The organism is Roseovarius sp. MMSF_3350, assembly GCF_030733425.1.
GTDB lineage: Bacteria > Pseudomonadota > Alphaproteobacteria > Rhodobacterales > Rhodobacteraceae > Roseovarius.
In genome coordinates, this window is sequence record NZ_JASHIZ010000006.1 from 1 (window position 1) to 113831 (window position 113831).

At 64.3% G+C, this 113831-nt stretch carries 110 protein-coding genes, 1 tRNA gene and 1 pseudogene (1 of these 112 running past the window's edge); 53 read left to right on the forward strand and 59 right to left on the reverse strand.

The window, feature by feature from the left end:
* The first annotated feature begins 63 nt into the window (after positions 1 to 63).
* The 3 genes from RBB31_RS07340 to RBB31_RS07350 all read left to right on the forward strand — a co-directional run bounded on the left by RBB31_RS07340 (position 64) and on the right by RBB31_RS07350 (position 2030).
* A complete protein-coding gene (locus RBB31_RS07340; protein WP_057792999.1) occupies positions 64 to 408 on the forward strand; it encodes a YbaB/EbfC family nucleoid-associated protein in 345 nt (114 codons plus the stop codon).
* A 16-nt stretch (positions 409 to 424) separates the two neighbouring features.
* On the forward strand, positions 425 to 1018 hold the full coding sequence (gene recR / locus RBB31_RS07345) for a recombination mediator RecR (protein WP_306128631.1): 594 nt from the start codon (positions 425 to 427) through the stop codon (positions 1016 to 1018).
* A 112-nt stretch (positions 1019 to 1130) separates the two neighbouring features.
* A complete protein-coding gene (locus RBB31_RS07350; protein WP_306128632.1) occupies positions 1131 to 2030 on the forward strand; it encodes a DMT family transporter in 900 nt (299 codons plus the stop codon).
* Positions 2031 to 2105: 75 nt separating this feature from the next.
* On the opposite strand, the gene RBB31_RS07355 is transcribed toward RBB31_RS07350, so the two are convergent.
* Entirely contained in the window at positions 2106 to 2864 is a 759-nt protein-coding gene (locus RBB31_RS07355; RefSeq protein ID WP_306128633.1) for a DUF1013 domain-containing protein, read from the reverse strand.
* Positions 2865 to 2995: 131 nt separating this feature from the next.
* Between RBB31_RS07355 and RBB31_RS07360 the strand changes: the two genes are divergently transcribed.
* On the forward strand, positions 2996 to 3625 hold the full coding sequence (locus RBB31_RS07360) for a ribonuclease T2 (protein ID WP_306128634.1): 630 nt from the start codon (positions 2996 to 2998) through the stop codon (positions 3623 to 3625).
* A 564-nt stretch (positions 3626 to 4189) separates the two neighbouring features.
* Here the strand turns inward: RBB31_RS07360 and RBB31_RS07365 are convergent.
* From RBB31_RS07365 to RBB31_RS07380, 4 genes are all read right to left on the reverse strand, one after another.
* Entirely contained in the window at positions 4190 to 4741 is a 552-nt protein-coding gene (locus tag RBB31_RS07365; RefSeq protein WP_306128635.1) for a hypothetical protein, read from the reverse strand.
* Complete coding sequence (locus RBB31_RS07370) at positions 4738 to 5856, reverse strand: exo-alpha-sialidase (protein ID WP_306128636.1); 1119 nt, start codon at positions 5854 to 5856, stop codon at positions 4738 to 4740. Before RBB31_RS07370 ends, RBB31_RS07365 begins: the two co-directional genes overlap by 4 nt.
* Before the next feature lie 4 nt (positions 5857 to 5860).
* A complete protein-coding gene (locus RBB31_RS07375) occupies positions 5861 to 6844 on the reverse strand; it encodes an NAD(P)H-quinone oxidoreductase (RefSeq protein ID WP_306128637.1) in 984 nt (327 codons plus the stop codon).
* A 236-nt stretch (positions 6845 to 7080) separates the two neighbouring features.
* Entirely contained in the window at positions 7081 to 7770 is a 690-nt protein-coding gene (locus tag RBB31_RS07380) for a COQ9 family protein (RefSeq protein ID WP_306128638.1), read from the reverse strand.
* Positions 7771 to 8061: 291 nt separating this feature from the next.
* Here RBB31_RS07380 and RBB31_RS07385 point away from each other — a divergent pair, with 291 nt between their 5' ends.
* The 10 genes from RBB31_RS07385 to RBB31_RS07430 all read left to right on the forward strand — a co-directional run bounded on the left by RBB31_RS07385 (position 8062) and on the right by RBB31_RS07430 (position 17592).
* Positions 8062 to 9291 carry a CAP domain-containing protein gene (locus RBB31_RS07385; protein WP_306128639.1) on the forward strand — a complete coding sequence of 410 codons (1230 nt, stop codon included), beginning with the start codon at positions 8062 to 8064 and terminating at the stop codon, positions 9289 to 9291.
* Positions 9292 to 9411: 120 nt separating this feature from the next.
* On the forward strand, positions 9412 to 9618 hold the full coding sequence (rpsU, locus tag RBB31_RS07390; RefSeq protein ID WP_007818122.1) for a 30S ribosomal protein S21: 207 nt from the start codon (positions 9412 to 9414) through the stop codon (positions 9616 to 9618).
* 151 nt (positions 9619 to 9769) lie between these two features.
* Positions 9770 to 10951, forward strand: a complete 1182-nt coding sequence (gene rlmN, locus RBB31_RS07395) for a 23S rRNA (adenine(2503)-C(2))-methyltransferase RlmN (RefSeq protein WP_306128640.1) — start codon at positions 9770 to 9772, stop codon at positions 10949 to 10951.
* A gap of 64 nt (positions 10952 to 11015) precedes the next feature.
* The gene (locus RBB31_RS07400) at positions 11016 to 11429 is read left to right on the forward strand and encodes a universal stress protein (protein ID WP_306128641.1); all 414 of its coding nucleotides are present in this window, start codon (positions 11016 to 11018) and stop codon (positions 11427 to 11429) included.
* Between the two features lie 97 nt (positions 11430 to 11526).
* A complete protein-coding gene (locus tag RBB31_RS07405; protein ID WP_306128642.1) occupies positions 11527 to 13767 on the forward strand; it encodes a mechanosensitive ion channel domain-containing protein in 2241 nt (746 codons plus the stop codon).
* A 301-nt stretch (positions 13768 to 14068) separates the two neighbouring features.
* Positions 14069 to 14257 (forward strand): hypothetical protein, encoded by a 189-nt coding sequence (locus tag RBB31_RS07410; protein ID WP_306128643.1) that lies wholly within the window; start codon positions 14069 to 14071, stop codon positions 14255 to 14257.
* A gap of 68 nt (positions 14258 to 14325) precedes the next feature.
* Positions 14326 to 15198 carry an S-methyl-5'-thioadenosine phosphorylase gene (locus tag RBB31_RS07415; RefSeq protein WP_306128644.1) on the forward strand — a complete coding sequence of 291 codons (873 nt, stop codon included), beginning with the start codon at positions 14326 to 14328 and terminating at the stop codon, positions 15196 to 15198.
* Between the two features lie 14 nt (positions 15199 to 15212).
* On the forward strand, positions 15213 to 15839 hold the full coding sequence (locus RBB31_RS07420; RefSeq protein WP_306128645.1) for a LysE family translocator: 627 nt from the start codon (positions 15213 to 15215) through the stop codon (positions 15837 to 15839).
* Positions 15836 to 17116, forward strand: a complete 1281-nt coding sequence (locus RBB31_RS07425) for a DoxX-like family protein (protein ID WP_306128646.1) — start codon at positions 15836 to 15838, stop codon at positions 17114 to 17116. Before RBB31_RS07420 ends, RBB31_RS07425 begins: the two co-directional genes overlap by 4 nt.
* A gap of 2 nt (positions 17117 to 17118) precedes the next feature.
* Positions 17119 to 17592: a DUF2269 domain-containing protein gene (locus RBB31_RS07430; RefSeq protein ID WP_306128647.1), complete on the forward strand. Its 474-nt coding sequence runs from the start codon at positions 17119 to 17121 to the stop codon at positions 17590 to 17592.
* A gap of 5 nt (positions 17593 to 17597) precedes the next feature.
* Here RBB31_RS07430 and RBB31_RS07435 read toward each other — a convergent pair whose 3' ends face one another.
* On the reverse strand, positions 17598 to 17765 hold the full coding sequence (locus RBB31_RS07435; RefSeq protein ID WP_306128648.1) for a hypothetical protein: 168 nt from the start codon (positions 17763 to 17765) through the stop codon (positions 17598 to 17600).
* A 189-nt stretch (positions 17766 to 17954) separates the two neighbouring features.
* Here RBB31_RS07435 and RBB31_RS07440 point away from each other — a divergent pair, with 189 nt between their 5' ends.
* Entirely contained in the window at positions 17955 to 18494 is a 540-nt protein-coding gene (locus RBB31_RS07440) for an adenine phosphoribosyltransferase (protein ID WP_306128649.1), read from the forward strand.
* A gap of 86 nt (positions 18495 to 18580) precedes the next feature.
* On the opposite strand, the gene RBB31_RS07445 is transcribed toward RBB31_RS07440, so the two are convergent.
* Positions 18581 to 19399: an LOG family protein gene (locus RBB31_RS07445; protein ID WP_306128650.1), complete on the reverse strand. Its 819-nt coding sequence runs from the start codon at positions 19397 to 19399 to the stop codon at positions 18581 to 18583.
* 88 nt (positions 19400 to 19487) lie between these two features.
* Between RBB31_RS07445 and RBB31_RS07450 the strand changes: the two genes are divergently transcribed.
* The 4 genes from RBB31_RS07450 (at position 19488) to RBB31_RS07465 (ending at position 22509) form a co-directional block, all read left to right on the forward strand.
* Positions 19488 to 20414: a threonine/serine dehydratase gene (locus RBB31_RS07450; RefSeq protein WP_306128651.1), complete on the forward strand. Its 927-nt coding sequence runs from the start codon at positions 19488 to 19490 to the stop codon at positions 20412 to 20414.
* 122 nt (positions 20415 to 20536) lie between these two features.
* On the forward strand, positions 20537 to 21139 hold the full coding sequence (locus RBB31_RS07455; RefSeq protein ID WP_306128652.1) for a DUF1236 domain-containing protein: 603 nt from the start codon (positions 20537 to 20539) through the stop codon (positions 21137 to 21139).
* Positions 21140 to 21312: 173 nt separating this feature from the next.
* Complete coding sequence (gene dapD / locus RBB31_RS07460; RefSeq protein WP_306128653.1) at positions 21313 to 22140, forward strand: 2,3,4,5-tetrahydropyridine-2,6-dicarboxylate N-succinyltransferase; 828 nt, start codon at positions 21313 to 21315, stop codon at positions 22138 to 22140.
* Between the two features lie 36 nt (positions 22141 to 22176).
* On the forward strand, positions 22177 to 22509 hold the full coding sequence (locus tag RBB31_RS07465; protein ID WP_306128654.1) for a hypothetical protein: 333 nt from the start codon (positions 22177 to 22179) through the stop codon (positions 22507 to 22509).
* A 13-nt stretch (positions 22510 to 22522) separates the two neighbouring features.
* Here the strand turns inward: RBB31_RS07465 and RBB31_RS07470 are convergent, their stop codons facing one another.
* Both RBB31_RS07470 and RBB31_RS07475 read right to left on the reverse strand, forming a co-directional pair.
* Complete coding sequence (locus RBB31_RS07470; RefSeq protein WP_306128655.1) at positions 22523 to 23599, reverse strand: Hint domain-containing protein; 1077 nt, start codon at positions 23597 to 23599, stop codon at positions 22523 to 22525.
* On the reverse strand, positions 23596 to 25182 hold the full coding sequence (locus RBB31_RS07475; protein ID WP_306128656.1) for a Hint domain-containing protein: 1587 nt from the start codon (positions 25180 to 25182) through the stop codon (positions 23596 to 23598). The genes RBB31_RS07470 and RBB31_RS07475 overlap by 4 nt, the downstream gene beginning before the upstream one ends.
* A 299-nt stretch (positions 25183 to 25481) precedes the next feature.
* On the opposite strand from RBB31_RS07475, the gene dapE reads away from it, so the two are divergent.
* The 3 genes from dapE to rnr all read left to right on the forward strand — a co-directional run bounded on the left by dapE (position 25482) and on the right by rnr (position 29598).
* A complete protein-coding gene (gene dapE, locus RBB31_RS07480; RefSeq protein ID WP_306128657.1) occupies positions 25482 to 26639 on the forward strand; it encodes a succinyl-diaminopimelate desuccinylase in 1158 nt (385 codons plus the stop codon).
* Positions 26639 to 27217 carry a TIGR04282 family arsenosugar biosynthesis glycosyltransferase gene (locus RBB31_RS07485; RefSeq protein WP_306128794.1) on the forward strand — a complete coding sequence of 193 codons (579 nt, stop codon included), beginning with the start codon at positions 26639 to 26641 and terminating at the stop codon, positions 27215 to 27217. The genes dapE and RBB31_RS07485 overlap by 1 nt, the downstream gene beginning before the upstream one ends.
* Before the next feature lie 89 nt (positions 27218 to 27306).
* Positions 27307 to 29598, forward strand: coding sequence for a ribonuclease R (gene rnr, locus RBB31_RS07490; protein ID WP_306128658.1), 2292 nt, complete (start codon positions 27307 to 27309; stop codon positions 29596 to 29598).
* On the opposite strand, the gene RBB31_RS07495 is transcribed toward rnr, so the two are convergent.
* Positions 29595 to 30548 carry a calcium/sodium antiporter gene (locus RBB31_RS07495; RefSeq protein WP_306128659.1) on the reverse strand — a complete coding sequence of 318 codons (954 nt, stop codon included), beginning with the start codon at positions 30546 to 30548 and terminating at the stop codon, positions 29595 to 29597. The genes rnr and RBB31_RS07495 overlap by 4 nt on opposite strands.
* A gap of 172 nt (positions 30549 to 30720) precedes the next feature.
* Between RBB31_RS07495 and RBB31_RS07500 the strand changes: the two genes are divergently transcribed.
* Complete coding sequence (locus tag RBB31_RS07500) at positions 30721 to 31410, forward strand: YafY family protein (RefSeq protein WP_306128660.1); 690 nt, start codon at positions 30721 to 30723, stop codon at positions 31408 to 31410.
* 97 nt (positions 31411 to 31507) lie between these two features.
* The gene (locus RBB31_RS07505) at positions 31508 to 32854 is read left to right on the forward strand and encodes a lytic murein transglycosylase (protein ID WP_306128661.1); all 1347 of its coding nucleotides are present in this window, start codon (positions 31508 to 31510) and stop codon (positions 32852 to 32854) included.
* On the opposite strand, the gene RBB31_RS07510 is transcribed toward RBB31_RS07505, so the two are convergent.
* The 5 genes from RBB31_RS07510 to RBB31_RS07530 form a co-directional block, all read right to left on the reverse strand.
* Positions 32832 to 33692: a class I SAM-dependent methyltransferase gene (locus RBB31_RS07510; protein ID WP_306128662.1), complete on the reverse strand. Its 861-nt coding sequence runs from the start codon at positions 33690 to 33692 to the stop codon at positions 32832 to 32834. The two genes, RBB31_RS07505 and RBB31_RS07510, sit on opposite strands and share 23 nt — an antisense overlap.
* The gene (gene speB, locus RBB31_RS07515; RefSeq protein ID WP_306128663.1) at positions 33689 to 34651 is read right to left on the reverse strand and encodes an agmatinase; all 963 of its coding nucleotides are present in this window, start codon (positions 34649 to 34651) and stop codon (positions 33689 to 33691) included. The genes RBB31_RS07510 and speB overlap by 4 nt, the downstream gene beginning before the upstream one ends.
* Positions 34648 to 35502: an NlpC/P60 family protein gene (locus tag RBB31_RS07520; protein ID WP_306128664.1), complete on the reverse strand. Its 855-nt coding sequence runs from the start codon at positions 35500 to 35502 to the stop codon at positions 34648 to 34650. The genes speB and RBB31_RS07520 overlap by 4 nt, the downstream gene beginning before the upstream one ends.
* Positions 35499 to 36878, reverse strand: a complete 1380-nt coding sequence (locus RBB31_RS07525) for a M17 family metallopeptidase (RefSeq protein WP_306128665.1) — start codon at positions 36876 to 36878, stop codon at positions 35499 to 35501. Before RBB31_RS07525 ends, RBB31_RS07520 begins: the two co-directional genes overlap by 4 nt.
* A 65-nt stretch (positions 36879 to 36943) precedes the next feature.
* Entirely contained in the window at positions 36944 to 37324 is a 381-nt protein-coding gene (locus RBB31_RS07530; protein ID WP_306128666.1) for a hypothetical protein, read from the reverse strand.
* A 152-nt stretch (positions 37325 to 37476) separates the two neighbouring features.
* Here RBB31_RS07530 and RBB31_RS07535 point away from each other — a divergent pair, with 152 nt between their 5' ends.
* From RBB31_RS07535 to RBB31_RS07545, 3 genes are all read left to right on the forward strand, one after another.
* Entirely contained in the window at positions 37477 to 38127 is a 651-nt protein-coding gene (locus tag RBB31_RS07535; protein ID WP_306128667.1) for a carbonic anhydrase, read from the forward strand.
* Between the two features lie 93 nt (positions 38128 to 38220).
* Positions 38221 to 39198, forward strand: a complete 978-nt coding sequence (locus RBB31_RS07540; RefSeq protein WP_306128668.1) for a sodium-dependent bicarbonate transport family permease — start codon at positions 38221 to 38223, stop codon at positions 39196 to 39198.
* A gap of 1 nt (position 39199) precedes the next feature.
* Positions 39200 to 39511: a P-II family nitrogen regulator gene (locus RBB31_RS07545; RefSeq protein ID WP_306128669.1), complete on the forward strand. Its 312-nt coding sequence runs from the start codon at positions 39200 to 39202 to the stop codon at positions 39509 to 39511.
* A 298-nt stretch (positions 39512 to 39809) separates the two neighbouring features.
* On the opposite strand, the gene RBB31_RS07550 is transcribed toward RBB31_RS07545, so the two are convergent.
* Together RBB31_RS07550 and RBB31_RS07555 are read right to left on the reverse strand one after the other, a co-directional pair.
* Positions 39810 to 41450: a DUF4139 domain-containing protein gene (locus RBB31_RS07550; RefSeq protein WP_306128670.1), complete on the reverse strand. Its 1641-nt coding sequence runs from the start codon at positions 41448 to 41450 to the stop codon at positions 39810 to 39812.
* A 160-nt stretch (positions 41451 to 41610) separates the two neighbouring features.
* Positions 41611 to 42633, reverse strand: a complete 1023-nt coding sequence (locus RBB31_RS07555) for an aspartate-semialdehyde dehydrogenase (RefSeq protein WP_306128671.1) — start codon at positions 42631 to 42633, stop codon at positions 41611 to 41613.
* 157 nt (positions 42634 to 42790) lie between these two features.
* Between RBB31_RS07555 and RBB31_RS07560 the strand changes: the two genes are divergently transcribed.
* The 6 genes from RBB31_RS07560 to RBB31_RS07585 all read left to right on the forward strand — a co-directional run bounded on the left by RBB31_RS07560 (position 42791) and on the right by RBB31_RS07585 (position 49010).
* The gene (locus RBB31_RS07560; protein ID WP_306128672.1) at positions 42791 to 43147 is read left to right on the forward strand and encodes a helix-turn-helix transcriptional regulator; all 357 of its coding nucleotides are present in this window, start codon (positions 42791 to 42793) and stop codon (positions 43145 to 43147) included.
* Positions 43140 to 44168 (forward strand): permease, encoded by a 1029-nt coding sequence (locus RBB31_RS07565; RefSeq protein WP_306128673.1) that lies wholly within the window; start codon positions 43140 to 43142, stop codon positions 44166 to 44168. Before RBB31_RS07560 ends, RBB31_RS07565 begins: the two co-directional genes overlap by 8 nt.
* Before the next feature lie 208 nt (positions 44169 to 44376).
* Complete coding sequence (locus tag RBB31_RS07570) at positions 44377 to 45036, forward strand: ABC transporter ATP-binding protein (RefSeq protein ID WP_306128674.1); 660 nt, start codon at positions 44377 to 44379, stop codon at positions 45034 to 45036.
* Positions 45014 to 46657, forward strand: a complete 1644-nt coding sequence (locus RBB31_RS07575; RefSeq protein ID WP_306128675.1) for a capsule biosynthesis protein — start codon at positions 45014 to 45016, stop codon at positions 46655 to 46657. The genes RBB31_RS07570 and RBB31_RS07575 overlap by 23 nt, the downstream gene beginning before the upstream one ends.
* 3 nt (positions 46658 to 46660) lie before the next feature.
* Positions 46661 to 47503 (forward strand): 3-deoxy-8-phosphooctulonate synthase, encoded by an 843-nt coding sequence (gene kdsA / locus RBB31_RS07580; protein ID WP_306128676.1) that lies wholly within the window; start codon positions 46661 to 46663, stop codon positions 47501 to 47503.
* Between the two features lie 10 nt (positions 47504 to 47513).
* Complete coding sequence (locus tag RBB31_RS07585; RefSeq protein WP_306128677.1) at positions 47514 to 49010, forward strand: phosphomannomutase/phosphoglucomutase; 1497 nt, start codon at positions 47514 to 47516, stop codon at positions 49008 to 49010.
* 138 nt (positions 49011 to 49148) lie between these two features.
* Here RBB31_RS07585 and RBB31_RS07590 read toward each other — a convergent pair whose 3' ends face one another.
* The 17 genes from RBB31_RS07590 to RBB31_RS07670 all read right to left on the reverse strand — a co-directional run bounded on the left by RBB31_RS07590 (position 49149) and on the right by RBB31_RS07670 (position 67688).
* A complete protein-coding gene (locus RBB31_RS07590; protein WP_306128678.1) occupies positions 49149 to 50933 on the reverse strand; it encodes an ABC transporter ATP-binding protein in 1785 nt (594 codons plus the stop codon).
* A 153-nt stretch (positions 50934 to 51086) separates the two neighbouring features.
* Positions 51087 to 51668 (reverse strand): amino acid synthesis family protein, encoded by a 582-nt coding sequence (locus RBB31_RS07595; RefSeq protein WP_306128679.1) that lies wholly within the window; start codon positions 51666 to 51668, stop codon positions 51087 to 51089.
* Complete coding sequence (locus RBB31_RS07600) at positions 51661 to 52503, reverse strand: UPF0280 family protein (RefSeq protein WP_306128680.1); 843 nt, start codon at positions 52501 to 52503, stop codon at positions 51661 to 51663. The genes RBB31_RS07595 and RBB31_RS07600 overlap by 8 nt, the downstream gene beginning before the upstream one ends.
* Positions 52503 to 53942: a 6-hydroxynicotinate reductase gene (locus RBB31_RS07605; protein ID WP_306128681.1), complete on the reverse strand. Its 1440-nt coding sequence runs from the start codon at positions 53940 to 53942 to the stop codon at positions 52503 to 52505. Before RBB31_RS07605 ends, RBB31_RS07600 begins: the two co-directional genes overlap by 1 nt.
* The gene (locus RBB31_RS07610) at positions 53935 to 56613 is read right to left on the reverse strand and encodes a molybdopterin-dependent oxidoreductase (protein WP_306128682.1); all 2679 of its coding nucleotides are present in this window, start codon (positions 56611 to 56613) and stop codon (positions 53935 to 53937) included. Before RBB31_RS07610 ends, RBB31_RS07605 begins: the two co-directional genes overlap by 8 nt.
* A gap of 8 nt (positions 56614 to 56621) precedes the next feature.
* Complete coding sequence (locus RBB31_RS07615) at positions 56622 to 57473, reverse strand: xanthine dehydrogenase family protein subunit M (RefSeq protein ID WP_306128683.1); 852 nt, start codon at positions 57471 to 57473, stop codon at positions 56622 to 56624.
* Between the two features lie 133 nt (positions 57474 to 57606).
* Positions 57607 to 58302 (reverse strand): ABC transporter ATP-binding protein, encoded by a 696-nt coding sequence (locus RBB31_RS07620; RefSeq protein WP_306128684.1) that lies wholly within the window; start codon positions 58300 to 58302, stop codon positions 57607 to 57609.
* On the reverse strand, positions 58302 to 59009 hold the full coding sequence (locus tag RBB31_RS07625; protein WP_306128795.1) for an ABC transporter ATP-binding protein: 708 nt from the start codon (positions 59007 to 59009) through the stop codon (positions 58302 to 58304). Before RBB31_RS07625 ends, RBB31_RS07620 begins: the two co-directional genes overlap by 1 nt.
* Positions 59006 to 59950: a branched-chain amino acid ABC transporter permease gene (locus RBB31_RS07630; protein WP_306128685.1), complete on the reverse strand. Its 945-nt coding sequence runs from the start codon at positions 59948 to 59950 to the stop codon at positions 59006 to 59008. Before RBB31_RS07630 ends, RBB31_RS07625 begins: the two co-directional genes overlap by 4 nt.
* A complete protein-coding gene (locus tag RBB31_RS07635) occupies positions 59947 to 60873 on the reverse strand; it encodes a branched-chain amino acid ABC transporter permease (RefSeq protein ID WP_306128686.1) in 927 nt (308 codons plus the stop codon). Before RBB31_RS07635 ends, RBB31_RS07630 begins: the two co-directional genes overlap by 4 nt.
* Before the next feature lie 38 nt (positions 60874 to 60911).
* Positions 60912 to 62198, reverse strand: a complete 1287-nt coding sequence (locus tag RBB31_RS07640) for an ABC transporter substrate-binding protein (protein ID WP_306128687.1) — start codon at positions 62196 to 62198, stop codon at positions 60912 to 60914.
* 87 nt (positions 62199 to 62285) lie between these two features.
* Positions 62286 to 63665 (reverse strand): hypothetical protein, encoded by a 1380-nt coding sequence (locus RBB31_RS07645; RefSeq protein WP_306128688.1) that lies wholly within the window; start codon positions 63663 to 63665, stop codon positions 62286 to 62288.
* A gap of 112 nt (positions 63666 to 63777) precedes the next feature.
* A complete protein-coding gene (locus tag RBB31_RS07650) occupies positions 63778 to 64710 on the reverse strand; it encodes a dimethylarginine dimethylaminohydrolase family protein (RefSeq protein WP_306128689.1) in 933 nt (310 codons plus the stop codon).
* Positions 64711 to 64828: 118 nt separating this feature from the next.
* A complete protein-coding gene (locus tag RBB31_RS07655) occupies positions 64829 to 65107 on the reverse strand; it encodes a YrhK family protein (protein ID WP_306128690.1) in 279 nt (92 codons plus the stop codon).
* Positions 65108 to 65179: 72 nt separating this feature from the next.
* The gene (locus tag RBB31_RS07660) at positions 65180 to 65596 is read right to left on the reverse strand and encodes a BLUF domain-containing protein (RefSeq protein ID WP_306128691.1); all 417 of its coding nucleotides are present in this window, start codon (positions 65594 to 65596) and stop codon (positions 65180 to 65182) included.
* Positions 65597 to 65677: 81 nt separating this feature from the next.
* Positions 65678 to 66751, reverse strand: coding sequence for a phenylalanine--tRNA ligase subunit alpha (gene pheS, locus RBB31_RS07665; RefSeq protein ID WP_306128692.1), 1074 nt, complete (start codon positions 66749 to 66751; stop codon positions 65678 to 65680).
* Positions 66752 to 66800: 49 nt separating this feature from the next.
* On the reverse strand, positions 66801 to 67688 hold the full coding sequence (locus RBB31_RS07670; protein ID WP_306128693.1) for a fatty acid desaturase: 888 nt from the start codon (positions 67686 to 67688) through the stop codon (positions 66801 to 66803).
* 139 nt (positions 67689 to 67827) lie between these two features.
* On the opposite strand from RBB31_RS07670, the gene RBB31_RS07675 reads away from it, so the two are divergent.
* Positions 67828 to 68508, forward strand: coding sequence for a hypothetical protein (locus RBB31_RS07675; RefSeq protein WP_306128694.1), 681 nt, complete (start codon positions 67828 to 67830; stop codon positions 68506 to 68508).
* A gap of 333 nt (positions 68509 to 68841) precedes the next feature.
* Here RBB31_RS07675 and rplT read toward each other — a convergent pair whose 3' ends face one another.
* From rplT to pyk, 4 genes are all read right to left on the reverse strand, one after another.
* Positions 68842 to 69207, reverse strand: a complete 366-nt coding sequence (gene rplT, locus RBB31_RS07680; RefSeq protein ID WP_306128695.1) for a 50S ribosomal protein L20 — start codon at positions 69205 to 69207, stop codon at positions 68842 to 68844.
* A gap of 13 nt (positions 69208 to 69220) precedes the next feature.
* Positions 69221 to 69421, reverse strand: a complete 201-nt coding sequence (gene rpmI / locus RBB31_RS07685; protein WP_103763596.1) for a 50S ribosomal protein L35 — start codon at positions 69419 to 69421, stop codon at positions 69221 to 69223.
* A gap of 259 nt (positions 69422 to 69680) precedes the next feature.
* The gene (locus RBB31_RS07690) at positions 69681 to 69905 is read right to left on the reverse strand and encodes a hypothetical protein (RefSeq protein ID WP_306128696.1); all 225 of its coding nucleotides are present in this window, start codon (positions 69903 to 69905) and stop codon (positions 69681 to 69683) included.
* Between the two features lie 46 nt (positions 69906 to 69951).
* Positions 69952 to 71397, reverse strand: coding sequence for a pyruvate kinase (pyk, locus tag RBB31_RS07695; RefSeq protein ID WP_306128697.1), 1446 nt, complete (start codon positions 71395 to 71397; stop codon positions 69952 to 69954).
* Positions 71398 to 71514: 117 nt separating this feature from the next.
* On the opposite strand from pyk, the gene RBB31_RS07700 reads away from it, so the two are divergent.
* Genes RBB31_RS07700 through RBB31_RS07710 form a run of 3 tightly spaced genes read left to right on the forward strand, consistent with a single transcriptional unit; the run spans position 71515 to position 73012 of the window.
* Positions 71515 to 72285 (forward strand): N-formylglutamate amidohydrolase, encoded by a 771-nt coding sequence (locus RBB31_RS07700; protein WP_306128698.1) that lies wholly within the window; start codon positions 71515 to 71517, stop codon positions 72283 to 72285.
* A 49-nt stretch (positions 72286 to 72334) separates the two neighbouring features.
* Entirely contained in the window at positions 72335 to 72676 is a 342-nt protein-coding gene (locus tag RBB31_RS07705) for a 5-carboxymethyl-2-hydroxymuconate Delta-isomerase (RefSeq protein ID WP_306128699.1), read from the forward strand.
* Between the two features lie 21 nt (positions 72677 to 72697).
* Positions 72698 to 73012: a DUF1244 domain-containing protein gene (locus RBB31_RS07710; RefSeq protein ID WP_306128700.1), complete on the forward strand. Its 315-nt coding sequence runs from the start codon at positions 72698 to 72700 to the stop codon at positions 73010 to 73012.
* A 173-nt stretch (positions 73013 to 73185) separates the two neighbouring features.
* Here the strand turns inward: RBB31_RS07710 and RBB31_RS07715 are convergent, their stop codons facing one another.
* From RBB31_RS07715 to RBB31_RS07730, 4 genes are all read right to left on the reverse strand, one after another.
* A complete protein-coding gene (locus tag RBB31_RS07715; protein ID WP_371931309.1) occupies positions 73186 to 74043 on the reverse strand; it encodes a D-amino-acid transaminase in 858 nt (285 codons plus the stop codon).
* A 2-nt stretch (positions 74044 to 74045) separates the two neighbouring features.
* Positions 74046 to 75011, reverse strand: a complete 966-nt coding sequence (gene dgcA / locus RBB31_RS07720; RefSeq protein ID WP_306128702.1) for an N-acetyl-D-Glu racemase DgcA — start codon at positions 75009 to 75011, stop codon at positions 74046 to 74048.
* Between the two features lie 77 nt (positions 75012 to 75088).
* Positions 75089 to 76090: an N-acetyltransferase DgcN gene (gene dgcN / locus RBB31_RS07725; protein ID WP_306128703.1), complete on the reverse strand. Its 1002-nt coding sequence runs from the start codon at positions 76088 to 76090 to the stop codon at positions 75089 to 75091.
* A gap of 104 nt (positions 76091 to 76194) precedes the next feature.
* Positions 76195 to 77481, reverse strand: coding sequence for an MFS transporter (locus RBB31_RS07730; RefSeq protein WP_306128704.1), 1287 nt, complete (start codon positions 77479 to 77481; stop codon positions 76195 to 76197).
* A 144-nt stretch (positions 77482 to 77625) separates the two neighbouring features.
* Between RBB31_RS07730 and RBB31_RS07735 the strand changes: the two genes are divergently transcribed.
* The 6 genes from RBB31_RS07735 to mdoH all read left to right on the forward strand — a co-directional run bounded on the left by RBB31_RS07735 (position 77626) and on the right by mdoH (position 86729).
* Entirely contained in the window at positions 77626 to 78582 is a 957-nt protein-coding gene (locus RBB31_RS07735; protein WP_306128705.1) for a CoA ester lyase, read from the forward strand.
* Between the two features lie 168 nt (positions 78583 to 78750).
* Positions 78751 to 80373 (forward strand): thiamine pyrophosphate-binding protein, encoded by a 1623-nt coding sequence (locus tag RBB31_RS07740; protein WP_306128706.1) that lies wholly within the window; start codon positions 78751 to 78753, stop codon positions 80371 to 80373.
* Between the two features lie 235 nt (positions 80374 to 80608).
* Complete coding sequence (locus tag RBB31_RS07745; RefSeq protein ID WP_306128707.1) at positions 80609 to 81976, forward strand: tetratricopeptide repeat protein; 1368 nt, start codon at positions 80609 to 80611, stop codon at positions 81974 to 81976.
* Positions 81977 to 82018: 42 nt separating this feature from the next.
* Complete coding sequence (locus tag RBB31_RS07750) at positions 82019 to 83329, forward strand: OpgC family protein (protein WP_306128708.1); 1311 nt, start codon at positions 82019 to 82021, stop codon at positions 83327 to 83329.
* The gene (locus tag RBB31_RS07755; RefSeq protein WP_306128709.1) at positions 83326 to 84858 is read left to right on the forward strand and encodes a glucan biosynthesis protein; all 1533 of its coding nucleotides are present in this window, start codon (positions 83326 to 83328) and stop codon (positions 84856 to 84858) included. The genes RBB31_RS07750 and RBB31_RS07755 overlap by 4 nt, the downstream gene beginning before the upstream one ends.
* A 2-nt stretch (positions 84859 to 84860) precedes the next feature.
* Positions 84861 to 86729, forward strand: a complete 1869-nt coding sequence (gene mdoH, locus RBB31_RS07760) for a glucans biosynthesis glucosyltransferase MdoH (protein WP_306128796.1) — start codon at positions 84861 to 84863, stop codon at positions 86727 to 86729.
* Between the two features lie 7 nt (positions 86730 to 86736).
* Here mdoH and RBB31_RS07765 read toward each other — a convergent pair whose 3' ends face one another.
* On the reverse strand, positions 86737 to 87105 hold the full coding sequence (locus tag RBB31_RS07765) for a rhodanese-like domain-containing protein (RefSeq protein ID WP_371931307.1): 369 nt from the start codon (positions 87103 to 87105) through the stop codon (positions 86737 to 86739).
* A gap of 164 nt (positions 87106 to 87269) precedes the next feature.
* Positions 87270 to 88049, reverse strand: coding sequence for a hydroxypyruvate isomerase family protein (locus RBB31_RS07770; RefSeq protein WP_306128711.1), 780 nt, complete (start codon positions 88047 to 88049; stop codon positions 87270 to 87272).
* 86 nt (positions 88050 to 88135) lie between these two features.
* Between RBB31_RS07770 and RBB31_RS07775 the strand changes: the two genes are divergently transcribed.
* On the forward strand, positions 88136 to 89176 hold the full coding sequence (locus RBB31_RS07775; protein WP_371931310.1) for a zinc-dependent alcohol dehydrogenase family protein: 1041 nt from the start codon (positions 88136 to 88138) through the stop codon (positions 89174 to 89176).
* 156 nt (positions 89177 to 89332) lie between these two features.
* Here the strand turns inward: RBB31_RS07775 and RBB31_RS07780 are convergent.
* Positions 89333 to 89409: transfer RNA gene (locus RBB31_RS07780), tRNA-Pro, on the reverse strand.
* 92 nt (positions 89410 to 89501) lie between these two features.
* On the opposite strand from RBB31_RS07780, the gene RBB31_RS07785 reads away from it, so the two are divergent.
* A complete protein-coding gene (locus RBB31_RS07785) occupies positions 89502 to 90389 on the forward strand; it encodes a CHAD domain-containing protein (protein ID WP_306128713.1) in 888 nt (295 codons plus the stop codon).
* On the opposite strand, the gene leuB is transcribed toward RBB31_RS07785, so the two are convergent.
* Entirely contained in the window at positions 90386 to 91492 is a 1107-nt protein-coding gene (gene leuB, locus RBB31_RS07790) for a 3-isopropylmalate dehydrogenase (RefSeq protein ID WP_306128714.1), read from the reverse strand. The genes RBB31_RS07785 and leuB overlap by 4 nt on opposite strands.
* Before the next feature lie 57 nt (positions 91493 to 91549).
* On the reverse strand, positions 91550 to 92434 hold the full coding sequence (locus RBB31_RS07795) for a LysR family transcriptional regulator (protein WP_306128715.1): 885 nt from the start codon (positions 92432 to 92434) through the stop codon (positions 91550 to 91552).
* On the opposite strand from RBB31_RS07795, the gene RBB31_RS07800 reads away from it, so the two are divergent.
* Positions 92433 to 93476: an epimerase gene (locus tag RBB31_RS07800; protein WP_306128716.1), complete on the forward strand. Its 1044-nt coding sequence runs from the start codon at positions 92433 to 92435 to the stop codon at positions 93474 to 93476. The genes RBB31_RS07795 and RBB31_RS07800 overlap by 2 nt on opposite strands.
* Here RBB31_RS07800 and RBB31_RS07805 read toward each other — a convergent pair.
* From RBB31_RS07805 to RBB31_RS07830, 6 genes are all read right to left on the reverse strand, one after another.
* Positions 93440 to 94363 carry an endonuclease/exonuclease/phosphatase family protein gene (locus RBB31_RS07805; RefSeq protein ID WP_306128717.1) on the reverse strand — a complete coding sequence of 308 codons (924 nt, stop codon included), beginning with the start codon at positions 94361 to 94363 and terminating at the stop codon, positions 93440 to 93442. The two genes, RBB31_RS07800 and RBB31_RS07805, sit on opposite strands and share 37 nt — an antisense overlap.
* 122 nt (positions 94364 to 94485) lie before the next feature.
* Positions 94486 to 95325, reverse strand: a complete 840-nt coding sequence (locus RBB31_RS07810; protein ID WP_306128718.1) for a hypothetical protein — start codon at positions 95323 to 95325, stop codon at positions 94486 to 94488.
* A 363-nt stretch (positions 95326 to 95688) separates the two neighbouring features.
* Positions 95689 to 96294: a 3-isopropylmalate dehydratase small subunit gene (gene leuD, locus RBB31_RS07815; protein ID WP_306128719.1), complete on the reverse strand. Its 606-nt coding sequence runs from the start codon at positions 96292 to 96294 to the stop codon at positions 95689 to 95691.
* Entirely contained in the window at positions 96294 to 97697 is a 1404-nt protein-coding gene (gene leuC / locus RBB31_RS07820; protein ID WP_306128720.1) for a 3-isopropylmalate dehydratase large subunit, read from the reverse strand. Before leuC ends, leuD begins: the two co-directional genes overlap by 1 nt.
* 321 nt (positions 97698 to 98018) lie before the next feature.
* The gene (locus RBB31_RS07825; protein ID WP_306128721.1) at positions 98019 to 98720 is read right to left on the reverse strand and encodes a response regulator; all 702 of its coding nucleotides are present in this window, start codon (positions 98718 to 98720) and stop codon (positions 98019 to 98021) included.
* On the reverse strand, positions 98717 to 99214 hold the full coding sequence (locus RBB31_RS07830; protein ID WP_306128797.1) for a MarR family winged helix-turn-helix transcriptional regulator: 498 nt from the start codon (positions 99212 to 99214) through the stop codon (positions 98717 to 98719). The genes RBB31_RS07825 and RBB31_RS07830 overlap by 4 nt, the downstream gene beginning before the upstream one ends.
* A 155-nt stretch (positions 99215 to 99369) precedes the next feature.
* Here RBB31_RS07830 and RBB31_RS07835 point away from each other — a divergent pair, with 155 nt between their 5' ends.
* Positions 99370 to 100236, forward strand: a complete 867-nt coding sequence (locus RBB31_RS07835) for a branched-chain amino acid aminotransferase (protein ID WP_306128722.1) — start codon at positions 99370 to 99372, stop codon at positions 100234 to 100236.
* 30 nt (positions 100237 to 100266) lie between these two features.
* Complete coding sequence (locus RBB31_RS07840; RefSeq protein WP_306128723.1) at positions 100267 to 101655, forward strand: citrate lyase subunit alpha; 1389 nt, start codon at positions 100267 to 100269, stop codon at positions 101653 to 101655.
* A 55-nt stretch (positions 101656 to 101710) separates the two neighbouring features.
* Here RBB31_RS07840 and RBB31_RS07845 read toward each other — a convergent pair whose 3' ends face one another.
* The 4 genes from RBB31_RS07845 to RBB31_RS07860 all read right to left on the reverse strand — a co-directional run bounded on the left by RBB31_RS07845 (position 101711) and on the right by RBB31_RS07860 (position 107101).
* A complete protein-coding gene (locus tag RBB31_RS07845; RefSeq protein WP_306128724.1) occupies positions 101711 to 102940 on the reverse strand; it encodes an ABC transporter permease in 1230 nt (409 codons plus the stop codon).
* Positions 102941 to 102943: 3 nt separating this feature from the next.
* Entirely contained in the window at positions 102944 to 104683 is a 1740-nt protein-coding gene (locus tag RBB31_RS07850) for an ABC transporter permease (protein ID WP_306128725.1), read from the reverse strand.
* Between the two features lie 88 nt (positions 104684 to 104771).
* Positions 104772 to 105884 carry an extracellular solute-binding protein gene (locus RBB31_RS07855; RefSeq protein ID WP_306128726.1) on the reverse strand — a complete coding sequence of 371 codons (1113 nt, stop codon included), beginning with the start codon at positions 105882 to 105884 and terminating at the stop codon, positions 104772 to 104774.
* Positions 105885 to 105997: 113 nt separating this feature from the next.
* Positions 105998 to 107101, reverse strand: a complete 1104-nt coding sequence (locus RBB31_RS07860; protein ID WP_306128727.1) for an ABC transporter ATP-binding protein — start codon at positions 107099 to 107101, stop codon at positions 105998 to 106000.
* Positions 107102 to 107432: 331 nt separating this feature from the next.
* On the opposite strand from RBB31_RS07860, the gene RBB31_RS07865 reads away from it, so the two are divergent.
* Positions 107433 to 108614, forward strand: a complete 1182-nt coding sequence (locus RBB31_RS07865) for a M24 family metallopeptidase (protein ID WP_306128728.1) — start codon at positions 107433 to 107435, stop codon at positions 108612 to 108614.
* A 152-nt stretch (positions 108615 to 108766) separates the two neighbouring features.
* On the opposite strand, the gene RBB31_RS07870 is transcribed toward RBB31_RS07865, so the two are convergent.
* Together RBB31_RS07870 and RBB31_RS07875 are read right to left on the reverse strand one after the other, a co-directional pair.
* Complete coding sequence (locus RBB31_RS07870) at positions 108767 to 110164, reverse strand: aspartate aminotransferase family protein (protein WP_306128729.1); 1398 nt, start codon at positions 110162 to 110164, stop codon at positions 108767 to 108769.
* 88 nt (positions 110165 to 110252) lie between these two features.
* Entirely contained in the window at positions 110253 to 110948 is a 696-nt protein-coding gene (locus RBB31_RS07875; protein WP_306128730.1) for a GntR family transcriptional regulator, read from the reverse strand.
* Positions 110949 to 111096: 148 nt separating this feature from the next.
* Between RBB31_RS07875 and RBB31_RS07880 the strand changes: the two genes are divergently transcribed.
* The 4 genes and pseudogenes from RBB31_RS07880 to RBB31_RS07890 all read left to right on the forward strand — a co-directional run.
* Positions 111097 to 112182 (forward strand): polyamine ABC transporter substrate-binding protein, encoded by a 1086-nt coding sequence (locus RBB31_RS07880; RefSeq protein ID WP_306128731.1) that lies wholly within the window; start codon positions 111097 to 111099, stop codon positions 112180 to 112182.
* A gap of 64 nt (positions 112183 to 112246) precedes the next feature.
* Positions 112247 to 113020: pseudogene (locus tag RBB31_RS20570) on the forward strand (ABC transporter ATP-binding protein); the annotation flags it as partial.
* 249 nt (positions 113021 to 113269) lie between these two features.
* Positions 113270 to 113758 (forward strand): TOBE domain-containing protein, encoded by a 489-nt coding sequence (locus RBB31_RS20575; protein WP_371931311.1) that lies wholly within the window; start codon positions 113270 to 113272, stop codon positions 113756 to 113758.
* On the forward strand, positions 113758 to 113831 hold the 5' end (the start) of the coding sequence (locus RBB31_RS07890) for an ABC transporter permease subunit (protein WP_306128733.1). Its footprint extends 817 nt past the window's final position; 74 of the gene's 891 nt are visible here — the first part of the coding sequence; its start codon is at positions 113758 to 113760; its stop codon lies off the right edge, out of view. The genes RBB31_RS20575 and RBB31_RS07890 overlap by 1 nt, the downstream gene beginning before the upstream one ends.

The window sequence follows — 113831 nt, forward strand, 5'->3', positions numbered from 1 at the left end:
TTGCCGACCACCCCCACGGCCCGTATCTATGTCCCAACACCCTTCAAACCCCGGGAGAGAACGATGTTCAAAGGATTAGGCCAGCTTGGCGACATGAGCAAAATGATGAAGGCCGCGCAGGAAATGCAGACCAAGATGGCCGAGCTTCAGGAAGAGATGCACAACATCACCGTCACCGGCGAATCCGGCGCGGGCCTGGTCAAGGCCGTCTGCTCCGCCAAGGGCGAGCTGAAAAGCCTCGACATCGACCCCTCGATCTTCAACTCCGACGACAAGGAAGTGGTCGAGGACCTGATCCTCGCCGCCATCAAGGACGCCCAGGCCAAGGCCTCGGAAAAGGCGCAGGAGGAGATGGGCAAGCTGACCGAGGGCATGGGCCTGCCCGAAGGCATGAAGCTGCCGTTCTGAGGCGCCCCCCGCGCTCATGAACTCCACCCGCGACATCGACGCCCTGATCGAGATGATGGCCAAGCTGCCGGGCCTGGGCCCGCGCTCGGCCCGCCGCGCGGTGCTGCACATGATCCGCAAGCGCGAGCTTCTGCTGTCGCCGCTTGCGGACCTCATGGGCCAGGTCGCCCTCACGGCCCGCGAATGCATCGTCTGCGGCAATGTCGGCACCACCGAGACCTGCGATATCTGCCTGTCGGCGAAACGCGCCAACGGCATGATCTGCGTGGTCGAGGACGTGGCCGACCTCTGGGCGATGGAACGCGCGGGCGTCTTCAAGGGCCGCTACCACGTGCTCGGCGGCACGCTTTCTGCGCTCGACCAGGTCGGCCCGGAACAGCTCCGCATCCCCCAACTCGTGGACCGCATCGAGAGGGAAAACGTCAGCGAGGTCATCCTGGCGCTGGCCGCCACCGTCGACGGCCAGACCACGGCCCATTACATCGCCGACCAGCTCGAGGACCGCGTCACCCTCACCTCGCTGGCGCAAGGCGTCCCCATCGGCGGCGAGCTCGATTATCTCGACGACGGCACCATCACCGCCGCCCTCAACGCCCGCAAGGCACTCTGATCCGCTGCTGACTCGACCTGTCCGCAACACCCCGTAGGGTGGGTGAGAACCCACCACTTTGGTGGGTGACAATCCACCACTCCGATGGGCGTGAAAGCCCACGCCCCCCAACATGACATCCCCGAACAACACCGCCCGCGCCATCCTCATCATCACCTTCGCGGTGGCGGCCCTGGCGCTCGGCGACGCGCTCATCAAGCTCTCGTCTGGCGCGATCTCGCTCTGGCAGATGTTCATCCTGCGCTCGGCCCTCGTGCTGCCCGTACTGCTGGCCTTCATGGCGCTCTTCGCGCGTCCCGCCTTCGCCCTGCGCCACCCCGGCTGGACCGGCCTGCGCAGCCTGGTCCTCGTCGCGATGTGGGTCACCTACTATGCCGCCCTGCCGCATGTGCCGCTGTCGGTCGCGGCGGCGGGCTATTACACCTCGCCGCTCTTCATCACGCTTTTCGGCGCGCTGGCCACCCGCAGCGCCATCGCCCCGCGCCATTGGCTCGCCGTGGCGATCGGCTTTGCCGGCGTGCTCCTGATCATCAAGCCTACACCCTCGGGCCTTTCGGCCTACGCGCTCCTGCCTCTGCTCGCGGCCATACTCTATGCCGTCGCCATGCTGATGACCGGAACGCGCTGCCGAGGCGAGCACCCGCTGATGCTTTCGGCGGTATTGAACGTCGCCTTCATCCTGGCGGGCGGCTTCGCCTTCGCCCTCCTGCCGGCCCCGACGGGCACGCCCGCGCCCTTCACGGCAGCATGGACAACGCTCGACGCCGCCGACTGGCGCACCATCGCGGTGCTCGCCACCGCCATCCTGATCGGCAGCATCGGCGCCGCCTATGCCTACCAGAACGGACCGCCTGCCGTGATCGGCACGTTCGACTTCACCTATGTCGGGTTCTCGGCGCTCTGGGGCTGGCTCATCTTCACCGAACGCCCCGACGCGCTCTCGTCGCTCGGCATTGCGTGCATCGTCGGCGCGGGCCTGTTGGCCATCTCGCGCCCCGCACCCGTCCCCTGATCACGCGCGCCGCCCAAGAAAAAACCGCGCCCGATCCGGGGCGCGGTTCCAATCTGTCGCGAGGTCCGACAGGCCTTACGCCTTGTCGTCGTCCTCGTCATCCTCACCGTCATCGTCCGGCAGGTTGAAGAAGCTCTCGGCGTCGTATTCCTTCTCCGGTTCCGCCTTCTCCGTGTCGTCCCCGCCCAGGCTGAACGTCTCCAGCCCCTCGATGGCCGTCGGCATCCGCGGCTCGACATCCGATTCCAGGCTCTGCTCGGTCGACAGCAGCTTGCGGCGCTCGTCATCGTCCATCGCCTGGCCTTCCTTGGCCTTCTTCGCGGCAGCCTTCTGCACGGCGGCATCCAGCTCTGTCTGCTTGCACAGGCCCAGCGCCACCGGGTCGATCGGCTGCATGTTCGAGATGTTCCAGTGGGTGCGCTCGCGAATCGTCTGAATCGTCGGCTTGGTGGTGCCCACCAGCCTGGCGATCTGCGCATCGGCCAGCTCGGGATGGAATTTCACCAGCCACAGGATCGCGTTCGGCCGGTCCTGCCGCTTCGACAGCGGGGTATAACGCGGCCCGCGGCGTTTCTCCTCGCCCACGGCGGCGGCGTTGAACTTCAGCTTCAGCCTGTGCAGCGGGTCCTTTTCCGCCTTGTCGATATCGTCCTGCGTCAGCTGGTTGTTGGCGACGGGGTCGAACCCCTTCACCCCGGCGGCCACGTCGCCATCGGCGATCCCCTGGATCTCCAGCTCGTGCATCCCGACGAAATCGGCAATCTGCTTGAAGCTGATCGTGGTGTTGTCCACCAGCCAGACGGCGGTGGCCTTGGCCATCAACGGTTTCGACATTTCTCAAAGGCTCCTTCACGCATATCTTTCCCCTCGCCTGAAACGGCGGTCCCGGGGGCCGGGACGGGTTCTCGTTGTCGGGGAACTTGGCGGGTATATAGTAGCCCCGAACACAAAAAGAAAGAGCGAACATGCGCGCGCTTTTCGCCCTGCTTTTCCTTGCCACCTTGGCCCGCGCCGACACCGACCGCCCGGACGACTTCGACTATTACGTCCTGTCGCTCAGCTGGTCGCCCACCTGGTGCGCGCTCGAGGGCGACGACCGCGCCTCGCCCCAATGCGACGCGGCGCGTGACCATGGCTGGATCCTGCACGGCCTCTGGCCGCAATACCACCGGGGCTGGCCCGAACATTGCCAGTCGCCCGAACGCCCGCCGTCCCGCGCCATGACGAACGCCATGGCCGACATCATGGGCACCTCCGGCCTCGCATGGTACCAGTGGAAGAAACACGGCACCTGCTCGGGCCTCTCCGCCCCCGCCTATTACGCCCTGTCACGAGAGGCCTACGACCGCATCACGAGGCCGGAGGTCTTTCGCAAACTGAAAAACCCGGTCAAGCTCCCTGCCTCCGTGGTCGAAGAAGCGTTCCTCAAGGCCAACCCCACGCTCGAGCCCGACGGCATCACCATTACCTGCCGCGCGGGCCGCATCCAGGAGGCCCGCATCTGCCTTTCCCGCGACCTCTCCCCGGTCCCCTGCGGCCGCGACGTGATCCGCGACTGCACGCTGGACGACGCGCTGTTCGATCCGATTCGCTAGGCGCCTGCCACGCGCCTCTGCGCCTGCGACCTTTGACACCGCGTAAAAGACCGAATTGCGGACGTAGCGGACGTCATTTTCTGACGGTGAGGAGACGCGCATCAACGGGCCGTGGTGCGGCGAACCGACGATGGTGATGGGCAATTTATGCCTGCCAGGCACATCCAACCCGAGAGCGTGGCACGTCACCAGCCAATCGCCGTGCCGGGGGACGGCCCGGCGATGCGCGGCGGTGCAGCAAGCTGCACCTGGATTCCGCGCGGGGTGCTTCGCCTCGGACGTTCGTTTTGCGGACCTTGCTGCCGTTCATGACGGAGGCGAGCGTCAGCCCCTTGGGTGGCGATCCGACGGCAACTAAGAAGCACTTTATGCCTGCCAAAGACATCCTCGGAACGATCGTTGCGCCCAGCCCCCGCCATATCGCCAGCCCGTGGGAGGGCTGACGATGGCCGGGCGCTTCGCAGCTGTTAACCGGCTCGATGTTCAAACCCAATGTCGGGCTCGAAACCACCTTTGTCTTTAGCGTCCAAAGCTCACCTGCGAAACGACCCCGCGACCACCCACTCAAAACACCCGCAGCACCAGCACCACCGCCGCCACCGGCGCCAGCAGCACATGCAGCACCATGTCGAACCAGTTGCTGCTGCCCCAGCCCATGACCCACGCCAACTGGCCCAGAACGGCCACCCCCGCCAGAAACCAGTTCCCCGTCACCAGCGCAAAAAGGCACACCGCCAGCACCATCCCCGCCACCGGCACCGGCGCATAGCCGACCCGGTACACATCCACCGGGATCACCCCGAACGCACAAGCCAGGAACGCCACGTAGGCACACAGGAACACCGCGATCTCCACGCCCGAAAACCCCGGCACGTCCCAACCAACCGACACCGCCACATGCCGCAGCGCCAGCGCCGGCAGCATCACCCCGAACGGCGCCAGCACCGCCACCGCGCCATTCACCGCCACGGTATCGCGCCACAAGACGCCAACCAGAACCGCGGCCACCAGCGCCAGCCCGGCGGCCAGCGAGGACGACAGCACCAGCCCGCTCAGCGCGAACACCACCCAGCCCAGCACCACCGCCACGCCCAAAGTCGCCCCGACGCCGCTCATTGCGCCGCCACCCAGGCACCGTTCAGCACATGCGCCCGCACCCCCGTCTTGTTCCCGACCGAATAGGCCAGCGCGATCTCGCCGCCCTCCAGCCGCCGCAACATCGGATACCGCGCCCCCGCCCCGTTCGGCGCCAGCTCCCGCAGAACCCGCCAGTTGTCCCCTTCATCCTCGGACAAGAGCAACCGCAGCCGGTCGCCACCATCCGGATCGTCATTGGCCGCCATAAGGATCCGTCCACCGCCCAACGCCAGCGCCGCCACCGGCGCGCTCGGGTTCGGCATGTCCGAGGGCACCACCTCAGACCACGTCCTGCCGCCATTTTCCGTATGGCTCACCAACAGCTTCCCCGAGGGCGCGAAATCCCGCAGCCACGCCACCGCCCGGTCCTCGCCCAAGGGCACGATCATCGGCTGAATCGGCTGACCCTCGCCCGCCATCCGCGCCGTATCCCGCACCCGGCCACCCGGTCCGAACCGCACCAGCACCCCATGCGCCGCTCCCATCTCGAAATAAGCCGGCAGCCCCACGCTCCCGTCGGCAAACGCCACCATCGGCGCCTTCACCAGGTGCGACCGGTTCAGAAACGGCGACAGGTTCAGCTTCCGCGCGGCCACAGGCCCGCCCGCCCCCATCTCCACATCCGCGACCGAGGCCATGGCCCAGCCTCCGACCGACACCACCGTGGCGAACACACGGCCCGGGACGCGCTCGTTCTCAACCGTGTTGCCCAGCGTCACCACCAGCTGAGCCGGCTCCATCGCCTCGCCCAGCGCCCCCCGCGTGATCCGCACATCCCGCCCGGCCACCTGCCAGCCCTCCGGCCCGCGCCGGACCGCGGCGCCATGTATATCCACATCCGCCTGCGCCTCCTGCGAGCCCTCGAACCACAACACGTCGAACCCGTCCCCGGTCACAACCACCGACGCCGAATGCGCCTGGCCTGCCGCGACATCGTACGCGAACACCGTCTCGAACCGCGGCACACCCGTCTCCGGCACCCTCTCCGGCACGGCAAAGCGCCAGACCGGCGGCACGTCGCGCGCCACCGCCCAGGCGCTCAGGCCGATGCTCAGCGCCATCAGGCAAAGGATGACCACCTGCGCCGCACCCATCGCCTCAGCCCACCTTCAAAACGATCTTGCCGATATGCGCGCTCGTCTCCATCCGCGCATGCGCCTTCGCGGCCTCCTCCAGCGGAAACTCCGAATCCATCACCGGCCCCACGCGCCCGGCGTCCAGCAAGGGCCAGACCTCCCGCCGCAAATCCTCCGCGATCCGCGCCTTTGCCAGCCCGCTCTGCGGCCGCAGCGTCGAGCCGGTAATGGTCAGCCGCCGCGTCATGACCTGGGTAAAGTCCATATCCACCTCCGGCCCCTGCAGAAACGCGATCTGCACCAACCGTCCCTCGTCCGCCAGCGCCGCGATGTTGCGGGGCAGGTAATTTCCACCCACCATGTCCAGGATCAGATCGGCGCCCCCGCGCACCCGCATCTCCTCCACGAAATCCACCTCGCGATAGTTGAACGCCCGCTCCGCGCCCAATTCCTCGCACACTTGGCATTTCTCGTCCGACCCCGCCGTCGCGAACACCCGCGCGCCCCGCGCCGCCGCAAGCTGAATCGCCACGGTCCCGATCCCGCTCGACCCGCCCTGCACAAGAAAGCGCTCGCCGGCCTGCAACCGCCCCCGGCCAAACACATTGGTCCACACGGTAAAGAACGTCTCCGGCAGACAGGCCGCCCGGTCCATCCCCATGCTCCCGGGCACCGGCAGGCAATGCGCGGCGTCCGTCACCACGGCTTCGGCATACCCGCCGCCCGGCACCAGCGCACAGACCCGGTCCCCCACCCGCCAGCCGGTCACGCCCGGCCCGAGCGCCGCGATCTCGCCCGACACTTCCAGCCCCGGCAACTCGCTCGCCCCCGGCGGCGGATCGTACATCCCCGCCCGCTGCAACGCATCGGGCCGGTTCACCCCGGCATAGGCCACCCGGATCACCACCTCGCCATGCCCGGGCTCCGGCCACTCCCGCTCGGCCAGCGCCAGCACCTCCGGCCCGCCCGGCGCGGTGATCTCGATAACCTTCATCCTGTCCGGCATCACCTTTCCCCCCGTCGCCCCGTCGTACCAGCCCCCCCGGAAAAAGCAACAAACGGCGCCCGCAAGCACCGCTCCGAAGACCCCAAGGCCCCACCTTTTCCTCTGGCCAAAAATATCCCTGCCGGAGGCTCCCGCGGGTGCCACCGGGCGCGCCGCCCGCCCGCACCGGGTAGGGTGGGTGACAACCCACAGCCCCGGTGGGCGACAACCCACCACTCCCACAAACGAAAAACCCGCTACCGCGTCCAGCGCCCCGGCAACCCGCCGGTCCGTCCCGGCGCCGGCTTGCGGATCTTCGAGAACACCGACAGCGGCCCGGCCATCAACCCGCTCACCAGGCGGTTCTCGCGCGCCTTTGCCTTGACGTTCTCGATCCGCATCACGTCCTCGATCCGCCGGTCCAGAAACGCCCAGGTTCGCGCGTGTCCTTCACTTTCATCCCCCAGCCAATAAAGCACCGTGGACGAATAGACCCCCGACAGGGTCGCCCGCTTCGTGTACCAGTTGACGTCATCCGAGGTATCGCCCAGCGCATCCCAGATCTTGTCGCAAGTGCCCCAGATCGCCCCGGCCCCGTCCATCGCGTGATGCGGCAGCGCAAACAGCGTCACGCCCCGGCGCACCAGTTCCTTGTCCTCCACGACCTCCAGCCGAAACCGCACCGCCGCGGCCACCTTGTCGCGAAACCGCATCTGGTCCAGCTCCGCAGCCTCCAGCCGCGCCAGCATCGCGGAGTCGCCTTCCTCGTGATAAGCCAGCGCGAGGTCGACGGCACCGCGCGGACAGGCCGCTTTCACCAGGCTGCGCGAAATGCCGGCATCCTCGGCGGCGGCACGCAGGCTCGCCTCGCTCCATCCGTCGAAGGGAACATGCGGCTTGATGCTCTCCAGAAGCCGCGCCTTGGTATCTGATGAACGCTCGGTCATGCGCTGAATGTAGGGCGGCGATCGCTCCTCGGCAACAACGCGCAATCGCCCTGGCGGACACGGTCGCGACCAGGGAACATTTGCCCGGGTGGCCCCCGGTTGCGAAACGCGAATCTGTCACGACGTCGCGTCGTTCCACCCGCGGCGGGCGCCCGCGCGCAAATTATCGCCAGCTTGACGCCCAATTTCTGCACTTTTTTGCCGGAAATATCGCCGCGCCCGCATTTGCTTGCGCTGTTTGCTGCGTCGGTCGACATACGGCGCGCCGATCACAACTACAGGGTTACAACGATGTCCGTCGCCGACAGTTACGAACGCCAGATGCTCGACCTCATCAATGCCGAGCGCACGTCGCGCGGCCTCGCGCCCCTCACGCTTGAACTGCGCCTGAACGAGGCCAGCGAGGATCACAGCGCCTGGATGGACGACACCCTGATCTTCAGCCACACCGGGGTCGACAACTCCAATCCCGGCGACCGGATGCGCGACGCGGGTTTCGTCTTTTCCGGCAACTGGACCTGGGGCGAGAACATTGCCTGGCAATCCGAGCGCGGCGCACCGGGCCTCTCGGACGACGTGGTGGACCTGCACAACGGCCTGATGAACAGCCCGGGCCACCGCGCCAACATTCTCAATCCCGACTTCGAGGTGATCGGCCTCGGCATCGAGACCGGCTTCAACCGCGGCTACGAGGCCGTCTATGTCACCCAGGTCTTCGCCCGCACCAGCGCGCCGCTGCAGCTCGACGTGGTCGCTAACGACCCGCCGCCGCCGGATGAAAACGGTCCGGACGCCGAACTGATCGGAACCGGCTCCGACAACCGCCTCGAAGGCGGCGTCGGGAACGACACGCTCATCGGCCTGGGCGGCGACGACACCCTGCGCGGCGAAGGCGGCGCAGACGAAATCGACGCGGGCGACGGCGCCGACACGGTCTATGCGCATGACGGTGATGACGAGGTGAATGGCGGGATGGGCAACGACATGCTCGACGCGGGCAAGGACGCCGACATGGTGAAGGGGGGCGTTGGTAATGACACGCTGATCGGGGCATCCGGCAACGACACGCTCTCGGGCGGGTCGGGCGACGACTCGCTCGACGGCGGCTCCGGCAAGGACCGCCTGCGCGGCGGGGCGGGCGACGACATGATCTACGGCGGCAGGGGGTCGGCCAAGGACACGCTGCTCGGCGGGGCCGGGAACGACCTGCTCGACGGTGGCAACGGCAAGGACAAGCTCATCGGCGAGGCCGGCAACGATGTTCTGCTCGGTGGCGGCGGCGAGGACGTCTTCGTGTTCACGTCCGGCGATGACGACGTACTCGATTTCGATCCGTCGCTGGCCAGGGAACGGATCGACCTTAGCGAGACCGCCGCGATCACCAGCTACTGGGACCTCATGAACGGCGGCCATATCTACCAGTCCGGCAGCGCGACCGTCATTGACGACCTCGACGGCAACACGATGACGCTCCACGATGTCTCGCTCGACGACCTGCAATCGGGCGACTTCATCTTCTGAGCCTTGCGCAGGATCCGGGCCCGCCCCCCCGCCTGAAGGCTGGACAAGCGCGCCGCGGTTTGCTAGACGGCCACTTCCTGCACTTATGCAACTTCAACCTAGAAAGGTGGTGACAACCACATGCAGGTCAGTGTTCGCGACAACAATGTCGATCAGGCGCTTCGTGCCCTGAAAAAGAAACTGCAGCGTGAGGGCGTTTTTCGCGAGATGAAGCTTCGGCAACATTTCGAGAAGCCGTCCGAGAAAAAAGCGCGCGAAAAGGCCGAGGCTATCCGCCGCGCCCGCAAACTCGCACGCAAGAAGGCCCAGCGCGAAGGTCTCCTCTGAGACTCGCCGCCAAGGCCACACGCATTGTCATGACGACCCCCGGGCACCCGCTTCGGGGGTTTGTCTTTATTTCAGGGGGCACTCCCCCGTTTTGGAATCAGCCGCCCGCGCCTATATGATGGCGCAACCCGAACCCGTTGAGATCTAGCCGATGACCGATTCTGCGCCCATCACCCAGGATGTCCTGACCATCCCCCGCAAGCTGCCCGAGGGACCGATCAACCTTGTCGGCCTCACCCGCGAAGCCCTGCGCGACACGCTCGTCGCCCACGGCACCCCGGAAAAGCAGGCCAAGATGCGCGTGAACCAGATCTGGCAGTGGATCTACCAGTGGGGCGTGCGCGACTTCGCCGCCATGACCAACCTCTCCAAGGCCTACCGCGCCGAGCTGGCCGAGAAATTCGTCATCGAGATCCCCGAGATCGTCGACCGCCAGGTCAGCGCCGACGGCACCCGCAAGTACCTGGTGCGAATCGCCGGCGGCCACGAGGTCGAAACCGTCTATATCCCCGAGGAAGACCGCGGCACGCTCTGCATCTCCTCCCAGGTCGGCTGCACCCTCACCTGCTCCTTCTGCCATACCGGTACGCAGAAACTGGTGCGCAACCTCACGGCCGGCGAGATCATCGGCCAGGTCATGCTGGCGCGCGACGATCTGGACGAATGGCCCAAGCCCGGCGTCGGCATGGGCACGGACGGCCCGCGCCTTTTGTCGAATATCGTGCTGATGGGTATGGGCGAGCCGCTCTACAATTTCGACAATGTCCGCGACGCCATGAAAATCGCGATGGACGGCGAAGGCATCGCGCTTTCCCGCCGCCGCATCACGCTGTCCACCTCCGGCATCGTGCCCGAAATTCACAAGACCGCGCAGGAAATCGGCTGCATGTTGGCCGTCAGCTTCCACGCCACCACCGACGAAGTGCGCGACAGGCTGGTGCCGATCAACCGCAAATGGAACATCGCCGCCCTTCTGGACGCTCTGCGCGCCTATCCCAAGGCCAGCAATTCCGAGCGGATAACGTTTGAGTACGTCATGCTCAAGGACGTCAACGACAGTGACGCGGACGCCCGCCGCCTCGTGAACCTGATCAAGGGCATCCCGGCCAAGATCAACCTGATCCCGTTCAACGAATGGCCCGGCGCCCCGCACCAGCGCTCCGACTGGGACCGGATCGAGAAATTCGCCGACATCATCTACAAGGCCGGCTACGCCTCGCCCATCCGCACGCCAAGGGGCGAGGACATCATGGCCGCCTGCGGCCAGCTCAAATCCGCCACCGAACGCCAGCGCAAGCCCCGCCGCGAGATCGAGGCCGAGGCCGGCCTGTAGGGCGGGGTTCCACCCCGCCTGCCCGCCGACCGCTCGCACACCCCCAAAAGACTGGAATACCAATATGGCCCGCGATGTCGAACTGCTTCTCTGCCCCGTCAACCTGCGCCATGTCGAAACCAACACCAACGCCTATGACGAGGCCGTCGCGATGGCCCGGCGCCGCAATGCCAGGCTCATCGTGGCCACCGTCGCCCCCGAAATGGAGCGGAATCTCAACATCCGCGACTCCGAGGCCTACTGGTCCCAGCAACTGGCGAAGTTCGTCAAAGACAACCCCGCCGAGGGCGTGGAGGTCGAGACCATCGTGCGCAAGGGCGCGGTGCACCGCCAGATCGTCAGGCTGGCCTGCGAGCGCAAGGTCGACGTCATCGTCATGAACTCGGCCAACCCCAAGGTGCAGGATTACCTGCTGGGCACCACCGCCAGCCACGTCGTCACCCACGCCGAATGCTCGGTGTTTGTCGTGCGCGCCTGATCTCGCGCGCGCGCAAACGCCCCGGCAAGCTCAAGGTTGCGGTCAGGGATGACAGTGCTAAGTGTCTGACAAACCAAAGACCAGCACTGGACGATCGATGTTTCTTCTGACCCGTATCCTGTTCGTGGCCGCGCTCGGCCTGGTTTTCCTGGCGCCGGCCAGCGCACAGGAGGCCGACGTGCCCTCCGCCGAGGCGCAGCAACTTATCGATCTTCTCGAAAATCCCGAGGCCCGCGAGGCGCTGATCCAGTCGCTGCGCGGCGCCGCGGAGACCACCACGAACGAGGTCGTCGACCCGGAGGAAGACACCTCCGTCGGGCGCCAGCTGGCCGACTTCACCAAGTCCTTCTTCGAGACCGCTGCCAATTCCATCGGTGCCGCCTTCGGCGCGGTCATCGCCCTGCCCAACACGCTCATGGCGCTGGATGGCGGCAATCTCGACGTGCTGTGGGAGGCGCTTCAGGCGCTGGCCCTCGTCATAGCGGTCACCGTCGCCGCCTACCTTCTGCTGCGCGCCGGGGCGCGGCTGATCTATCGGCGCATGGGCGACAAAGCCCATGACTGGGGCTTCGTGCGAACGCTTGCCGTGGTCATCGCCACCACCCTCATCGACGTGCTGGTGGTCCTCGCCGCCTGGGGGCTGGGCTATCTCGCCGCGCTCTACTTCTACGGCGAAACGGGCGTCATAGGCCTGCGTCAGACGCTTTATCTCAACGCATTTCTCATCGTCGGACTGGCCAAGGTGGCCATCCGTGCCGTCCTGTCGCCCACCACGCACGAGTTGCGCTTCATCGCGATCTCCGACAAGGCCGCCCGGCGCATGTCGGCATGGTTCAGCAACATCGCCTCGGTCATCGGCTACGGCCAGCTACTGATCGTGCCCATCGTCAACCGGCAGGCCTCCTACGCCGCCGGGCGGGGCATCTCGACCCTTCTTGCCTTCGTCGCCATCGCCATGGCCGCCATCCTGGTGGTCCGCTCACGCAAGGAGGTCACCGGCTGGATCCTCGGCCCCACCCCCGAAGAGCGGCCCAGCGCCCTGCGCTTCATCGCGCGCAACTGGTACATTCCCGTGCTGCTCTACCTCGCCGGCCTCGCAGTGATCGTGGCCGCCCGGCCCGATGGGCTGATCCTGCCGCTGCTGCTGAACTCGGCACAGGTGGTCGGCATCATCGTGCTGGGCATCCTGCTCTCCGGCGGGCTCTCGCGCTTCGCGTCGCGCGGAATGCACATGCCGCTGAACGTCAGCAGCCGCATGCCGACGCTCGAGCCGCGCATAAACTCGCTTCTGGGTCGCGTGATCCAGGTCGTGCGCATCTTCATCGTGATCGGCGTGCTGGCCTTCGCGCTCGATGCCATCGGCCTCTGGGACATCTCCGGCTTCATGCGCAGCGAGTTCGGGGTCCGGGCCGCCGGCGCCATCGTCAGCATCGCGTTCATCCTGCTGACCGGCGCGATCCTGTGGCTGGCGCTGGTGTCCTGGGTCGACTATCGCCTCAACCCCGAGTTCGGCACCGCCCCCACCTCGCGCGAGATCACGCTACTGACGCTTCTGCGCAATGCGGCGACCATCGCGCTCATGGTCATCATCCTGATGTTCGTTTTGGCCGAGCTTGGCGTCGATATCGCGCCGCTCATCGCGTCGGCCGGTGTGCTGGGCCTCGCCATCGGTTTCGGTGCGCAAAAGATGGTGCAGGACATCATCACCGGCATCTTCATCCAGTTCGAGAACGCCATCAACGTGGGCGACGTCGTCACGCTGGGCGGCACCACCGGCACGGTCGAGAAACTGACCATCCGCTCTGTCACCCTTCGCGACCTGCACGCCGTGGTCCACGTGATCCCGTTCTCCTCCGTGGACATGGTTTCGAACTACGTGCGCGACTATTCCTACTTCGTCGCGGATGTGGGCATCGCCTACCGCGAGAACGTCAACGAGGGCAAAGAGGCCATGGTCGACGCCTTCGAGGAACTGTGCACGACCGAGGCCGGCGAAAACATCACCGGCGAGTTCGAATGGTTCGGGGTGCAGTCGCTGGGCGACAGCGCCGTGGTGCTGCGTGCCCGGATCAAGACCGTGCCGGGCACGCAATGGGGCATCGGCCGTGCCTATAACGAGATCTGCAAGCGGATCATGGACGAACGCGGGATCGAGATCCCCTTCCCGCACCAGACCGTCTATTTCGGCGAGGACAAGGTCGGAGCCGCCACCCACCTGCGGCTGGAACATCAGACGGTCGACACCAAACCCGCCGAAACGTCCGACCAGCCGCCGGCGAAGGACACCAAGAAGACCCCCGATCCCCATCTCGACATGAAAGACGACCCCGACACCTGACGGGGTCGGCGCACCCGCCATGCCCGGCGTTATTTAAGCAGAAAATGTTCCGGAAACTTGCGCATTCTCCGGGCGGCACCGTGCGGTCCGTTAACCCGGCAAACCTGCGAAAACGGCACCGTCGCGATACCACCTAAATACCGACGCGATACCGACGCGCGATTTCGGTGATCGGGGCGGCGGTTAACCAATCTGTCGGCAATTTGCAGAAATCTTTTCCGCGCCACATTTCGGGACGATTGTCGCCACTTCGCAGAATTATCCCCGTTTCATCAACCTATTTGTGGAAGGGTAGGAAACGATGGGACTTGAAACCAAGAACGACATCCGCGATTTCGTCATGCGCGAACGCCTCCGCTGCGTCTCGGACCGGGAATGGAAATTCCGGCTGCGCGGCTACGGCTTTGCCATCCGCGACACCGAGCAGGGCCCGATGGTCACCTCGCTAACCGGCCGTGGCGATCTCTGCACGCTGGGCGCCGCCGCCTGATACCGCCGTTACAGGGTTGAATTTCCGCGCCGCACGGTATTCGCTGTGGCAAAGCGGAAAGGACATCCATGACATCCTATCTCGGCGTGATCGGTGGCTCCGGCCTCTATCAGATCGACGGCCTGCAATACCCTGAATGGGTCACGGTGGACACGCCATGGGGCGCGCCCTCCGACCAGATCCTGACGGGGATGCTGGGCGACACATACATGGCCTTTCTGCCCCGTCACGGGCGCGGCCATGTGCACAGCCCCTCGACGGTGCCTTACCGCGCCAATATCGACGCGCTCAAGCGTCTGGGCGCGACCGACATCATTAGCGTCTCCGCCTGCGGCTCCTTCCGCGAAGAGATGGCACCGGGCGATTTTGTCATTGTGGATCAATTCATTGACCGCACCGTCGCCCGCGAGAACTCCTTTTTCGGTCATGGCTGCGTCGCCCATGTCAGCGTGGCCCATCCAACCTGTCTCCGCCTTGGCGCGGCTTGCGCCGAAGCCGCCCGCGCGGCCGGCGTGACAGTGCATGACAGCGGCACCTACCTCGCCATGGAAGGCCCCCAATTCAGCACGCTGGCGGAATCGAAAATGTACCGCGAAAGCTGGGGCGCCGACGTCATCGGCATGACCAACATGCCCGAGGCCAAGCTCGCCCGCGAGGCCGAGCTTTGCTACGCCTCGGTGGCCATGATCACCGATTACGACAGCTGGCATCCCGACCACGGAGAGGTCGACGTCACGCAGATCATCGCCACGCTTCTGGGCAACGCCGACAAGGCCCGCGACATGGTCGCCCGTCTGCCCGATCTGCTGGGCTCCGAGGACCGCGGCGCCTGCGCCCATGGCTGCGACCGCGCCCTCGAACACGCCATCCTCACCGCACCCGATGCCCGCGATCCCGCCCTCGTGTCCCGCCTCGACGCGGTCGCGGGCCGCGTTCTTTAGAAAGGCTTAACTTCATGCCTCTAGACCTGTGGCTGACCTTCGTCGCGGCGACAATCGCGCTCCTGCTGATCCCCGGACCGACCGTCTTGCTGGTCCTGTCCTACGCCCTCAGTCAGGGCAAGCGAATCGCCGTCGCCTCGGCCACCGGCGTCGCCCTGGGCGATCTCGTGGCGATGACCGCGTCTCTTCTGGGGCTCGGCGCATTGGTGCTGGCCTCGGCCACGCTCTTTACCGTGCTGAAATGGATCGGCGCGGCGTATCTGGTCTATCTCGGCATCAAGCTCCTGCGCAGCGCCTCCAGCGCCGGGCTGGGCCAGGTCGCAACCGGCGCCAAACCCACCAGCGGCGTCTTCTGGCACGCCGCCGCCGTCACCGCGCTGAACCCCAAGTCCATCGCCTTCTTCATCGCCTTCGTCCCGCAATTTGTAAGCGTCGACAAGGCCTTGGCGCCACAATTCGCCATCCTCATCGCCACCTTCGTCGGTCTCGCCTGGCTCAACGCGCTGGCCTATGCGCTTCTGGCCGACCGCCTGCGCCAGACCATCGGGCGCCCCTCGGTCATCACCTGGCTCACCCGCGGCGGCGGCGCAGCGCTCGTGGGCATGGGCGTCATGACAGCCGCCCTGCGCCGCACCGCGTGAGCGCCGCGCCCGGCACCGTCCTTGTCCTCGGGGCCGATGGCTTCATCGGCCGCCATCTCGCCTTCGGCCTGCGCGACGCGGGCTGGCACGTGCTCGCCTGCGCCCGCCGCACCGCGCGCCTGAAACACATGGGTTTCAGCACGTTGCAGGTCGATCTCACCGACCCCCGGGCCCACGACCCCGCCTTCTGGCGCAACCACCTCACCAGCGTCACCCACATCGTCAACAGCGCCGGCGTCCTCGACGCGCCCCAAGCTATCTATACAGCCGTGCAGGTCACCGCCCCCGAGGCCCTCTATTCCGCGTGTCCCGACGCACAGGCCCTGCTGATCTCCGCCGTGGGCATCGACGGATCGGACACCGACTTCGCCCGCTTTCGCCACGCGGGCGAGAAAATCGCCTTGGATCATAACGTTACCATCCTCCGCGTCGGGCTTGTTCTGGGCGAGACCTCTTATGGCGGCTCCTCTCTCGCCCGCGCTCTGGCGGCCCTGCCGCTTGTCACCCCGGTCGTCGGCGACGGCCAGCAGGTCTTCAACCCGATCCACGCCGCCGACCTTGCCCGCGCCGTCGATCACCTTCTGCACCATCCCCCCGGCCCCGGCCCGCACGACATCGGCGGACCCGAGACGGTGACCCAGGCCGGGATGCTGCAATTCTTGCGCGCCTGGTTCGGCCTGCCCCCTGCACGCCTGCTACGCCTGCCTGTCAAGCTGGCTGGCTGGATGGGGCGCGTCGGGGATCTCATGCGCCTCGGCCCCATCTCCGCCACCTCCGTCGCACAACTCCAGAACGGCATCCTGGCCGACCATGCCAAGCTGACCGAGACCCTGCCGGAGAAACCGCGCGGCTTTTCCACCTTTCTCGCCGCGCGTCCCGCCGGCACACAAGATCTCTGGCACGCCCGGCTCTACCTCGCCCGCCCGTTCCTGCGCATCGTTCTGGGCCTTCTGTGGCTGGCCTCCGGCCTATTGGGCCTCTTCCTGCCACGGGCCGACTTTCTGCCCCTGATCCCGGACACGGCCCTGCCCGATACGGCGCTTGTCGCAATGGCCCGCCTGGGCGGCCTGCTCGACCTCGCCCTTGCCGCCGCGCTCTTTCGCGGCTGGCGCCCCCGCCTTGTCGCCGCGCTTCAAGCCGGGCTGGTGGGGGCCTACACCCTTGCCTTCACGATCCTTGCCCCCGGCCTCTGGCTTCTACCCTTGGGCGGTCTGCTCAAGAACCTGCCCATCCTCGCGCTCATCGCGATCCACTTCATCCTCGAAGACGAGCGGTAGACATGGATCCGTACCTGATCACCAAATGGCTCCATATCCTCAGTTCCACCGTCCTCTTCGGCACCGGCATCGGCACCGCGTTCCAGATGGTCTGGGCGATGCGCACCGGGAGCGTGCAGACCATCCACTCCGTCGCCTCTGGCGTTGTGGTGGCCGACTGGCTTTTCACCACCCCCGCCGGAATCGTTCAACCGCTCACCGGCCTTGCCCTCACCCTCATGGCAGGATTCGACCCGTTCGCGCCGTGGCTGCTGGCAACCTATGCGCTCTACCTTCTGGCTTTCCTCTGCTGGGCGCCCGTGGTGCGTCTGCAAATCCGCATCCGCGACCTCGCCGCCGACGCGCTGCGCACCGACGCGCCCCTGCCATCGGCCGCGCACCGCGCCTACCGCATCTGGTTCGCCCTCGGCTGGCCCGCCTTCGCGGCGCTGACATGCGTCTTCTGGCTGATGGTCACGAAACCCGCGCTCTGGTAGACGTATCAGCCGTTCTTCTTGATGAATTTCCGGATGAACCCGCGAATTTCCCGTGCGGCGCTGGTGTCCATCTCCTTGCAAAGCTCGATGAACGTGTCGCGGTCGTTCTTGTTCAGCCGCAGGATCAGCTGGCTGTCTTTCTTCCCGGCTTTCTTGTCGTCACTCTTGGCCACGCGAGCTCCTGATTTGCGTTTTCCGTCACCGGCTTACCAAGGTATATACAAAGCATATGCAGCCTTGGCAAACCCTCTTGCATTTCAACTCCTTGCACGCCGAAACCCCGCCTATCTCAGCCAAACCTTGCGATTTTGCGCCAGTTGCGCCAAACGACAAGGCGGACAGGCCCAACCGGAGACCCCGCCATGCCCAACGCGAAAACGGTCAAGGATTACATCCGCACCATCGTCGACTTCCCGCATGAAGGCATCATGTTCCGCGATGTCACCACGCTATTCGCCGACCCGCGCGGGCTGCGGCTGGCGGTGGACCAGCTCCTGCACCCCTATGCGGGCATGGAGATCGACAAGGTCGCGGGGCTCGAGGCGCGCGGCTTCATCCTTGGCGGCGCGGTGGCGCACCAGCTGGCCAAGGGGTTCGTGCCCATCCGCAAGAAGGGCAAGCTGCCCGGCAAGGTGATTTCCGAGGAATACCTGCTGGAATATGGCGAAGCGATCGTCGAGATCCACGACGACGCCATCACCCCCGGCGAGAAGGTCTTGCTGGTCGATGACCTTCTGGCCACCGGCGGCACCGCCGAGGCCGGCATCCGGCTGATCGAGCGGCTGGGCGGAGAGATCGTCGGCTGCGCCTTCGTCATCGACCTGCCGGATATCGGCGGCCGCGCCCGGCTCGAAGCGCTCGGCATGGATGTCCACGCCCTCTGCGCCTTTGAAGGCGACTAGAGCGTTTCCGGGTCAGTCTGAATCATGCATCGCTTTTTGCGTTTGAAAAGGCAGCGAAAAGCGATTCAATGTTTCCCGGAAACGCTTTAAAGCTCCGCGTACCAATCGTCGATGATCTTCACCGCCTCCTCGGCGCTCTCGACGAACTGAAAGAGGTCAAGGTCTTCGGCGCTGATCGTGCCTGCATCCGCCAGGGCCTCCCAGTTGATGATGCGGCGCCAGAACTCCTCGCCGAACAGCAGGAAGGGCACCCGCTTCATCCGGTCCGTCTGGATCAGGGTCAGCGCCTCGAACATCTCGTCCAGCGTGCCGAACCCGCCGGGGAAGCAACAGATCGCCTTGGCCCGCATCAGGAAATGCATCTTGCGGATGGCGAAGTAATGGAAGTTGAAGCACAGTCCGGGCGTCACGTACTCGTTCGGCGCCTGCTCGTGCGGCAGCACGATATTCAGCCCAATCGACGTGCCGCCCGCATCCGCCGCCCCGCGGTTGCCCGCCTCCATCACGCCCGGCCCGCCACCCGTGGCCACGACAAACTCGCGGCCATAGCTCTGCATGGACTTCTCGGTCAGCATCTTGGCAAACGTTCGCGCCTCATCATAGAACCGCGACAGGCCCGCCAGCGTCTCGGTCCGGGCGGTGTCCTTCAACGCAGGTGGCGGAATGCGCGCCCCGCCGAACAACACCACCGTGCTTTCGATCCCGCGCTCGTTCAGGATCATCTCGGGCTTCAGCAATTCCAGTTGCAACCGCACGGGGCGCAACTCGTCGCGGCACAGGAAATCGTCATCGGCAAAGGCCAGACGATACGCCGGCGCACGGGTCTGCGGCGTGTCGGGCACCTGCGCGGCGGTGCTGCGGTCGGCCTCGGCGTCCCGGAACTGGCTATTGCGGTCGTCTTTCATCCTGCACTTCCCTGTTGGGTTCGTTTCCTCAGGCGTATAGGGTTCCGCACGATTTGCCTAGCCACGGGCGCGTGCGAAAGGGGTTGAAATGGACTGGAAAACCGAGATCGCAGCCGCGAAATTCCGCATTGCGCCGCACCTGCGCCGCACCCCGGTTGCCAATGTGTCGGGCTTCGATCTCGACCGCCCCATCGAGGTCAAGCTGGAGCACACCCAGCACACCGGCAGCTTCAAACCTCGCGGCGCGTTCAACACCCTCCTGACGCAGGACGTCCCCAAGGCAGGGATCGTCGCGGCCTCGGGCGGCAACCATGGCGCGGCGGTCGCCTTTGCCGCCGCAAAACTGGGCCACCGCGCCCGCATCTATGTGCCCGAAATGGCCGGCCCCGCCAAGATCGCCCTGATCCGCGACCAGGGCGCGGACCTGCACGTGGTCGAGGGCGCCTATTCCAACGCGCTGGACGCCGCCCGCGAATACGAGGCCGAAACCGGCGCGATGCAGATCCACGCCTATGACGTCCCCGGCACCGTGGTGGGCCAGGGCACCTGCATCGCCGAGTGGGAGGACCAAGGGCTGGAGGCCGACACGGTGCTGATCGCCGTGGGTGGCGGCGGGTTGATTGCGGGTACGCTCGCGTGGCTCGACGGGCGGCGCAAGGTCGTGGCGGTCGAGCCGAAAACCTGCGCCGCACTGAACGCGGGGCTCGAGGCGGGCAGGGGTGTCGATGTCGAAGTGTCGGGCGTGGCCGCCAACGCGCTTGGCGCCCGGCGCATCGGGTCGATCTGCCTCGAGCTTGCGCAGGCCCAGGACGTGACCGCCGTAACCGTCACGGACGACGCCATCACCGCCGCCCAGCACGCGCTCTGGAAAGATGCCCGCCAGCTTGTCGAACCCGCCGGGGCCACGGCGCTCGCGGCGCTGACCAGCGGCGCCTACCGTCCCGAAAAAGGCGAGCGCATCGCGGTCCTCATCTGCGGCGGAAACCTCGCGCCGGACCCCCTATCGGCGGATTGACGCCGCATTTCCCGGACCCGCCGCAGCGGCGGGAACACTCTTCGACACGGCGCGTTGCAGCATCAGAATGCCAGCGGGCGCCCCGTCCGCATGGCGGGTACACGTGAGTAGGAGAAACACCCATGAAGACCCAACTTCTGAGCCTGACCCTAGCAGGAACCCTCGGCGCAGGCGCTGCACTGGCCGATGTCGATGCAACCGCCGTCACCGACCTGAACCTGCGCGCCGGCCCCAGCCCGGCACAACCCGTCATCGCCGTCATCCCCAATGCGGGGGCCGTCAGCATCCAAGGCTGCATCGAAGCAAGCTCGTGGTGCGAGGTCAACTATAACGGCACCCAGGGCTGGGCGTACGGCGACTATCTTGCCGCATCCACCGATGGCGGTTCGGTCCGCGTGATCGAAAACCGCAGCATGATCGAGGTGCCCACCGTCACCTACGAATACAGCGCAGCCGACACCGTTCAGGCGGGTGGCGCTATCAGCCCCTATGTCGGCGATACCTACGTCGCTCCGTCTGTCCCCGCGGACAACGCCCTGGTCTACGTGCGCAACAACCCGGTCGACCCGATCTATCTTGACGGCGAGATCGTGACCGGCGCGACCCTCCCCGAAGTCGTGTCCCTGCAACCTGTCCCCGAAACCGAGTACCGTTATGCCTATGTGAATGGCGTACCGGTTCTGGTGGAGCCGGCGGAGCGCCGCGTGGTCTACGTGGTGCGGTAACGCCTCTTTCAAAGCAGTGCACTCAGGCGGGCGTTCCCTGGACGCCCGCCTTTTCGTGCCTACGCAACCGGACCTGCCGCGAAAGCATGGGGCAGCGTCGCATTGCGATCTTCCCCGTCCGCCCGTATAGGGCATTCCAGCACAACACGACCTGCACCGGGAGCACGCAACAGATGTCCAACGCACAGCTTGAAACCGCCATCGAATCCGCCTGGGAGACCCGCGACCAGATCACGCCCAGCACCGGCGGCGAAACCCGCGAGGCGATCGAGGCGACCCTGAACGCGCTCGACAGTGGCGAACTGCGCGTGGCCGAGCGTCGCGACAACGGCGACTGGCACGTCAACCAGTGGGCCAAGAAGGCCGTGCTTCTGGGCTTTCGCCTGAAAGACATGGAGCCGCAGGCCGGCGGCCCGCAGGGCAGCACCTGGTGGGACAAGGTCGACAGCAAGTTCAAGGGCTGGGGCGATGCCGAATGGAAAGCCGGCGGCTTCCGCGCCGTGCCGAACTGCATCGTGCGCAAATCGGCCTATATCGCGCCCGGCGTGGTGCTGATGCCGTCTTTCGTGAACCTCGGCGCCTATGTGGACGAGGGCACGATGGTCGACACCTGGGCCACCGTCGGCTCGTGCGCGCAGATCGGCAAGGGCGTGCACCTGTCGGGCGGCGTCGGCATCGGCGGCGTGCTGGAACCGATGCAGGCCGGCCCCACGATCATCGAGGACAACTGCTTTATCGGTGCCCGCTCCGAGGTCGTCGAGGGCTGCATCGTGCGCGAAGGCTCGGTTCTGGGCATGGGCGTCTATATCGGCAAGTCCACCAAGATCGTTGACCGCGAAACCGGCGAGGTCTTCATGGGTGAGGTACCGCCCTACTCGGTCGTCGTGTCGGGCTCGATGCCGACCAAGAACAACCTCAATCTCTACTGCGCCGTGATCGTCAAGCGGGTGGACGAACAGACCCGCTCCAAGACCGCCATCAACGAGCTTTTGCGCGACTGATCCCTGCGCTGCGGCTGCCCGGCAAAGAGGTCTCACATGGCCAAGGACCCTGACAAGAAGAAACCCCAGCAGGTCTTTACCCTGCTGGTCGAGATCGGCCGCAAACAGGGCGACGGCCTGCCCGACACCGCCACCGGTGCGGCCCTCGTGATCTATGCCTCGGGCGTGGACGAGGCGGAAGCGGTGCGCGAAACCGTGGCGATCCTGAAACAGGCCGACACCGCGCCGCTGGATGTCTCGGGTTACGGCACGCTTGACGAGCGTTTGGCCGAGGGCCATGAAATCAGCGACGACGAAAAAGAGCTCATGCAACGCGCGCTGGACGAAAACGCCGTAATCGTCGCCCAGATGACGCCCTTCTACGACTGACCCCGCGCGAACCTCAGGCCGCGCGGCTGGTCGCCAGCGTCACCGCCTCGAACGGTTTCAGTACAGGCCAGACCGGCTTGGCGTGTTCCGGCAGGCGGTTGCGATCGAACGCGGCCAGGACACTGGACGCAATCGCTTCGGAATTGCGCCGCATCCGGCCGATATAAAGACTCTCCAGCGCGCATCCCGCCGCCAGCACGGCCTCGTGCCCCGGCAACAGAAGATGATGATAGGTCACAAGGTCGGGCCCCTTTGCGTGAAAGGCCGAGCGGTCGTTCACAAGATGCCGCGCCGGCACCAGCACCGCCTCGCGGCCGAACATATATTCCACTTCGCTGCCATGCATCACCAGCCGCTGCTGCGGCGACACGACGATGTCCTGCGTCAGCTTGAAGAACGGCGCCCGCAGGCGGATTGGCCGGAAACTGCCACGCGCGGGCACGGTGCGTTTGACCACCTGCAACACCGGCACGCGCTGGCCGTCATCCGTCACCACGATATCGCCGCGCCTGATCTCGCTCGCCGGGCGCTCGCCGCGGTCGGTCAAGATCGGCACCTGCGCGGTCAGCGCGGGCAACGGCCCGACCGGCTCGACCTTGTCCGAAAGGGCCAGAAACACCACTTCTTCGTCGACCTCGAAATTGCAGCCATGCGCGAAGATGGCGTTAAGGTCGTCGACCGGCAGCGGCAAGGTGGCATTCAGCGCGACACTCTCCACCTGGTCGGTCTCGGGCCGTTCCAGCGTCAGCCGCGCCCAGCCTTGCGCGCTGTCCCACGAATAGGTCAGCCGCAGGATATCCAGCCGCCCGTCGCCTTTCAATGGCAGGGTTGCATGGCAGATATCGTCGCCCTGCGCGTCCACCAGCACGATCCCGCCCTGCGGCACCGCCTGGATCGAGAACACTCCCGGCATCGGCCATGTCCGCCGGAACGCCAAGAGGGTCTGCGGCCGCGCCTCGGCCGAGATGCGCGTCTCGATCACAAGGCTGCCCCGGTGCACCACCCTGTCCGCGCCCGTCTCGGTCAGCCGCGGGTCCAGCTTGAACCAGCCGTCATTTCTGTCTCGAAGTCCGATCCAACCCATCGTCATGCCGCCCATTTTCTGGAAAGGATCTGCGCCTCATAGCCGCGCAGCATCCGTCGTGCCGCGGGGCTGTACCCTTCGGCGGTTTCAATATTTAACTCGGGGAACAGCTTGCAGATCTCGTGCACGATCTCGGCCTCGAAACTGTTCTTGATCTGCGGTCCGGGCAGGAAGCTCTCGGTCGGCAGACCTTCGGACATGATCACCTGGTGTCGGTCGAACAGCAGGTGAAAATAATCGACGCGCTCGACCTCGACACGCCGCACGCTGCCGTCGTTCACGAGGTCCTTGGCCGCCACCAGCACCTCGCGCTCGCCGAACAGCAGCTCGGCCAGGCTGTCCCGGATCAGCACGCGGTGCAATGGCGACAGCCACAGCTCATTATGCTCGCCGAACGTACCCGCCGCGATGCGGATCGGCGCATAGGCCGCCGCTCCCGCAACCTCCCGGTGCCCGACCCAGCGCAGAGGTTGCAGGCCGTCGTCCCGGGTCACCACCAGGTCTCCCACCCGCAACTCCTCGACCGGCACCTCGCCCTGCTCGCACAAAATACGCGACCCGCGCACAAGACAGGGGATCGAATTCAGCGTGACGAAGCCGGTATCGGTCTGCCCGGTTGCACTCTGGACCGTGTAGGTAAAGTTGACTTCCTCTACATCCCCGTCACCCACGACCGTAATGGTGCCGTCCGCGTTCAGCTGAACCGTCTGGCCCGTGGCCAGGGTGACGGTGCTGCCCGCCACGACGTTCTGCCCGTTGATCTGGGTGATCTTCAGCGCGCCGCTGGTGTTGTTCACATCGTTGTCCAGCACGTCCAGCGTCTTGGATCCGGTCGGAAACAGGTTCGATACATCGTCCTGCGCCACCAGTGTCGTCTGCACGCTGTTGCCCGCGATGATCAGGGTCGAATCGTAGTTGGCATCCGTCACGTCCGCGATGCCGATGCGTATCGAGTTCACGTCGCCGGAATTGACCGGAATGGTCAGCGTCATCGTGACGGTGAATCCATCCATCTCGGTGTTGTACTGGTCCGAGGTATTGTCGACGTACAGGTTCGCGTTCGACCCGGCATTGAGGTTGTTGGGGTCGATATCCCCGTCCCCTACGCTCAGCGGAACTTGCGTGCCGTTGATCCAGACTCCTACGAAGTCCTGAAAGGATCCCACCGCGTATTCGGGGAACTCTTCCGAGGCGAAGACGAATTGCATCGTCATCACATCTCCGGTCGGGATGAAATCGACGTCGAGGTAAGAGGCATCGTAGGTATTTGTCCCAGCAGCCGCGTTGAACATCGGGTCGTTGTTGGGACCGCTGGAACTCGTCGTCGTGTTGGTGGACTGGTTGGAATCGTTCGACCACCACCAGGTCGAGTTGGTAAACCCGCTCAGGTCACCCGTCGAGAACATCACCCCGGTGTCCGACGGCATCACCCCTGGCGAGACGGAATTGCCCTGCGTGTAGATCCCCGATGAATCGTTATCGCCGGTGTAGGAGGCGCCGAGCACCTGAACGCCGTCGCCAAAGATCGTCTCGGCCATTTCTCTCGCCGACGCACGATCGTCTATAGGGATTTCAACGCCCCTGACCATACTGCCCACCTCATCATTTTCCAAGGTCAGCGCATGCCAAGAATCGGCTTTTCCGGTGATCCGGTCTGACACGCTGCGGCTGTGATTTATTGTGCCTGCTTGCGTGTCGGGCGTTTCGCCCAGCTGCTCTTTGTGCCCTGCCTCGGGTCGTTTATTAAGGATGCGTTAGCACGTTTGCCGCGCCTTGTTAAGAATTTCGACGGTCCTGTCGCGCAGGTGATGCTTTTCCGCCGCTCCGGGTTTGCGGTCTCGCCCCAGTCGCGCTAGGTCAGCGGAAATGCCCCACAGGATGAATCCACATGCCGCAGGACACCCCCCCGATAGATCCCGTCGACCTGACCGCGCAGCTGGTGCGCTGCGCTTCGGTCACGCCCGAGGAAGGCGGCGCGCTCGTGCTGCTGGAAGAACTCCTTTCGGCGGCCGGATTCACCTGCACCCGCGTCGACCGCAGCGGCATTGCCAACCTCTATGCCCGCTGGGGCGAAAAGGGCGCCGTGCGCAGCTTCGGTTTCAACGGTCACACCGACGTGGTGCCGGTGGGCGACGCCGCGGCCTGGACGGCTGATCCCTTCGGCGCCGAGATCCGCCAGGGCCAGCTCTGGGGCCGGGGCGCCACCGACATGAAATCCGGCGTCGCCGCATTCGCCGCCGCCGCCATCGACTTCGTGCGCAACACGCCCCCCGACGGTGCCGTGATCCTTGCGATCACCGGCGACGAGGAAGGCGACGCCCGCGACGGCACGCTTGCCCTGCTCGACTGGATGCAAACCGAGGGCGAAGCGATGACCGACTGTCTGGTGGGTGAACCAACTTGCCCTGAAACCATGGGCGAGATGATGAAGATCGGCCGCCGGGGCTCGCTTTCCGCCTGGATCACCCTCACCGGCGTGCAGGGCCATTCCGCCTATCCGCACCGCGCCTGCAACCCGCTGCCCGCCATGGCGCGGCTGGTGGACCGCCTGTCGTCGCACAAGCTGGACGAGGGCACCGATCATTTCGACGCGTCGACCCTGGCCGTGGTGACCATCGACACAGGCAACCCGACCACCAACGTCATCCCCGAAACCACGCGCATGACAGTGAACATCCGCTACAACGATGCTCATAGCGGCGACAGCCTGACCAACTGGCTGCAATCGGAACTCGATGCGGTGTGCGAGGTGTTCGGCGTGCGCGGCGACATGCAGGTCAAGAATTCCGGCGAAAGCTTCCTCACCCCACCGGGTCCGCTGTCGGATCTCGTGGCAAGCGCGGTCGAGGCCGAGACGGGCGTCACGCCCGTCCTGTCGACCAGCGGCGGCACCTCGGATGCGCGCTTCGTCAAGGATCACTGCCCGGTGGTGGAATTCGGCCTCGTGGGCCAGACAATGCACCAGGTCGACGAACGGGTCGAAGTGGCGCAGATCGAACAGCTCAAGGCGATCTATGCCCGCATCCTGAAAGACTATTTCGCGTGATCCGGCGACAGCTTGTCGTCATGCTGAAAAACCCGCGCCCGGGCCGCGTCAAAACCCGCCTGGCCCGCGATATCGGCACGATCGACGCAACTTGGTGGGTCCGCCACCAGACCGCCCGCCTGCTGCGCCGCCTGCGCGATCCCCGCTGGAACCTCGTGCTGGCCGTCGCCCCGGACGTGGCAGGCATGACCAGCCGCGCTTGGCCTGCCGACCTTGAACGCATGCCCCAGGGACCCGGCGATCTCGGCGCCCGCATGGCCCGCGTCATGCGGACCCGCCCGCACGGCCCGGTCTGCATCGTCGGCGGCGACATTCCCGGCATCACCCGCGCTCACATCGCCCGCGCCTTTGCCACCCTCGGGCGGCAGGACGCAGTCTTCGGTCCGGCCCCTGACGGCGGCTATTGGCTGATCGGGCTGAAGCGCACCCGCGCCGTGCCCGCCGGTTTCCTGCAGGGCGCCCGCTGGTCCACCGAACACGCGCTGGCCGACAGCAGGGCAACCTTGCCGGACGCGCGCATCGGTCTTGTCGATACGTTGCGGGACGTGGACACGGTCGACGACCTTCGCGCCGTCTGAGCCGCCTTGCCCCGAAAAAGCAGGGCGTCTCACCCGGTTCCGCAATCTTCGCATGGAACGCCCCCCACCTTCGTGCTACGTCCCGAGGCATGAGCGAACTGCCCTCCAAATCACAGGTCCTGCAATGGATCTCGGACAATCCGACCCTGACCTCCAAGCGGGACATCGCCAAGGCGTTCGGCATCAAGGGCGCGGCGCGGATCGACCTCAAGCGCATCCTGAAAGAGCTTGAGGCCGAAGGGCATCTGGAGAAGCGCAAGAAGACCTATCGCGACCCCGACAAGCTGCCCCCGGTCAGCGTGTTGCAGGTCAGCGACCAGACCCCCGATGGAGAGCTTCTGGCACGGCCCCTCGAATGGCATGGCGAGGGGGTGGAGCCGGTCGTCCTGCTGATCCCCCGCGCCAGCGATCCCGCGCTCGGCCCCGGCGACCGCATCCTGGGCCGGCTGCAGGAGGTCAAGGGCGAGGCGCATCATTACGAGGCGCGGCTCATCCGCCGGATCGGGACCAACCCGCGCAAGGTGCTGGGCGTCTTCAAGAAAACCGCCGAGGGCGGGCGCATCCTGCCGATCGACAAGGGCGACGGCAAGGAATGGCTGGTCGCGTCCTCCGCAACCGGCGGCGCCAAGGACGGCGAGTTGGTGGAGGCCGAACAGGCCGGCCCCAAGGGCCGCATGGGGCTGCCGCAGGCCCGCATCCTCGACCGTCTGGGAGACCCCTCCGCGCCCAAGGCCGTGTCGCTCATCGCCATTCATCAGCACGGCATCCCCGACGATTTCCCCGACGACGTCATTGCCGAGGCCGACTCGAAGAAACCCCAGGGCCTCAAGGGCCGCGAAGACCTGCGCGACCTGCCGCTCGTCACCATCGACCCGGCGGACGCCCGCGACCACGACGACGCCGTCTGGGCCCATGCCGACGACGACCCCAGGAACGAGGGCGGGCACGTCATCTGGGTCGCCATCGCCGATGTCGCCTGCTACGTCACCCCCGGCTCGGCCCTCGATGCCGAGGCCCGCAAGCGCGGCAATTCAAGCTATTTCCCTGATCGCGTCGTGCCGATGCTGCCCGACCGCCTGTCGGGAGACCTCTGTTCGCTGCACGAAGGCGTGCCGCGCGCCTGCATCGCCGTGCGCATGCAGATCGACGCCCATGGCGAGAAAATCGGCCACCGTTTCGTGCGCGGCCTGATGCGCTCCGCCGCCTCGCTCACCTATCAGGACGTGCAGGCCGCCCGCGACGGCACCCCGGACGACAAATGCGGGCCCCTCATGGACGAGGTCATCACCCCGCTCTACGAGGCCTTCGCCGCCCTGCAGGAGGCCCGCGCCAACCGCCAGCCGCTCGACCTCGATCTGCCCGAGCGCAAGGTCGTGCTCAGCGACGAGGGCAAGGTCACCTCCGTCAACTTCGCCGACCGCCTCGATGCCCACAAGCTGATCGAGGACATGATGGTGCTGGCCAACGTGGCCGCCGCCGAGACGCTGATTGCCAAGAAATCTCCCCTTCTCTTCCGCGTCCACGAGGAACCGCCGCCAGAGAAGCTCGACACCCTGCGCGAGGTGGCCGAGGCCGCGGGCCTGACGCTCGCAAAGGGGCAGGTGCTGAAAACCTCGCACCTCAACCAGCTGCTGCACGGCGCGGCGGGCACCGACCACGTCGAAGTCATCAACCTCGCCACCCTGCGCTCGATGACGCAGGCCTATTATGCACCGTCCAATTTCGGGCATTTCGGCCTTGCGCTGCAATCCTACGCGCATTTCACCTCGCCCATCCGCCGCTATGCCGACCTGATCGTGCACCGCGCGCTGATCTCGGCCCATGGCTGGGGCGAAGACGGGCTTTCAAAAGCAGACGAGGAACGCCTGCAAAGCATCGGCGAGCATATCTCGGAAACCGAGCGCCGCTCGATGATGGCCGAGCGCGACACCAATGACCGCTACCTCGCCGCCTTCCTGTCGGAACGCATCGGCGAGGAATTCACCGGGCGGATCAGCGGCATCGCCAAGTTCGGCGCCTTCGTGCGTCTAGACGAGACCGGCGCGGACGGCCTCATCCCGATGCGCGCGCTTGGCAACGAGTATTTTCACCTCGACCGCGACCGCGGCACCTTGATGGGCTCGGACACCGGCATGATCATCGGCCTCGGCCAGCGCGTCGTCGTCCGCCTCAGCGAGGCGGCGCCTGTCACCGGCGGCCTCGGGCTGGACCTCGTGCGGCTCGACGGCAAGACGATCACGCCTGGCGCATCGGACACACCCCGCAAGGGGCGTGGACGCGGCGGGCCCAAGGGCGGGCGCGGCGGACCCAAGCGCAAGCTGGCGCGCGAAAAGCACAAGTCGGACAAGACCAGGCGCAAGGTCTCCCGCAAACGCCGTTAGGCGCCTGCCAAAAGCCAGATCATGTAAGCGCCATAGGCGGCCAGCAGCACGGCCCCTTCGCGCCGGTCGATCCGCGCGCCGGTGAACGCGAACGCCACGAACACCACTGCCGACCCCACGAGCACGGCAAGATCGACGCTGGTGATCGGTAATGGCGCCGCCATCGGCACCACCAGCACCGTCGCCCCCAGAATGCCGAGGATATTGAAGATGTTGCTGCCGATGATATTGCCGAAGGCGACCTCACCCTCCCCCTTTCGGGCTGCCAGCACCGAGGTCACCAGTTCCGGCATCGACGTGCCGATCGCCACCACGGTCAGCCCGATCACCGCGTCACTCATTCCCAGCATCTGGGCCAGTCCCACGGCCCCGGACACCAGGAACCGCGCGCCCGCCAGGATCACCACCAACCCGATCAGCAGACCCAGTGCCGCACGGCCCGCCCGCACCGGCGCTTCGGGCAGCAAGTCGCCTTCCGCGGCATAAACCTCGCCCGCCGGGGTTGGTCCCTTGCGCTCAGCCAGAAAGGTAAAGACCAGGTAGGCCCCAAGCCCCAGCATCAGACCCACCCCGGCCACGCGCCCCATCTGCTCACTCAGCACAAGGCCCGCGCAGATCAGCGTCGCGGCCATCATCACCGAGCCGTCCCGCGCCAGCGCCCGCCGCGCGACGAGGATCGGCGAGATCAGCGCCGCGATTCCCACGATCAACAATGTGTTGCCGATATTGCTGCCCACCACGTTGCCCAGCGCGATACCCGGCGCGCCGACCCATGCAGCCTGCAAGCTTGTCACCAGTTCCGGCGCGGAGGTGCCGAATCCCACGATCGTCAGCCCGATCACCAGCGGCGACACACCCAAACCCCGTGCCAGCTGAACTGCGTTGCGCACCAACAATTCGCCACCAAGGACCAGCCCAGCCAGCCCGGCGATCACGAAAACGATATCCAATCCAGGTAACTCCGATCCCGCGCACCGGGCGCGTTGCCTGAGAATCTCGGTTGCCGCACTGCAACGTCAAGATGACGCGGGAAATTTTCCGCCTGGGTTACATGTCTGTGCGTCCTGAAGCGCCGAACCCTGCTGACAAAACCTGTCATCATATGGCAGCATACTCCGCGCCATGACCCGGACCGAACGCCTTTTCAAGCTGATGCAGACCCTGCGTATCCTTCCGCCCCCCGCCACGGCGCAGGCGTTGGCGGACCGGCTCGACGTGACAGCCCGCACCATCTATCGCGACATCGACGCCCTGCGCTGCCTGGGCGCGGTGATCGACGGTGCGGCGGGCTTCGGCTATCGCCTGATCGAGGATGCCGCCCTGCCTCCGCTCAATTTCGACGAAGACGAGCTTGAGGCGCTGGTGCTGGGCCTGCGCGAGGTCGAAGAAGTCGGCGACAGGACACTGGCCGACGCCGCGCAGTCGGCGCTTGCCAAGCTGCGCGCCCGCCTGCCGCAGGCCCAGGCTCACCGGCTCGATCATGCCGTTTTGTCGGCCCGCCGCTTTACCCCCCTCCCGCAATCGGGCGTGGACACCGCCCGCCTGCGCCGCGCCACTTGGGAGGAGAAGACGATCCGTTTCGACTATTCCGACGCCGAAGGCCGCGAAACGACGCGCGAGGTCGATCCCCTATCGGTCGTCCTCATGCAATCCTCGCTCTGCCTTCTGGCCTTCTGTCACCTGCGCGGCGACTTCCGCGCCTTCCGCCTCGACCGGATGCGCGGGCTCGAACTTACCGGCGCCTCGTTCCGCCCGCGTCGTGCCATTTTACTGCGCGAATGCCTCGCCGCCATGACCTGTGAAACGGGCTAAGCACCGGCGACACTTCGCCCGACATCCTCATTGAACACTTTTGAAACAGGCTGTTTCAGGCTATGCTCCGCTCAAACCCATCAAAAAGGGGCGAGCAATGTTTGTCAGGTATCTCTTTCCAGTTCTGGGCGCGGCGTTTCTGTCGGGCGGAGCCGCGGCCACGGCCATCGAATCGTCGGTCCGGCCCGTCGCGCGGCCCGCAGCGATCCACCCCGCCACGGCAACCCCACAGGTCACCCGCGTGGCGCTTTCCACCAAGTCCCTGCGCCCCCGCCTGCGCCCCGAGGCACTGAGCGAAAGCACGGGCGACGCGCAGGTCACCCGCGTCTCGAACCCCGCCTTCGACAACTGGGTCCGTTCGTTCCGCAACCGCGCCCTGTCGCGCGGCATCAGCGCGCAGGTCTTCGACGCCGCCTTCCAGGGCATCAACTACAACGCCGACGTTGTCTCGAAAGATCGAAACCAGGCCGAGTTCAAGCGTCAGATCTGGGACTACCTCGACAGCGCCGCCTCGCCCGAGCGTGTTGGCATGGGCCAGCAGGCCCTGCGACGCCACCGCCGCGCCCTGAACCGGATCGAACAGGCCTACGGCGTCGAGGCCGAGGTCGTCACCGCCGTCTGGGGGCTGGAAAGCAAGTACGGCACCCGCATGGGCGACATCCCCGTGATCGAGGCGCTCTCGACGCTGGCCTTCGACGGCCGCCGCGGCGAGTTCTTCGAAAAACAGTTGATGGCCGCGCTGAAGATCCTGCAGAACGGCGACACCACGCCGCGCAACTTCCTCGGCTCCTGGGCCGGGGCAATGGGCCATACTCAGTTCATCCCCACCTCCTACGAGGCCTATGCCGTGGATTTCACCGGCGATGGCCGCCGCGACATCTGGTCGAACGATCCCTCCGACGCGCTTGCCTCCACCGCCGCCTATTTGAAACGTTTCGGCTGGCGCAAAGGCATGCCCTGGGGCGTCGAGGTGCGCGTGCCCAGCGGCGCCCGCTTCGGCAACACGTCCCGGATGCCCTCGCAATGGGCCGCCCAGGGCGTCGTTGGCGTCGATGGCCGCCCGGTGCGCGATTACGGCTCGGCCCGCATCCTGCAACCGGCCGGTCCTGCCGGCGCGTCCTTCATGGTCTTTTCCAATTTCGACGTGATCAAGCGCTACAACAATGCCGACGCCTACGCCATCGGCGTCGGGCACCTGTCGGACCGCATCAAGGGCGGCCCCGCGATCCAGGCCAGCTGGCCGCGCGGCTACACGCCCGTCAGCTTCGAGGAGCGCAAGGAAATCCAGCGCCGGCTGAAGCAGATGGGCTATCCGCTGGAAAAGATCGACGGCATCATCGGGCCCAACACCGCGAAGTCGATCATGGGCTTCCAACAAAGCGCGGGCATGAAGGTCGACGGCTACGCCTCGCGCGAGGTGCTCAACCGCCTGCGGTCGCGCTGACCACATGCACCCGCCCCGGAATGCGCAGCGCGCCGTCCGGGGTCTCGAACGCTTTCAAGGCCTCGCGCAGCTTATCCGCAACGGCGGCATAGTCCTCGCGCCCACCGCCCATGTCCTTGACGATCCGGCCTGCAGGCCCCTCGCGTGACGCGAACGTAGCGTTCTGCTCCAGGTCGCCAATGGGGGTTAATGTGACCTCTTCGGTCGTCAGCCCGATTCCCTGAAACCCGGCCCGCCCCAGGATGTCCCGCACATATTCCGCTTCTGACAACGCCATCGGCCCAGGCGCACGCGGGTCCTTTGGTGGGGGCGCGCCCACCACGGATTTCGCCGCCTCGGCGGGGATGCGAAACCACGGGTTGCCGTCCATCCCGGCCCAGCACACGAAGGTCACGCGCCCGCCCGGTTTCAACGCGCCCCGCATGTTGGCGAAGGCCGCCACCGGGTCGTCAAAGAACATCACGCCAAAGCGTGACACAAGATGATCCGCCGCCGCGTCCCCGAAATCATGCACCTGCGCATCGGCCAAAAGGCAGGTCGCATTGGTCACGCCCGCAGCTTGCAACCTCTCTTTTGCCAGCTCCAGCATTGGCCCCGACACGTCCAGCCCGGTCACGTGGCCGCCCTCGCCCACGATCTGCGCCGCTGCGATCAGCCCCGCCCCGGTGCCGCAACCGATATCGACCACCCGGTCGCTTGCCTGCAATCCGGCCCGGGCCATCAAAAGGTCCAGCACCGGCGCCATCAGCCCGTCGAACATGGCCTGTTCGCGCACCCAGACTTCGCCGGCCTTGCCCGACCAGTGCTCGGCCTGCTCGGTATTGACGATCCCGCTCATGACGCACGGCCCGCCGCCATCACGCACAGGATCTCGAACATGATCGACACGCCCAGGAACGCCGTGTTCCCGCTGGCATCGAACGGCGGCGACACCTCGACCATGTCGGCCCCCACGATGTTGACGCCCTCAAGCTCCCGGCACACCTGCAACGCCTCGTACGAGTTCGGCCCGCCCACCTCGGGCGTGCCGGTCCCGGGCGCAAAGGTCGGATCGACAAAATCGATGTCATAGGACACGTAGGTGGGCTTCTCGCCCACGATCTCCCGCGCCTCGGCCATCACGTCGGCCACGCCGCGCTCGAAGAACTCTTCGATCAGGATCAGGCGGATGCCCTCGGCCTTCGCGAAATCGCGGTCCTCGGAATCGTACATGCTGCCCCGCAGCCCGATCTGCACCACGCGCTTGGGGTCCAGCAGACCCTCTTCCACCGCGCGGCGGAAGGGCGTGCCGTGGGTATACATCTGCCCGTTGAAATAGCTGTGAAAAAGGTCCGTGTGGCTGTCGAAATGCACCATGCCCAACGGGCCATCCTTGGCCACCGCGCGCAGCACCGGCAGGCTGGTCAGGTGATCGCCCCCCGCCGTCAGCGGCGTTATCCCGGCATCCACCACGCCTTTATAGAACGTCGTGATCCGCTCCATGCTGTCCGCGATGTCGGCCGGGTTCGGGCCCACGTCTCCCAGATCGGCACAGTTCAGCGCCTCGAATGGCCGCACACCGCTCACCGCATGCTGCGCCCGGATCATCGTGGACGCATCGCGCAACTGCCGCGGCCCGTGGCGTGGTCCGGGCCGGTTGGTGGTGCCGCTGTCCCAAGGCACCCCGATGATCCCCACATCCACATCACCATACCGCGCATGATCCGGCAGCAGATGCGGCAGCCGCATGAAGGTCGGCACACCGGCGAAACGCGGCAGCTCGAAGCCCGAAACGGGCTGGAAGAACGGGTCACTCATGGCTTTGTCTCCAGTCTCTTGCGGGCCGTCACCGGCCCGTCCCCCTGCGCCTCGATCCGCGCGATGGCGTCTTGCAATGGTTCATAAGCGACGGCCATGTGATACGCATTGGCGTGCAGGATCGTCTCGGGGTCAACCACCCAGGCCACATGCCCCTTCCAGAACAACAGGTCGCCACGCTGCAACGGCGCATCTGCGGGCAGGTCCTGCCCAAGCTCGGCGGCCTGCATGTCGCTGTCACCGGGGCAGGCCACGCCGCAGGCCAGGCACCCGACCTGCACCAGCCCCGAACAGTCGATCCCAAGCGCCGAGTTTCCGCCCCAGACATAGGGCGTGCCGATCAGCCGTTCGGCTACGCCCACCGGGTCGTTCTCGACTGCGCTGTCCTCGCGCAAATGGATCGACGGCACATACATCCGGCCCTCGGGCGCAAGGATCTCGGCCCAGCGTCCCTTGGTGCCGGTAACGCTCACTCGGGCCCCCAGGCTCAGCATCATATGCTCGGTCTGCGCCTTGAAATCCGGCGCTCCCAGCGCATGGGTCATCCGCGCCTGCACGATGTGGTTCGGCGGCCCTTTCGGCGCGGCCAAATCATCCGCTTTGACATACCCCGCATAGCCATCGCGCAGTGCATAGCCAAAGACCCAACCGTTGCGCTCTTCCAGCAGGCGCACACCCTCGCCAAAAATCAGCTCACGCTCGCGCTTGCCGTCCGGCTCAGACAGGATCGGCGTGACCGGCACCATCACCTGCCGGTCCTCACCTTCCACGAACAACTCCGCCTCGACCTGCCCCAGCAGCCCCGCCTCGGCCACGCGGCCATTGGAATGCAGCCGCCGCCGGTCGGTCATAGCGCCAGCACCTCGGGCAGCGCCTGCAAGAGCGCCCGCGCGCCCATGCCGACCCCGCCCTTGGGCCGGCCCGGCGCGGCGCTCTGGTTCCAGCCGTAGATGTCGAAATGCGCGTATCGCGTGCCCCCCGCGAACCGACGCAGGAACAGCGCCGCGGTGATTGCGCCGGCGAACCCGCCCGAGGGCGCGTTGTCCAGATCGGCGATCCCCGGCTCGATCATCGCCTCGTAGGGCTCGTGGAACGGCAGCCGCCAGACCGGGTCCGCGACCTCGGCCGCCGCCGCGTCCAGCGCGCCCGAGAGCACGCCATCGTCGGTAAAGTAGGGCGCGATATCCGGCCCCACGGCCACCCTTGCGGCCCCGGTCAGCGTCGCCATCGAGATCATCAGGTCCGGCTCGGCCTCGGCCCCGAAGCTCAGCGCATCGGCCAGCACCAGCCGCCCCTCGGCATCGGTATTGTTGATCTCCACCGTCTTGCCGTTCCGGGCGGTCAGGATGTCGCCGGGCCGGAACGCATTGCCGCTGACCGAGTTTTCCACCGCCGGGATCAGCACCCGCAACCGCACCGGCAGCTTCAGCGCCATGATCATCCGCGCCAGCCCCAGCACCGTGGCGGCCCCGCCCATGTCCTTCTTCATCAGGCCCATACTCGCGCCCGGCTTCAGGTTCAGCCCCCCGGTGTCGAAACACACGCCCTTGCCCACAAGCGTCAGGCTGGGCCCCGTATCCCCCCAGCGCATGTCGATCAGGCGCGGGGCCTGCGCGGCGGCGCGGCCCACCGTGTGGATCATCGGAAAATTCTCGTCCAGCAGCGCCTCGCCGCGAACGACCTCGATCTCCGCGCCCTGTTCCTTTGCCATGTCGGCACAGGCCGCTTCCAGCTCCACCGGCCCCATATCCGAGGCGGGCGTGTTGATCAGGTCGCGCGTCAGTGCCTCGCCGGCGGCAATCGCCTGCAGCCGTGCCGCATCCACGCCCTCTGGTGCTACGAGCCTTGCCTTGGCGGGTTTCTGATCCTTGTAGCGGCCAAAGGCATAGCCCGCGAACAGCCAGCCCAGCGCCTCTTCGGCGGCCCGCTCCGGCGCCAGCCCTTCCAGACGATAGACCCCCTCGGGCAAGCTCGCGGCCTGCGCGGCAAGGTGGAACCGCCCCCGCTTGCGCGTCGCCTCGGTCCCGTAGCCCGCCAGCGCCATCACCGGCGCGCCATTGCCGTCGGGCACCAGCACCGACTGGCCCAGCCCACCGGTGAAGCCCGCCGCCTTCACCCAGGTGGAGACGGTGGCCGCCTGACCCGACAGCCAGTCCTCCAGCGCCTCCTGTTCGATCACGTGAAGCGGAAGGGCATCAGCCCCTTCCGGTGCAAACTCAAGCGGCATGTCGCATGTCCCGGGATGGTTTCGTTCCCGCTCAGCCTAGCCTGCCGCGCCGCACCTGCAAGACCTCAGACGGAATAATCCTGCAAGTCCCAAACCTCGAGCAGCGACCGCTCGCCGATCCGCAGCAGCCGCGACAGCGTGGCGGCCATCGCGACCTCGTCGTGCAGGTCGATGCTCTGCGTCACGTCCCGCGCCACGCCGGCAAGCTTGCTCATACCGATCTGCTCGGCGATGGCGATCAGACTGCGGGCGCTCTTGCGCATGTCCTGCACCCGGTTGCATCGAAAGCACCGCTCGGTATGGGACAGGCGCACCGCCAGTTCTTCCAGCGCCCGGCACAGCACATCTTCCGCCCCGGCCTCGCCCAGTTGCAGGTAAAGCTGCTCCAGCCGACCCTCGTCCAGCTGCACGACCTCGGTCTGGTTCAAAAGGGTAATCGTTTCCACGGTGTTTCCCACATATCCAAGCCCCCTCGGCACGCCGGACCATGGCGACAAAGCCTTTGGGAATGGTTGCCATGCGACCAATTTCTGTCTCGAATTCTTTTCGAATTCCGACTATCACCGCCCGGACAGTGTACAGACAGACAGGCGCCGAAATGAAAAGAGTCCGCCCGCTCCCCAGCTATCTCGTGCAACGTTACAAGGGCTGGAAGGCCACCAAGTACCAGGACAACCAGGCCTGGTACCGCCACCTCGCCCAAGAGGGGCAGCATCCGCGCGCCATGGTCATCTGCTGCTGCGACAGCCGCGTGCACGTCACCGCCATCTTCGGCGCAGACCAGGGCGAGTTCTTCCTGCACCGCAACATAGCCAACCTCGTGCCGCCCTTCACCCCCGACGGCCAGCAGCACGGCACCTCGGCGGCGGTCGAATATGCCGTCACCGCACTCAAGGTCGCGCATGTCATCGTGCTGGGCCATTCCAACTGCGGCGGCGTGCGCGGCTGCGACGCGATGTGCTCGGGCGAGGCGCCGGAACTCAACGACAAGACCAGCTTTGTCGGCCGCTGGATGGACATCCTTCGCCCCGGCTACGAGCGGGTGAGAAAGATCAAGGACACCGAAGAACGCGTTGCGGCACTGGAAAAGCAGGCCGTGCTCGTCAGCCTCGAAAACCTCGTCACCTTCCCCTTCGTGGCCGCCGCCATTGAATCGGGCAACCTCACCCTGCATGGCCTCTGGCACGATATCGGCGAAGGCGTGATCGAGCATTACGTGCCCGAGGAAGAAGGCTTCGTCCCGGTCTGACCTTGGCGCCGTCCGCCGCCGCGCATGATTTCCTGTTGTCTTCTTTCATGAATGTCCTAAACCCCGTTAAAATTCATTCGGAGGGGATGCTGGATGATGGAAATATTCGCGCTGGCCGCCGACAACCTGATCTCGCCGATCGTATTATCCTTCGCACTCGGCCTCGCCGCCGCGCTGGCCCGGTCGGACCTTTCGGTGCCCGAGGCCGCGGCAAAGGCTCTGTCGATCTACCTGCTCTTCGCCATCGGGTTCAAGGGCGGGGTCAGCGTCGCCGATCACGGCATCGACGCGACCCTTGGCCTGACCCTGCTGGCCGGTGTGATCCTGTCGGGCCTTCTGCCGTTCGTCGCCTTCGCGCTCCTGCGTGTCGCCACCGGCATGGACCGCCTCAATGCCGCAGCCGTGGCGGGACATTACGGGTCGATCTCCATCGTCACTTTCGTCGCCGCAACCTCGATACTTGAAAGCCGGGGCATCTCGTCCGAAGGCTACATGGTCGCCGTCGCCGCCGCGATGGAGGCCCCGGCGATCCTGTCGGCCCTCTGGCTGGTGTCGCGCGGCGAGAAATCGGGCCGAATGGATTCCGGCCTCTGGCGCGAGATCCTTTTGAACGGCTCCATCGTCCTGCTGGTCGGCAGCTTTCTTATCGGCTGGACAACCGGCCCCACGGGGCTGGCCGAGATCGACAGCTTCATCGTCGCCCCCTTCAAGGGCGTTCTGTGCCTCTTTCTTCTGGACATGGGCCTCGTTGCCGGGCGCGGGATGGCCAAGGGGCGCAAGGCCATCGGCCTCGGCGGTCTCGTCTTCGGCCTTTTCATGCCGGTCATCGGCAGCCTTTTCGGTCTCGGCGCCGCGTTGCTTCTTGGGCTCTCCACCGGAGGCACGGTCCTGCTGATGGTGCTTTCGGCTTCGGCCAGCTACATCGCCGTTCCCGCCGCGATGCGCGTCGCCCTGCCCGAGGCGAATCCCTCGATCTACCTGACGCTTTCGCTTGGCGTGACCTTCCCCTTCAACCTCGTGCTGGGCATCCCGCTTTACGTGGCGATTGCCAGCGCCGCTACAGGAGGCTGACATGCAGACACACAATGCCAAACGAGTCGAAATCACGATCGAGAAGGTCATGCAAAGCCGCCTGACCGATGCGCTTCTGGCCGCCGACGTGACCGGCTACACGATCCTTCCTGTCTTCGGCGGTTCGGGCCGGTCCGGCTCCTGGGATCGCACTGGCCAGGTGGGCCGGGCCGATGGCATGGTGCAGGTCGTGTGCATCATCCGGCCCGAGCGGCTCGACAGCTTGCTGGAAGCGGCCTTTTCCGTGGTCGAGCGCCACATCGGCGTCGTTTGCGTCACCGATTGCCAGGTGCTTCGCGCCGAACGGTTCTGAACTGGGCGATCACCGCCATGCCGCCGAAATTTCACCGCCTACCGGCGGCAGATTGGGCCTGACACATCCAGGCAACGAGCGAGACGGCGAAGGCCCCGACCAGCTTCCGGGGCCGACCGAAGGATCGCAAGGCGGCGCGCCGCCATGCGCGGGCAGACGCACCCACAACCGCGCCGGGAAAGCCGCTCTTTCGCGTCACCTTCCTGGTCGGAACCCTATTCACCCTGATCGCATCGGCGCCGCGGCCGGTCACTGTATCATGAGCGCGCCGCGGAACCGCGCGATCACCTGACGCGCCCTACTGCAGCATCATGCCATCCGGCCATTGGATCGTGTGCTCCAAGCGAATCTCCCGCGTTTCACCCGCAGCAAGATCGAACTCCCACGCCAGCACCCCGTGCTTGTCGTCAACGAGCTTCTCGGTCGGGACGGGCGTCGCTTCCCAGGCGATCTTCAGGTCTTCCTGCTCGGAATAGGGCACCCGGTCCAGCACCCGCAGCGGCCAGGCCTCGCCGGTCAGGTTCTCGACCTCGATGCGCACCGTCTCGGATATCCGGTTGGATTTCGAGATCACGCCGCGGTCACCCTCGGCCCGGTCCTCGACCGTGCGGGACAGGCGCAGCCCCTCGATCGGACCAAAGGACAGCTCCGCCTCCTCACCCGCCGGAATCATCTCAAGGTAACGCTGTCCCACGAACCGCCCATCCAGGTAAAAGCTCGCCTCGGCGGTGGGCAGGATCAACTCGCCCATGTCGTTGGTGAACTCCGCCACCAGGAAGGCGCTGGGGTCGTTCAGCGGCACCGCCTTGGCCACCGTTTCGGCCTGCGTCTCCAGCGTCCCCAGCGCAAGGCGCACGCGGTCCGCCCCGGTGGCGACCGACACCGTGCCCGGATAGCTGTAGGTCACTGACAGCCCGTCGAAATCGGCGGCGGCGGTGACAGGCTCGGGCATGACCGCCATCGCCTCTTCCTTGGCAGCCCCCGCCGCCATGTCGGACTCGGCGGCACCGCGCGCCAGCGGCATGGGAGGTTGCGGTACCGGCTCCTCGTAGATCCGGCGCAGCCATGGCCAGACCTCGCTGGGTGCGGTCTGCTCGCTGGGGCGCACGGTCGACAGGGTCAGTTCCGCCGCCTGCCAGTTCTCGCCCGTGGACTGCGCGACATACGCGCCGCGCTCCAGCGTCAACGCACCGCTGGCGCGGTCAAGGCGCAGGTCGTAAACCGGCTCCCACCCCGCCGCATCGGTATTGTAGGTGACGGTCACCACGCCTTCGGCTTCGGTGTCTGCCGTCACGGCCACGGCCAGCATCGCGCGGTCCTCGTCCTCGGGCACCAGTGCGGCTTCGGCCTGTTTCGCGCGCTCCAGTTCTTCTTTCAGATCCTCCAGAGACCGCGCCACGGCATCGGCCCGACGCTCGGCATCCTGGGCCGTGCGAAGCGCCGCCAGGGTCTCTTCGCCGATCATCGCGGACAGGTCGCGCAGGGCGGCAATGTCCAGCTCGGTCACGCCCTCGCCCTCGCCCAGCTTTTCCAGAAACGCCACGCGGGCCCGGGCCGCCTCGGCCTCCAACCGGATGGTCTCGACCGCCGCGCGCGCGTCCCGCAGTTCGTCCTCCAGCCGCTCCACCTCGGCGCGGGCGGCTTGCAACGCGACGGTTTCCTCTTCAGTGCGCGGCGGCACGAAATCGCGCCGCGCCGTGACGCTGCCCATCGCCGCGCCCTCGACCGCCACGCGCACCGAGGCCAGCGGCGTCGACCGCGGCAGATCGGTCAGGATCAGCTGATGCTGCCCGGCCGGTATGCTGTAAGGCACCTGCCGCGTGATCGTGGCGCCTTGGGGGTACAGCGTGACGGCGTCCACCTCGCTTGTAAGCGCGAAGTCTTCGGCCAGTGCGGGAAACGGCAGGGCGGCAAGGATGATAAGGGAAAGAGAACGCATGGTGTCTACTCCAGGATAGTTGGCCGGATGATCGGTCTCTATTGGGACGCGTGCAAGCGCGGCGTTCTTGGGTGGCAATCGAAACTTTTTTGCAAAAAAGAAACCGCGCCGCCCTTTGTCAGGGGCGGCGCGGTCGGAATTTCAAAGCTGCTGAAATGACTTAGCCCTTCTGAAGCACCCGGTTGCCCAGCGTTTCCGCGATCTGCACCGCGTTCAGCGCAGCACCCTTGCGCAGGTTGTCGCTGACGCACCACAGGTTGATGCCGTTGTCGATCGTGCTGTCCTGCCGGATGCGGCTGATGAAGGTGGCGAAGTCGCCCACGCATTCGATCGGCGTGACGTATCCGCCATCCTCGCGCTTGTCGACGACCATGATCCCCGGCGCCTCGCGCAGGATGTCGCGGGCCTCGTCCTCGTCCAGGAACTCCTCGAACTCGATGTTCACCGACTCCGCGTGCCCCACAAACACCGGCACCCGCACGCAGGTCGCCGTGACCTTGATCGACGGATCGACGATCTTCTTGGTCTCGACCACCATCTTCCACTCTTCCTTGGTCGATCCGTCCTCCATGAAGACGTCGATATGCGGAATGACGTTGAAGGCGATCTGCTTCTGGAACTTCTTCGGCGGCACTTCGTCCGTGGGGTTGTAGATCGCCTTGGTCTGATCCCACAGCTCGTCGACGCCTTCCTTGCCCGCGCCCGAGGTCGCCTGGTACGTGCTGACCACGACGCGCTTGATCTTCGCGCGGTCGTGCAGCGGCTTCAGCGCCACGACCATTTGCGCGGTCGAACAGTTGGGGTTCGCGATGATGTTCTTCTTGGAATAGCCCGTGATCGCATCCGCGTTTACCTCCGGCACGATCAGCGGCACATCCGCGTCATAGCGGTAAAGCGAGGAGTTATCGATCACCACGCAGCCCGCCTTGGCGGCGATCGGCGCGTATTTCTTGGTGGCCTCCGAGCCGATGGCGAACAGCGCAATGTCCCAGCCGGTGAAATCGAATCCCTCGATGTCCTTGGTCTTGAGGGTCTTGTCGCCAAAGCTGACCTCTGTGCCGATGGACCGGCGGCTGGCAAGCACCGCGATCTCGTCGACAGGAAACTGGCGCTCGGCCAGGATGTTCAGCATTTCGCGGCCCACGTTGCCCGTGGCGCCCGCGACGACGATCTTGTAACCCATCTTGGGAAATCCTCTTCGTTTCGGGTTTCAATAGCGCCGCTCATACCGCAGTGCAGCGCGATGTTAAAGGGTCTGAACAAGGCGCGCACAGGCTGTCATTTCGATATTTCTAGAAATATGGCTTGCAAGCGGCCATAATTTCGATAATTCTAGAAACATGAAACAAACCTCGATTCCCGACCTCGATCTCGCCCTCACCGCCTCGACCTTTGCCGCGCTGGGCTCCGAGCAACGCCTCGCCGTGCTGCGCACCCTCGTGCGCGCCGGTCCCGAGGGGCTGCGCATCGGCGAGTTGGGCGAACGCGCCGGGGTTGCGGGCTCGACCCTGACCCATCACATGAAGATTCTGGCGCAGGCCGGGCTTGTCCGGCAGGAAAAACAGGGCCGCAGCATCATCTGCGCCGCCGTCGCCTATGACGAACTGCACGCGCTGGCCGATTTCCTGCTGCGCGAATGCTGCGCCGACAGGGACCATTGCGCCCACGAGGACCCGGAGCACCACCAGCATGGCTGACATCTCCGCCCCTACCCTGCGACGCAGATGGGCCAGCCTTGACAAGGCCTGGCTGGCGCTGGCGCTGATCCTCGCCGCCGTGGCCGTGCTCGACCCGCCGCAATTCTGGCCCACGGTCATCTTCACGGGGGGCGCGCTGCTGCACACCGCGCCGTTCATCCTCTTCGCCGTCCTCGCCGTGGCCTACATGAAGGCCACCGGGGCCGAGACCCTGCTGGCCAAGGCCTTCGAGGGCCGCCAGATCCGCATGATCTTCCTCGCCGCCCTGCTCGGCGGTCTCTCGCCCTTCTGCTCGTGCGAGGTCATTCCCTTCATCGCCGCAATGCTGGCCCTCGGCGCGCCGCTGGGCGCGGTCATGGCCTTCTGGCTGGCCTCGCCATTGATGGATCCGGCCATGTTCCTGATCACCTCCGGCACCATCGGCTGGGATTTCGCCGTGGCCAAGGCCGTCGCCGCGGTGGGCGTTGGCCTCATGGGCGGGTTCGCCACCATGGCGCTGGCCCGGTCACCCCTCTTCGCCGATCCGCTGCGCGAAAACCGCCGGACCGGCGGCTGCTGCAGCGCGAAGAAGCCGTTCCAGGGCCGGCCCGTCTGGCGATTCTGGTCCGACCCCGCCCGAAATGATACATTCCGCGAGACCGCCATCGACAACGGCATCTTTCTGCTGAAATGGCTGACACTGGCCTACGTGATCGAGGCGGTGATGCTGGAATACATTCCGGCCGACGCCATCGCCAGGGTGCTGGGCGGCGACGGGATCGGCACGATCCTCCTCGGGGCTCTCGTGGGCGCACCTGCCTACCTCAACGGCTATGCCGCGGTGCCGTTGATCGACGCGCTGCTGGATCAGGGCATGAGCAATGGTGCCGCCATGAGCTTCGTCATCGCCGGCGGCGTCAGCTGCATCCCCGCCGCCATCGCCGTCTGGGCGTTGGTCAAGCCGCGGATATTCTTCGCCTATTTCAGCTTCGGCCTCTCAGGCGCCGTGCTGGCCGGCATGGCGTGGCACGCCGTCGCCTGACCCTGCGCGAACCGTCACCTCAACCATGCGGCGCCAGAGCTTCCCCGGCTTTCGCGCCACTTCCTCGTTTTTTCTCATCAAGCACACAAATTTGCCCCGATTTGTTGTCACATCGTGGACAATTCCGACATAATGCGCGGGATCAGGGCTAACAACGCCTTAAGAAAACCTCGATAAACGAGGGTAAGAGCAGCGACGGAGCTTTGAGATGCTCGAGTTCGACAATGTCAGCAAGTCCTTCTGGACGGGCACGCAGCGCAAGGTGATCCTTGACCGCGTCTCGTTCCGGGTGGAGCTTGGCCGCTCGCTCGGAATCCTTGCGCCCAACGGCACCGGCAAGACCACGCTGATCAAGATGATGGCAGGCCTTGAAAAGCCCGACGAGGGCGAGATCCGGCGCGGCTGCCGCATCTCTTTCCCGCTGGGCTTCATGGGCGGGGTGATCAGCCGCGTCTCGGCCAAGGAAAACGCGCGGTATATCGCCACGCTTTACGGGCTCGATCCCGACTATGTCGAGGCGTATTGCCGCTATGTCTGCAATCTGGGCGAATATTTCGACCAGCCGCTCGGCACCTATTCTTCGGGTATGAAATCGCGTTTCACATTCTCATTGATGCTGGCGCTCGATTTCGACATGTACCTCATCGACGAGGGTATGCCCAGTTCCACAGACGTGGAATTCAACCGGCGCGCGGGCGACATCCTTCGGGAACGACTGCGCACAACCACAGTGGTGATCGTATCGCACCAGCCTTCAACGCTTGAGAAATTCGCGCGCGAGGCCGCCGTCCTGATGGATGGCAAACTGCATCTTTTCGACACCTTGGAAGAGGCGAAACGGCTTTATGACTACGAAACCCAAGGCTAGGAAATTCCGCATCCGCCGCACCACCCCGGGGAGTGGGCAGGCCACCGCGCCCGACTCTGACACCCGGGCCGAGGAGGACGTGCAGCAGACGCCCGACACCACGCCGCAGCCGCCGGCAGAGGATACCCCACAGCACGAGACCGTGCACGAGGGCGAAGTATCCTCGGCGCGCGAGATGTCTGTGTCTCAGAACATCGACGAGATCCGCAAGGAGGGTCTGACCGGCCGCCAGTTGCGCATGGCCCGCCGCATGGCCCAGAAACACGGGCTCGCGCCCACCTCGGACTTCGACGCGGTGCGCCTCCTGCGCGCTCGCGGCATCGACCCGTTCCAGCGCTCGAACATCGTCGAGCTTGTCTCGGGCGGCGAGAACACCCAGCCGGCCGAAACCCCGTCCGAACGCATCCAACTGCCCCAGACCGTGCCGGTAGGCCAGATCGCCCTGCCCTCGACCGAGCTCAGCCCGGCCGATCGCCGCGCCAAGGAAATCCAGAAGATCCAGCGCGACATCGCCTCGCGCCGCCGCAAGAAGATGCTGCTGCTCATGTCGCGGCTGGCGGCCTTCGTCATGCTGCCGACGCTGATCGCGGGTTACTATTTCTACACCATGGCGACGCCAATGTATTCCACCAAGTCCGAATTCCTGATCATCACCGCCGACGGCGGTGGCGGCAGCCAAGGCGGCCTGGGCGGGCTCTTGCCGTCGCAATTCGCCACCGGGCAGGATTCCATCGCGGTGCAGTCCTACCTGGAATCCAAAGATGCCATGCTGCGCCTGAACGAGGATGTGGGATTCAAGGCGATGTTCAGCGGCGACGAGATAGACCCGATCCAGCGGCTCGATCCCGATGCCACGAACGAGGCCGCCTACAAGGTCTACGAGAAATACGTAAACCTCGGCTATGACCCGACCGAGGGCGTGATCCGCCTGGAGGTCGCCACCGCCGATCCCGAGACCAGCCGCGAGTTCTCCGAAAAGCTGATCGAATATGCCGAGGAACGCGTCGACGCGCTCAGCCAGGAAAAACGCTTCGATGCCGTCAAGACCGCCGAGGCCGCCTTGCAAGAGGCCAAGGATGAACGCCGCGCCGCCCAGCGCCGGCTGGTCGAATTGCAGGAGGGCTCGATCCTCGATCCCGAGGGCGAAATCGCCAATATCCGCCAGCTGATCGGCAACGTGGAACTGCAATTGCAGGAAAAGCAGCTGGATCTGAACACTCAGCTTGCCAACGCCCGCCCCAACTCGGCCCGAGTCGAGGCGCTGCGCTCCGAGGTGCAGGTCCTGTCACAGGAGCTGGCCAAGCAGAACGCCCGCCTGACCGAGGCGACCGAGGAAAACGCCTCGCTCGCCAGCCAGGCCGCCGAGATCCAGATGGCACAGGCCGACCTTGCCACCGCCGACCTCGTGCTGCAATCCGCGCTGGAAACCAAGCGCCAATCCGAGATCGAGGCGAACAAGCAGGTCCGCTACCTGACCGTCGCGGTGAAACCCGTCGCTTCGCAGGATCCCTCCTATCCGCGCAAGTTCGAGAACACTTTGCTTGCCTTCCTGATCTTCGGCGGTATCTACCTACTCCTGTCGCTGACCGCATCGGTGCTCAAGGAACAGGTTTCGTCGTAAGACATGAAAACAGTTGAAATTGCAGACCTGCGCGTCGGAAACGACGCGCCGCTCACCCTCATCGCCGGCCCCTGCCAGCTGGAAAGTGCCGATCACGCCCAGATGATCGCAGGCGCGATGAAAGAGGCCTGCGCGGCGGCCAGCGCGCAATACGTCTTCAAGGCGTCCTTCGACAAGGCCAACCGCACATCCCTTTCGGGCAAGCGCGGCCTGGGCATCGACGAAGGCCTCAAGGCGCTGCAATCGGTCAAGGACGCGCTCGGCGTCCCCGTCCTGACCGATATCCACCTGCCCGATCAATGCGCCCCGGTGGCCGAGGTCGCGGACATCCTGCAAATCCCCGCCTTCCTCTGCCGCCAGACCGACCTGCTGCTCGCCGCGGGCGAAACCGGCGCGGCGATCAACATCAAGAAAGGCCAGTTCCTCGCGCCTTGGGACATGCCCAACGTCATCTCCAAGGTCGAAAGCACCGGCAACACCCGCATCCTGTTGACCGAACGCGGCACATCCTTCGGCTACAACACGCTTGTGGCCGACATGCGGTCCCTGCCGCAGATGGCCGCGACCGGCTACCCGGTGGTGATGGACGCCACCCATTCCGTGCAACAGCCCGGCGGCCAGGGCGGCAGTTCCGGCGGCCAGCGCGAGTTCGCCCCCGTCATGGCCCGCGCCGCCGTCTCCCTGGGCATCGCCGCCGTCTTCATCGAGACCCACGAGGCGCCCGACACCGCGCCCTCGGACGGCCCTAACATGATCCCGCTGGATCAAATGCCCGCCCTCTTGCAGAGCCTCATGCAATTCGACAGGCTCGCCAAGGAAACCCCCTGCCGGATCGACGCAAATTGAAGGTATCTCCGTGACCAAACCCGCTGCCGACGTGACCCAGAACACCTGGGAATTCCTCCGCGACCCGATGATCACGCCCACCGGCTTTCGCGAATACGATGCCCGCTGGAAATACCCCGACGAGATCAACCTGCCCGGCATCACCGCCCTCGGCCTCGGCCTCGGCACCCAGATGCGCCGCCGCGGCATCGACCCGGTGATCGCGGTCGGCAACGATTACCGCGACTATTCGCTGTCGATCAAGAACGCGCTGATCGTCGGCCTCATGCAGGCCGGCATCCACATCAAGGATATCGGCCCGGCGCTCTCGCCCGTGGCCTATTTCTCTCAGTTCCACCTCGACGTGCCAGCCGTGGCCATGGTCACCGCCTCGCACAATCCTAACGGCTGGACCGGGGTCAAGATGGGCTTCGACCGCCCCCTGACCCACGGCCCCGACGAGATGGGCGAGTTGCGCGACATCGTCCTGAATGGCGAGGGCGAGCCTCATTCCGGCGGCGGCTACGAATTCGTGAGCGGCGTGCGCGAGGCCTATCTCGACGACCTCGTCGGCGATTTCCGCATGTCCCGCAAACTGCGCGTGGTCTGCGCCACCGGCAACGGCACCGCGTCGGCTTTCGCGCCCGAACTGTTTCAGCGTCTCGGCGTCGAGGTCATCCCCTCGCACAACACGCTCGACTACACGTTCCCCAACTACAACCCCAACCCCGAAGCCATGGAAATGCTGCACGACATGGCCACTTCGGTGAAGGACTCGGGCGCCGATTTCGCCCTCGGTTTCGACGGCGACGGCGACCGTTGCGGCGTGGTCGACGACGAGGGCGAAGAGATCTTCGCCGACAAGATGGGCGTCATCATGGCCCGCGACCTCAGCAAACTGCACCCCAATTCCACCTTCGTGGCCGACGTGAAATCCACCGGCCTCTTCGCCGCCGACCCCGAACTGCAGAAAAACGGCGTGAAAGCCGACTATTGGAAAACCGGCCACAGCCACATGAAACGGCGCGTGAAGGAACTGGGAGCGCTCGCCGGGTTCGAGAAATCCGGCCACTACTTCCTGGCCGAACCCGTGGGCCGCGGCTACGACTGCGGCATGCGCGTCGCCGTGGAAATCTGCAAGCTGATGGACCGCAACCCCGACATGTCCATGTCCGACCTGCGCCGCGCCCTGCCCACCACGTGGTCCACGCCGACCATGTCGCCCCATTGCCCCGACACCGAGAAATACGACGTGCTCGACCGCCTGGTGCAGAAACTCGTCGCCAAACACGAGGCGGGCGACAGCTTCGCCGGCCAGCCCATCAAGGAAGTCGTCACCGTCAACGGCGCCCGAGTCATCCTCGAAAATGGTAGCTGGGGCCTGGTGCGTGCGTCGTCGAACACGCCCAACCTTGTCGTGGTCTGCGAAAGCGCCACCTCCGACGACGAAATGCGCGCGATCTTCAAGGAGATCGACACCGTCATCCGTACCGAGCCATCGGTCGGCGAATACGATCAGAGCATATAGGAGGGGCACTGCCCCTCCGGCCGAAACCGGACCCAACCACGCGCGCAGCGCCCGGACAATCAAGCGTCACATCCGCAGCTCGCCCGACGCCGAGGCCAAAGGCCGTCGAGACAAACCTGCGCGGCAACGCCGTACCGCCTACCTGCCGTCATAACCTTTCTTCTGCGCCTGGTAGAGCCGTGCATAAAGTCCGTTTTCGGCCAACAGATCCTCGTGCCGCCCCTGCTCCACCAGTTGACCGGATTCCAGTACGAATATCCGGTCCGCATCGGCGACCGAGCTCAGCCGGTGCGCCACCACGATCGTCGTCTTGCCTTTCGTCAGCCGCGCCAGTGCCGACTTGATCCGCTCTTCCGTCGCCTGGTCCAGCGCCGAGGTCGCCTCGTCCAGGAGCAGGATCGGCGCATCCCGCAGGAACGCCCGCGCAATCGCGATCCGTTGCTTCTGCCCGCCTGACAGCTGCGCGCCCTTGGGCCCCACCGGCACATCGCCGCGGGCGCGGATCAGGTCGGCGATCTCGGCATCCTCGGCCGCCTGCCAGACCTGCGCCTCGGTCGCCGCAGGATTGACGTAGCGGATATTGTCCCAGATCGACGCGTTGAAGATGACGATATCCTGCGCCACCACCGAAAACGCCCCGCGCAGGGCTGCCACCTGCAACTCCCTTATGGGCCTGCCCCCAAACGTGATGTCACCGCCCTTCACATCGTATAGCCGCGACAGAAGCGACAGGATCGTCGTCTTGCCCGAACCGGTCGAGCCGACGATGGCCGAAACCTTTCCACCTTCGAAACGCATGTTCAGCCCGTCGAACAACGGCTGGTCGCCGGAGTACGAGAACGTCACATCCTTCAGCACGATATCCCCGCCGGTGTCGAACGCGGTCTTCGCACCTTCCGCATCCGTGATGCTCGGCTCCTGGTCGTAAAGGTTCCGCACCCGGTCCAGCAGCACCAGATTCGACTGCAGCCCGCCAAAGAACTGCGCCAGCAGGCGCGCCGGATCGAACACCATCACCATGCCCAGCAGGAAGGTGATGATCCCGGCCCCGTCCACCTCGAACTCCGGCGACAGCACCATGTATCCGCCACCGCCGATCACCAGCACGTAGACAAAGGCCGAGCTCAGGTCGATCGACGGCATTACCAGCGCCTGGGTCACCTGCACCCGGTTCATCAGCCGCCGGATCGCATCCGTGCCGCCCATCAGCCGGTCCTTTTCGACTTCCTCCTGCCGGGCGATCTTGACAGTGCGCATTCCGTTCACCGTCTCCTCGATCCCGTTCATGTAGCCGCCCAGCGCCTCCTCGGCCTCGCCTTGCGCCTGCTTCACCCGGTCCGAGACGAAATTCATCACCATGATGATGAAGGGCAGCACCACGATGGCCGATACGAACAGGATCGGGTTCTTCCAGATCAGGTAGCCCGAGACCACCACCACAGTTACCGCATCCCGCAGTGCCCCAGCCACACCCAGCCCCACGAACACGCCGATTGCCTGCGTCTGCGTGACCAGCTTCTGGATGATCTCGCCCGACTTGGTGCGCTCGAAATAGGCCAGATCCAGCGACATCAGGTGCCCGATCAGGTCCCGCCGCATCTCGTAAATCGCCTGGTTCGAGACCTTCACCGTGATCATCGGAGCAAGGAAAGACACGACACCGCGCACCGCGAACAATCCGAACACCACGATGCAGACCTCGATCAGCTCCCGCATCGCGCCAGACTCGAAAATCACCCGCAGGCCGTCCTCGGTCATCGCCAGGAACTGCTGATAGACCAGCCCCTGCACCAGGATCAGCACCAGCACCAGCAACAGCTTGCCCGAATGCTTCCGCAGGTACCCCTGCCAGAACCACCGCATGTTCCGCTTGTCCGCCGCGCTGTAAAGCGGCTGACGTGTCTTTCTTGGGGTATCGCTCATGTCAGGTTCAGTCCGATCACTTCTCACCCGACGCCTATAGAGGCTTCATCACCAAAGGTCAGCCCCCCGCGCAGACGCCCCTTTTCCTCTGGCCAGAAATATCCTGGGGGAGGCCCGGGCCTGCCCGGGACGGGGGCAAAGCCCCCACTACCTTCAACGTAACCCGTCCTCGCCCTTGATCTCGTCCACCGTCAGCCCGCCCATCCGGTCATGAATACGCCCGCCGCGGCTCATGGCCAAAACGAAAAGCAGCTCATCGGAGCGGGGTCCGTCGGGCAGGCCCACTTCCATCCCGTCGAAATGGCTGCGCACGTAGGCGGCATTGATATGGCCCAGCGGCACGTCGATCCGAGTGCCCGGCCCGCCCTGCTTCATCGACGAGGGCACGATCGCCTTCGCCTCGCCCAGCCGCGCGCGCATGGCATAGCCCCCCGGTACGTGCCACAGCGCGGTATGCTCCAGTTCTCCGGCCTCACCCGCCATGGCGGCCTTGCCATAGCCGTCGATGCCCTCCGGCCCGCTCATTGCCTCGATCAGCCGGTCGGTCATCATCAGCCCCAGGGGTTTCAGATCGTCCATCGCCGATTGCAGATCGGCGGCATAGGCGCCCGCGAACGGGTTCTTCACCAACGCCGCCATCGCGGCGCGGCGGCGGGGCCGTTCCGCGACCGGCCCGCCGTCATGGTGGATCTCCTCGACAAAAAGCGCGGTCTTGCGCAGCGTGAATTCAGGCATGTTCAGGGTCTCTTTCTTCGATCATCAAAGTCTCGCCGACGCTCACGCACTGCCCACGCAGCGTCAGGCAGGCGGCATGGACCACACCCCGCGCCACCAGTCTGTCGGCATAGGCGCGTCCCGCGTCCAACGCTTCGGCCACCTCGTCCGCACTTAGCGCACCGACTGCCCGGGTCACCGCGCGCGGCCCAAGGTCACTGTCCGGCGACACCTCGCAGGCCGGAACGCGGTCAATCGCCGGATGCCCCGGCAGGTCTACGGCATTGGCAATCATCGTCGCGGCGGCATCCGCGGGCGCGGCACCACGCGCCAGTACCGTTACCGCATCGGCGATCCCCAGCGAATGGCTGCGCCCGCCCGCGCCCGAGGTCGCCACGCCGCGTACCGGGTCACCATGCCGTACCGTCACATGCCCCGGCACCGGGCTTGCAATCGCCACCCGCATCACCTCTCCCGGACCGATGTGAAACGCCACATCGCCGCCGTTGTTCACATAGGCCCTGCGCACGTCGGGCCCGTCCAGCACCGCCTGCAATATCGTCTCGGCCCCGGCCCCGGCCACCGCCGCCATCGGCGTGATGAACGCCGGCGCGAACGGTGCCACCGCCGACACCATGCGCCGTGCGGCCCCGCCCGTAACGCCGCTTCCATCTGGGCTGCGCAATCGCGGCAACTCCGCCACCAGTTCCTCCAGCAGTGTTTCGAACCGCGCCACCGCTCTCTGATACGCCGCGTTGCGCCCCGCGCCCTCGATGCCCAGGATCATGTCGATCGGCCCGTGATGCAGGTGCAGCCTTTTCCCGTCGGGCAGCCACCGCGCCTGTGCCCTCTGCATCAGTCGCCCTCCAGCACGCGCACCGCGCCGCCGTATTCGCCGCCATGCTTCAGGATATCCGCGATGGTCCGCACCGCCGAATCATGCCCCCCCAACGCCCGATAATCCTCCCGGCTCAAGGTGAACTCCAGCGGCGCCACCAGCGCGGGCGTCGGCACATGTCCGAACGAGCCCTCTGGCACCCTCAGCACATCCACCATCAAAGTGATCCCGCCCCCGGGCCAGACAAACGCCGGCGCGCCGCCACAGGTCACCCGCGTCTTCAGCGCCTGCACCGACCGGGTCAGCTTCACCGGGTTCTGCGTCACGCCCGACCGCAGCGACCCGCCCGCGCCCGCCTGGAACATCACCGTGCAGAGCGCCGGCTCGCAATTCTCCGCGATCAGGTCCACCGACGGCTTCAACGCCGCCGGCAGTTCCGCCTCGCGCGGCTGCAAATCATCGTCCAGCACGTAATACCCGTAATGTTCGCCCGTCGTGCTGACCATCAACAGCGTCAATCCCGGCCGCGCGCCCTTCTTCTCCAGCCACGGGTTCAGGATCGCTAGCGGATCGTCCAGATCGGTCCCGCCCCAGCCCTGCCCCGGTTCGGCCACCCGGAAATACCGCCCCGGCGTCGACCGTCGCCCCTTGATCCGTATCCCCGTATCCGCCCAGTCCAGCACCTTGCCCGCCTGGTGCTCGCTGACCACGCCGGTGATGTGGTCGTCCACCACCACCACCTCGTCCACCAGCCCATGCCACTGGCTGGCGAACATGCCGATCGTGGCCGAGCCGCAGCCGACGCGCATCCGTTCCTCGCGCTGACCGTTGACCACTGGCGCCTGCCCGGCCTGAACGACCACCGTCGCGCCGTCGTCGATCTCCAGTTCCACCGCCTCGCGGTTGCACAGCCGCATCAGCGCATCGCAGGTCGCGCGCCCCTCGGGTTTGCCACCGCCGGTCAGATGATCCACCCCGCCCAAAGACAACATCTGCGAGCCATATTCCGAGGTGGTAACATGCCCCACCGCTTCGCCATTGCTGCGCACGGTGGCGGTCTCGTGCCCGAGGTGCCGGTCGGTGTCGATCTTCACCTTCACCCCGCAATAAGAATAGATCGCCTCGGTCACCACGGTGACGAAATCCGCGCCCTCCACCTCGCGGCTGACGATGAAGGGCGCGGGCTTGTAATCGGGATAGGTCGTGCCCGCCCCAACGCCGCTGACGAAAACCTCCTCGCCGCCCAGAACCTCGCCATCCCATTCAGGCCCAAGAAACGGTTTCACCGCGCCCCCCTTGGCGACCCTACGGTCAAGTATGGTCAGCGGATCACAGCGCACGATCCGGCCATCCTCGTTGGCATAGCGATCACACGCCCCGATCTTGCCCGGCGCGATATAGCACATCACCGGGCAGGCATCGCAGCGGATCTTCTCCTCGCGCTCGCGCTCAGCCATGCCCGGCCTCCCGGATCGCCGCCAGTACGCGATGCGGCAACGCGGGCAGGCGTGTGACCAGCGCCCCGGTCGCATCCCGGATCGCGTTCAATATCGCGGGCGCGGTCGGGATCAGCACATGCTCTCCCAGCCCCTTCGCGCCCATCGGCCCCTCGGGGTCCGGCACCTCCAGAAAGATCGTCTCGATCTCGGGCATGTCGCCCGTCGTGGGGATCAGGTAATCGTGCAGGTTCTCCGTCCGCCCCGGAATGAACTCCTCCATCAGTGCAAGGCCCAGCCCCTGCGCGATACCGCCCTCGACCTGCCCTTCGGCGAGCTGCGGGTTGATCACCCGGCCCAGATCATGCGCCGCGGTGACCTTGTGAACCTTGACCGTGCCAAGGCCCATGTCCACCGACAGCTCCACCAGTTGCGCGCCATAGCCATAGACGGCATAGGGAACACCCTGCCCATCCTCGTCCAAGGGCTGCGTCGGCGGGTCATAGCTTTCCTCGGCGCACAGGACATACCCATGCGCCTGCTCGGAAAGCGCCGCCAGATCAATCGCTTGCTCCCGCGCGCCGTCGCTCACACGCAGATTGGCACCCTCAAGGTGCAGAACCGCCGCCGGCCCCATGTTCGTCTGCTTCAGGATCAGCGCCCGCAAGGCCTGCCCGGCGCGCAATGCCGCGCTTCCGGTCACGTAGGTCTGGCGCGACCCGGACGTCTTCCCGCAATCCGGGGTCAGCGCGGTATCCGCCCCGATGACCTGCATCTGCGCCAGCGGCAGCCCCAACGCATCCGCCGCGATCTGCGGGATCACCGTGTTCGACCCCTGCCCGATATCCACCGCGCCCTGGTGCAGGCAAAGCCGTCCGTCGCGCGTCAACCCGATCCGAATGGTCGACGGATTGGCAATCGCCGTATTCCCGCAGCCATACCAGCAGGACGCGATGCCAACCCCATGCCGCACGCGCCCGCCCCCGGCATTGGCTCGCTCGGCCCGTTCCAGCGCTTCTGTCCAAGGCCCTTCCAGCGCTTCCAGACAAGCCGCGATCCCCACACCATGAAGCGTCTGACCAAACACCGTCGCCTGCCCGTCGCGCAACGCGTTCAACTTGCGAAATTCCAGCCGGTCCATCCCCAGCTTGCCCGCCATATCGTCGAACAGCGTCTCCTGCATGATCGCCGCCTGCGGCACGCCGAACCCACGGAACGCGCCCGAGATCGGCTGGTAGCTGTAATTCGCCCGCGCCTCGGCGTGGTAATTCGGGATGAAGTACGGCCCCGACGCGTGCACCGGCACGCGCCCCGCAACGGTCGGCCCCCAGCTTGCATACGCCCCCGTATTGAAATCTCCGTCGAACTCCATCGCAACGATCCGCCCATTGGCATCGGCGCCAAGGCTACAGCGCATGTCCGACGGATGCCGCTTGGTGGTCGAGGCCATGCTTTCGGTCCGGCTATAGACCATCCGCGCCGGCCGCCCGGTCTTCAGCGCCACCAGCCCTACCAGCGGCTGCAATGACACGTCCAGCTTCGATCCGAACCCGCCGCCCGTCGCCGCCGGTATGATCCGCACAGCCTCCGGCGGCAGGCCCAGCACGGCCGCGGTATCGTCGCGATCCATGATCGGCGCCTGCGTGCAGGCCCGGATCACCAGCGTCTCGCCCTCCATCCACGCGACACCGGCCTCGGGCTCGATATAAGCATGTTCGACATAGCCCGTCTGCATCGCGCCACTGACGGTAAAGGCGGCGTCCTGCATCGCCTGCCGCGCGGCCCCTCGTCGGACCTTGCCGGCGATCAACAGGTTGTCGGGATGCGCGTCATGCACGGGCCGATCCGCCGGGTCTTCGCGCCACGTGATCGGAATGCCCGACGGGTCCAGCGCCTCGACCACCGAAGGCTCACCGGCGATCAGCGCCACCGCTTCGCCCGCCAACCGCGCCCGGTCCTCTGCCAGCGCCGGCTGGTCCTGAAAGGCCGGGATCACGCCAAAGCGGTTGGTCCCGGCGATGTCCTGCGCCGTGAACACCTGTACGCCCCGCGCCGCGGCCCAGTCCGTAATCTCTCCAAACTGAAAAGATACGGGTGCGTATGGCGCGCGCACCGCCCGCACGAGTAAGGCACCCTCCGGCACGTGATCCGCGCCATAGGCCTCGGTCCCGTCCACCTTCGCGGCACCGTCCAACCTTGCGACGGCCGCGCCCACAGCCTGTCCTGCATCGGGCATCCTCGCCACGTCGCCGGGGGCGGCATCCAGCACCGCGTCGATGATCTTGGCGTACCCGGTGCACCGGCACAGCACGCCTCCCAGCGCTTCCTCGACCTCGGCCCGCGTCGGCTCTGGCGTCTCGCGCAGAAACGCTTCTGCCGTCATCACCATTCCGGGCGTGCAGATCCCGCATTGCGCCGCCCCATGCCGCAGAAAGGCCTGCTGCAAAGGCGTGTGGGCCTGCCCCTCGATCGTCTCGACCTTGCGCCCCATGGCCTGGCCCAACGGCGTCAGGCAGGCGCAGACCGGGGCGCCGTCCAGCAACACGGTGCAGGCCCCACAATCGCCTGCGTCACAGCCCACCTTCGTGCCGCGCAAGCCCAAACCGTCGCGCAGCACCTCCGACAAGCGCCGTGCCGGATCGGCGGGCAGGACGCGACGCTGCCCGTTCACCATCAGAGTGCACGTGTCCATCGGGCGGTTCACGACACACCCTCTGCGCCGACCGCATCAGTCACCGCCCGGCGCAACAGCTCCGTCGCCGCGTGCACGCGATAGCCGGCCGTCGCCCGGATATCGTCCAACGGCGACAAGGCCGCGCAAACCGCATCCTCGGAGATGACATTCGCCAGCGTATGGTCGGCCGCACACCCCGTCAGCGCAGCCTCCACCTGTGGCAACCGCGTGGCCACGGCACTACACGCACCCACGGCCAACGCCGCGCTGCTGACGCGCCCGTCTTCCACCACCAGCCGCACCGCGACCATGGCGATGGAAATCACCAGGTACCGCCGCGCGCCAAGCTTGAGAAACCGCGACCGTCCTTCCAGCGCCGATCGCGGCAGGTGAACACCTGTCACTATCTCGCCGGGGTTCAGCGTCGTGCGGCGCGGCCCCACAATGAAATTCTCCAGCGGCAATCGCCGCCCCCCCTGCGCCGAGGCAAGCTCCACCTCTGCGTCAAGCGCCAGCAGGCACGGCACCCCGTCCGCCGCGGGCGAGGCGTTGCACAGGTTGCCCGCGATCGTCCCCGCGTTCTGTATCTGAACCGAGCCGACCTCCCGCGCCGCCTGTTTCAGCATGTCACAGGCCGTTGGCAGCTCCGCTCTCAAGATATCCGTCCATGTCGTCGCCGCTCCGATACGCAAACCCTCATCGGTTACTGCAACCCCGCGCAATCCGGCCAGCCCGGTGATATCCACCACAGGCCCCTGCAAGGCCCGCGCGCCCGTCGCCGGGAAAAGGTCGGTACACCCCGCCGCCACGCGCCCGCCCGTCTGCGCCAACAGTGCCAGCGCATCGTCCAGGGTTTCGGGCCGTGTGTATCCGGTCACGCCGCTCTCCATGTCGGGGTGCGGGTATCGTGCGACGCGGCGTTTCGTCCTGTCAACTCAAAGCGTTTTGCTTTTGACCTGGGGCATCAGCGAAAGGCGAAACGTGTGCAACGATTGAATGTTGCGCCGCCTTTCACACCCCCACGTAGCGGTCCACGATGGAATGATCCTGACGCAGCGCCTCCGCGCTCAGTACCTCGCCGTTTCGCCCGTTCTCGATGAACGCCACCCGGTCGGCCACCGACAGAACCGCATCCACCCGCTGCTCCACCAACAGGATCGCCACGCCCTGCGCGCGCATCCTGACGATCACCTGCCGGATCGCCTCGATCATCGAGGGCTGTAACCCCTCGGTCGGCTCATCTAACAGCAGCGCCTTGGGCTGGATGCACAACGCCCGCGCCGTGGCCAGCATCTGCTGCTCTCCGCCCGACAGGGTCTGCGCCGGCTGGTCCATCCGCTCCCGCAACCGGGGGAAGAGGTCCAGCACCTCGTCCAGCACTTCTTTGCCCGCGCCAGGCACCTGCAGCCCGATCTCCAGGTTCTGCGCCACGCTGAGGCCCGCAAACAGCCGCCGCCCCTGCGGGATATAGCCGATCCCGGCCCGCGGCACCTCGTGCGGCGGCAGGCTGCCGATATCCTGCCCATCCAGCGTGATCCGCCCCGACATCAGCGGCAACAGCCCCATGATCGTCTGCATCGTGGTGGTCTTGCCCGCGCCATTGCGACCCAGCAGGCACAGGATCTCCCCCGCCTCGACGCGCAGTGACAGGTCCCGCAGCACCTGCGCCGCGCCATACCCCGAATTGACCGCATCCAGCTCCAACATCATCCAGTCCCCAGGTAAGCCGCCTGGACGTCGGCATTCTCGTGGATCTGCTGTGGCGTCCCCTCGGCCAGCATCTCGCCAAAATTCAAGACGCTCACGGTGTCGGCGGTCTCCATCACGACCTTCATGTTATGCTCGATCAGCAGGATCGTCGTCTCGCCCGCCAATGCGCGGATCAGCCCCTTGAACGCGTCGATCTCGCCTTCCGACAGGCCCTGCGTCGGCTCGTCCAGGATCAGCAGCCGCGGCGCCTGCACAAGCCCCATCGCGATCTCCAGCAAACGCTGGTGCCCATAGCTGAGGTTCCCGGCCTCCTCGCCTGCCTGCGCTTGCAGACCGACGCGCTCCAAAGCCTGAAACGTGGCGGCCTCCACCGCGCGGCCCTGCAAACGCCGCCGCGCCGCCAGCGCCACGTTCTCCTGCACCGGCAGACGCGGAAAGATCGAGGTGATTTGGAACGTATAGGCCATCCCCTTCAGGATGCGCTTATGCGCGGGCAGCCGCGTGATGTCCTCGCCATCGAACGTCACCGTCCCCGCGCTTGGCGGAATGCGCCCGCAGATCATCCCCACTAGCGTCGTCTTGCCCGCCCCGTTGGGGCCGATCAGCGCCCGCACCTCGCCTTGCGGCAGGTCGAAGTCAACATCGGTCACCGCCTGCAACCCGTCGAACGACTTGGACAGCCCCCGCACCTGCAACAGCATCACGGCAACCCTTTCCACAGCCGCCGCCGAACTTCCCCGGTCAGGCCCTGCGGCGCGAACAGCGTCAGCGCCACTAGTGCCACGCCCGCGATCAGCATATAGGCCGAGGTCACGCCGGAACTGAGGTCAATGAGGTAGAACATGAACAGCGTGCCCACGAACGGACCCAGCACCGTGCCAGCTCCGCCCAACAAAACCCACAAGAGCGGAAAGATCGAATACTGTACCGAGCCGAATGTCGCCCCCGCATAGCCGAACAGCAGCCCATAAAAAGCCCCCGCCGCCGCCGAGATTGTCCCCGACACCACCATCGCCCCCAGCTTGTGCGCATAGGTGTCATACCCCAACATCCGCACCCGTTCCTCGTTCTCTCGAATGGCGATCAGCGTCCCCCCGAACCGGCTCTGCACCAGCCAAAGCGACATGAGGAAGCAGACCGAAAACAGCCCCCACGCCGCGAAATACCGCGCCGTCGGGTCGCTCAGGTCGACCCCCCACAGCACCCTCTGCGCCTGCTGGATCACGAACCCCTCGTCGCCCCGCGTATACTCCCCGAAGTAGAGGATCGTCAGGTACCCCGCCTGCGCGAACATCAGCGTCACGATCATGAACGCCACGCCAGAGGTGCGCAGCGCCAACAGCGCCAGCCCCCCGGCCACCAGCGCCCCCGCCACGATCCCCACGATCAGCGCGGGCGCAGGCGTGAACCCCGCGTGCTGGATGGTCAGCCCCATCCCGTACATCCCCGCCGCAAAGAACAGCGCATGCCCAAGGCTCAACAGCCCCGTATAGCCAAAGAGGATGTTGTACCCCACCGCGTAAGACGCCAGCACCATGATCCGCGCGATATTCCCGTGGTGATACGCCGGCAGCACGAACTGCAACGCGAACAGCACCACCAGCAGACCGAGGTGCAGCCCCAGAACACGCCCGCCCATGCTCATGCCGTGCGAGTCCCGAACAGGCCCTGCGGCCGGAACACCAGCACCAGCCCCACCAGCAAGGTGGCAAGAATCTTCGCCAGCGTCGGCGAGAAGAAGACCGAGATGATCCCGTCGCTCAACCCGATGAACAAGGCCGCCAAGACCGTTCCCGGCAGGCTCCCCAGCCCGCCGATGATCACCACGATAAAGGCCAGCAGCAACGGCTCGACCCCCATCAGGTAATGCGCCTGCTGGATCGGCACGATCAGCACCGCCCCCAGCGCCGCCAGCCCCGCGCCGATCCCGAAGACCAGCGCATAGACCCGCTCGACGGGGATGCCAAAGGCCAGCGCCATGTCCCGATCCGCCTGCGTCGCCCGCATCAACAACCCGATCCGCGTCCGCGCCATCATCGCCCAGACGCCGCACAGCACCGCGCCTGCGGCGAAGATCACGAACAGCTTGTAGGACGTGATGCTCCACCCCCAGGGTTGGGCCATACCAAAGAGCGTCTTGAACCAGTCGAACCAAGGCAGCTCGACCCGGCCACCGAAGGGCGCCTCCACGGGCCGCGCCTCGGGGCCATAGGTCATTAAGGTCAGTTGCTGGATGATATAAAGCAAGCCGATGGTAGCCACGATCGTCCGCTCCGGATCATACTCGATACGCTTGAGTATGGTCACATCTGCCGCCGCAGCCAGCGCCCCCACGACCAGCGGCGCGATCACAAGTGCTGCGACAAAACCCAGCGCCGGATGCCCGCCCACCATCTGCGCGACATACCACGCAATCACCGCGCCCAGCATGTAGAACTCGCCATGCGCGATGTTCACCACCCGCATCACGCCAAAGACAAGGCTCAGGCCGACGGCGGTCAGTGCCAGCACCGCCGCCGTCACCGCGCCTTCCAGCGTGGCGAGGATAAGATGAGGTCCGAATTCCATTAGGTCAGGTCACACACCCCAGCCCGTCGCGCGCGGCATCAAAGCGGCTGCGTGGTGTAATCCACCTCGTCTGGATACATCGTGTCGTCGATCGACGTCGTGTGCACCCGCACCAACCGGCCATTCTCGACCCGGCTGATATGCTGATGCCCGAACACCTGGTGCGTCTTGCCGTTGAACCGCTTGGCCCCCTGCGGATGCGCCCGGCTTTCGGGCATCTCGCCCATCGCCTCGACCGCCTCGATCAGCTTGGCGCGGTCCAGCGGCCCGGCATAGCCCGACGCTTCCATACCGGCCTTGATGATGTGCAACGTCTCCCAGCAGCCGAACATATGCGCATAGGTCGACACATCACTCGGGTCGCTTACCGACGCGCCGTTCTCGTCCACGCCCACCGCCTCGCGATAGAACTTCTCGTGCTCGCTTTGATCCTCCTGCGCGTAGCGCGGCATCCCTTCCCAGAAATACGTCCCTTCCAGGAATTCCAGCCCCGGGCTGGAAATGTCCACTGCCTCCAAGCTGTCGATAAAGCCGAATATCTCCGGCCCTTGTTCGCCGAAGAATTCGCCCAACTCCTTCACGAAGGTCAGCACCGCAGGGCCGACCATCACGTGGTACAGCACCTCGGTATCGCGCGGGATCTGCGGGAAATACTTGGTAAAGCTCGTCTCGCTCGGCGGGATCGCGATCTGCTCCAGCACCTCGCCCCCCTGTTCCTCGATCGCTGCGGTAAAGAAATCCCGGTGATCGTGACCGAAGGCGAAATCGGGAAATATCATCGTGACCTTCTTGCCAAGGTTCTCCGACACGTAAGGCGCCATCGCCTGCACCTGGCTCTTCACATCCGTGATGCCCGGCTGCAGCGTATAGCGGTTCAGCATCCCGCTCGCCACGTGATGCCCTTCCGACACCACGAAATAGGGCAGCTTCAATTCGCCTGCCCGAGGGGCGGACCCGATCACCACGTGGCTGAACAGCGTACCGAACCCCACATCACACCCATGCTGGTTGGCGAATTTCTCCACCACCTCGGCGCCGCGCTTGGGGTCCGTGCCGTCATCCTCGGCGATGATCTCGATCATCCGGCCATTGATCCCGCCACCCTCGTTGAGCAGCTTCACCGCTGCCTCGGTGGTGCGCCCGTACCAGCGGCCATAGGCGGCGCCGATGCCCGTGCTATGCTGCTGGAACCCGATCCTGATCGGCTCCGAGCTTTGCGCCTGCGCATACCGCGCCCAAAGCGGCAGGCTCGCCGCCCCCGCCGCTGCTCCGGCCAGTGTTTTCAACGCGCCCCGGCGCGACGTGCCCTTGATCAGCTTGGTCATCGCGAACTCTCCCCGTTCCTTGAAATGACTTTGGCACGATCCTGCGAAGCCCGCCCCGGTTTGTCCAGTGTTTTGACCGACGCGGCGTCACCCGCGCGGCGAGGCCAGCAACCACAATCCGAAGAACGTGTAGGCCACCATGAACACCGCCAGCGGCGCCTGCCCCAGCACGGCCCGCCGCCGGTCCGCCCCGTCCCGCATGGCCAGCGCGTGCGCCATCAGGATCGCCACAACATGCCCCACGACCACCGCGCCGGCCTGGCTCAGCCAGATCCGCCGCACGGTATCCTGCGTATTGAAGAACCCGGTGGTCACGTAAAACCCGTCCATGCCCAGAAAATGGGCGCCATTGGCCAGCGGATCGTCCAGCATCTGCACCACGTACTGCACCTCCACAAGGAACGTCGGCAGGTAATGCGCCACGTGGTACCCCAGCGCGATCGGCAGGACCGACGGCGCGAAGAGGCACACCGCCTGCCGCAGGCTCCGCCCCGTCCCGGCGATCCGCTCCCCCAGCCACAGGCAAGCCGCGAACACTGCCAACAACCCGAGATTCGCCACCACCAACCCGATCAGGTTCGGCACCACCACCGCCGACCGGCCCGGAAACTCCAGCGGGTTGACCCCGATCACCCCCAGCCACCAGAAGGTCTCGTTCAGCCCGTCAAAGCTGCCCGTACCCAGCAGAAACACCATCAGCACGGCCATCCCCAGCGGCGGCGCCCGCCGTACCACGCCCTGCCAACCCCAAAGGCCAATTGCCAGCCGGCCACGCGCATGCGCAAGCAGCCCCATCCGCCCATAGGCCCGCATCATCACCGTCACCATCTCGCCCCGCAGCAGGAACGCAGGCCCGAACAGCAGCACCCCGAACAGCACTGCATACCAGTAAAACCCCACGGCACTCGCCAACCGCGCCGGATCCGCCGGCGCCGGGTCGCACAGCAGGAACGCCGCAAAAGCCAGGAACAGCACAACAGCCGGCCAATACCCCCAGCCGCGCGGATATCGCATCAACGCCCGCATCCCCGTCCAACGAACCAACACCGCCACCACCCCGGTCCACGGATTCGTCCAGCGCCAGTGATTGCCGACAAGCCCTTGCAGGCTCACCAACGCCACCCACCACACCGTCCAGATCAGCAGGGGCACCGGGTTCTCCATCGGCGTGCGCGGCCCGGCAAAGCCCTGCCAAACACCGAACGCCAGAACCCCCGTCGCCAACAGGCTGGTCCCATGCCGCACCGCCCAGCGCGGCCGCCGCACCAGACCCACCGGCGCAAAAACCGCCTCTCCCGCCCGCGAAGGCAGCACCGCCAGCAACAGCACCGTCAGGACGACACTCGCCACCCCTGCCGCGATATAGACATCCGTCGGCAGCAACAGAACGAAGCTCTGCTCCGACGCGTGCGCCCACGCCATCCCGCCCCAGAACAGGACAAGACAGAAAGGAACGAGCCGTCTCACGATCTCTTCTTCTGGCCCAAAATATCCCGGGGAGGAGGTCGAAACCCTGTTTCGACCGGAGGGGCTGGCCCCTCCACACGACCATAGAGCGTGGCGCAGCCACTCATTTCGGTCATCCCGGGTCGCGGATCAGGCTCTGGCACATGCAGTGCACGCCGCCACCCCCTTGGGTGATCATGCTCAAATCCGGATCGTAAATGGTGAACCCCAACGCCTTCAGCTTTTCTTTCAGCGTCTTCGACCCTTCCGGCAACAGCACCCGGTCCTGCCCCAGCGCCACCACGTTGCACCCCAGCGCGATCGTCTCCTGGAACGGCACCTCGACGATCTCGATCTTCTTCGCCCGCAGCCAGTCGACGATCTCGGGATCGGTGCAATCGGTGCAAACGGCTGCCAGCTTCGGCGCCAGCATCACCACCATCAGGTCGATATGCACATAGAACGGGTCGATATCGGCCAGCTTCACTTCCCAGCCCTCGGCCTCCATCCACGACGCCACCTGTTTCGCACCCTGCTCCATGGTCCGGCCTTCCTCGCCTTCCCAGCCGATCAGCACGCAGCCCGGCTCGATCACGTTGAAGTCGCCGCCCTCGAAGGTGCCCGCCGTGACGAAATCATAAATCGGGATGCCAAGCCCCTGGTAGGTCTCGATCGCCCGGAAATTCTCACCCCGGCGCCAGTACTGCGACATATGCGTGATGATCGCGCCATAGGGCGTCATCACCGAACTGTCCCGCGCATAGACCTGATAGGGAAGTTCCGGGTCCGGCCCATGGGTGTGCACCGCGACGCCCGCACTTTCATAGGCGCTCACCATCTCCGCATGTTGCTTTCGGGCGATGTCAGGGTCGAATTCCACCCCCCGCCGCAACGTCTTCTTGCTGACCGAGGATGTCTTCAGCCAGCGGTAATTTTCGATCGGCCCCAGCAGGACCGACCGCAACGTGCCATAATCACTATCCGCACCCCATTCGTTCAGCCTGGGCGTGCCCCCGCCCTCGCGCCGCGCACGCAGGGTGAAATTGTCAGCCGGTTGATCTTTCATGACAGGTCTCCTTTGCGCAAAAGGCTGAGCCGATGCCGCGCCCAAGTCAAGCGCGACCGCACCCGACCGTCCGCGCCACCCGCGTCATGCGCAAATTAGAGCCGTCCAAGCAAGTGGCTTACGGCTCGAATCGCTCCGCCAGGTCCTCCGTGTCCCCGATCGACAGCAGTTTCATCTCCCGGATCAACTTCAGCGTCGGCTTCAGGCAGAAGAATACCGATCCGAAGATAAACAGCCAGATCGCCGCGGTCTCCGTGTCCGACCAAAGGAACAGGATCGACCCCACCAGGAACGAGAACGCCGCGACGAAATCCGCGAGCGTGTGCAGCAGTTCGAAAATTGCATAAAGCCGCCGCGTCTTTGGGCTGATGTGGCGCTTGTCCTTGAACATCTGCATGGCGTTCTCTCCGGGCTGTCAAAAGTCGGGCTCTAAAAAGACCACACAGTCCCTTTTGACAAGTAAAAGCCCCTAGCGCTGCGGAAAAGGCACCGCACCATCCGCCGCCAGCCGAAGGAAAAAACCCAGCACTTCGTCCGCGGTCGCCTGCTCGACGGCACCCGCGCGCACCGCTTCCCGGCTCCAGACCCAGGATCGAGCCGGATCGTCCCGCATCGCCCAGCCGGGAAACAGCCGGGTCCGGATCGTCCACTCCACCAGCTTACGCGGCTCCACGTGCCGGTCATCCTGCCTGATCCGGGCGTAACACTCCCGAACCGCCTGTTCGGATCCTTCCAGCAGTTGAAGGTACAGATCCGCCCGACAGATCAACGCCCCGGTGATCCCGTCCCGCTCATTGCACCGCCGCGCATCCAGCAGGATGCCGGCGAGCATCGCGTCGTCATATCCGAATGGGCGGGAAGCATAGATCAACTGAATGAGCGCCATGGCAGGGCTCCTTTCACCCACACTCTATGTGCCGACGCTCACTCTGTCATTAGCTCGTCTTAGGGCTCTGCCCAAAGACGCCTAGCGGCTCAGGCCGCCATGCAGCGTCGGAACATCCAGTGCCGCGAAGCCATAATGCCGCAGCCACCGCAGATCACTATCAAAAAACGCCCGCAGGTCCGGGATGCCGTATTTCAGCATCGCGATCCGGTCGATTCCCATGCCGAAGGCAAAGCCCTGCCATTCGTTCGGGTCGATACTCCCGGCCTCCAGCACCTTCGGATGCACCATGCCGGACCCGAGGATTTCCAGCCAATCGTCGCCTTCCCCGATCTTCAGCGTGCCGCCCTCCCAAGAACACCGGATATCGACTTCCGCAGACGGCTCGGTGAACGGGAAATGCGACGCGCGGAACCGCAGCTCGACCTCGTCCACCTCGAAGAACGCCTTCACGAACTCTTCCAGAACCCATTTCAGGTTCGCCATCGAAATATCCTTGTCGATGGCCAGACCTTCGACCTGGTGGAACATCGGAGTGTGCGTCTGGTCATAGTCGGCGCGGTAAACACGCCCCGGCGCGATCACCCGGATCGGCGCGCCCTGCGCCTGCATCGCGCGGATCTGCACCGGGCTGGTATGCGTACGCAGCACATGCGGCGGACGGTCGTCGCCTTCCGCGCGGTGGGTATAGAACGTGTCCATCTCGGCCCGCGCCGGGTGGTGGCTGGGAATGTTGAGCGCGTCGAAATTGTACCAGTCGCTCTCGATCTGCGGCCCCTCGGCCACGGCAAAGCCCATGTCGGCGAAGATCGCCGTGACCTCCTCGGTCACCTGGCTGATCGGGTGAATGGTGCCCTCGCGCCGAGGCCGCCCCGGCAGGGTCACGTCCAGCCATTCGCCGCGCAGCCGTTCGTCCAGCGCGGCATCCGCCAGCGCCACCTTCTTGGCCGCCAGCGCGCTGTTGATCTCTTCCTTCAGCGCGTTCAGCTTCGGCCCCATCTCCTGCCGCTCTTCCGGCGTCATCTTGCCCAGCTCGCGCATCTTCAGCGCGACCTCGCCCTTCTTGCCCACGGCCTGCACACGCAGGTCCTCCAGCGCGGCCTCGTCACCGGCCTCGGCAATGGCTTTCAGGTACTTGTCTCTCAGGTCATCCATGGCGTGTCACTCGTTTCCGGTTCGCAGGCCGGTTACCCCGACTGGCGCATCAGCGCAAGGTCGCCGCATAGTCCCGTGTGAACTGCACGTATCCGTCCGAGGTTACACCGTGATGACCCTGCATCATCCCGTGCAGTTCCGGCAGTCGGTGAAACGGCACCTGCGGCAGGGCGTGATGTTCGGTGTGGTAGGGCATGTTCCACGCCAGAAACCGCACGATCAGGTTGGTCCGGGTCGTGCGCGTGTTCTGGAACATATCCGCCACGAAGGCACAGCGCCCGTGTTCCGCCAGCAGGTAGAGCCGCAGGAACGGCTGCCCCAGAAGCGCCGGCAGGAGCCACACCCAGAACAGCAAGGGCGTCACCACGAGGCTCGCCAGCACCACGGCGTAGAGCGCCAGCATCACCCGTGCCTCCCTCACCAGGCGCGGCCGCGCGCGCTCGGGCACGTAATCGCCCGGATCGGCCCCCGCCGCGTTGCGCAGGGTCTGGCCGATCATGGCCGTCCAGAACGGCAGGCCGGTGACATGCCACAGATAGGCGCGCCAACCCTCGGGTTTCGCCCCGGCCAAGAGTTCCGGGTCTTTGCCCGGGATGTTGGTATGCCGGTGATGCGCAAGGTGAAAGTACCGGAACCACTCGAACGGCTGCACGATCAAAAGGCCGCATAGCCGCCCCACCCATTCATTCAGCCATAGCGTTCGAAACGGCGTCTTGTGCGTGGCCTCATGTTCCAGCGTGAACAGAAAGCAAAGAGCAATCCCCTGTGGGATCAGCAGCGCCCACCAAAGCGGCCAGCCCAGCGCGATCCAGGCACCGAACAGCCCGATCAGACCGAAATGCCCCGCCAATCGGACCAGGCCGGGCGCATTCTCGGCCTTTGTCAGCCCGGCCAATTTGTCTCGCGGCATGGCGGCGGTGAACTCCCGGTGATCCATGCCAAAAAGCCTAGGCAGCCCGTCGCGCTCCGGCAAGGGGCGACCGCCGGCCGCCGCTCGCGCATTGCTTGCTTGACACCCCAACCGGCGGGCCATAGCGCAGCCGGGCAGGCTTTGAATTCAACAACAGCAGTTCCCCATGCGCAATCTATCCCCCGCGGACCAGTTCCTTTTCGGGCTCATGAACGCCAGCCTCATCTTCACGTTGGTCTACTGGATCTTGGGCTTCGACACTCAGTTCGCCACTGGCTTCGCCATCGAGGACGGCCCCGTCGAATACGGCACCGCCGTCATGCTCTTCGTGTCGGCGCTGGTGCTGGCGTGGCACTCTGCGCGCCAGTTCCGCAAAGGCCAGACACTTGCCGGGATCTGCCTGTCGATCTACGCGCTGATTTTCGTCTTCGGCACGGGCGAAGAGATTTCCTGGGGGCAGCGCATCCTTGGGCTAGAGACGCCCGAGGCGCTCCGGGAGATCAACTTTCAGGATGAGATCACGCTGCACAACATAGTCGTGGGCGGCAAGCAGCTGACCAAGACGTTGTTCGGCAGCGGGCTGACTGTCGCGATCCTGCTCTACCTTCTGGCGTTGCCGGCGCTCTACGGCAAGTCCCGCCTTGTCACGCGCATCGCGGACCGCCTGGCATGGCCGGTGCCGTCATGGCGTCACGGCATCATGGGCGTTATTGCCAGCGTGGTAATGCTGGTCGTCGAGATCCCCCGCCAGTGGGAGGTGTACGAATTCGTCTTCAGCCTGCTGACCACGTCGATCTTCCTTGCGCCGGCCAACACCGCCACGTTCGGACGGCCAGACGCGGCCTGAGCCGCATCCACGCGCCCGCCCAGTGCCGGGCCAGGGGAAATCAGGCTGCTGACGTGCTGCGCAACTTGCGCACTTCGTGGTCATGCGCCGCCAGCAGCCGCTTGGCCTTTTCGCTCAGTTCGGATTGCCCGTCGCGGGTTTGCACGATCACGCGTACCATGTCTCTGCCTCCTGGTTTTCCGCCCTTTTCGGACCATTGTGTCAAAAGGCATCGCACAACTTTGCGGAGAAAGTATGTCTGTTTTTAGAAAATTGTTAACGATCCCGGCAGAATGAAAAACGCCGCCGGGATGACCCGACGGCGCTGATCTTCTTGTCCCTCGAACGGCAGGCTTACGCGGTCAGCGCGCCTTTTGCCTGTTCCACGATGGCGCCGAATGCGGCGGGTTCGTGCACGGCCAGATCGGCCAGGACCTTGCGGTCCACTTCGACACCGGCCAGCGACAGGCCGTTGATGAACCGCGAATAGGTCAGCGATTCGTCATGCGCGCGCACGGCGGCATTGATCCGCTGGATCCACAACGCACGGAAGTTCCGTTTGCGGTTCTTGCGGTCGCGCGTGGCGTACTGGTTCGCCTTGTCCACGGCCTGTGCCGCCACCTTGAAGGTGTTCTTGCGGCGGCCATAGTACCCTTTGGCGGCGGTGGTGATTTTCTTGTGACGTGCGTGGGTAACGGTCCCACCTTTGACTCTTGCCATGGTCTGGACCTCCTCAGCGTGCGTAGGGCATCATCGGCTTGATGATACCTTCATCAGCCTTGCAAAGCGTCGTGGTGCCACGCGCGTTGCGGATGAACTTGTTGGTCCGTTTGATCATGCCGTGGCGCTTGCCGGCCTGGCCAGCCACCACGCGGCCCTTGGCCGTCACCTTGAACCGCTTCTTGCAGCTCGATTTCGTCTTCATCTTGGGCATTTCCGGCTCCTCTTGATGGTCGGTCTTATGCGCGACTCGGCATGCCACTTCGGCCGGCCGCGCGAATGAGAGCGCCGTATAGGACGACAACGTGCGTAAAGCAAGGGGGTTGGTGGCGGCGCAAGTCTTTAAGTTCCGCCGCGCGGCCTCGCCGAAAGGAGGGCCTTGGACGGGCTGGCGATTTGGAACGTTGGCGCGTCGATTCACGTGGCTTCGGATCGCCTTCCTGCCGCACTCGCCGTCGTGCGGTCTCGGGCCCTCAGGTCAGGTATCTTGCCACCACCTGAACGAAGACATCGGGTATCTCGTTGAATTCATAGCCGCCCGGATTGTTGCTGACCGCCCAGAAGATCATTACCGCCGACGCGATGATCGTGACCGCCGCCACCCGCGGCGCGTGCCCGTCTGACAGCGCCGACAGGATTGAAGGGATCGAAAAGACTCCCAGAACCAGGCCGATGACGAAAATTAGATCGGGATCCATTCAAAAGACCCTCCATGAACTGCTCTGACGCGCAGTATAGCGCAGTTCAGTCCTGGTCAGTCGAAGAAAGTTCCCTTTGGTTACAGGGGGCTACCCGCAGGATATTGGTCGTGCCCGGCACGTTGAACGGCACGCCGGCAGTCACGATCACGAGGTCCTCCTCGGTGGCATAGCCCTGTTTCAGCGCCGCGCGCGTGGCGTTCTGCACCGCCATCTTGAACCGCGACAGTTCGGGCGTCATCACGCATTCCGTCCCCCAGTTCAGCGTCAGCCGTCGCGCTGTGTTGCGCACGTTCGTCATGGCGATGATCGGCACGCGCGGCCGCTCCCGCGCGGTCAACAGCGCCGTCGTCCCGCTCTGGGTATAACAGCAGATCGCGGCAACCTGCGTGGTCTCGGCAATCTCGCGCGCCGCGGCGACGATCCCGTCCGCCACCGTGGTCCGGTCAGCCTTGCGCGAGGCTTCGATGATCTCGGTATAGGTCGGGTCGTCCTCGACCTCGCGCGCCACGTTGTCCATCGTCTGGACCGCCTCGATGGGGTACTCGCCCGCCGCCGATTCCGCCGACAGCATGATCGCATCCGCCCCTTCGTAGATCGCGGTGGCCACGTCGCTGACCTCGGCACGGGTCGGCATCGGGCTTGAAATCATTGATTCCAGCATCTGGGTGGCGATGATCACCGGCTTGGCCGCCGCCCGGCACTTGCGCACCATCCGTTTTTGCAACGGCGGCACGTTCTGCACCGGCAGCTCGACGCCCAGGTCGCCGCGTGCCACCATGATCCCGTCGACCTCGTTCAGGATGGCGTCGAAATCCGTGACCGCCGAGGGTTTCTCCACCTTCACCATGATCGCCGCCCGTCCGCGGACCAGCGCGCTGGCCTCGATCACGTCTCGCGCCCGCTGCACGAAACTCAGCGCCAGCCAGTCCACGCCCAACTCGCAGGCAAACTCCAGGTCATCGCGGTCCTTCTCGGTCAGCGCGGCCAGCGGCAGCACCACGTCGGGCACGTTCACACCCTTGCGGTCGGAAATGGTGCCGCCGGTAATCACCTCGGTTTCGGCAAAGTCAGTGCCGCATTTCGTGACCCGAAGCCGGATCTTACCGTCGTTCACTAACAGCCGCGCCCCGGGTTTCAACGCCTGGAAAATCTCGGGATGCGGCAGGTTCACCCGGTCGATCGTGCCTTCCGCCTCGTCAAGGTCCAGCCGGAACGCCGCGCCTTCTTGCAACTCTTCCGAGCCGTTCTTGAACGGCCCCACACGCAACTTCGGCCCCTGCAGGTCAGCCAGGATCGCGATCGGGCTGCCCAGGTCTTCCTCGACCTGCCGAATGATCTCGTGCTTGGCGCGGATATCGTCCTGCGTGCCATGGCTCATGTTCAGCCGGAACACGTCCGCCCCCGCCTCGTGCAGCGCCCGGATTGTCTCGTAGGTCTCCGATGCCGGGCCCAGCGTGGCCACGATCTTCACGTTGCGATAGCGTCTCATGTCTGTCCTTACCTTTATGTTCAGCCGGCGTTAGCGCTAAACTTACGCGGGGTTTATTACCCAATTCCCATTCCCTGACAACTGACATAAAAGTGGCGGGCAAGAGATGACATCAGCATGACATACCACCCGTTTTTCACAGAAGGGACAAATCGTCCCTCCCGATGGCTCGTCACCTGCGACCATGCCGCCAACACCGTTCCGGCTTTTGTGAACGATGGCTCATTGGGGCTAGATCCCGCCGACATGGCCCGCCACATCGCCTATGATCCGGGCGCCGCAGGGGTGGCCCGGGCACTGGCGGCAGCGCTTGATGCGCCTTGTATCCTGTCCAACTTCTCCCGCCTCGTGATCGACCCCAATCGGGGCGAGGATGACCCGACCCTCGTGATGAAGCTCTACGACGGCACCATCATCCCGGCCAACCGCCATGTCGGCCCGGACGACATCGAGCAGCGGCTGAATCGGCTGTATAGACCCTATCACAGCGAATTGGCCCGCCTGGCGGCGCGGCAGGAGGGCACCATCATCGTGTCCATCCACTCCTTCACCCGGCAGCTTCAGGGCCGCCCGCCCCGGCCTTGGCATATCGGTGTGCTCTATGCCACGGACGAACGTCTCACGCGCCCCTTGATCAACCGGCTCGCAAAGGAGCCCGACATTTGCGTCGGCGCGAACGAGCCATATGGCGGCCACCTGCCCGGGGACGCAATTGCCCGTCACGGCATCGCCTACCAGCGCCTGAACGCGCTGATCGAGCTGCGAAACGACCTCATCGTCACCAAGGACCAGCAAACCGCCTGGGCTGCCCGCCTTGCTCCCATGCTGCTCGAGGCCGCAGAACATGCTGGCGCCGGATTAGAGACTGTTTCCCCCCAATCCGGTTGATTTTCCCCGAAATCCACCGCCACAATCCATCGACAGGACAGGAGACCCCGTGCCGCACATCATCATCGAACATTCCCGCGGACTGGAAGACAGCCACGACCTTCAGGCTCTGTGCGACGACCTGTGGCAGAAATTCGCAAACCATCCCTCCGTCACCAGCCCCGACACCGTCCGCACCCGCACCATCGCCGCCACCGCCTCACGCATCGGGGTCGAACCGCAAAGCTTCGCCCATGCCACGCTCCTCCTCCTGCCCGGCCGCAGCGACGAGACGCGCGCCGAGCTGGCGCAGATCGTGCTCGACACGCTCGACAGCCATTTGCCAGACGTCGGCAGCCTGACCGTCCGCTTGGATGACATTCATCAGCCCTATATGAAACGTATGCTCTGACCGATAAAGGAGACCCGAAAAATGGACGACCAGACCCGCATCGAACTCGAGGCCGCCGCGTTCCGCACCCTGCGCGAGCACCTGATGGAAAAGCGCACCGATGTGCAGAACATCGACATGATGAACCTCGCCGGCTTTTGCCGCAACTGCCTCAGCCGCTGGTACCAGGAGGCCGCGAACGCGCGCGGTATCGACATGACCAAGGACGAGGCCCGCGAGATCTTCTACGGCATGACGATGGACGAGTGGAAGGCCAACTACCAGACCGACGCGTCGGACGACAAGAAGCAGGCCTTCGACAAGTCCTTCGCCGAGAATGTCGGACCGAAAAGCTGACGGCGCGGGATGGCGTAAAACCCACATGAGGCCGCCCGTGCAGGCTGACGAGCGCGCGCCCTGTTGACCCGGCCAAACCAGGAAACTCGCACCGACGTCATACCACTCAAATACCGACGCGATACCGACGTCGCGTTTTCCGCAGAATCGGACCGCGTTAACCTTCGATTCGCTCAGACCGCGACTTTCCGGCTTTCCTCGATGTAGATTTCCCGCAGCCGCGTCGCGACCGCACCCGGCGTTCCGTCGCCCAGACGGGTCCCGTCGATCTCGACCACCGGCATCACGAAGGCGCTGGCCGACGTCACGAACGCCTCATCCGCTTCTCTGGCCTCCTCGACGCTGAAATTCCGTTCTTCCACCTGCATTTGCGCCTCTTCGGCAAAGCGCAGTACGGCGGCGCGGGTGATCCCGTGCAGGATGTCGTTCGACAGCGCCCGGGTGATGATCTTGCCGTCCTTGACGATATAGGCGTTGTTCGACGTGCCCTCTGTCACGAACCCGTCCTGCACCATCCAGGCATCATCGCAGCCCGCTTTCTTGGCCATCATCTTGCCCATCGACGGATACAGCAACTGAGTTGTCTTGATGTCGCGACGGCCCCAGCGCATATCCTCTATGCTGATGATTTTGATACCTGTTTTGGCCGCCGGCCGGTTCGCGAGGTCCGGCATCGACTGGGTGAACAGCACCACGGTCGGCGGCGTGTCCGGATCCGGGAAAACGAAATCCCGGTCCCCCGGCGCGCCCCGCGTGACTTGCAAGTAGACAAGGCCATCCTCGATTTCGTTCACCCGCACCAGTTCGCGGTGGATCTCCAGCAAGTCGCCCATCACCACCGGGTGCGGCATGTCCAGCTCGTTAAGCGACCGTTCCAGCCGGCGATTGTGCCCTTCGAAATCGATCAGCTTGCCGCCCAGCACGCTGGTCACCTCGTACACCCCGTCCCCCATCAGGAACGCCCTGTCAAAGATCGAGATTTTCGCTTCGGTCTCAGGCAGGTACTCGCCATTCACATACACGGTCCGCATCGTCATCCCCATAGCTTTGCGGTGGGCGGATGCACCCTGGCCGCGTCGAAAATCAAAGGTTCGTCCCGGTCTTCCGCCAACAACAGCGGCCCGTCAAGGTCGGTCACCGTCGCACCCTGCGCCACCAGAACCGCGGGCGCCATCGCCAGGCTCGACCCGATCATGCAACCCACCATCACGTCATACCCTTCGGCCAGAGCAGCCTCGCGCAGCGCCAGTGCCTCGGTCAACCCGCCGGTCTTGTCCAACTTGATGTTCACCATGTCGTACTTGCCCTTCAGATTGGGCAGGCTGGCACGGTCGTGACAACTCTCATCCGCGCAAACCGGCACAGGCCGCTCCACGCCCAGCAGCGCTTCATCCTCCGCCGCCGGCAAGGGCTGTTCCACCAGTGCCACGCCCAAGCGTACCAGATGCGGCGCAAGGTCGGCATAGACCTCGGCACTCCAGCCTTCATTGGCGTCGACGATAATCTTGGCACCGGGCGCGCCCACGCGCACCGCCTCCAGACGCGGCATGTCATCGGGCGTGCCCAGCTTGATCTTCAATATCGGGCGATGCGCATTCTTCGCAGCCTGCTCCTGCATCTTTTCGGGGTCGTCCAGCGATAGCGTATAGGCCGTGATCTCGGGCCCCGGCGCAGGCAATCCGGCCAGGTCCCACACCCGCGTTCCGGCCTGTTTCGCCTGCAAATCCCACAGCGCGCAATCCACCGCGTTCCGCGCCGCACCCGCCGGTAACAAATCGTAAAGCTTTTCGCGGGAAACTTCCTCGGGCAGGCTCTCGATCTGCGCCGTCACGCTGTCCAGCGTCTCGTCATACCGCGCATAGGGCACGCATTCGCCCCACCCGGTGACGCCGTTTTGGGTCACGCGCACGGTCAGAACCTTCGCTTCGGTGCGCGAGCCCCGGCTGATGGTGAACACCTGCGCCAGCCGGAAGACATCGCGCGTCACGGAAATATGCATGAATCCGGGCCCTTCCTCTGGCCAGAAATATCCCCGCCGGAGGCATCCGTCAGACGCCACCAGCCAGGACGGTTGGATCAGAAAGCTTCCAGCGCGTCCACCAGCTTGGCCGCGCCAAAGCGATACGGGTCCGTCGCGGGCAGGCCCATCTCGTCCTCGACCTGGGACAGGTACGCCTTGGCGTCATCCTCGCTCATGTGCTGGGTGTTCACCGAAATGCCGACAACGCGACACTCCGTATTGGCGATCTGCGCCAGCGGCAGCGCGGTGTCCCGCAGCGTCTGAAGGCTGGGCAGGCTGTAATCCGGCAGGCCCCGCATATGCGTGCGCGTCGGCTCGTGGCACAGAATCAGCGCATCGGGCTGACCGCCGTGGATCAAGGCCATCGTTACCCCGGAATAGGACACGTGAAACAGGCTCCCCTGCCCCTCGATCAGGTCCCAGTGATCGTCGTCATTGTCCGGCGTCAGGTACTCGATCGACCCGGCCATGAAATCGGCGATCACCGCGTCCAGCGGCACGCCGTCGCCCGTGATCAGGATACCCGTCTGCCCGGTGGCGCGGAACGTGGCCTTCATGCCGCGCTCCTGCATGTCCCGCTCCATCGCCATCGCCGTGTACATCTTGCCGACCGAACAATCGGTGCCGACGGCAAGACAACGTTTGCCGCTGCGTTTCTTACCATCCGCGATCGGATAGCGCACCGAGGGCACCCGCACGTCTTGCAGCGTGCGGCCATGCGCCTCAGCCGCTGCCACAAGGTCCTCCTCGTGCTTCAGCAAGTTGTGCAGGCCCGACGCGATGTCATAGCCCATGGCAAGCGCCTCCAGCAGCACTTCCTTCCATTTCTCCGAGATCACGCCGCCCCGGTTCGCCACGCCGATCACCAGCGTCTTGGCCCCCGCCTCGCGCGCCTCAGCCAGCGTCATGTCTGTCAGGCCAAGGTCGGCACCGCATCCCTGCAGCCTTATCTGCCCCAGTGCGTATTCCGGTCGCCAGTCCCGAATGCCGATGGCCACCTTGGCCGCCAGCATGTCAGGCGCATCACCGAGAAAAAGCAGGTATGGGGTCTCGATCATCTCGCAATCCTTTCCGGAATCAGGTTTGCACAATCGTGCGCTGAATGGCGTTGCATGTCATACCAAATTGGCCACCAATAACGATAGCGCGGAAAGATTCTCTGTCATCCTGCGAAATTTTTAGCAGATTCTTGCGCCGCCACTCCGGTCCCTTCCGCGCGCTCCTCCATTTCTTCCGACAGCGCCTCGGCTTGCAACAGCCCGGGCTGCGGCACACCGAGAACGCCCATGGCCTGCACCGTTCCCGTTTCGTCCGGCGGCTCGGAAGTGACACGCCGTGCGACGGCAATGCCGGCCACCACAAGGCTTGTCGCGCAGATGAAGGCCTGCAGCCCCCTCCCGTCCAGCATCGAAACAAGGTTGGGCCCCAGCAACATCCCGCCGAACTGTCCCAGTTGCAGCAGGAAGGCCATGGTGCCGCTGGCCGCCACGATCTGGCCGGGGCTGAGGTGGTCGTTGGCGTGGGCCGCCAGTACGGAATAGACGGGCAAGGACACCGCCGCGATGATCGAGAACCCCAGAACCAGCCGCGAAGGCGACGTATCCACTATCATCCAGAACGCCGCCGCGCCCGACAACAGCGCCAGCCCCATCACCACGAACCGTCGATCCACATGGTCGGCGACCCAGCCCACGGGGTACTGCACCACCGCCGCCGCGATCATGGCCACAACCAGCGCCCCCGACGCCTGCGCCTCGGAGAACCCGCTGCGCAGGGCGTAGAGCGGCAACGCGATAAACCACGAGACGACGCCCGCTCCCATGATCACGATGCCCAGCACCGCCATCGGCGACACACGATAGAGACGTGCCACCGGCATCCGCTCGGGCGCGGTGTAGTCGGGCGCGCGGTTGTTCGACAAGAGCAGAGGTACGATCCCCACCGACAACAGGATCGAGGCCAGCCCGAACAACATGTTGCCCGTCGGGTCCGGCAGGCCAACCATCGCGGTGCCCAACGCCGGCCCTGCAGTCTGAATGATGAAATAGACTGAAAGGATCTGCGCCCGTAGCCGGTTCTCGGCCTTGGCGTTCAGCCAGCTTTCGGTAATCACGTAAAGCCCCGGAAAACAGAACCCCGCCAACAGCCGCATGACGCTCCAGCTGACCGGGTCGCTGGTCAGCAAATGCGCGATCGCCGCCACCGAGACCATCGACGCCAGTGCCGAGAAGACTCGAATATGCCCTACCTTCTCGATCAGCCTTGGCGTGAGGACCGTCCCGGCCAGGGCTCCCAAAGGATAGCAAGCCTGCATCAGCGCGATGGAGAAGTCGGAAAACCCGATTGCGGCGCCACGGATCGTCAGCAGTGTCACCAACAACCCGTTGGCCACCATCAACATCATCATGCCCAGGAAAAGGGCCCAGTTTTCAAGAAGTGCGCGTCTCATGCGGCCCACGGTAGCAGCCGCGTCGCTGCACGAACGCGCGTTTGCGACGCATGCAGGTCGTTGTCATCTGCTTGCCATTGCCCGCGCAATTTTATAGCTGGTCTGCGACGTGGATTCGCAACAATCTGACCAAAGGATCACAATATGAGTTTCCGCCCGCAACCCCCCGCGCCCGCGCGGCCCAACCGTTGCCAACTCTTTGGCCCGGCCTCCAATACCAGCCTGTTCGAGAAGATGGCCGCCTCTAAGGCTGACGTCATCAACCTCGATCTCGAAGATGCCGTGGCGCCGTCGGACAAGGACCAGGCGCGAAAGAACGCCATCGAGGCGATCAACGACATCGACTGGGGCAAAAAGACCCTCAGCGTACGCATCAACGGCCTTGATACCCAGTACTGGTACCGTGACGTGGTCGACCTGCTGGAACAGACCAACGGCCGTCTCGACATGATCATGATCCCCAAGGCGGGCTCGGGTGATGACATCTACGCTGTCGACGCGCTGGTCAGTTCCATCGAGCTTGCCAAGGGTCACAAGAAACGCATCGCGTTCGAATGCATCATCGAAACCGCGATGGGCATCTGCCATGTCGAGGATATCGCGCAAGGCAGCCCCCGGATGGAGGCGATGAGCCTCGGCGCCGCCGATTTCGCCGCCTACATGGGCATGCAGACCACCGGCATCGGAGGCACGCAGGAAAACTACTACATGCACCGCAAGGGCGAGAACTACTGGGTCGATCCGTGGCACTGGGCCACAGCCAAAATCGTCGCCTGCTGCCGCACCCATGGCCTGTTGCCGGTCGACGGCCCGTTTGGCGATTTCTCTGACCCCGAAGGCTTTCGCGCGCAGGCGCTGCGCGTGCTGACGCAAGGCATGGTCGGGAAATGGGCGATCCACCCCAGCCAGGTCGAGGCCTGCAACGAGATTTTCACGCCGACCGAGGAAGCCGTGACGGAGGCGCGCGAGATCCTTGAAGCGATGGAAGAAGCCAAGAAAAAGGGCCTGGGCGCGACCACCTACAAGGGCCGTTTGATCGACATCGCCTCGATCAAGCAAGCCGAGGTCATCGTCAAATCGGCGGAAATGATCGAAGACTGAACCGGGGCCGCTTGGCACGGAACGGCCCCCGGCGCGTCTGGGGGCCGTTTTCATTTGCAGTTTCCGGGTTCTGACGCAGCCGTGAATACGGTTGTGCAAATGGCACGGGACAACACTTTGAAACTGCGGCTAGGGTTCGGGTCAGGATAAATACCTCAGGGACAGACAATGACCACACCGCCACTGCGTGCCGCCGACATCCTTGCCCAGCGTCTATACCAGGCGGGCTGTCGCCACGCCTTTGGTATGCCGGGCGGCGAAGTGTTGACGATCGTTGACGCGTTGGAGGCCGCGGGCATCAGGTTTACGCTGATCAAGCACGAGAATGCAGGCGGCTTCATCGCCGAGGGCGTTCACCACCGTGATGGGGCGCCGGCGATTCTTGTCGCCACCGTCGGGCCCGGCGCCATGAACTGCGTCAATGTCGTCGCCAACGCCGAGCAGGACCGTGTTCCGATGATCGTGCTGACCGGTTGTGTCGACGCGGACGAGGCGCTGACCTATACACATCAGGTCCTCGACCACCGCGCCGTGTTCGCCCCGATCACCAAGGCGACATTCCAACTGACCGCGGCTGGAGCCGGCATCATTGCCGACAAGGCGGTGTCGATCGCGACGGAGCCGCGCTGCGGTCCGGTGTTGATAGACGTCCCGATCACCGTCGCGGATGCGCCCGTGGCCAGCGATATATCCCGCCCCCTACGGCCAACCGCATCTCCGTTTGCGCCCAGCGGCGCCGACGCGGCGCGCGCGCGCAAGGCTTTGGCCGACGCCACCCGTCCCATCGCCATTGTCGGGCTGGACGTGCTGCAGGAAGAGTCCCAGACAGTCCTGAGGGCCTTTCTCGAACAATTCGGCATCCCCATGATCACGACCTACAAGGCGAAGGGCGTGCTGCCGGAAGACCATCCGCTATGCCTCGGCGCCGCCGGCCTGTCGCCCTTGGCCGACACGCATCTGCTTCCCTTGGTCGCGCAGGCGGACCTTGTCCTTTGCATCGGCTATGATCCGATCGAGATGCGCACGGGCTGGCGTAATGCTGTCGATCCGGCCCGACAGACGGTGATCGACATCGCCGCTGTCCCAAACACGCATTACATGCACCAGGCGACGCTGAACTTCGTCGGGCATTGTGGTGAAACGCTCGAGATGCTGGCTCGGAACACGCCGGTGGCTGAAACCTGGGAAGATGGTGCCCCCGCCCGAACGCGAAACGCTCTTTTAGAAGCCTTTCCGCCGTCGGATAGGTGGGGGGCCGCAGGGGTCATCGCGGAAACCCGTGCCGTAATGCCCGACACCACGCTTGCCACCGCCGACAGCGGGGCGCACCGCATAATGATCAGCCAGATGTGGCGCTGCACCGAGCCCCGCGGCCTTGTCCAGTCGTCTGCGCTTTGCACCATGGGGTGTGCGGTACCTCTGGCCATGGGCCTGAAGATCGCCGAGCCGGACCGTCCGGTGATCGGCTTTTCCGGCGATGCCGGTTTCCTGATGGTCGTCGGCGAACTGGCCACGGCGGCGGAACTGGGCCTGACACCAATCTTCCTCGTCTTCGTCGATGCCAGCCTTGCGCTGATCGAACTCAAGCAGCGCCAGCGGCAGATGGCGAACCGGGGCGTCGATTTCGCCCGGCATGATTTCGCGGCGATGGGCCGGGCCTTTGGCGGAGCCGGCCACACGGTGCGCAGCCGGGTCGAGCTCCGCGAGTGCCTGAAAGAGGCTATGAACTGTAAAACGTTCACGGTGATCGCAGCAGAAATCGAACCGGGCGGGTATGACGGCCGGATTTGACCCCAACGTCGGCTGACCTTGTAACATTCGCCCAAAAAAACGGCGAATCCCCACCCGTTTTGGGGTAATTCCGCCGAGCGCCATTATTTTTAGGCGATTTTTCGCAGCCATGCCCCAGACTCCATACACGAAGCTTCACCAATACGTTAGCGCGAACGATACGGTTACATGCCTGCCCTAACTGTTTGTTAAACAGGTTCAGCGGGCTGGACCCGCGTCAGTTACGGAAGAGTTCATGAAATTCGATATATTCGACCAGCCCATAAGCCTGTCCCGGGACAATGCCGTTGACGCGTGGAACAAGACGATGCTGGGCTTTTTAGCGCATGCTGCGGTCACGCCCAAACTTCTTGGCGAAGTTCTGGAGATCGAGCCCGACTTTGCGCTCGGGCATGCGGTCAAGGGGATGTTTTACGTCCTGCTGGGACGCCGGGAGCTTATGCAGACAGCGCGGGAGGCCCATATCAACGCGCGTAGTGCACTCAAGAACAGCGGCGCGACGCCCCGCGAACGAAGTTACGTCGATGCGCTCGGGGTCTGGCTGGACGGAAGCCCGAGCGGTGCAGTGGCGCACTTCGAAGAGATCCTTGACGGTCATCCGCAGGACGCTCTTGCGATGAAACTCGATCATGCGCTGCGCTTTGTCTTGGGCGACGCGAGCGGAATGCGCCGCTCTGTCGAAAAGATTCTTCCGGCCTATGGCCACGACCATGCTGCACGGGGGTATCTTCTGGGGTGTCATGCCTTCGCGCTGGAGGAAACTGGGGAATTTGAGAAGGCCGAGATCGCCGGGCGCCAGGCGCTGTGGCTGTCTCCTGACGATGCGTGGGGCCTGCACGCGGTTGCCCACGTCCACGACATGACGGCGAATGCCGCGAAAGGTCTGGAGTGGCTAACTGGACGCGAGGACGCCTGGGCGCATTGCAACAATTTCCGGTATCACGTCTGGTGGCACAAGGCGCTGATGCATCTCGATCTTGGGCAAGCGGATGCTGTGCTGAACCTGTACGACACCCAGATCCGCAGCGAACAGACCGACGATTACCGCGACATCTCGAACGCGACCTCGCTGCTGATGCGGCTGGAACTGGAGGGCGTAAATGTCGGTAACCGTTGGGAGGAACTGTCCGAGATCTGCGCCAACCGGACCGAGGATGGCTGCCTGATCTTCGCTGACCTGCATTATCTCATGGCACTGACCGGCGACAAGAGACCCGGCGCTACCACCCGGCTGTTGCAACGGATCGCGCAGGATGCCAAGTCGAACTGCGAGATGGGCAGCCGGATGAGCGACCCCGGCGTCGCCGCGGCGCAGGGTCTCGAGGCGTTCGGCGAAGCGCGCTATGACACCGCCTTCGCCAACCTTGCCCAGGCCCGTGCCGGGATGCAGCGCGCAGGTGGCAGCCACGCGCAGCGCGACGTGTTCGAGCGCATAACAATCGACGCCGGAATCCGCGCCGGGTACTTGGATCAGGCCGAAGCAATACTAGATGATCGACAGTCCAAGCGTGCGGGGCGCGAAGACGGATATACCGCAGCCCGCCGTGCGCTGATCGCGTCGGGGCGTGGCGGGTATGATGCAACCTCACTGCCGGCCGAATAGATCAAACTCGATTCCCGGATACTGAATAGAAAGACGAACGCCATGGCGACAATTTCGCCATCATCCGACTACCAGAAGACCGTCGAGGCGCCGGCCGTAAGTGCAACGCCCGTCGCCACGCTTCGCGATCCACGGCTGGATTTCTTCCGCGGCATCGCGATGTTCATCATCCTTCTCGCCCATACGCCAGGCAATCTGTGGACCAAGTGGATTCCGGCGCGGTGGGGGTTCTCCGACGCAACCGAGATGTTCGTGTTTTGCTCCGGCATGGCCTCGGCCATCGCGTTCGGCAAGCTTTTTCAGACCAAGGGACTGGCCATCGGCTCGGCCCGTATCGCCTTTCGGGTCTGGCAGGTCTACTGGGCGCATATCGGCCTCTTCTTCGTGGTTCTGACCTGCATGCTGGCGCTGCCCTATCTGGGCTTCACGCTGCGCGATTATGTCAGCCAACTGAACCTGCCGCCATTCATCGACAACATCGAGGGAAACCTTATCGGCCTGATGACGTTGACGTACGTCCCTAACTATTTCGACATCCTGCCCATGTACCTTGTCATCCTTGCGATGATCCCCCTGATGATGGCGCTTTCGCGTATTCAGCCGATGGTCGCACTGGGGGCCAGCGTTCTGATCTGGTGCACCGCCAATGTCGAGATGATGGAGCTTTTCGGAAGCGCCGACGTCACGCCTCTGCAACTGCCCGCGCAGCTCTGGTTTCCCGAGGGACAGGACACCCGCCCGTGGTTCTTCAACCCGTTCGGCTGGCAGCTGTGTTTCTTCACGGGCTTCGCGCTGATGATCGGCTGGCTGCCGCGGCCGCCGGTCAACCGATTTCTGATCGGAGTCGCGGTGGCCTATGTACTGTTCGCTTTCGTCTTTTCGTCAGTCGGCATGCGTTCCTATGACTGGCAGCCGGAATGGTGGACCGCCATCCGCGAGTGGCAACGCGAAACCTATGGCGACATGGGCGTGCTTCGCAACAAGACGGAATTCGGCCTCTTTCGATACCTTCACCTGCTGGCGCTCGGGTATCTGGCCTGGGTTGCAGTGGGCGAGGGAGGCAGCAACCTGAAGATCGGCCAAACATGGTCGTGGGTGGTCAACAACATCATCATGAAGGTTGGACAGCAGTCGCTTGCCGTGTTCGTCTTCTCGATGCTGTTGGCGCGGTTCCTTGGGGTCTGGCTGGATGAAACCTCGACCCTGGTCGGTGACGACCTTGTACGTGACCCCTGGACTAATGCTTTCATCAACCTGTGCGGCTTCGCCCTGCTTGTCGCCTGCGCGTACACGGCGGCCTGGTTCAAATCCACCCCATGGAAACCGCGCAAACCTGCGAGGGCTGCAGCATGAGCCACGCCATCTCTCTTTCGCGCCGCGGTCTTCTCGGCGGGGTGGCGGCGTCGGCGCTTTCGTCCGCGTTGCCGCGCCTTGCCGCCGCAACCGACGGCCCGCTTGCCTTCAGCCGCGACATGATCGTCGAGAAAGCCCGCGCCTTGTCTCGCAGCGATTTCACGCCGCGTGATACGGTACCCGAGGACTGGCGCGCGCTGAGTTACGACCAGTATCGCGATATCCGATTTCCGATCGAGCATGCGCTCTGGGCAGACACCGACCGTTCCTACAACATAGATTTCTTCGCGCCGGGGCTTTATTTTCCCCGCGCCACCAAGGTGTCCGCGGTCGAGGACGGCACCGTGCGTCCCGTGCCTTTCGATCTTGCCATGTTCGACAAGGGCGACCTTGTCCCGGATCTGACCAAGACCGCCGAAAGTCTGGGATTCTCCGGCATCCGCCTGCGCACCGATCTGGGGCATCCGGAATACAAGACCGAATTCTGCGTCTTCCAGGGCGCCAGCTATTTCCGGGCGATCGGGATCGGCCAAACCTACGGGTTATCCGGGCGGGGGCTGGCGCTTAGAACCGCCGATCCCGAGGGCGAGGAATTTCCGGAGTTCATCGAGTTCTGGCTCGAGGCTCCGGGGCCCGATCAGGCTAACATGGTCGTGCACGCCCTAATGGACAGCCCCAGCGTGACCGGGGCCTACCGCTTTGACATCGCACCCGGGCCAGCCAGCGTGATGGAGGTCGAGGCAACCCTGTTTCCGCGGGTCGAGTTGGACCACGTGGGCTTGGGACCATTGACCTCCATGTTCCTTTTCGATCAAACCAACCGCAACCAGTTCGACGATTTCCGGCCAGCCGTACACGACAATGACGGCTTGCTGATGCTGAATGGCAATGGCGAGGTGATCTGGCGTCCGCTGGCCAACCCCAGCCAGCTTCAGGTGTCCAGCTTCGTCGACACCAATCCGCGCGGTTTCGGGCTGATGCAGCGCGCCCGAAAGCTCTCCGATTTCGCCGATCTAGAGGCGCTTTATCACAACCGCCCCGGACTTTGGGTGGAACCCAAGGGGGACTGGGGCCGAGGCGCGGTGACACTGGTCGAGATTCCGACCCGGGAAGAGATCTACGACAATATCGTCGCCTATTGGCGACCGGCAGACCCCATGCCGGCGGGTCAACAGGTTGATCTATCCTACCGGCTGACCTGGGCAGCAGAGGCGCCGGTGCAGCGTGACGTGCCCCGCGTGCTGAACACTGCGATGGGCAAACGCGCCTTTGGCGAAGGTCGGGTCGTCGTGATCGATTTCGAGGATAGCCCGCTCTTCGATGACGGACCGGACGAGATCGACATGCACATCCACTCGCCGCATGTCGAGGTCAGCGATGGCGTCCTGCAACGCAACCCGGCCACGGGCGGACTGAGACTGGCGTTCAATTTCGACCCCGGCGAACGCGGGCATGTCGAACTGCGCGCGCAACTGCGCAAGGACGGACAGGACGCGTCCGAAGTGTGGCTTTACAGGTGGACAGCATGAGTATGAACGATCTGCGCGTAATGCCTCCGCTTGCCCCGCTCGACATGCCCGAGCAGGACCTTGACGCGTATTATGCCGACCCCAAGGCCCCCCCGGCCCGACCGGAAGAGCGCGTCGCGCTTTGGCGTTGTGTGGTCTTTATTCCGGCGATCCTGGCCACCATAGGCTTTGTCTGGTTCATGTGGGACTGGTTCGGCGCCGATGGCATCACCTGGGTCGAGGGCGTGTTGCTTGGCCTGATGTCGTTCAACGTATTCTGGCTTTGCCTGACGGTCACCACCGTTCTGTTGGGGATCGGCTCTCTGACACAAGCGCTGAAACGTCCCGGGCACCCGCGGCCGCTTAAGGTGGCGCTGCTGATGCCGATCTACAACGAGGTGCCGTGGTATGTCCTCGGCAACGCGCGTTCCATGCTCGAAGAACTGAGGGCGCGTGGCGGTCCGCATGATTACGCCATGTTCATCCTGAGCGATACGCGGGACGACTCCATCGCGCGGGCCGAACAGGACGCAATCCGCTCGCTACAGGCCACGCTGTCGCCGGGGCTGCGCATCTATTATCGCAGACGGGCCGAGAATATCGATCGCAAGGTCGGAAACATCACCGATTGGGTCCAGAACTGGGGCGCCGACTGGCCCGCCATGCTGGTGCTGGACGCGGACAGCCTGATGTCCGGCCGCGCGATTGGCCGCCTCACCGATGCGCTGGCGCAGGATCCCGGCGCCGGCCTCATCCAAAGCTGCCCGCAATTGATCGGCGCCAACACCGTCTTTTCCCGGATGCAGCAGTTCGCCAACGGGGTTTACGGCACCGCACTGGCCGAAGGTCTGGCCCGCTGGACCGGGCAGGAAGGCAACTACTGGGGTCATAATGCGATCATCCGCACCGAGGCTTTCGCCGCCAGTGCCGGCCTACCTCGCCTGCGTTCGCTGACGGGACGCGACCAGTTGATCATGAGCCACGATTTCGTCGAAGCCGGCCTTTTGCGCCGCGCCGGGTGGAGCGTACGGGTTTTCCCGCGCATTCGCGGCTCCTACGAGGAAACGCCGCCGACGCTGATCGACCACATTCAGCGGGACCGCCGCTGGTGCCAGGGCAACCTGCAACACCTGCGCCTTTTGTCGACGCGCGGCCTGCGGACCGCGTCACGCTTTCATATGTTTCACGGCGCCATGAGCTATCTCGCGTCACCGATCTGGTTCGCACTACTGGTTATGTGGGCGCTGATGGGACAAGGCGGCGACAAGTCGGTGTTGACCTATTTCCGCCCCGACAACCCGCTGATGCCCGCCTGGCCCGAGATGACCGAGGCGCGGCACATCCTGATCATCGCGCTGATGTATTCGCTGCTCTTGCTACCCAAGCTTCTGGGCATCCTGGTGGTGCCTCTGACACGGTCGCGCTTTGCCGAATATGGGGGGCCATGGCGTTTCGCGCTGTCATTTCTGTCCGAACTCGCGTTGTCCGTGGCCTACGCGCCTATCCTGATGGTGCAGCAGATGATCGCGGTGTTTCGCACCGTCTTTGGCTTGCAAAGCGGCTGGAGCCCTCAACAGCGCGAGGGCGGTCGTTACGGGCTGGGCACCTTGCTGATTTGCCATGCGCTGGAAACGGTAAGCGGCGTGCTTCTGGTTGCGGGCATGGCGGCGGGGCTGGTCTCATTGTGGCTCCTGCCTATCGCGGTAAGCCTTGTGCTGGCTGTGCCCCTGTCGGCGCTCAGCGGCGTGTCGTTGAAGGGGCTGGTCTCAAAGTGGATGGGCACCAAGGAATTGTGGCGCGAACCCCCGATCACCCAGGCCGCCCGACACTACCGCGCGGAACTGAAGCTGGCGCTGGAGGGCAAGCCATCTCCGCAGCAAGCCGCGGAATAGGTGCGCCTCAGCCGTCGAAAGGGGTCACGGGCAATCCCGTCTCGATCCAGCCCGGGCCAGCGTTCGAGCCCAACATCCCTTCGGGTACGTTGATGACCCGCGTGTAACCTGCCTCGGTCAGTGCGATGCTCAGCCGCGCGGATCGGACGCCGCGTGCACAAATCAGGGCGATCGGCACGTCCTTGCGCGTGCCAGTCAATGCATCGAGCTTTGCGGTGAACCCGGTATGTCGCATGTCGATCGGATGGGCGCTTTGGCCGATGCCGGTGCGCGACCACTCATCGGGCCGGCGGATATCGACAAGGATGATCTCACCCGCTTGCGCTGCCTCGAACGCGTCGCGCGCCGAGTAGGCAGGGCCGTCAAATTCCGCCATCGGCCAGACAGTCCAACCTGCCGCGGCCGCTGCGGCAACGACCAGGCCGGCACCAAGCATAGCGCGGCGGGAAAACGGCGATGGGGATTTGCGTGGCATCTATCGTCCCGGCAGAACCGATCCCAGTTTATTCCGACCCGTTGCACATGTCATAACACCTTGCCTCACCGCATCACACGTTCGCGGGACCGCGCCTGTGCAAGCCAGCCAAGCGATGCCTTGGTTTCACCCACGGGCCTGTACTCAGCGCCCAGAGGGTTGGTCCAGCCAAGCGCGTCTATCTCGCGGAAGACCATGTCATAGTCCACGTCGCCGTGATCCGGCGCACCACGGTCCGGAACCGCGGCGAACTGGATATGTCCAACATCCGGCAGGACCGCCCGCAATCGCGCGATTACGTTTCCCTCGACCCGTGCCACATGGTAGCAATCGAACATCAACTTAATGTTCGGCGCGCCAACTTCAGCGATCACTTCTTGCGCCTGGGCAGTGGTGCGAAGAAAATAGCCCGGCACGTCGAACGGGTTGATCGGTTCGATCAGAATCGTACGATCGGGGGCAATGTCACAGGCATAGGAAAGGTTCTCCAGGAACGCCGTCTTTGCCGCCGGTCCCTCGGCCTTGCCCGCCATGACGTGAATCGCACCGGCACCGGCTACGCGCGCATATTCGGCAGCGGCACCAATCGCCGCGCGCGCTTCTGCGCCACGATCGGTCAGGGCGGCGAGGCCAAAGTCTCCGGCATCGGCATTGCCCCACGCGGTATTCAGGCTCAACAAGGGCAGGCCGGTCTCGAGCAGCGCGTTACGTAAAACGTCGGGGGCTGTATCATACGGGCAATGGCATTCCACCGCGTCGAAACCGGCTCCTGCGGCGGCCCGGATGGCCTCCGGCAGAGCCAGCTGGGCCCAGAGAAAACCGAGATTGGCGGAAAACCTTGGCATGAAACCTGCTTCAACCCGCTTTTGCAGACAGGATGACCCTGCTAGATCGCAATCATAGACGACAGTTTGACCGAAGGGAAAACACGATGAAGGCCGTGATGTTCGAGCGGTTCGGCGAAACGCCCAAAATCGCGACGCTGCCGGACCCGACGCCGGATGCCAAGGGTGTCGTGATCGAGGTTGGCGCGACGGGCGTGTGCCGCAGCGACTGGCACGGCTGGATGGGACACGACCCCGACATCACGCTGCCGCACGTTCCAGGGCACGAGCTTGCCGGGCGGATCGCGGCAGTCGGAAATGAGGTGCGCCAGTGGCAGGTCGGAGACCGGGTAACGGTGCCGTTCGCCGGCGGCTGCGGCGCTTGCCCGGAATGCCACGCGGGTCATCAGCAGGTCTGTCACAACCAGTTCCAGCCCGGCTTCACCCATTGGGGTTCCTTTGCGCAGTTCGTCGCCATCGGACAGGCCGATTTGAATTTGGTCGCTCTGCCCGACACGATGTCATTCGAGACCGCCGCGAGCCTGGGTTGCCGGTTTGCCACGGCCTTCCGCGCGGTTGTCGACCAAGGCCGTAGCCGGGCCGGAGAATGGGTCGCGGTGCATGGCTGCGGCGGAGTCGGGCTCTCCGCGCTGATGATCGCGCGGGCCATCGGAGCGAATACCGTGGCCATCGACATCTCGGACGACAAGCTTGCTCTCGCCAGGGGCTGCGGAGCAACCACGACGGTGAACGCCAACATGGTGGCTGACATCGTCGAAGCGGTGCGCGACGCCACTGGCGGCGGCGCGCATGTCTCACTGGATGCGCTCGGTCATCCGACGACCTTTTTCAATTCCGTCTCCAGCCTGCGCAGACGCGGGCGTCACGTGCAGGTCGGCCTGCTTCTCGCCAATCAGGCCACCCCGGCTACGCCAATGGCGAAGGTCATTGGCGAAGAGCTTGAAATCCTCGGCAGCCACGGGATGCAAGCGCATCGCTACGATGCCATGCTTGCGATGATTCAGTCAGGCCTCGTGTCCCCCGACAAGTTGATCGGCAATCGGATTGCACTCGAGGCATCCATTGACGCGCTCACATCCATGGACAGCTTCGCAGGCGTCGGCGCGACGGTCATTACCGGGTTCTGACAGGTATCTGGTTCAAGGTCGCCGGTCGGGCCGCCATGTGAGCTTTCTCTGAAGTAATCAAAAATACAGAGAACAAGTCGCTTTGGAGGCTCAAAACCGTTGAAGCTCTCCAGAAGACCGTTTTGCATTGGCTTGCCTGGCGGGCCCTTGTTTTATTGGTCGGAGTGAGAGGATTCGAACCTCCGGCCCCTGCCTCCCGAAGACAGTGCTCTACCAGGCTGAGCTACACTCCGACCGTAAGCCCGCCGATTATACCGGCGCAAATATTTTTGCAAGGGCAGATCGTCGGGAACTCGGAAGTGCGGGAAGGCGTTTACGACGGATCATGAGCTTTCATTTTGAACCCCATGCGCCCCTGCCGGAAGAGGTGCACAGGGTCGCCGAGGACCAATTGAACCGCGCCCTCGCCGCGACCGAATGCGCCGGCGACGATGTCGATGGCGCCGTGCACGACCTGCGCAAGCGCATGAAGAAGCTTCGAGGACTGGCGAGGCTGGTCCGAACGGGGTTGGGAGATACTTATAACGAAAAAAACAAACGCTTTCGTGATATAGCACGGCTGTTTTCAGATATTCGGGATCCGCAGGTGCTGTGCGAAACACTGGACACCCTGCAACAGGCAGCAAACGACGATGCAGCCGGGCAGAGCTTTCAGCCGCTCAGGGCTTGGGCGCAGGATCGGCGCGACCGCGTTCTGACTTCTGGCGACCTCGGTGACCGCATGTCCACCGCCCGCAACAGGCTGCGGGACGCTCTTGCCGACGTCGACGCGTGGCGCATCGATGGTCCTCCGGAGGACATTTTGCGGAAAGGCCTGAAAAAGACGTACAAGCGCGCCCGCAAACGCTACGACTTCGTTCAGGAAACGCCAGGCCCCGGCCCGCTTCACGAGTGGCGCAAGCGGGTAAAATACCATTGGTATCATTGCCGCCTGCTACGCGAAGGATGGCCTGAGATCCTGAAGCCACAGATCGACGCGCTTGACCGGCTCGGCGATCTGCTTGGCGACGATCATGACCTCGTCGTTCTGGTTGACACGCTGGAGGCGGAAGACGCGCCGGACGCCGCGCGCAACGTTATCGCCCGCTGCGCTGCGGAGCAGAGCCATTGCCTCAGGCGAGCCGCCTTCGCGCTCGCGCCACGCCTCATGCTCGAAAAGCCGGCGGCCCTGTCCCGGCGGATCGCCGGATACTGGGACGTTGCCTCGGATTAAAGGCCGTCAGACAAGGCCGCGACGATTGCATCGCCCATCTGGCTGGTCGACACCGGCTCGACCCCCTCTTCACCAAGCAGGTCTGCGGTGCGCAAACCATCGGCCAGCACCTTTTCGACCGCCGCCTCCAGTCGCGTCGCCTCGTCTCCCTGATCAAAGCTGTACCGCAGGGCCATTGCAAAGCTCAGGATGCAGGCGATTGGATTGGCCTTGCCCTGCCCGGCGATATCGGGCGCCGAGCCGTGTACCGGCTCGTAAAGCGCCTTGGGCCGCCCATTGGCCATTGGCGCGCCGAGGCTGGCAGAGGGCAGCATCCCAAGGCTGCCTGTTAGCATGGCCGCGGCGTCCGACAGAAGGTCTCCGAAAAGGTTGTCCGTGACGATCACGTCGAACTGCTTGGGCCAGCGGCATAGCTGCATGGCACCGGCGTCGGCATACATGTGGCTCAGTTCGACGTCCGGGTAATCCTCGTCATGCACCTTTTGCACCACTTCGCGCCAGAGGATGCCAGATTCCATGACGTTGGCCTTTTCCATCGAGCAGACCTTGTTCGAGCGGCGCCGCGCCAGTTCGAACGCAGACCGCGCGACACGGTCGATTTCGGACTCGGTGTACCGCTGGGTGTTGATGCCGACCCGTTCATTGCCTTCCTGGACGATACCACGCGGCTCTCCGAAATAGATGCCACTGGTCAGTTCGCGGATGATCACGATGTCCAGGCCCGCAACCACGTCCCTTTTCAGGCTCGAGAAATCCGCCAGGGCGTCAAAGCACTGTGCGGGGCGCAGGTTGGAATAAAGGTCCATCTCCTTGCGCAGACGCAACAGGCCGCGCTCCGGCTTCACCGAAAAATCCAGGTTGTCGTACTTCGGACCGCCGACAGCGCCGAGCAGAACCGCGTCCACGGATTGCGCCTTTTCCATCGTGTCGTCATGCAGCGGCGTGCCGTGCTTGTCATAGGCCGCGCCGCCGACCAGATCCTCGCTTACGTCAAAGGAAAGCCCGCGGTTGGCTCCGAACCAGTCGATCACCTTGCGGACCTCTACCATCACCTCGGGACCGATCCCGTCGCCGGGCAAAATAAGAAGCGAGGGCGTGCTCATGTGCAATCCTTTCGAAACACTGTCGTTGCCACCGCGTAGCCCGAGCAGCGGGAAGGGTCAAGAAAGGTACGGCTTCAATCCCTTTGCCAGCGCCTCCCAGACCACTGCAATCCTCGGGGTGCTGCGCAGGGCTTGATGCGTGGCCAGCCAGACCGGAAGGCTTGGCAGGTCAATGTCGAAGTCCAGGTCCTCGACATCGTCGTGCAGGGCTCCGAGGGCTTTCATTCCAAATCCGATCCCACATCCCGCGCGGACAAGCTCCCACCCCACCGTGTGACTGTCGCAGCGAAAGGCAAACATCTCGCGCGAGGCTGGCATGCCGCGTTCCTGCATACCCCGGATGATCTCTTCGTTGCGATCATATCCGATCAGGGGATGATCATAGAGATCCATGAACGTGCGCGGGCGCCCTGCTTGTTGCAGATAGGCACGCGACGCGAACAGGCTGAGCGGGAAGTCTCCGAGGTGACGTACGACAAGTTCAAGCTGTTCGGGCCGGTACATGCGGACGGCGATATCGGCCTCGCGGAACAAAAGGTTCTCGGTGCTATCCGATGGCATCACGTCGATGCTGATGCCCGGATGTTCGTCCCGCAGCCGTGCCAGGATCGGCGGCAGGATGTAGACCGAAACGGTCTCGCTGGCCGTCAGTCGCACCGCACCCGTGGCTTGGGTTTGCTGGCCGGCGGCGGTCAGCTCGATCTCGACCATGGCACGATGCATGGCGCGGGCGGGCTCTAGCAGCGACCGCCCGCTCTCGGTCAAGTCCAGGCCTTTCGGCTTGCGATGGAACAGGACCTGTCCCAGTTGCTCTTCCAACTGCCGGACCTGTCTCCCGAGTGTTGGCTGGCTGGCCCCGACCATCCGCGCCGCGGCGGACAGCGAGCCCTTCTCAGCGACGGCGAGAAATGCGCGGATCAACGACCAATCCAGATCAGACATGCGGCTTACCATTCACAAATGCATACCCAATGCGCAGAAATTGGCAATTCCCATTCTCACGCAATTATCTAACGTGACGTCAAATTCAGACCGTGCGGAGCGAAAGCCGATGCAGAAAACCGTTCTTGTACTTGGCGCCACCGGGCGTTTCGGCCGTCATGCAGCCGAAGCGTTCTGGAATGCTGGCTGGACCGTCCAGTTGTTCGACCGCCGGCGCGACGATCTGATGAAAGCGTCCCGTGGCGCGGACATCATCATTGCCGCATGGAACCCGCCTTACCCCCTGTGGCGGACCCACCTTCCCCGGCTTCACGCCGAGGTTCAGGCCGCGGCCCGAACCTCCGGTGCGACGGTTCTGCTGCCCGGAAACGCTTATGTCTACGCGCCCGACGCCACGGTGCCCTGGTCAGAGGCCACGCCTCAGGCCGCACCCACGCCGCTGGGGCACGTCAGGCAGAAAATCGAACAGGGCTACCGCGACAGCGGTGTGCAGACGATCCTGCTGCGCGCCGGCGATTTCATCGACACAGACGCGACAGCGGGCTGGTTCGACCGTGTTTTGCTCTCGCGCATCAGCCAGGGGCAACTGCTTTATCCCGGCAAAACGACCGCTCTGCACGCCTGGGCCTTTCTGCCCGATCTGGCCCGGGCCGCCGAACACCTTTCGCGGCAAAAGCACAGCTTGGGAACGTTCGAGGAAATTATATTCCCCGGCTACGCCGTGACGGGCGAACATCTCGCCGGCTATCTGTCGCGGATTGCAGGTCGCACGGTCACCGCGCGACGGATGCCGTGGCTGCCGCTGCACATGACAGCGCCCGTCTGGCCCATGGCTCAGGCACTCTTGGAACTGCGCTATCTCTGGGACACGCCTCACAGCCTCGCCTCGATCCGCCTGCACGACCTGTGTCCCACCTACCGCGATACGGACATCGAAGACGCGCTCGGTCAGGCCGCTGCTGGGCGGTTGGCCCAGGCCCGGCAGCAGCGCTGCGTCCAGCCTTGTCACTTCACCAGGAGGTCGACCCAGACAAGCCTGTGACGGCTCGCCTCCGCCTCACCCCGCGTCATGCCGCTATCCACGGCGCGCAAGTCGATGGACGGCAGCACATAACTGACCCGCAGCGATCCCGGATCGGGCGCGGGCCAGTCCACCGTGTCGAGGTGAGGATCACCCTTGTGCGCGCCAACCTTCGCCTCGGCGCTATCGCGCATCGGCTTGGGGTCAGCTAACCTATCATCTGCCAGAAGGCGCCGTATTGCCGCTTTGCGCCCTTCTCCGTCGACAGGATCAAGATTGGCATCGCCGGCAAGCACGAACCGCTTGACCGGCGCCTCGCCAAGCAAGCCATCGAGATAATGCAGCCAAAAGACAATCTCGTCGTGGTTCCGGCGACCGTTCCGATCTTCCGGTCCGTCAAAGACCGGCGGGCTGGCATGAAAGGTCAAAAGCCGCAGGGTTGTATCTCCAACCTGAATTGGGACATCCCAATGCGCCACGGTCGACAGCCGCTGAACGGCGGCGACACCCGGGGACAGCAACGGCGACCCGTCCATAAGTTGCAGTTGTGCACCCGGCATGTCGCGCCACAGGTATCCGCTCAGGTCTCGCACATCGTCATTCAAGATCGGGAATCGTGACAGAACCGCCATGCCGCCCTGGCCCGCAAACTCTCCGTATCCCTGCGCGTCCCTGGCGCGCCCTAGCCGGCCGTCGCCGTCTAGATCCAGCCCTGTGGCCATTCCGGAGTTGGGGCGCAGCGCAAGAGCATGGGGCATGTCATATCCGTAGTGCGCAACCCGCCGGCCCAGTGCGCGCAAGGCGGTAAGGTCATGGTCATAGTCGATGCCCTGCAATGCGATGATGTCGGGCCTTGCCGCCGCGATGGTCCGTGCCACCGTCTCGACCTGCGGATCATCCTCGGACAAGATATCACGCAGCAGCAGCCCGGGGCCATTTCGCTCAAGCTCGGCATTGAACGTGGCAACGCGGATCTTGGTCTCGGAAAACGCGGGCCATGCCCCCGCGATGCAGACCAGGAGTCCGGCAATCAGGCTTTCTGCAAGCCTTCGGCCTCGGCCTTGGCGTAGACGCGCCGGCGTTTCTCTTCTATCAGCTCGGCCACGCGCATCAATGCGATGCCGCGCATCAGGATGCTTGCAGGAAGAAGGGCCCATACGGTCATCATCCAAATCAGAGTTTGTTCGCTCTGGAACGACACCGGCTCGATCACCAGCGATGCCGCCTTCACGATCGCCGGGATCAAGAATGGCAGCAAAGCCCCTAACACAATGTTAAGACCCGAGTCGCGACGCAGCCGGTCCACGATATCGCCCCCTCGGGTGGGGTCGAACAGCGGCAGGTTCACCCAGACGTTGAAGGCTCCGTTGCGCATAGGCCACCCCAGAAGGCGCACAAGAATGACAAAGACCAGAATCATCACCAGCGACACGCTGTAGGCCACCCCCGCCGCGATCCGGACGCTGTTGGCCAAGTCCAGCGTCGCGTCGGGCGGCAACATCAGCACGACAAGCCGCACCGGCGAGAACGGAAAGTCCATCGCGTTGCCGATTGCCTGGGCGAAGTAAGTGATTATCAGGGTGATCGCGCTCGGCTCGATCTTGCCGCGCGCAATCAGCGACAGCAAGACGACCACCAGGACCAGCGCCAGGAATTTCAGCCGGTTGAAAGGCGGGGCAAACCGGAATTCGACGATACTCGGGTACCGGCCAAAATACTCGATGAAGGTCAGAAGCGAAAAGAGCAGCGCGATCACCACGACGATCTGTGCCGTGTCCGTCGCGACCGACGGCAGCACTAGGGCCGGTGTCGCCACCAGCAAAGCCACGAGTATGGCACGCGTCAGCGCGCTGATGATCTGCGAAACCACTGCCCGGTTCCCTCGCAACTGGCCTGCCGCGGTGCGATGCCGCGACATTGTTCCAATTCGGGTCCGTCGATTATGACGGCTTGCCTCATTCTTGCCCAATTTTTGCCTTCTTTCACCATTCGGCTCAAGACACCAAGTCGTTAGACTTAGAATTTCCGGCGATTTGATGGTGAGGGTGGTGCCGGTTTGCATCAATTTATTGACGGGTTCGAGGCACCGTTGTGGTCACCCGCTACATGTGGGGGGTTCAGGCTAAGCTACCACAATAATTCACTAATATTCGTTGCAATTCTGATTAACTTTTTAATCTAACGATTGCGCCGGCCGCACAAGGCAACCGGCGCATCTCTTGCGTTTTCTGGATCAGACCCAAGGACGCTCCGTCGCCGCTTTAGCCTCGAACGCGTCGATCGAAGCGGCCTTCTCCATAGTCAGTCCGATGTCGTCCAGCCCATTGAGCAGGCAGTGCTTGCGCCAGGGGTCCACGTCGAATCCAATGGTGCCGCCATCCGGGCCGGTGATTTCCTGGTTTTCCAGATCAACGGTCAGCACCGCGTTCGCCCCGCGCTCCGCGTCGTCCATCAACTCGTCCACCTTCTCCTGCGGAAGCGCGATGGGCAGGATGCCGTTCTTGAAACAATTGTTGTAGAAGATGTCGGCAAAACTGGTCGAGATCACACAGCGAATTCCGAAATCAAGCAGAGCCCACGGCGCGTGCTCGCGGCTGGAGCCGCACCCGAAATTATCCCCGGCCACGAGGATTTTCGCCTCGCGATAGGCCGGCTGGTTCAGCACGAAATCGGGGATCTCGTTGCCATCGTCGTCATAGCGCATTTCGTCGAAGAGGTTCGCACCCAACCCAGACCGCTTGATCGTCTTCAGGAACTGTTTCGGAATGATCATGTCGGTGTCGATGTTGACCAGCGGCATCGGCGCTGCGACGCCGGTCAGTTTCACGAATTTTTCCATCACATGATCTCCCGGATGTCAGTCAGCTTGCCGGTCACCGCCGCTGCGGCCGCCATGGCCGGGCTCATCAGGTGGGTCCGTCCGCCGCGGCCCTGCCGGCCCTCGAAGTTGCGGTTCGACGTGGCCGCGCACCGTTCACCCGGCTGCAGCTGGTCGGGGTTCATGGCCAGGCACATGGAACAGCCCGCAAGCCGCCACTCGAAGCCGGCCTCGGTAAAGATCTCGGCCAAGCCTTCCTCCTCGGCCTGCGCGCGGACAAGGCCAGAGCCGGGCACAACCATCGCCCGCTTCACCTTGATCTTCTTGCCTTTCAGGATCTCGGCTGCGGCGCGCAGGTCTTCGATCCGGCCATTGGTGCAAGACCCGATAAAGACCGTGTCGATCTCGATATCCTTCAGCTTCTGACCGGGCTTGAGACCCATGTATTCCAACGCGCGCTTGGCCGCCTCGGTCTTGCCGCCGGTAAAGCTTTCGGGTGCAGGCACCTCTCCGTCGATCGGCAGCACGTCCTCGGGGCTGGTGCCCCAGGTGACGACCGGCGCGATATCCTCGCCCTTGATCGTGATCACTTTGTCCCAATGGGCGTCGTCATCGGAATACAGCGTCTTCCACCAGTCCATGGCGGCTTCCCACTGTGCGCCCTTCGGTGCATGGGGCCGGCCCTTGATGTACGCGAAGGTCTTTTCATCGGGTGCGATCAGGCCCGCGCGTGCGCCGCCTTCGATCGCCATGTTGCAGACGGTCATCCGTCCTTCCATCGAAAGGTCGCGGATGGCCTCGCCGCAATATTCGATGACATAGCCCGTACCGCCAGCGGTCCCGGTGCGGCCGATCACCGAAAGCGTGATATCCTTGGCTGTCACACCGGGGCGCAGCTTACCGGTGATCTCGACCTTCATATTCTTCGACTTGGTCTGGATCAGGGTCTGGGTCGCCAGCACGTGCTCGACCTCCGACGTGCCGATCCCGTGCGCCAGTGCACCGAACGCGCCATGGGTCGCTGTGTGGCTGTCGCCGCAAACCACGGTCATGCCCGGCAAGGTCCAGCCCTGTTCCGGGCCAACGATATGCACGATTCCCTGCCGTACGTCGCTGACCGGATAATAATGGATGCCGAAATCCTTGGCGTTCTTGTCCAGCGCGGCCACCTGGGTGCGGCTGTCCTCGGGCATGGCATCGGGATTCTCGCGCCCCTCTGTGGTCGGCACGTTGTGGTCCGGCACGGCAATGGTCTTGTCCGGTGCGCGCACCTTACGGTTCGCCATGCGCAGCCCTTCAAAGGCCTGCGGGCTCGTCACCTCGTGCACGAGATGCCGGTCGATATAAAGCAGGCAGGTGCCGTCCTCGGCCTCATGTGCCAGGTGGGCATCCCAGATCTTGTCATAAAGTGTCTTGGGGGACATCGGTCCTCTCCCGTCGTGTCAGTGAAATCTCAAAATGGCAGGTATCGGCACCGCCTTATAGGCGTGCCAGAACCGTGCAGGCCGCACCGAAGAAACGCCAGGGCAGGCGCGCACGATCGTCCATGTCGAAAACCCGTATCATCACTGTCAGATACAACCCCGCTCCGAGTCTATCAAGAGCACAACGAAACCGCGGACCGAACCGCCTCTTCTTCTGGCCGTAAATATCCCGGGGGTTCGGTTGAAGCAGCGCTTCAACCCTGGGGGCTGGCCCCCAATCCATCAAGCCTGCGCGGCGCGGCCGCCCCTTCGGATCACGCCTCAATCCGGCGCCAGCATGTATCCTTCGCCGCGCACCGTCTGCAAATAGCGCGGCTGCTTCGGGTCGGCCTCGATCTTGCGCCGCAACCGAGTGATCTGAACATCCACCGCGCGTTCCTGCGCCTGCCCCTTGTCGCGCCCCAGATCCTCGACCAGCTTGGTGCGGCTAACCGGCTCGCGCAGGTTCTCGGCAAAGATGCGCATCAGCTGAACCTCGGTTGCCGTCAGCCGGACAAGGTCTTCACCGCGCATCAGTTCCGACCGTTCGATATCGAAACGCACCGGGCCCATGCTCAGAACTTTCGGCGCGATCTGTTCCGGTGCGGGCTCCGGCATCCGCCGCAAGATCGCGTTGATCCGCAACAACAGCTCCTTGGGCTCGAACGGTTTGGGAAGATAGTCGTCCGCACCGGCCTCGAGCCCCGCGATACGCTCGTCGGTCTCACCCTTTGCGGTCAACAATAGAATGGGCGTTTGAATCTTCTCGCGCAACGCCCGTGTCAGCATCACGCCATCCTCGCCGGGCATCATCACGTCCATCACGATCAGGTCGAACTCCAACCCCAACAGAACACGACGCGCGTGGCTGGCATCCCGCGCCACAGATACCAGAAAACCGTTGCGCGCAAGGAACTTGCGCAGAAGATCGCGGATGCGCTCGTCGTCATCGATGATCAGCAGGTGAGGCGCCGGATCGTTCATTTATCTGTCTCCCGGATCGCATGATACTTTCGGCGCATGTCAGGGTCCATCATTGCTTCCAGCACTTGCCGGAACCCCGCGACGGCCTCGGGGCCCGCCTTGCGATACGCGGCCCGCATTCGAGCGCGCTGTGCGTCCGAAAGGGTCTGCTCAAGCGCGCGGCCCTTGTCCGTCAGGGTCAGGTTGCGTTCACGCCGGTCCGATTTGCCCTGCCGGCTTTCCACCAGCCCGTCCTCGACCAGAGTTCGCAGTACACGGTTCAGCGACTGCTTGGTCACGCCGAGGATGCCCAGCAGGTTGTTGACCGTGGTACCCGGCCGCCGCGCGATGAAATGCAGCGCGCGGTGATGCGCACGGCCATAGGCCATGGTGGCAAGGATGCGATCCGGGTCCGCAGTGAACCCCCGGTAGGCGAAGAACATCGCCTCGATCCCCTGGCGCAGCTGTTCATCAGTCAGGAACAGCAGGCTTTCGCCGCTATGCACCTCGGCCATCATCATCCTCCCGTCATACTCGGCGACAAGATAAGTCAGCCTTGTTGACATTCCAAGATCAAACTGGTAGCGAATCGCAGTTTCTGCGCAATTTTATGTCCGCTTCGGACGTTTGACGCGCAACAAATGGAAAAAGTCAGGCTGAGGAGGCGGAAATGGCAGCATATGATGATCGGGACGGCAAGATCTGGATGGACGGAAAGCTGGTCGAATGGCGGGACGCGAATGTGCATATTCTGACCCACGGCCTGCACTACGCCAGTTCCGTGTTCGAGGGCGAGCGGTGCTACAACGGCAGGATCTTCGAGAGCCGCAAGCATTCGGAACGCCTGCACTTTTCCGCTGGCCAGCTCGATTTCGAAATCCCCTACACGGTGGACGAGATCGAGGCCGCCAAGATGGAAGTTCTGCAAGCCAACGGGTTCGAGAACGCCTATGTCCGCGCAGTCGCATGGCGCGGCGCGGGCGAGGATATGGGCGTCGCGTCGGCCCGCAACCCCGTCCGCCTGGCCATCGCCGCCTGGGAATGGGGCGCCTATTACGGCGATGCCAAGATGAAGGGTGCCAAGCTCGACATTTCCAAGTGGAAGCGGCCCAGCCCCGAAACCATCCCCAGCCACGCCAAGGCCGCCGGTCTCTACATGATCTGCACCCTGTCGAAACACGCCGCCGAGGCGAAGGGCTGTTCCGATGCGATGATGTTCGATTATCGCGGCTACGTGGCCGAGGCGACGGGCGCCAACATCTTCTTCGTCAAGGATGGCGAGGTGCACACGCCCGATCCCGACTGCTTCCTCAACGGGATCACGCGCCAGACCGTCATCGGGATGCTGAAAGACCGCCAGGTCAAGGTGCACGAGCGTTACATCATGCCCGAGGAGCTGGAAGGCTTCGAGCAATGCTGGCTGACCGGCACCGCCGCCGAGGTCACGCCCGTGGGCCAGATCGGCGACTACAATTTCGAGGTCGGCGCGCTGACCCGCGACATCGCGGAGAGCTACGAGAAACTGGTGCGGGCGTAAGGCCATGGCTTTCGCCTGCCGCGCCAGGAAATGAGTGTGCGCACCGCGATCGGGGCTGCGAGCCTGCGGGACGGTGCGACACTGTCGTTTCACCATCATTTGCGAAACGGCGACGACCTTATGCGCGAGGTCTTGCAGACCTGCGCCGAAGAGGGCCTGCGCGACCTGCACATCGCGCCCTCGTCGCTCTTTCCCTGCCATGCTGCCCTGATCCCTTTCGTGAAAGACGGCACCGTTACTCGGATCACCACGTCCTACATGAACGGGCCCCTCGCAGAGACGGTGCAGCGCGGTCTTCTGCCTCATCCGGTCCGCCTGCAATCCCATGGCGGTCGGGCCGAGGCCATCGCCTCGGGCCGGCTCAAAATCGACGCGGCGTTCATCGCCGCACCGGCAGTGGACACCGAACGCAACCTCGGCGGCGCTGCGGGCCCGAACGCCTGTGGCCCGCTTGGATACGCCATGGTCGATGCCGCCCATGCCCGTTACGTCACGACGGTCACCGATCACTATGTCTATGACTTGCCGCGTGTCTGCATCCCGGCCGCGCAGGTCGATCTCGTGGTCACCGTCGACAGCATCGGTGATGCGCAGCAGGTGGCCTCCGGCACGACCGCCCGTGCGCCGTCGCCCAAGGGGCAGGCCATCGCCGACCTGACTGCCCGCCTCATTGGCTGCAGCGGCCTTCTGAAAGACGGGTTCAGTTTCCAGACCGGCGCCGGCGCGACATCTCTTGCCGTTGCACGCAGCCTGGCGCCCGTCATGGCCGAACGCGGCGTGGTTGGCGATTTCGCCGCAGGCGGCATCACCGGGCCACTGGTGCAAATGCTGCATTCCGGTCTCTTCCGCCGACTGCTCGACGTTCAGGCCTTCGACGGAGCCGCCGTGGCCTCCTATGCCAATGACACCGCGCATTTCGCGATGTCCGCGTGGGATTACGCGAGCCCGGCTAATCCCGACAGCGCGGCGTCCCGGCTTGACGTGATGATCCTCGGCGCGGCCGAGGTCGACATGAATTTCAACGTCAACGTCACCTGCGCCAGCGACGGGCGTATCATCGGCGGATCGGGCGGCCATGCCGACACCGCTGCTGGCGCGAAGCTGGCCATCGTGACAACCCCGCTTTGCGCCGGCGGGTTTCCCAAGCTGGTCGAACGGCTGACCTGTCTCACCACGCCGGGCGACACCATTGGCGCCGTGGTCACGGAAGAAGGCATCGCCATCTCCCCCGCCGTCCCAGAGCTGGCGCGGGCCGCGAAGAGCGCCGGGTTGCCTCTGACGTCTCTCGACGACCTGCGCGGCAAGGCCGAAGCACAGGCCACGCAAAGTGTAACGCCCAGGTTCGCTGAACGCATCGTTGCCGAGTGCGAAGCGCCGGACGGCACCGTGATCGACCGCGTGCGCGCGCTGGACCCTTAAGCAATAGAAAAGCCGGGCAAGTAGGCCCGGCTTCCCCTTTGAATATGTCCCTGTCTCAGCCCGGGCTCAGTCCGCGCAGGCGCTCCGACCGGCGGCGCAACAGCTCCACCGTGGTCAGCAGCAGGATCGAGATTGTCACAAGGATTGTCGCCGCGGCAAGGATCGTCGGCGAGATCTGCTCGCGCAGGCCGGTGAACATCTGCCACGGCAGGGTCTGTTGCTGCGCCGAGCCGACGAACAGCACCACGACCACCTCGTCAAAGGACGTGATGAAGGCGAAAAGCCCGCCCGAGATCACGCCCGGCAGGATGAGCGGCATCTGAACCCGGAAGAACGTCGTCACCGGGTTTGCGCCCATGTTGGCCGAGGCCCGTGTCAGCGAGCGGTCGAAGCCGACCAGCGTCGCCGTCACCGTGATGATGACAAACGGCACGCCCAGGGCCGCGTGTGCCAGGATCACTTTCACGTATCCGACGAAGGCCTGGTCGAGGCCAAGGTTCGCCTCCAGCCAGTTGCCCAGCGGTGCGTAGAAAAAGAACATGCCGGTGGCCGAAATGATCAGCGGCACGATCATCGGCGAGATCAGGATCGCCATGATCGCCTGCCGCCCGGGCACATGGCTTTGCGACAGGCCAATGGCCGCCAGCGTGCCCAGGCTGACCGAGATGAACGTCGCGAAGGGCGCGATGATCAGCGAGTTCTTCAGCGGCGTCATCCACTCGTCCGTGCCCAAGAAATCGCGGTAGTGCTTCAGCGAATAGCCCTCGGCCTGGAAGTTCAGCATCTCGGGCGTGAAGGTAAAGAAGTTCTCGGCATTGAAACTCAGCCACATCACCGGGATCAGCGGCGCGATCAGGAAGAAGAACACAAGCCCGCAGATGAACAGGAAAGTGTTGTGCCACAGCACCTGGCCGGGGGTGTAATAGATCGGCACGTTCTTGCGGTAATCGCCGGTGTCGAGCCAGTACGCGAACCAACTGAGAACCGCGCCGATGATCACGCCGGAAATCGCCGCGCCAAGCCCGCCGGCGACAAATCCCGCGATGGCGAAGGCCGCGATTATACCCCAGCGGGTTTGCGTGCGCTGACGTGACATCTGATGCGCCAGCATCGCGATCCCGGCGCCGATGGCCGCGCCGACAAGCGCGCCAAGCCAAGGCTGACCATAGACGTTACCGGCGACAAATCCGAACATCGCGCCCAGAACCGCCGTCAGTGGCAAGGTGAACCCGGTCAGCGGCGGGCGCGGAATGGTGACTGTGTAGCCATCGTCTTGATCGGTCATGACCTAGCCCCCCAACTTGACGTTATCGATGCCCACGATCCTGTCGTAGCACCAGTAAAGCACCAGCACGACGACCAGCAGGATCGTTCCCAGCGCGGCCGCCAGACCCCAGTTCAGCGAGCTGGAAATGTGATAGGCGATCCGGTTCGAGATGAAGACTCCGTCGGTGCCGCCCACGATCTCGGGCGTGATGTAATAGCCGATCGACAGGATGAAGACGAGGATCGAGCCCGCGCCGATGCCCGGCACCGATTGCGGGAAGTAGACCCGCCAGAAGGCCGTGACATTCGTCGCGCCCAGCGATTTCGCCGCGCGAAGGTAGGACGGCGGGATCGTCTTCATCACCGAGTAGAGCGGCAGGATCATGAACGGCAGCAGGATATGCGTCATGGCAATGATCGTGCCCGTCGCGTTGTTCATCAATATCAATCGGTTCGCATTATCCACGAAGCCCAGCCAGACAAGGATCTCGTTGATCACCCCCTGTTGCTGCAACAGCACCTTCCACGCGGAGGTCCGCACCAGAAGCGAAGTCCAGAACGGCAGCAGAACGAGGATCATCAGCACGTTCGCCGTGCGCAACGGCAGATTGGCCAGGATCCACGCCACCGGATAGCCCAAGAGGATGCAACTGCCCGTGATGATCAGCGACATGTAAAGCGTGCGCATGAACAAGGTGATGTAGATCTGCTGATTTTCGGGCCGCGCCTCGACCCCTTCGAATCCAAGCTGATAATCGGCTGCGTTCAGGAAATATCCCGACGTGTAGGACGATTTGTAAACGCTAAGCGTCTTCCAGGTTCGCGGATTGCCCCAGCCCTCGTCGATCTCCAGAAACGAGTCCTTGAAATTCAGCTGCGGCTGATCTGCTAGCATCTCCTGCGCCGCAACAAGTTGCTCTGCTCCGAAACCGCTGTATGACGCCACATCGGCACCGGCCTGCAATTCCTGGATCAGGGCGATCTTGACCGACTCCCAAGGTTCTTCCTCGGCGACGACATCTTCTTCAGCGATAGCCGTATAGACTGCAAAGCTGGCATATTCATACGCGGTTCGCGGCAGCAGCGCGGAAATTTCCGCTCCGGGCAGAAATCCGGTTCCGCCGGTAAAGCTGTCGCCTGTCAGGGTCCGCAACCGGGCCCGGGCACGGTCCAGCACATCCTGGTCGGAGTTCTCGGCCGTTTCGCCGCCGCGCATCAGATCGAACCAGAATGTCTCATTGTCCCAGGTGTCCTCGGCCAGATCTTCAAGCGCATCGATCTGGTCTTCGCCGATCTCGTCAAGGTCGCGTCCGACCGAGCGAAACTGTGACGACAGGCCGGTTTGTTCGTAATTCAGGCGTGTGCCCAGTTTGGTGTGCTCCTTCGCCTCGGAGGCAAGGAACAGGTCATAGTAGAGCGCCTCATAGACGGGTTCGCCCGGCAGGTCGCTCGCCGTCGGATCCCACTCGGAAATGGCGCTGACGGTTTGCGGCAGGGTATCGGGCACGATCGTGTTGTCGACCGACCGCAGCAGCATCGAGACGATGGGAACGATGAAGGTTACAAGAACAAAAATCAGCAACGGCGCGATGAGCAGCAGCGCTCGCATCTTCTGGCGGCGCAGTGTGCGCGAAAGGCTTTTCTTTAGCGGTGTGCCGTCTGCAGCCAGAACCGGGCCGCCCTCGTTGCTGTCCGCAATGCGCAGCCCGTCATCGGGTGTGGGTGCCACCTTCCCGGTCGTCGCGTCAGTCACATCGCTCATAAAGTCCCCGTCGGCCGTTTGTTGTATTGTTTTTTGTCGGTGTGGAAGGGCCGCGGACGGCCCTTCCGGATTTCACTATGCGAACCGCTTATTGTGCCAGCCACGCCTGGAACTTGGCGTCGATGTCGTCGCGGTAGTCAGCCCAGAACTCGTAGTTGTAGAGGAACGTGTTCTTGGCGTTCTCCGGGTCCGTCGGCATGTGCGGCGCCATGTCGATGCCCAGATCGGCGTGCTGACCCACCAGCGGTGCCGAGGAGGCACGTGCCGGACCGTACGAAATATACTTGGCCTGATCGGCCAGACGCTGGGTGTCGGTGGCGAACATGATGAAGTCCATGGCGCGCGCCAGACGATCCTCGGGCAAGCCTTCGGGGATGATCCAGCCGTCCAGGTCGAAGACCTGCGCGTCCCACATCATGCCGATCGGCTGATCCTGCTCTTCGATCGCGGCAAACAGGCGGCCGTTATAGGTCGAGCCCATGAAGACCTCGCCATCTGCCAGAAGCTGCGGGGTGTCGGCACCGGCGGACCACCAGATCACGTCGTCCTTGATGGTTGCCAGCTTGTCCAGCGCCCGCTGCTGGCCTTCGTCGGTGGCCAGAACGTCGTAGACTTCTTCTTTCGGAACGCCGTCACAAAGCAGCGCCCATTCGACGTTGTTGATCGGGCGCTTTTCCAGCGCGCGCTTGCCCGGATAGGTTTCCAGGTCGAACACGTCGCAGATGTCGTTCGGCGCTTCCACGCCTTCCGGCACCATGTCGGTGCGATAGCCGAAGGTGGTCGAGTAGACGATCTGCGGGATGAAGCAGTCACCGACCAGCAGTTCGCCGAAATCTTCCTCTGCCGAGGTGCCATCGGGGGCGGCGGCCAGATGCTCTTCGGGGTCGATTTCCATCGCCAGGCCTTCGTCGCAGAGGCGCAGCGCATCGGCGGCCACCACATCGACAACATCCCAGGTGATGTTCCCGGCCTCGTCCATGGCGCGCAGCTTGGCCACGGCCTCGTTCGAGCTTTCGTCCCAGATCACTTCCAGGCCTTCGTTCATCTCCATGTACGGCTCGGTATAGGCTTTCTGCTGGCTCGCCTGATAGGCGCCGCCCCAGGACACGACGGTCATCGAGTCGGCCATTTCCTGTGCGTGAGCCGACGCGGCAGCAACCGTCAGTGCGGTCGTCGCCATGAGTGTTTTCGTCAGTTTCATGTCATTCTCCCAAAGTACTCCCGTTTACCTTTCGGGCCCCATGTCACGGGAACAACATGCGGACCTCGTTCTATCCGAGCTGGCGCGGTGGCCCGCTCGAATGCCTTTAACTCCTAGTTCGCATCCAGCGCGCGGCAATCCTCGGGCAGCCAGCCGATCTCTATCGTCTCGCCCGGTGTCAGCCGGGTCTGGTCCGGCGCGTTACGCGACTTGATCACGAAATTGTCGTTACCCGCCACGCTCAGACGGGTGCGGAAAATATCACCCATATAGATGAATTCCAGCACCTCGGCCTTGATCGTATGCGTGCCTTCCTTGAGGCGTTTCTTGTCGAATTCCACGCGTTCCGGCCGGATCGAGACGCGCGTGCGCTCGCCGACCTTGCTGACGTTGACCGGCTTGCAGTCGATGATTCCACCATCATCCAACTGCACCTGCGCGAGGCCGCCCTCGATCTCCTTGACGGTGCCTTCCAGCGTGTTGTTCTCACCGATGAACTGCGCGACAAAGCTGTTCTGCGGACTTTCATAAAGCTCGTCCGGCGGCGCCAGCTGCTGGATGCGGCCATCGTCGAACACCGCGACGCGGTCCGACATGGTGAGCGCTTCGGTCTGGTCGTGGGTCACGTAAACAGTGGTGATGCCCAAGTCGTGTGCCAGCTTGGTGATCTCGAACTGCATGTGCTCGCGCAGTTGTTTGTCGAGCGCGCCCAAAGGCTCGTCCATCAGGACCAGCTCGGGCTCGAACACCAGCGCCCGAGCCAATGCGATCCGCTGTTGTTGACCGCCCGACAACTGCGCCGGGCGGCGCCCGCCGAAGGCACCCATTTGCACCATGTCCAGCGCCCGCTTGACCTTCGTCTCGCGGTCGGACTTGCCGATCTTGCGCACCTCCAGCGGGAAGGACAGGTTCTCGGCCACTGTCATGTGCGGGAAGAGGGCATAGTTCTGGAACACCATGCCGATGCCCCGCTTGTGCGGCGGAATATCGTTGATCGAGACGCCGTCCAGTAGGATTCGCCCGTGCGTGGCCGTCTCGAAACCTGCCAGCATCATCAGACATGTGGTCTTGCCGGATCCCGACGGCCCCAGCATCGTCAGGAACTCGCCCTTGGGCATGGAAAGGTTCAGATCCTTTACGACCAGCGTCTCGCCGTCGTAACTTTTCTGAACGCGATCAAATGCGACGAACGCATCGCTCGCTTGCGATTCGGTCAAGAGTGTCTCCCCATAATATTCTTACTCGCGGTTGCTCCGCGCTCGGCAGGAAATAAAGACAGATTCCGGCAGTGATGCAAGCGATCTCCTTTAAATTCTTCCCCTGAAGGCGAATCGACTGGCTACGCTCATCAAACAGTCACTTTTCCTGCGAGGTGCCAAACATGAACCCATCTTGCGCACGATTGCACCAGCGGTTTGCCCCAATGACGGCCCGGCATGTGATTTGCTCGGGACAGATTTTTTTCGTGCAATCCAGTACGATCGTAGGCAGGCTCGATGCGCCGGAGGCGTTCGGCCCGGCCCGGAAAGACGAGGTTCAGTATCCACGATGAAAGACTTGCCCTTTACGCCAGTAGAGTATGATCGCCGTCTCAAGCGGGCCCGTGCCGCGATGGAAGAGCGCGGGCTGGATGCGATCTTCATCACCGACCCGTCGAACCAGAACTGGCTGACCGGATATGATGGTTGGTCCTTCTACGTGCACCAGGGCGCGATCCTCACAATGGACGGGCCGCCGCTGTGGTGGGGGCGGCACATGGATATGCTGGGCGGTCGCAGGACCTGCTGGATGGAGAACGATTTCATCCTCGGGTATGGCGACCATTTCGTGCAGTCGACCGAGCGCCACCCGATGCAGGACCTGGCGGAGGTGCTCAAGCGGTACGGGCTTGAGACCGCGACGATCGGCGTGGAAATGGAGAACTATTACTACTCCGCCAAGGCCCATGCGGTGCTTTGCGAGGAAATGCCGAATGCCAAGATCGTCGACGCCACCTCGCTGGTGAACTGGCAGCGGATCGTCAAGTCGGACGAGGAACTGGTGCTGATCCGCAAGGCCGCCCGAATTTCGGAAAAAGTGATGCGCACCGCCATCGATATGGCCGAGCCGGGGCTGCGCAAGAACGACCTTGTGGCAAGCATCCTGAAGGCCGGCATCGAAGGCGTGGAAGATGACTGGGGCGATTATCCCGCGATCATGCCGCTGACGCCCTCGGGCCTTGATGCCACCGCCGCGCACCTGACGTGGAACGGCAACCCGATGCAGCCGGGCGAGGCGACTTTCTTCGAACTTTCAGGATGTTACCGCCGCTATCACGCGCCGCTCTGCCGCACCGTCTTTCTTGGGGGAGAGCCGCCGCAGGACATTCGCGACGCCGAGAAAGCGCAACTGGAAGGCATCCAGGCGGGATTGGAAGCGGCCCGTCCCGGCAACCAGACCCGCGACATTGCGCAGGCGCTGCTGGACGTTCTGGCCAAGTACGAGATCAAGCGCGAGGGGCGCATGGGCTATCCCGTCGGCGTCAGCTATCCGCCCGACTGGGGCGAGCGGACGGCGTCGATCCGGCTGGAGGACGAGACGGTGCTGGAACCCGGCATGGTGTTCCATTTCATGCCCGCGCTGTGGATGGATACCTGGGGGCTGGAAACGACCGAGACGATCCTGATCAACGAGGACGGACCGGCGGAATGCCTGTGCAACATGCCCCGCCAGATGTTCGTCAAGGACTGAGGCGAATCACCTGACCGCGCGAAAGGTTACCGCCTGAAAACCGTGTCGGTATCACGTCGGTATTCAGGTGGTATGGCGTCGGTGAAAGCCGCATCCATCCGATCGTTACGGTGGCGCGCGGTGCTCCCTCGCGCCAGGGCATGTCGAACGGCTCAGTTCGCCGCCTTCATCAGACCTTCATCTTTCAGTTGCTTGTGCGCCAGGTCGAGCGCGACGCCCGCACGTTCGATCAACGTGTCGATCTCGGGCTTGGTGATGACCAGCGGCGGCGAGATCACCATGCGGTCGCCCACGTGGCGCATGATCAGACCGTTCGAGAAACAATGCTCGCGGCAGATCAGGCCGGCGGTGCCGACATCGGCGGCGAATTTTGCGCGGTTGACCTTGTCGGGGCTGAGCGCGATGGAGCCCATCAGGCCGCAGATCGCCGCCTCGCCCACCAGCGGGTGATCGGCAAGGGTTTGCCATTTTTCCTTAAGGTAGGGCGCGGTTTCGGTACCGACGCGCGTCACGATGCCTTCCTCGTCGAGGATGCGCAGGTTTTCCAGCGCCACGGCGCAGGTCACCGGGTGGCCGGAATAGGTGTAGCCGTGGGCGAATTCGCAGCCGTTGAGCACCTCGGCCACCTCATCGCTGACCAGCGAACCGCCCAGCGGGGCATAGCCCGAGCTGACGCCCTTGGCGATGGTCATGACGTCGGGCTTGATGGCGAAGGTTTCCGAGCCGAACCAGGTGCCGGTGCGCCCGAAGCCGCAGATCACCTCGTCGGCAATCAGAAGGATGTTGTACTTGCGGCAGATGCGCTGGATTTCCGGCCAGTAGGTTTCGGGCGGAACGATCACGCCACCGGCGCCCTGCACCGGCTCGCCGATGAAGGCGGCGACCTTGTCTTCGCCCAGTTCGAGGATTTTTTCCTCGAGCTGGCGGGCGCGTTCCAGGCCGAATTCGGCTGGATCAGTGTCTTTTCCCTCGCCGTACCAATAGGGCTGGTCGATGTGGTGGATGTCGGGGATCGGCATCCCGCCCTGGGCGTGCATTGCCGCCATGCCGCCCAAGCTGGCGCTGCCCATGGACGAGCCGTGATAGGCGTTCTTGCGGCTGATGATGGCCTTCTTTTCCGGGTGGCCCTTCTGTTCCCAGTAGGTGCGCACGAGGCGGATATTGGTGTCGTTCGCCTCGGACCCCGACGAGGCGAAGAAGACGTGGTTGAGGTCGTGCGGCGTCAGTTGCGCCAGCTTGTCGGCCAGCGCGATGGCCGGCACGTGGGTCGTCTGGAAGAAGGTGTTGTAATAGGGCAGTTCCTTCATCTGGCGGGCGGCGGCCTCGGCCAGTTCCTCGCGGCCATAGCCGATATTGACGCACCATAGGCCGGCCATGGCGTCGAGATATTCGTGCCCCTCGCTGTCGGTCAGGGTGACGCCGTTGGCGCGGGTGATGACGCGCGCGCCCTTCTTGTTGAGCGCGTCGCCATGGGTGAAGGGGTGCAGATGGTGTGCAGCGTCCAGCGCCTGAAGCTCGGCAGTGGGCATATGATTCGTGATCGCGGTCATGGTGGTGCCTTTCATGATCGGGGGATCGGACAGGGCGGGCCGGTCCGTTTTCCCCAGAATATGATCAAATTATTCGAAGTCAATCGAATCACGCCGAACCGGCGGACTGCTCCAGCGAAACGCGGACCTGCTCCATTCCCTGGATCACATCTTCGCGGATGGCGCGGGCCGCCCCTTCGGCATCGCGGGCATGCATGGCGTCCAGCATGTCCTTGTGCTTGTCGGGCAGGTTCTGGGTGCCCATGCGTCCGCAGACGACCCGGAGGGAAGGACCGAATCGCAGCCACAGCCCCTCGGCCAGATCAGCAAGAATCGGGGCGTCCGCAATGCTGTAGATATGCGCGTGAAAGGCGTAGTTGCGTTCCAAGTAGGCGCGCAGATCGCCCCGGTCGATCGCTGCGTCAAGATCGCGGTCGAGGGTTGTCAGGTGATCGAGGTCTTCCAGCCCCGCGCGCTCGGTCGCCCGTAAAGTAAGGTGCGGGTCAAGCCATTGGCGGGCAAGGATCAGCTCGGAAATGTTGTCGGCGGTCAGCGTTGGCACCACCACGCGGCGGTTGCCGCGAAACTCCAGCGCGCCTTCCGCGGTGAGGCGGCGGATGGCCTCTCGTACCGGGGTCATGCCGGCCCCCAGGCGGTCGGTCAGACCCTGGATCGTGACGGCCTGCCCCGGCGCGAGGTCGCCGAACAGCACCAGCGCACGCAGTTCGCGATAGATCAGCTCATGCGCCGGAGCGCGGGCCGCCTCCGCGCTGTCCGTGCCGAATTTCTGGGCGTGTCTGCTCATTACATATGCTTTCCGTCGCGGCGATCTCAGCAATCGCCTTGCGAGTTTAGCGGCTGCGTGAAAGCATTACCATATTGCCATACCGGGTTTTGTTTGATCAAATCCTGGCCCAAGATGCGACAAGCATCGAACCAAGGGGAGATACCGAATGACACAGAAGTTTCTGACCATGACCGCCGTTCTGGCGCTGGGCGCGACAAGCGCAATGGCGCAGGAAGTGCGCGTCTACAACTGGTCCGACTATATCGACGAGGACCTGCTGGCCAAGTTCGAGGAAGAGACCGGGCTGGAGCTTGTCTATGACGTGTTCGACAGCAACGAGGTGCTGGAGACCAAGATGCTGGCCGGCGGCTCGGGCTATGACGTGGTGGTGCCGTCGGGCACCTTCCTGCAGCGCCAGATCGCGGCGGGCGCGTTCCAGAAGCTGAACAAGTCGCAGCTGCCCAACCTGGACAACATGTGGGACGTGATCCAAGAGCGGACGGCGAAATACGATCCCGGCAACGAATTCGCCATCAACTACATGTGGGGCACCACCGGCATCGGCGTGAACACCGCCAAGGTGGCCGAGGTTCTGGGCGAGGATGCGCCCGTCGACTCGCTGTCGCTGATCTTCGACCCGGCGAACATGGAGAAATTGCAAAGCTGCGGTGTGCATTTCCTCGACGCGCCGACCGAGCTGATCCCCGCCGCGCTGAAATACATCGGCGAGGACCCCGACAGCCACGACCCCGACGTCATCGCCAAGACCGAAGAGGTACTGATGGGCGTGCGGCCCTACGTGCAGAAGTTCCACAGCTCGGAATACATCAACGCGCTGGCCAATGGCGACATCTGCGTGGCCTTCGGCTGGTCGGGCGACATCCTGCAGGCGCGCGACCGTGCGGCCGAGGCCGACAACGGCGTCGACATCGCCTATAACGCGCCCAGCGAAGGGGCGCTGATGTGGTTCGACATGATGGCGATTCCGGCCGATGCGCCGAACCCCGAAGGGGCGCACACGTTCCTGAACTTCATCATGGATGCCGAGAACATCGCGGCGGCCTCGAACTATGTGTACTACGCCAACGGCAACAAGGCGTCGCAGGAATACCTGATCGAGGACGTGATCGACGACCCGGCGGTCTATCCGGGTGAAGAGACGATCGAGAACCTCTACACGACCACGCCCTATCCGGCGAAGGTGCAGCGGGTGGTGACGCGGCTCTGGACCAAGATCAAGTCCGGCACCTGAACCAAGACACGTCAGGACCCGCGCCGCGTTTGTGCGCGGGTCCATTCCTTTCAAGGGGACAGGAATGCCGGAAACCAAGTTCGCGCCGTGGACCGATCCGAATGAAAAGCCGCTGATCCAGTTCCGGAACGTGACCAAGCGGTTCGGCACGTTCACCGCCATCGACGACCAGTCGTTCGATATCTATGCCAAGGAATTCTTTGCGCTGCTGGGACCGTCGGGCTGTGGCAAGACGACGATGATGCGGATGCTGGCCGGGTTCGAGACGCCGACCGAGGGCACGATCCTGCTGGGCGGGCGCGATATCGCCCCGATCCCGCCGAACAAGCGCGAAGTGAACATGATGTTCCAGTCCTATGCGCTGTTCCCGCACCTGTCGGTGCGCGACAACATCGCCTTCGGCCTGAAACGCGACAAGCTGCCCGCCGACAGGATCGCGGCGCGGGTGGACGAGATGCTGAAACTGACGCGGCTGGAAAAATTCGCCAGCCGCAAGCCGCACCAGATTTCCGGCGGCCAGAGGCAGCGCGTGGCGCTGGCGCGGAGCCTTGCCAAGGGGCCGAAGCTGCTGCTGCTCGATGAACCGCTGGGCGCGCTGGATGCCAAGCTGCGGCAGGATACGCAGTTCGAGCTGATGGATATCCAGGAAAAGACCGGCACCACCTTCGTCATCGTCACCCATGACCAGGAAGAGGCGATGACCGTGGCAAGCCGCGTGGCGGTGATGGATGACGGGCGGATCGTTCAGATCGCCACGCCCGACGAAATTTACGAGGCGCCGAATTCGGCCTATGTGGCGGACTTTATCGGGGACGTGACGCTGTTTTCCGGCACCGCGATGAACCGGGCGCCGGAGGCGGAGCCCATTCAGGAGACCGCCGAAGCCGGAACCGAGGCGGCGCCGGAAGAGGCGGAAAACCCCGAAACAGAGACTGTCGATACACCCAAAGCGGTGACGGATATCGGCGTGCCGGTGGAACCGGAAGCGCCCATTTCCGGCGAACCCGACGCACCCGAGCCCGCACGTGCCGAGCCAGCACCCGCGGCCGCACCGGCGAAGGCGGCGCGAGGCCCGCAGCCCAACCGGATGGGACTGTGGCTGCATGACAAACTGTGGGCCAAGGTCTTTGGGCCGCGCACCGATATCGTGCGGCAACTGCCGCCGCCGAGCGATGCGGAACGCACTCTGAAGAGCGCAGAAACAGAGCCCGTTTCCGCCGAAACCTCCCGCGCTCCGGGCGGGGGAATCACCATCGACTGGGCCGAGGGGCAGCCGCCGTTGATCGCGCTCGACGGGCCGGAGGTGAAGGATGGCCAGCAGGTACAATTGGCCCTGCGCCCCGAGAAGGTCGGCATATCCAAGACGAAACCGGATGCGGTCAATGCGTTGAAAGGCAAGGTGATCGACATCGCCTACCTTGGCAACCTGTCGACCTATCACGTCGAGCTGGAAAACGGCATGATGATTAAGGCGCAGCTGGCGAACACCCGGCGCATCTCGCGCCGGGACATAACCTGGGAGGATGAGGTCTGGGTGAGCTGGACAGGAACAGCCGGGGTGGTTCTGACATCATGATGCGCCGCGTCGTCCTGATCCTCGTGCCGTACCTGTGGCTGCTGGCGCTGTTCCTGGTGCCGTTCGCCATCGT

Coding starts and splice junctions, on each gene's coding strand:
- RBB31_RS07340 (WP_057792999.1), top strand. CDS start 64: ATGTTCAAAGGATTAGGCCAGCTTGGCGACATGAGCAAAATGATGAAG.
- recR (WP_306128631.1), top strand. CDS start 425: ATGAACTCCACCCGCGACATCGACGCCCTGATCGAGATGATGGCCAAG.
- RBB31_RS07350 (WP_306128632.1), top strand. CDS start 1,131: ATGACATCCCCGAACAACACCGCCCGCGCCATCCTCATCATCACCTTC.
- RBB31_RS07355 (WP_306128633.1), bottom strand. CDS start 2,864: ATGTCGAAACCGTTGATGGCCAAGGCCACCGCCGTCTGGCTGGTGGAC.
- RBB31_RS07360 (WP_306128634.1), top strand. CDS start 2,996: ATGCGCGCGCTTTTCGCCCTGCTTTTCCTTGCCACCTTGGCCCGCGCC.
- RBB31_RS07365 (WP_306128635.1), bottom strand. CDS start 4,741: ATGAGCGGCGTCGGGGCGACTTTGGGCGTGGCGGTGGTGCTGGGCTGG.
- RBB31_RS07370 (WP_306128636.1), bottom strand. CDS start 5,856: ATGGGTGCGGCGCAGGTGGTCATCCTTTGCCTGATGGCGCTGAGCATC.
- RBB31_RS07375 (WP_306128637.1), bottom strand. CDS start 6,844: ATGCCGGACAGGATGAAGGTTATCGAGATCACCGCGCCGGGCGGGCCG.
- RBB31_RS07380 (WP_306128638.1), bottom strand. CDS start 7,770: ATGACCGAGCGTTCATCAGATACCAAGGCGCGGCTTCTGGAGAGCATC.
- RBB31_RS07385 (WP_306128639.1), top strand. CDS start 8,062: ATGTCCGTCGCCGACAGTTACGAACGCCAGATGCTCGACCTCATCAAT.
- rpsU (WP_007818122.1), top strand. CDS start 9,412: ATGCAGGTCAGTGTTCGCGACAACAATGTCGATCAGGCGCTTCGTGCC.
- rlmN (WP_306128640.1), top strand. CDS start 9,770: ATGACCGATTCTGCGCCCATCACCCAGGATGTCCTGACCATCCCCCGC.
- RBB31_RS07400 (WP_306128641.1), top strand. CDS start 11,016: ATGGCCCGCGATGTCGAACTGCTTCTCTGCCCCGTCAACCTGCGCCAT.
- RBB31_RS07405 (WP_306128642.1), top strand. CDS start 11,527: ATGTTTCTTCTGACCCGTATCCTGTTCGTGGCCGCGCTCGGCCTGGTT.
- RBB31_RS07410 (WP_306128643.1), top strand. CDS start 14,069: ATGGGACTTGAAACCAAGAACGACATCCGCGATTTCGTCATGCGCGAA.
- RBB31_RS07415 (WP_306128644.1), top strand. CDS start 14,326: ATGACATCCTATCTCGGCGTGATCGGTGGCTCCGGCCTCTATCAGATC.
- RBB31_RS07420 (WP_306128645.1), top strand. CDS start 15,213: ATGCCTCTAGACCTGTGGCTGACCTTCGTCGCGGCGACAATCGCGCTC.
- RBB31_RS07430 (WP_306128647.1), top strand. CDS start 17,119: ATGGATCCGTACCTGATCACCAAATGGCTCCATATCCTCAGTTCCACC.
- RBB31_RS07440 (WP_306128649.1), top strand. CDS start 17,955: ATGCCCAACGCGAAAACGGTCAAGGATTACATCCGCACCATCGTCGAC.
- RBB31_RS07445 (WP_306128650.1), bottom strand. CDS start 19,399: ATGAAAGACGACCGCAATAGCCAGTTCCGGGACGCCGAGGCCGACCGC.
- RBB31_RS07450 (WP_306128651.1), top strand. CDS start 19,488: ATGGACTGGAAAACCGAGATCGCAGCCGCGAAATTCCGCATTGCGCCG.
- RBB31_RS07455 (WP_306128652.1), top strand. CDS start 20,537: ATGAAGACCCAACTTCTGAGCCTGACCCTAGCAGGAACCCTCGGCGCA.
- dapD (WP_306128653.1), top strand. CDS start 21,313: ATGTCCAACGCACAGCTTGAAACCGCCATCGAATCCGCCTGGGAGACC.
- RBB31_RS07465 (WP_306128654.1), top strand. CDS start 22,177: ATGGCCAAGGACCCTGACAAGAAGAAACCCCAGCAGGTCTTTACCCTG.
- RBB31_RS07470 (WP_306128655.1), bottom strand. CDS start 23,599: ATGACGATGGGTTGGATCGGACTTCGAGACAGAAATGACGGCTGGTTC.
- RBB31_RS07475 (WP_306128656.1), bottom strand. CDS start 25,182: ATGGTCAGGGGCGTTGAAATCCCTATAGACGATCGTGCGTCGGCGAGA.
- dapE (WP_306128657.1), top strand. CDS start 25,482: ATGCCGCAGGACACCCCCCCGATAGATCCCGTCGACCTGACCGCGCAG.
- rnr (WP_306128658.1), top strand. CDS start 27,307: ATGAGCGAACTGCCCTCCAAATCACAGGTCCTGCAATGGATCTCGGAC.
- RBB31_RS07500 (WP_306128660.1), top strand. CDS start 30,721: ATGACCCGGACCGAACGCCTTTTCAAGCTGATGCAGACCCTGCGTATC.
- RBB31_RS07505 (WP_306128661.1), top strand. CDS start 31,508: ATGTTTGTCAGGTATCTCTTTCCAGTTCTGGGCGCGGCGTTTCTGTCG.
- RBB31_RS07510 (WP_306128662.1), bottom strand. CDS start 33,692: ATGAGCGGGATCGTCAATACCGAGCAGGCCGAGCACTGGTCGGGCAAG.
- speB (WP_306128663.1), bottom strand. CDS start 34,651: ATGAGTGACCCGTTCTTCCAGCCCGTTTCGGGCTTCGAGCTGCCGCGT.
- RBB31_RS07520 (WP_306128664.1), bottom strand. CDS start 35,502: ATGACCGACCGGCGGCGGCTGCATTCCAATGGCCGCGTGGCCGAGGCG.
- RBB31_RS07525 (WP_306128665.1), bottom strand. CDS start 36,878: ATGCCGCTTGAGTTTGCACCGGAAGGGGCTGATGCCCTTCCGCTTCAC.
- RBB31_RS07535 (WP_306128667.1), top strand. CDS start 37,477: ATGAAAAGAGTCCGCCCGCTCCCCAGCTATCTCGTGCAACGTTACAAG.
- RBB31_RS07540 (WP_306128668.1), top strand. CDS start 38,221: ATGATGGAAATATTCGCGCTGGCCGCCGACAACCTGATCTCGCCGATC.
- RBB31_RS07545 (WP_306128669.1), top strand. CDS start 39,200: ATGCAGACACACAATGCCAAACGAGTCGAAATCACGATCGAGAAGGTC.
- RBB31_RS07550 (WP_306128670.1), bottom strand. CDS start 41,450: ATGCGTTCTCTTTCCCTTATCATCCTTGCCGCCCTGCCGTTTCCCGCA.
- RBB31_RS07555 (WP_306128671.1), bottom strand. CDS start 42,633: ATGGGTTACAAGATCGTCGTCGCGGGCGCCACGGGCAACGTGGGCCGC.
- RBB31_RS07560 (WP_306128672.1), top strand. CDS start 42,791: ATGAAACAAACCTCGATTCCCGACCTCGATCTCGCCCTCACCGCCTCG.
- RBB31_RS07565 (WP_306128673.1), top strand. CDS start 43,140: ATGGCTGACATCTCCGCCCCTACCCTGCGACGCAGATGGGCCAGCCTT.
- RBB31_RS07570 (WP_306128674.1), top strand. CDS start 44,377: ATGCTCGAGTTCGACAATGTCAGCAAGTCCTTCTGGACGGGCACGCAG.
- RBB31_RS07575 (WP_306128675.1), top strand. CDS start 45,014: ATGACTACGAAACCCAAGGCTAGGAAATTCCGCATCCGCCGCACCACC.
- kdsA (WP_306128676.1), top strand. CDS start 46,661: ATGAAAACAGTTGAAATTGCAGACCTGCGCGTCGGAAACGACGCGCCG.
- RBB31_RS07590 (WP_306128678.1), bottom strand. CDS start 50,933: ATGAGCGATACCCCAAGAAAGACACGTCAGCCGCTTTACAGCGCGGCG.
- RBB31_RS07595 (WP_306128679.1), bottom strand. CDS start 51,668: ATGCCTGAATTCACGCTGCGCAAGACCGCGCTTTTTGTCGAGGAGATC.
- RBB31_RS07600 (WP_306128680.1), bottom strand. CDS start 52,503: ATGCAGAGGGCACAGGCGCGGTGGCTGCCCGACGGGAAAAGGCTGCAC.
- RBB31_RS07605 (WP_306128681.1), bottom strand. CDS start 53,942: ATGGCTGAGCGCGAGCGCGAGGAGAAGATCCGCTGCGATGCCTGCCCG.
- RBB31_RS07610 (WP_306128682.1), bottom strand. CDS start 56,613: ATGGACACGTGCACTCTGATGGTGAACGGGCAGCGTCGCGTCCTGCCC.
- RBB31_RS07620 (WP_306128684.1), bottom strand. CDS start 58,302: ATGTTGGAGCTGGATGCGGTCAATTCGGGGTATGGCGCGGCGCAGGTG.
- RBB31_RS07630 (WP_306128685.1), bottom strand. CDS start 59,950: ATGAGCATGGGCGGGCGTGTTCTGGGGCTGCACCTCGGTCTGCTGGTG.
- RBB31_RS07635 (WP_306128686.1), bottom strand. CDS start 60,873: ATGGAATTCGGACCTCATCTTATCCTCGCCACGCTGGAAGGCGCGGTG.
- RBB31_RS07640 (WP_306128687.1), bottom strand. CDS start 62,198: ATGACCAAGCTGATCAAGGGCACGTCGCGCCGGGGCGCGTTGAAAACA.
- RBB31_RS07650 (WP_306128689.1), bottom strand. CDS start 64,710: ATGAAAGATCAACCGGCTGACAATTTCACCCTGCGTGCGCGGCGCGAG.
- RBB31_RS07655 (WP_306128690.1), bottom strand. CDS start 65,107: ATGCAGATGTTCAAGGACAAGCGCCACATCAGCCCAAAGACGCGGCGG.
- RBB31_RS07660 (WP_306128691.1), bottom strand. CDS start 65,596: ATGGCGCTCATTCAGTTGATCTATGCTTCCCGCCCATTCGGATATGAC.
- pheS (WP_306128692.1), bottom strand. CDS start 66,751: ATGGATGACCTGAGAGACAAGTACCTGAAAGCCATTGCCGAGGCCGGT.
- RBB31_RS07670 (WP_306128693.1), bottom strand. CDS start 67,688: ATGGATCACCGGGAGTTCACCGCCGCCATGCCGCGAGACAAATTGGCC.
- RBB31_RS07675 (WP_306128694.1), top strand. CDS start 67,828: ATGCGCAATCTATCCCCCGCGGACCAGTTCCTTTTCGGGCTCATGAAC.
- rplT (WP_306128695.1), bottom strand. CDS start 69,207: ATGGCAAGAGTCAAAGGTGGGACCGTTACCCACGCACGTCACAAGAAA.
- rpmI (WP_103763596.1), bottom strand. CDS start 69,421: ATGCCCAAGATGAAGACGAAATCGAGCTGCAAGAAGCGGTTCAAGGTG.
- RBB31_RS07690 (WP_306128696.1), bottom strand. CDS start 69,905: ATGGATCCCGATCTAATTTTCGTCATCGGCCTGGTTCTGGGAGTCTTT.
- pyk (WP_306128697.1), bottom strand. CDS start 71,397: ATGAGACGCTATCGCAACGTGAAGATCGTGGCCACGCTGGGCCCGGCA.
- RBB31_RS07700 (WP_306128698.1), top strand. CDS start 71,515: ATGACATACCACCCGTTTTTCACAGAAGGGACAAATCGTCCCTCCCGA.
- RBB31_RS07710 (WP_306128700.1), top strand. CDS start 72,698: ATGGACGACCAGACCCGCATCGAACTCGAGGCCGCCGCGTTCCGCACC.
- RBB31_RS07715 (WP_371931309.1), bottom strand. CDS start 74,043: ATGCGGACCGTGTATGTGAATGGCGAGTACCTGCCTGAGACCGAAGCG.
- dgcA (WP_306128702.1), bottom strand. CDS start 75,011: ATGCATATTTCCGTGACGCGCGATGTCTTCCGGCTGGCGCAGGTGTTC.
- dgcN (WP_306128703.1), bottom strand. CDS start 76,090: ATGATCGAGACCCCATACCTGCTTTTTCTCGGTGATGCGCCTGACATG.
- RBB31_RS07730 (WP_306128704.1), bottom strand. CDS start 77,481: ATGAGACGCGCACTTCTTGAAAACTGGGCCCTTTTCCTGGGCATGATG.
- RBB31_RS07735 (WP_306128705.1), top strand. CDS start 77,626: ATGAGTTTCCGCCCGCAACCCCCCGCGCCCGCGCGGCCCAACCGTTGC.
- RBB31_RS07740 (WP_306128706.1), top strand. CDS start 78,751: ATGACCACACCGCCACTGCGTGCCGCCGACATCCTTGCCCAGCGTCTA.
- RBB31_RS07745 (WP_306128707.1), top strand. CDS start 80,609: ATGAAATTCGATATATTCGACCAGCCCATAAGCCTGTCCCGGGACAAT.
- RBB31_RS07750 (WP_306128708.1), top strand. CDS start 82,019: ATGGCGACAATTTCGCCATCATCCGACTACCAGAAGACCGTCGAGGCG.
- RBB31_RS07755 (WP_306128709.1), top strand. CDS start 83,326: ATGAGCCACGCCATCTCTCTTTCGCGCCGCGGTCTTCTCGGCGGGGTG.
- mdoH (WP_306128796.1), top strand. CDS start 84,861: ATGAACGATCTGCGCGTAATGCCTCCGCTTGCCCCGCTCGACATGCCC.
- RBB31_RS07765 (WP_371931307.1), bottom strand. CDS start 87,105: ATGGCGGAATTTGACGGCCCTGCCTACTCGGCGCGCGACGCGTTCGAG.
- RBB31_RS07770 (WP_306128711.1), bottom strand. CDS start 88,049: ATGCCAAGGTTTTCCGCCAATCTCGGTTTTCTCTGGGCCCAGCTGGCT.
- RBB31_RS07775 (WP_371931310.1), top strand. CDS start 88,136: ATGAAGGCCGTGATGTTCGAGCGGTTCGGCGAAACGCCCAAAATCGCG.
- RBB31_RS07785 (WP_306128713.1), top strand. CDS start 89,502: ATGAGCTTTCATTTTGAACCCCATGCGCCCCTGCCGGAAGAGGTGCAC.
- leuB (WP_306128714.1), bottom strand. CDS start 91,492: ATGAGCACGCCCTCGCTTCTTATTTTGCCCGGCGACGGGATCGGTCCC.
- RBB31_RS07800 (WP_306128716.1), top strand. CDS start 92,433: ATGCGGCTTACCATTCACAAATGCATACCCAATGCGCAGAAATTGGCA.
- RBB31_RS07795 (WP_306128715.1), bottom strand. CDS start 92,434: ATGTCTGATCTGGATTGGTCGTTGATCCGCGCATTTCTCGCCGTCGCT.
- leuD (WP_306128719.1), bottom strand. CDS start 96,294: ATGGAAAAATTCGTGAAACTGACCGGCGTCGCAGCGCCGATGCCGCTG.
- leuC (WP_306128720.1), bottom strand. CDS start 97,697: ATGTCCCCCAAGACACTTTATGACAAGATCTGGGATGCCCACCTGGCA.
- RBB31_RS07825 (WP_306128721.1), bottom strand. CDS start 98,720: ATGAACGATCCGGCGCCTCACCTGCTGATCATCGATGACGACGAGCGC.
- RBB31_RS07830 (WP_306128797.1), bottom strand. CDS start 99,214: ATGGCCGAGGTGCATAGCGGCGAAAGCCTGCTGTTCCTGACTGATGAA.
- RBB31_RS07835 (WP_306128722.1), top strand. CDS start 99,370: ATGGCAGCATATGATGATCGGGACGGCAAGATCTGGATGGACGGAAAG.
- RBB31_RS07840 (WP_306128723.1), top strand. CDS start 100,267: ATGAGTGTGCGCACCGCGATCGGGGCTGCGAGCCTGCGGGACGGTGCG.
- RBB31_RS07845 (WP_306128724.1), bottom strand. CDS start 102,940: ATGACCGATCAAGACGATGGCTACACAGTCACCATTCCGCGCCCGCCG.
- RBB31_RS07850 (WP_306128725.1), bottom strand. CDS start 104,683: ATGAGCGATGTGACTGACGCGACGACCGGGAAGGTGGCACCCACACCC.
- RBB31_RS07855 (WP_306128726.1), bottom strand. CDS start 105,884: ATGAAACTGACGAAAACACTCATGGCGACGACCGCACTGACGGTTGCT.
- RBB31_RS07865 (WP_306128728.1), top strand. CDS start 107,433: ATGAAAGACTTGCCCTTTACGCCAGTAGAGTATGATCGCCGTCTCAAG.
- RBB31_RS07870 (WP_306128729.1), bottom strand. CDS start 110,164: ATGACCGCGATCACGAATCATATGCCCACTGCCGAGCTTCAGGCGCTG.
- RBB31_RS07875 (WP_306128730.1), bottom strand. CDS start 110,948: ATGAGCAGACACGCCCAGAAATTCGGCACGGACAGCGCGGAGGCGGCC.
- RBB31_RS07880 (WP_306128731.1), top strand. CDS start 111,097: ATGACACAGAAGTTTCTGACCATGACCGCCGTTCTGGCGCTGGGCGCG.
- RBB31_RS20575 (WP_371931311.1), top strand. CDS start 113,270: ATGGGACTGTGGCTGCATGACAAACTGTGGGCCAAGGTCTTTGGGCCG.